Below are 115343 nucleotides of genomic sequence, written 5' to 3'. Positions count from 1 at the left end.
TAGATAGAATTGAAAATGCTATTAATAAAACAAATGGATTTATAGATAAGTTATTCACTAAAAGAGAAATTGAAATGTTTAAATCTAGAAATATGAGAGCAGAAGTAGTAGCAGGAAATTTTGCAGCTAAAGAGGCTATAAGTAAAGCCTTTGGAACAGGTATAAGGGGATTTTCTTTAAAAGAAATAGAGGTTTTAAGGGATAAGTTAGGAAAGCCTGAGGTATTTTTAAGTGATAATATAAATAGCCTTATAGGTAAAAAATATAATATAAATATATCAATATCACATAATAATACGTCGTCAATAGCTTTTGCTATTTTGGAGGAAGCATAATGTATGTAATGTCAACAAATAAATGTATGTGTATAGATAAATACACCATAGAGAAAGTTGGGATACCAGGTATTGTTCTTATGGAAAATGCAGCAAATGAAGTAGTAAATAAAATTTTTAATATGGGAGAAAAATTTATTATTTTCTGTGGCAAAGGCAATAATGGTGGAGACGGGTTAGCTATTGCAAGAAAGTTAATTTTAAAAAATAAGGATGTGTTGGTAGTTGTCGTAAATAAAAATGATAACTGTTCTAATGAATTTTCTACTAATTTAGAAATAATAAAAAAAATTACATCAAAAATTACTTATATTAGTAATGAAAAGGACATAGAAAGTTTAATTCCTATCTTTAGTAGCTATAAAGTTGGAATAGACTGTCTTTTTGGAATAGGATTAAATAGAGAGTTAAGCGGATTATATATTGGTTTAATAGATACTATAAATAGATATGTGGAAACTAAAATAAGTATTGATGTACCATCAGGATTAAACGCAGATAATGGTGAAGTAATGGGGGTGGCTATAAAAGCTGATATAACTTATACATTTGAAGTTATAAAAAGAGGATTTATAGAGTATAAAGCATTAAGTTATTTGGGTAAACTTGAGGTTTTAAATATAGGTATTCCAGATTATGTTAAGCATGAAAACTCTGAAAAAATAACTATTTTAAAAAAGGTTGAGTATAGCAAATTGCTAAAAAAGAGAAATTTATATGACCATAAAGGAATGTACGGGAAAATTGCTATTTTAGCAGGTAGTAAAGGTTATACTGGAGCAGCATATATAACTACTGAAGCATGTGTTAAATCAGGTTCAGGATTAATTACCCTAGTATCTTCAGGATATGTCCAAGATATATTGAGTTGTAAGCTAGTTGAGGCTATGACTTTAGATATAAAGGAAGAGGAGAAAGTAAAAGGTTTATTGGAGAACTCAGATGTAATTGCGATAGGACCTGGTTTAACAGAAGGAGACTTATATAAAAATATACTAAAAGATATAAAAAGCTATGAAGAAAAATTTTTTGTAGTTGATGCAGATGGATTACAATTGATTTCAAAAGATAAGGATTTAATGAAAAGGATTAGAGGAAGGGCAGTCTTTACTCCACATCCGGGAGAAATGGCGAAACTACTAGGTAAATCAGTTGATTTTGTTGAAAGTGATAGAATAGGTATTGCAAAAAAATATGCAAAAGATAATGATGTAATAATAGTTCTAAAGGGGTACAATACTGTAATAACAAATGGTGATGATGTGTACATAAACAATACAGGGAATAGTAAGATGGCCTCAGGAGGAATGGGGGATTGCTTAACTGGAATAATATCATCACTTATAGGACAAAGACATTCTATTATGGATTCAGCTTTACTTGGTACATATATACATGGGTTAGCAGGGGAGCTTTCCTATTCCAATAAATATTGTACAGTAGCCTCTGAAGTTATAGAAAATATATCTAAAGTTATGGATTATATATCTAGATAAGTTTTAAAGTATGAATAAAATCCATCTAAAGCTAATATTAGTATTAATAAGTACTAAAGCTTTAGGGAGGATTTATGAAAAAGAAATTATTATTAATACTTATGGTATGCATACCAGTTATATTGATTCTTTTAGTGATATTATTTAGAATTACATCTGAGCCAAGTAATGAAGAAATAATAAAATCTCTAAGAGAAATAAAATGTTATAGTACAAAAGTAGAGTATATAATAAAAAATTCTAGGGGAGAGGAAAGAGAGGAAACTAAACACTATTATTTAAAAGATATTGGTGGAAGAATTGACTTTGGAGAAGAAAGATCAAAGATATACAAAGATAATAAAATTATAGTTAAAGACAACATATCAAATAAAGAATATGCAATGGAAGATGATATGGATAAAATACATTCTTTAGCTTTTATGAATAAATTATTATCATACCCAATTAATGAAGATGGAATAAAAGAGGGACAGGAAGAGTGGGGAGACACAGAGTATATAGAATTTACCAGTGAGGTATTTTTAAAAAATAATCATTTAGATAAAATTAAGGTTTTCATAGATAAGAATGAAAAGACTCCAATTGGAGCCATCGTTTATGACAAAAATGGAAAAGATAGAATAAGGATTGTGTATAGAGATTTCCAAAAACTAAAGCAATTAGAGGATGGATTTCTAGATTAATTGATATAGAAACAAAGTAAAATAAAAATAACCAGTTCGATATTAGTACGCGTTAAGAAGTTAAAGAAAATGGAGTACATAAGTGTAAAAATAGTTTTATAAATTAAACCTTAATATTATTTTATTAAATTATAAAAAAACTATAGAAATATAAATTTAAACAAAGAATTTGAAACATATGTTTTGACAAAGTGACATAATTTGCAATATAATTGAGTTATACATAGATTTTTACTACCTGGAGGCAAATTATGTCTAATAAAGTTAAAAAACTAAATTTTATAAAAAATGTAGTTAAAATTAAAAAAAATAGTCAATTTATTGATTACAATTTAATAGAATATAATGAAGACCAACTTGATTTGGAATTTTTAGAATTAATGAAAGAGGGCTACAAAGAAATGTCTAAAATTAATTTGGAGCTTTCACAACTTCCTTTCGAGTGCGAAATTGCAGATATTAACGAATATGAGAACTGGCTTTGCGGAGTGTGATATTTCTAATGACGACTATGGTAGTAAAAAGAGGGGATATTTTTTATGCAGATTTAAGTCCTGTTATAGGTTCAGAACAAGGTGGGATTAGACCTGTTATAATAGTTCAAAATGATATTGGCAATAAATATAGTCCTACAGTTATAGTTGCAGCTATAACTTCACAAATAAATAAGGCTAAATTGCCAACGCATGTTGAAATTTCTTCAGAAGAATATGGATTGAATAGGGACTCAGTTGTTCTATTAGAACAAGTAAGAACTTTGGATAAAAAAAGATTAAAAGAAAAAATAGGGCATATGACAGATGCTGATATGAAGAAAGTTAATAAAGCCTTATTAATTAGTTTAAATCTTGCATAAAATTTTGAGAAAAAGAGTATATTAAATACTTAAGAAACCCGATTAGGGTTTCTTTTATTTATATAAAACATAGCAAAAGTGATATACTATTTTTAAATAGAGTATCACTTAAGTGTAAAAAATATATATTTTATTAAAAAATAGAAGTAATAGTATATACAAAATAAAAATGTTATGCTAAAATAATTTTAGCGAATATAGGAAAATATATATTGACAGGTAAATTTAAATCTTAGGAGGATAAAAAATGATAAAAAATATTGAAGAATTAAAATCAGTAGCTAAAACTGTTCGTGGGGATATAGTTTCAATGCTAACAGAATCAGCATCAGGACATCCAGGTGGTTCATTATCAGCGGCAGATATATTAACTACACTATTTTTTGAAGAAATGAATATAGACCCAGAAAATCCTAAGGACGAAAATAGAGATAGATTTGTATTATCTAAAGGACATGCAGCCCCTGTTTTATATAGCGTATTAGCAAGAAAAGGATATTTTCCTGTTGAAGAGCTTAAAACTTTAAGAAAAATTGGATCAAGATTACAAGGGCATCCAAGTATGAAATGCTTACCTGGAATAGATATGTCAACTGGGTCTTTAGGCCAAGGAATTTCTGCATCTGTAGGAATGGCTTTAGCAGGGAAAGTTGATAAGAAGAACTATAGAGTTTATACACTTTTAGGCGATGGAGAGCTTGAGGAAGGCCAAGTTTGGGAAGCAGCTATGTCAGCAGCTCACTATAAACTTGACAATTTAACTGCATTTGTAGACTTTAATGGATTGCAAATAGATGGAGATATAACAAAAGTTATGAATCCATCACCAATAGATAAAAAGTTTGAAGCCTTTGGATGGAATGTATTAGTAATAGATGGTCATAACATAGAAGAAATAATAAATGCTATAGATAAAGCTAAAAATTGCAAAGGAAAACCTACTGCTGTTATATGTAACACTATAAAAGGAAAAGGTGTTTCCTTTATGGAAAATCAAGCAGCATGGCATGGAACAGCACCAAGTAAAGAACAATGTGAGCAAGCACTAGCAGAAATTGGAGGTAATAACTAATGAGTAAGAAGATTGCAACAAGAGAAGCTTATGGAAAAGCATTAGCATCATTAGCTAATGTTAATGAGAATATATTAGTTTTAGATGCGGATCTTTCTAAATCTACAAAAACTGCAGATTTTAAAGCTGTTTGCGAAGAAAGATTCTTTAATATGGGGATAGCTGAAGGAAATATGATGGGAGTTGCAGCAGGCTTATCTACTTGTGGAAAAATACCATTTGTTAGTACCTTTGCAATGTTTGCAGCTGGAAGAGCTTTTGAACAAATTAGAAACTCTATTTGTTATCCGAAATTAAATGTTAAAGTATGTGCAACTCATGCTGGTTTAACAGTAGGAGAAGATGGTGCATCTCATCAAGCTATAGAAGATTTAGCTTTAATGAGAAGTATACCTAATATGACAGTAATATGCCCAGCAGACGCAGTAGAGACAGAAGCCGCTATAAAAGCTATTGCAGAGTATGATGGACCTTGCTATGTTAGGCTTGGAAGAGCTGCTGTAAATGTTATAAATGATGAAAAAACTTATGAATTTAAAATAGGAAAAGGCGTGACATTATCAGAAGGAAATGATGTAACGATAGTTGCAACAGGAATAATGGTAGATGTTGCATTAGAAGCGAAAGAACAATTAAAGAAAGATGGAATTAATGCAAGAGTAATAAATATTCACACATTAAAGCCAATTGACAAAGAGTTGTTAGTTAAAGCTGCAAAGGAAACAGGAGCTATAGTTACTGTTGAAGAACATAATATAATAGGTGGACTTGGTTCAGCGGTTGCAGAAGTTTTAACTGAAGAAGCTCCAGTGCCTGTATTAAAGGTTGGAGTAAATGATGTATTTGGGGAAAGTGGATTGCCAAATCAATTATTAGAAGCATATGGTTTAACAGCTAGTAATGTTATAGAAAAAGTTAAAAAGGCAATTTCTCTAAAAAAATAAAAAGTTTACTATAATAATTTAAATAAATTACTAAAAAAATAGCTATATTTACCACTAAAGCTGTAGAAAATTTCTACAGCTTTTTATTTTAAAATTTTAAATTACAATTTGCTAAAATAGTAATATAATAGTAACAGTGGTTTATTTAATTATTAAATGAAAATACCATAATATTAGGGGTAAAGCTGCGGATAGAAAAGAATAAAATGAGGAAAAATAATAGAAGTTCTCTAAGAAAGGGGCATATAATAATGAAGGAAAAAATAAAGGAATATGTTTTAATACTTACAGGTGTGTTTCTAGTTGCTATATCATTAGAATATTTTTTTATTCCTAATAATATAGCAGCAGGGGGATTGACTGGATTAGCTATAGTAATAAATCATTATATACCAGCGATGTCTACTGGACCATTAGTGTTTATTATGGATTTAATCTTGTTTGTAATCGGATTTATTTTTCTTGGGAAAAACTTTGGGGTCAAAACTATAGTATCTAGTTTTAGCTTGGCAGGAATGATGACAATAATAGAAAAATTTTTAAATCCTCAAGCAATAACAAATGATTTAATGTTAGCAGCAATATTTGGAACTCTTATAACCTCAATAGGAATGGCAATTGTGTTTAATGCAAATGCATCAACGGGTGGTACAGACACCATAGCAAAGATATTGAATAAATTTTTTCATATTGATATAGGTAAGTCATTATTATCAGTAGATTTTATAGTAACCTTATTAGGGGCAATTACTTTTGGCATAAACATAGGATTATATGGATTACTTTCAGTAATAATTAATGGAATTGCTATTGATAAAGTAATAGAAGGTTTCCATGTTTGTAAAGAAGTAACTATTATAAGTTCTAAAAATGATGAAATAGGTAGATTTATAATGAACGATTTAGAGCGAGGATGCACATATTTAAAAGGAGTAGGTGGATTTACCAATACTGATATTTATGTGATATATGCAGTATTGGGAAGAAGTGAATTTATAAAATTAAAGCAGTATATAAGTAAAATAGATCCTAAGGCTTTTATAACAGTTGGAGAAGTTCATGAAGTTATGGGAGAAGGATTTAAGAATATACAATAATTTTAGGGATGGGACTATTTATTAGAAGGAGAATAAAAAAACGTATGAATAAGTTAAAAGAATATATTTTATCAACTTTAGGAGTAGCATTAGTAGCAACAGGACTAGAATACTTCTTCTTTCCAAATAACATAGCAGCAGGTGGGGTATCTGGGTTGGCATTAGCGATAAATAAAATTATAAATATAAATCCAAGTATATTAGTATTTATATTTAACATTATATTATTTATCCTTGCATTTTTTTTGATAGGTAGTTCATTTGGGGCAAAAAGCATTTATTCAACCATTATGCTATCATTTTTTATGTGGATATATGAAGCATTTTTACATCCTAAAGCTATTACTGAAAATTTAATACTAGCATGTATATTTGGTTCAGCTGTATTAGCTATGGGAACAGCAATAGTTTTTTATCAAGATGCATCTACTGGAGGAACTGCAATAGTAGCAAAAATTTTAAATAAGTATCTTCATATACCAATTGGGCAGGGACTATTAATGGCAGATTGTACAGTTACATTATTAGCAATTTATTCATTTGGTGTTGAAAAGGGATTATTTGGACTTCTAAGTGCTATATTAATAGGAAATTTAGTTGATAGATTTATAGCTGGAATTAATCCAGTTAAACAAGTATTTATAATTACAAATAAAGAAAAACTAATAGTGGATTTTATAAATAATGAGATTGATAGAGGGTGTACTATTTTGTCGGGGAAAGGTGGCTATACAAAAGAAAATACAACTGTGATATATACAGTTTTAAGTTCTAAACAATTTATAACTTTAAAACAATTTATAAAGCATAGAAATCCAGAGGCTTTTTTAACAGTGAGTGAATCAACAGAGGCTTTAGGTAAGGGGTTCGCAGATTATTAAGAAATTAAGAGAATTCTGAAGAAAATAAAAAAAATATAGATTTTATTAGAAGTAAAAGTATAAAAAAAGTTTTTCCTTAGAGGATGTTATGCTATAATAACGCTATAGGTTTAGCAACTTTTAAAAAAATAGGCTGATGCGAGGTGTTTTGAAATGATAGAATTTAAGAATGTATCTAAGCTATATGATAACAATGTTAAGGCTTTAGCGGATGTAAATATAAATATAGAATCAGGTGAATTTGTATTTTTAGTTGGACCTTCAGGAGCAGGTAAATCAACTTTTATTAAGATGTTAATTAAGGAAACAGAACCAACAGTTGGAGAAATAGTAGTGTCAGGAAAGAAGCTTTCAACAATAACAAGAAGGCAAATACCTTACTATAGAAGAAAAATAGGAATGGTTTTCCAAGACTTTAGACTTATACCAACATTAAATGTATATGAAAATGTTGCGTTTGCTATGAGAGTTGTAGAAACATCAGCAAAGGATATAAGAAAAAGAGTACCAATGGTATTATCTTTAGTTGGTCTTTCCCATAAGTACAAAATGTTCCCAAATGAATTGTCTGGTGGAGAGCAACAAAGAGTGGCACTTGCAAGGGCTATAGTTAATAATCCTTCAGTTTTAATATGTGATGAGCCAACAGGGAATTTAGACCCAGAAACAGCTAAAGAAATAATGGATTTATTAGAAGATATAAATAGAGCAGGAACGACTATATTAATGGCTACTCATGCTAAAGAAATAGTTGATAATATGAAAAAGAGAGTTATTGCCATAGAAAAAGGATGTGTATCAAGAGATACTAAGAGGGGGATGTACGAAGATGAAGTTTAATACACTAAAGTACTTTTTTATAGATGCCTTAAAAAGTCTTAGAAGAAATAGAACATTAAGTATAGCAGCCATGATTACGGTACTAATAACATTCTTTATATTTGGTACATTTACTTTATTAGGGCTGAATTTTAATAAAGCAATAGAAGATGTAGCATCAAAAGTTGAAATAAAAGTTTACTTAAAAGAGGATGTAAAGTTATTAGATCAAAGAGAAATAGAAATGAAGCTTAATGAGCAAGATGGCGTTAAAGAAGTAATATATGAGTCAAGAGAAGAAGCTTTTTTAAATTTTAAAGAAAGTTTAAAAGATAATCCAGGATTATTACAAGGATATGATTTACAAAACAATCCACTTCCTAGCTCATTTATAGTAAAATTAAAAGATCCAGCTTATGCAAATGCTATTGGAAGCTCAGTAAAGGATATGACTGGTGTAGAAGATATTTCTAATCAACAAGAAATGATAAATGCAATAAGTTCATTTGTTGATGGAGTTAGAATAGCAGGATTAGTATTGTTTGTGGTATTTGTAGGAGTATCTATATTCTTAATTACCAACACAACAAAAATAACAGTGTATTCAAGAAGAAAAGAAGTTGGAATAATGAAATTTGTAGGTGCTACTGATTGGTTTATAAGGTGGCCATTTATAATTGAGGGTATGATAATTGGTATAGTAGGATCATTATTTGCAAGTTTATCATTATTTGCATTATATAAGTGGGCTTATGGATACATAGTGTCTAATATGTTCTTAGTTACATTAGTTACTCCTGGATTTGTTCTTGGAACCTTGACATGGATATTCATATTAGGAGGAACAATTGTTGGAGCAGTAGGAAGTTCTGTAGCATTAAGAAAATTCTTAGATGTATAAAATATAGAATAACAAGATAAAATAATTAATATGTTTAAGTGGAGTATATACTCCACTTAAAACATATTTAAGGTAATCTAAGAGTATAGATAATGTATATACGACAGAATGAGTTTTTATGAAAGGAAGTATTAGGAATATGGAGGAGAATAACAGCAAAAATAAAAAAGTAAATAATAGCTCTAAAAAATCAATAATTATAGTGGCGATAGTTATAGCTTTTATATTTTCAAATATAATGTTTTTCTATATAGGAAATGTATTTGCATTTAGTGGATTAACATTAAAAAATGTAAGTGAAGATGTTGCCAAGGATTTAGGAGATATAAAAGACGTTAAGAAATATAACTTATTATTTCAAGTTAGGGAAGCATTATTAGCAAAGTATGATGGGCAAATAGATGATGATGTTTTGTTGGAGGCTGCTATAAAGGGAATGACTCAGTCGTTAAAGGATCCATATACTGTTTTTATGAATGCAAATGAATATAAATCATTTGTAGAGCAAAGTGAAGGCCATTTTGTTGGAATAGGAGCACAACTAGGTATTAAAGATGATAAGGTTACTATCGTAGCACCAATAGAAGGCTCTCCAGCTGAAAAAGCGGGATTAAAAAGTGGAGATGTCATATTAAAAGTAGATGGCACAGATATAGTTGAGCCTAATGTTGAAAAAACAATATCTATGATAAAGGGTGAGCAAGGAAAGCCTGTAACATTAACAGTTGCAAGAGCAAACTCACAAGACCTTGATATAACAATAGTTAGAGATGTTATTAAAGTAGTTTCAGTAAGAGGCGAAATTATAGATGGAAACGTAGGCTATATACAAATAGCATCTTTTGATGAAGATGTTGCAAAGAATTTTAAGGAAAAAATAATTGAATTAAAAAATCAAGGCATGAAAGGCATGATTTTAGACTTAAGAGGAAATCCAGGAGGTTTCTTAGGAGAAGCAGTTAATGTTGCTTCACAATTTATACCAAAAGGAAAGGTAGTAACATATACCGTAGACAAATATGAAAACAAACAAGAGTCAAAATCTGTAGGAGGAGAAGCTGAGGGCATGCCATTAGTAATATTAATAGATGGAGGAAGTGCATCAGCATCAGAAGTAGTTACAGGAGCCTTAAGAGATTATAAAGCTGGAACAATAGTAGGTACAACAAGCTTCGGTAAAGGTGTTGTACAACAACTTATAGAATTCAAGGATGGAAGTGGTGGATTAAAAGTAACAACTTCAAAATATTATACACCAAATGGAGAAAATATACACAAAATAGGAATAAAGCCAGATATAGAGGTAACTATTCCAGAAGAAATGTTATCAAAAGAGTATAATAGGAGTATAGATCCACAATTTAATAAAGGGCTAGAGGTTATAAAAGATAAGTTAAAATAGGAGGCTCAGAGATGGAGTTGATACTATATACATTAAGAACTGTAGCATATGCCATAATTGAGCCAATGCACATATTTATGCTAGTAGTTTTAGGAATAATGTTTTATTTAAAAAACAAAAGAATAACAATAATGCAAAAAATGACTATAGGGGAGAGTATAAATTCTCCTCTAGAGCTTACACTTTCTCAAATTTCATTAGGAATAATAGGCGGTGCAACAATAAGCTTAATTCTAAGTGGCTTAGGAATTGTATTCAATGAAAATTCTGGAATAGAAATAATGTTTATGATATCAGTTCTATTACTTTTTGTTAAAAAGAGATTCATATGTTTTTCATATTCAGGAGCTGTTTTAGGAGCAATAAGTATATTATCAAGTGTATTGGCTAATATAACAAATACTAAATCATATATAAATATAAATATATTAGCACTTATGACTTTTGTTGGACTTATGCACGTAGTAGAAGGATTTTTAGTAATCTTTGATGGAGGAAGAGGAGCGATACCTGTTTTTTCAAATAAAGATAATAAAATAGTAGGTGGCTTTGCTTATAATAGGTATTGGGCATTGCCAGTTGCTATATTCATAGCTTTTTCTGGAGATTTATCTAGTTTTGCTACAACAGCAATTGAAACACCAACTTGGTGGCCACTAATAAATCGAACAGAAACATTATTAATATTAAGTACAGCTATTATATCAGCAATTCCATTATATGGTGTTATAAGTTATAATTCTGTATCATTTACAAAGGGTAAAAATAAGAAACCAGTTTATTCAGGAATTGGAATATTAATTTATGGCATATCTTTAACAATTATATCTCAGTTAGCTCAATTTGGAATAATTGGACAAATTGTAGTTATAGTATTTGCACCATTAGCTCATGAAATTATGATAAGAATTCAGAAGAAATTAGAAGATTCTGGTGAATATATATATGTTACTGATGATAGTGGAGTATCTATATTAGAAGTGGCTCCTACTTCTCCAGCTTATGAAGCAGGTATAAGAAGAGGAGATAAAATAATAGAAATTAATAATGAAAAAGCTATGTCAGAAGTAGATATTTTTAAGATAGTTAAGGATAGTCTTCATGAAATTTCAATTAAGATAAAAAAGATTTCAGGAGAAATAGTAGATTTAAAAATAATTCCCAAAAATAAAAGACTAGGAATATTACTTGTACCTAAAATGGTAAATATAGATGATACATTAAATATAGATAATGATGATTTTAAGAAGGTATTAGAAGAAATGAAAAGGAAGCATTAAGCTTTCTTTTTGTTTTATAATAAAAAGATTATTATTCATTGAATAAGAAAGTTATAAAAGATAAAATATAAATATTAACAAATAATTTTATGGGGGTGAGTAAATGCCTGAATTTAAGATTGAATCAAAATTTAAACCTACTGGAGATCAACCGCAAGCTATAGATAGTTTAGTAAATTCTATAAATAAAGGGGATAAAGGGCAAACTTTATTAGGAGTAACTGGCTCAGGTAAAACATATACCATGGCAAATATAATAGAAAGAGTTCAAAAACCAACAATTGTTTTAGCTCATAATAAAACTCTTGCAGCTCAATTATGTTCTGAGTTTAAGGAGTTTTTCCCGAATAATATTGTTGAATACTTCGTTTCATATTATGATTATTATCAACCAGAAGCATATGTACCACAAACAGATACATTTATAGAAAAGGATGCATCAATAAATGATGAGATAGATAAGCTTAGGCACTCAGCTACATCAGCTTTATTAGAAAGACGAGATGTAATAATAGTTGCTTCAGTTTCCTGTATTTATGGACTTGGAAATCCAGAGGAGTATAAGAAGTTAACAATCTCTTTAAGAGCAGGAATGGAAAAAGAAAGAGATGAAATAATAAGAAAGCTTATAGAAATACAATATGAAAGAAATGATATAGATTTTTCAAGAGGAAGCTTTAGAGTTAGAGGTGATTCTTTAGACATAATCCCAGCATCTTCATCTAATAAAGGAATTAGAGTAGAATTCTTTGGTGATGAAATAGAGAGAATCAGAGAATTTGATGTTTTAACAGGAAATATATTAGGAGAAAGAAATCATGTATCAATATCTCCAGCATCTCACTTTGCTACTTCACCTGAAGTTTTAGAAAGAGCTATAAAAACCATTGAAGATGAATTAGAAGACAGATTAAGGGAACTTAATAGTCAAGAAAAGCTATTAGAAGCACAAAGGTTAAGACAAAGAACTAATTATGATATAGAAATGATTAGAGAAATGGGCTATTGTAGTGGAATAGAAAATTACTCAAGAATATTAGATAGAAGAGGGCCAGGAACCCCACCACAAACGCTACTAGATTATTTTCCAGATGACTTTTTAATGTTCATAGATGAAAGCCATGTTACTTTACCACAATGTAGGGCCATGTATGCAGGAGATAGATCTAGAAAAGATACCTTAGTAGAATTTGGATTTAGATTACCTTGTGCATATGATAATAGGCCATTAAAATTTGCTGAGTTTGAAAATAAGATGAATCAAGTAGTTTTTGTAAGTGCAACACCAGCACAATATGAAATAGATCATTCAACTAATATAGCTGAGCAAGTAATAAGGCCAACAGGTTTATTAGATCCAGTTATAGAAATAAGACCAGTAGAAGGTCAAATAGATGATTTATATGCAGAAATAAAGAAAACTACTGAAAAAGGGTTTAGAACACTTATTACAACACTTACAAAGAGAATGGCAGAAGACTTAACTAAGTACTTAAAAGACTTAGGTATAAAAACTACTTATATGCATTCTGATATAGAAACTATAGAAAGAATGAAAATAATAAGAGATTTAAGACTTGGAGAATTTGATGTATTAGTTGGAATTAACCTTTTAAGAGAGGGACTAGATATTCCAGAAGTTGCATTAGTTGCAATATTAGATGCTGACAAAGAGGGATTCTTACGTTCAGAGACATCACTAGTACAAACAATAGGTAGAGCAGCTAGAAACTCTGAAAGTAAAGTAATAATGTATGCTGATAATATAACTAAGTCTATGGATAAAGCAATAAAAGAAACAGAAAGAAGAAGAGAAATTCAAATTAAGTATAATGAAGAAAACGGAATTACTCCACAAACAATTATTAAGGGAGTAAGAGATGTAATAGAAGCAACAAAGGTAGCAGAAGATTCTGCGAGTTATGAAGTAGAAGAAGTAAAAGCGGTTTCTGAAAAAGATAAGAAAAAATTAATTAAGAAATACACAGAAGAAATGATGGATGCAGCTAAAAATTTACAATTTGAAAGAGCAGCAGAACTACGCGATATAATAAATAAATTAAAAAAGTAAATTAAATTTAGTTATAAAAGTATGGTGTATGATGTACTAATTCATATACCATACTTTATTAATTAAGGTATTTTAATTGTTCATTTTATAAATATATGGAATAATAATAATATAAATAGGGTTTTAGGAGGAATTCATGTCAAAGGGATTAAAGAAAAAATATATTGTTTTTATAATTATAAGTATAGTTATTTTGCTAGCATCGTTAATATCCGTACTAGTAAAATTAGGACTAGAATCATATAGTAAATTTAATGACTATAATTATGAAGCTAAAATAGAGGAAAACATAAATATAGAAGAAAATATTACTATAGAGAACGATAACAATATAAATAAGGATTCGGATAGTGAGGAGTTTAAATCTAATATATATGCTTTTGATAAAGATGGTTTATATGGATTTAAAAATTCATATGGAGATATTGTTATAGAGCCTAAATATAGTAGTGCATATGATTCATCAGAAGGGTTAGCTGTTATATATGAAAATGGAAGATATGGATACGTAGATTTAAAGGGAAATTTAGTAGTAAAGAATAAATATTATTATGCATCGCCTTTTAATAATGGACTTGCAGTAGTGGACTTTGAGGATGGTAAATCAGGAGTAATTGATAAAGAGGGAAATGAATTATTTAGAACAGATAAATATAGAATATTTAGAACAATAAATAACTATGTTGAGGTTGGAAATAATGATGAAAAAATAGGAATGGGCTACTTAGATAAGAGCGGAAAAGAAGTAGGACAAATAAAATATAATGTTTTAGGAAGTTTTGTAGATGGACTAGCTTTGGTTAAGTATGATGAGAAATATGGGTATATAAATGAAAAGGGAGAGGAAGTTATTCCGCTAATTTACGAATATGCAGAGGATTTTAGAAATGGATATGCTATTGTGAAGGATGGCGCAAGGTCAAAACTTATAGATACAAAAGGAAATGAAGTAAATAACCCAATAAGTTTCGAAAATTCGTATGATGGATTTATAGATGGAATAATAGTAGGAGAAGACGTAGATACTTCTGAAAATGTCGTATTAGATAAGAACCTTAATGAGATATATAGATTACCTATAGATTATATTTTTACGGGAACTACAAAATCAGGTGTATCTGTATTTTATAATCATTATAACGGGTTAAGCTTTATGGATTCAAAGGGAAATGAAAAGTTTAAGATTGATAATGTTAATATAAGGGTATATGACTCTAAAGATATAAAGGACTTTTTTATAATAGAAAATTATGACAGAAAAACTAAGGTTGGAGTTATAAATTTAGATGGAGAAGAAGTAATACCATTTAAATATTCTGATATTGAAGTAATAGATCAATTTTTTATTTGTACTAAAAAAGGATTTTTTAGAGACGATGTAGACATATATTACAGAGATTTAAAATTAACAAATAGTAAAATAAAAGCAGATTATATTGATAAGGCAGGGGAAGGAGTATTAAGCATAAGTAAAGGTGATAATATATATTTTCTAAATAAATACGGGCAAAAGTTTTAACTTACTTGAGGTGAAAAAGTGATAGATTTATTAGAAAACTGTAGTTTATGTCCAAGAAATTGTGGCGTTAATAGATTAAGTGAAAAAAGAGGATTTTGTGGAGCGGGAGATAAAATTAGGGTTGCAAGGGCCGCTTTACATTATTGGGAAGAACCCTGCATATCAGGGAATATAGGTTCTGGAACTGTATTTTTCTCTTACTGTACTTTAAAATGTGTATTTTGTCAAAATCATAATATTAGTCAGTGTAGCTTTGGAAAAGAGATATCTATTGATAGATTAGGAGAAATATTTATAGAATTGCAGGAAAAAGGAGCTCTTAATATAAATTTAGTTACTCCAACACATTATGTTCCTCAAATAATTGAAGCTATAAGAGTAGCAAGAAATAAAGGCTTAAATATACCAATAATATATAATAGCAGTGGGTATGAAAAAGTAGAGACTATAAAGCTACTAAAGGGTTATATAGATGTATATCTTCCAGATATGAAATATTTTGATAGTAAATATTCAGTTAAATATTCTAAGGCTAAAGATTACTTTTTATATGCAAAAGAAGCTATTGATGAGATGATTAATCAAGTAGGCGACGTGAAGTTTGATGAAAATGGAATAATAAAAAAAGGTGTAATAATAAGACACTTAATGTTACCAGGATTATTATTTGATTCTAAAAAAATAGTAGATTATATTCATAAAACCTATGGAAACAAGGTATATATAAGCCTTATGAATCAATATACTCCGTTAGAGCATGTTAAAGAATATCCTGAAATAAACAAGCCATTAAATCAAAAACATTATGAAGCGCTTATTGATTATTCATTAGATATCGGAGTAGAGAATGGATTTATTCAGGAAGAGGGAACAGCAAAAGAAAGTTTTATTCCACTCTTTAATTCTGAGGGAGTATAGTGAATATACTATAGGAATATAGATTTATAAAGGATGAATTTTTATTCATCCTCTAATTTTTCATGCATATTTTAATACTATATTAAAATATAAGTTATTCCAGTACTTAAGTAGATTTTACTAAATTTAATTGTTAGTAAAAATATAAAAAAAGAAAATTAAGTTTATTATTCAGTAATTACTTCTATTAAATAATTTATTATGTAATTGACAATAATTATAATAAAACTTAGAATATAATAAAGAACGTTTGTTCGAGATTAAATTTCAAGAAAACTGAAAAACTAATGTTATAAAATAAGAAGGGGCATTTTAATATGAAAGATAAAATTATTATAAGAGGTGCAAAGGTACATAATTTAAAAAATGTATCTCTAGAAATTCCTAGAGAGAAGTTAGTAGTTTTTACAGGGTTATCAGGATCAGGAAAATCATCATTAGCATTCGATACTTTATATGCAGAAGGTCAAAGAAGATACGTTGAATCACTTTCATCCTATGCAAGGCAGTTTTTAGGACAAATGGATAAGCCAGATGTAGAGTATATAGAAGGCTTATCTCCAGCAATATCTATAGATCAAAAAACAACAAGTAAAAATCCACGTTCAACTGTTGGAACTGTAACAGAAATATATGATTATTTAAGGTTATTATATGCAAGAGTAGGAAAACCATATTGTCCAAAATGCAAAATTCCAATTGAACAACAATCTGTTGATCAAATTGTGGATAGTGTTATGGCTCTTGGGGATAAAGCTAAACTTCAAGTTTTAGCTCCTGTAATAAGGGGTAAAAAGGGAACTCATGAAAAAGTATTAGACAATATAAAGAGAAGTGGATTTATAAGAGCCAGAGTTGATGGATCAATTTATGAACTAGCAGAGGAAGAAGTTAGTTTAGATAAAAATATAAAGCATAATATTGAAGCAGTTGTAGATAGAATAGTCATAAAAGAAGGCATAGAAGGAAGATTATCAGATTCTATTGAAACAGCACTTAAATTAGCAGAGGGATTAGTAGTTATAAATATTATTGATGGAGAAGACATATTATTTAGTGAAAAGTTTGCATGTTCAGAATGTGGTATGAGTATAGATGAATTAGCACCAAGATTATTTTCATTCAACTCTCCATTTGGGAAGTGCGATTGTTGTGATGGATTAGGTACCTTAATCGAATTAGATGAAGATTTAATTATACCAAATAAAGACTTAAGCATACTAGAAGGTGCCATTGCTACTTGGGGAGAAGGTAGGCTAAAAGAAGACTCATGGACATATGCTATATTAAAGGCTTTAAGTGAAGAGTATGATATAGATTTAGGTAGGCCTGTTAAGGAGCTAAGCAAAAGGGAATTAGATTTAATTCTTTATGGAACTGATGGTAAGAAGATGAAGGTGATTTACACTAGAGAAGGAGTTAAATCACAATATTCATATGCATATGATGGTGAAATAAACTCTTTAAAAAGAAGATATAGAGAAACTAATTCTGATGTTATAAAAAGTGAAATAGAGCAATATATGAGTAACAATCATTGCCCTAAATGTAAGGGAGCAAGATTAAAGAAAGAAGCTTTAGCTGTTAGAGTTGGAGAAAAGAATATACACGAATTTACAAAACTTTCAATAAAAGAGGAGCTTGAATATATAGATTCATTAATTTTCTCAGAAAAGGATAAAATAATAAGTGACCAAATAGTAAAAGAAATAAAAAGTAGGCTTAAATTTTTAATAGATGTAGGTTTAGATTATTTAAGTTTAGCAAGAAACTCTGGAACTTTATCAGGTGGAGAATCACAAAGAATAAGGCTTGCAACTCAAATAGGATCAGCTCTTATGGGGGTTTTATATATACTAGATGAACCAAGTATAGGATTGCATCAAAGAGATAATGATAGATTAATAAATACACTTAAAAATTTAAGAGATGTAGGAAATACAGTAATAGTAGTTGAGCATGATGAAGATACTATTAAGGAAGCAGATTTTGTAGTTGATATAGGGCCAAGAGCAGGAGAACATGGTGGAGAAATAGTAGCAGCAGGAACTTTAGATGATATTAAAGAGTGTAAAGGTTCTATAACAGGGCAATACTTAACAGGAGAAAAGAAAATTGATATTCCTACAGAAAGGAGAAAGGGAAATGGTAACTTTATATCTGTTAAAGGAGCTAAAGAAAATAATCTAAAGAATGTTAATATAAAGGTTCCATTAGGAACTTTAACTATGGTAACAGGAGTGTCAGGCTCAGGGAAAAGTACTTTAGTTAATGAAATATTATATAAAGGTCTTAATAGATTAGTAAATAGAAGTAAAAATCCAGTCGGGGCACATAAAGAAATAACAGGTTATGAAAATATAGATAAAATAATAGATATAGATCAAAGTCCTATTGGAAGAACTCCAAGATCAAATCCAGCAACTTATACTGGCGTGTTTGATATAATAAGAGAACTGTTTTCTACAACTCCAGAAGCTAAGATGAGAGGATATAAACCAGGAAGATTTAGCTTTAATGTAAAAGGTGGTAGATGTGAAGCTTGTTCAGGAGATGGAATAATAAAAATAGAAATGCAATTCTTATCTGATGTATATGTTCCTTGTGAAGTATGTAAAGGAAAAAGATATAATAGAGAAACTTTAGAGGTAAAATATAAAGGGAAATCTATTGATGATATACTAAGTATGACAGTAGAAGAAGCCTTAAAGTTCTTTGAAAACATTCCTAGAATAAAAAATAAATTAGAAACTTTAAATGATGTTGGACTTGGTTATATAAGGCTTGGCCAACCTTCTACTCAATTATCAGGTGGGGAAGCACAAAGAATAAAACTAGCATTTGAACTTTCAAAGAGAAGTACAGGAAAAACACTTTATATATTAGACGAGCCGACAACTGGACTTCATATTGATGATGTAAATAGACTTGTTGAAATACTTCAAAGACTAGTGGAGTCAGGAAATACAGTAGTGGTTATAGAACATAATTTAGATATGGTTAAATGTGCGGATCATATAATAGACTTAGGACCAGAAGGCGGAGATAAAGGCGGTACAATAGTGTCAGTTGGGACTCCAGAAGAAATAAGTAAGGTAAATAACTCATATACAGGTAAATATCTTAAAAAGATGTTAAGATAAGTCAAGTATACTTGTTATTTTTAACTAGAAGTTTTAATATATAATGGTAATAGAATACTAATTTTGAGGTGAAAAGATGGGTTTTTCAAAGCTAATGACATTAGTTTTTGGTGTGGCATTTATGATAATACTATATTTTATTATTTATTATGCACTAAAAATAATGTACAAGGATGTAAAAGGTGGAGGAAGAAGAAAGCAACCTTCTGCTAAAAAGAATTATGGTATAGAAGTGCTGAGTGTGGGTGAAAATTCAAGCTTAGAAGAAGGATCTATTTTATTGTTAAGAGGAATTATAACAATAGGTAGAAAAGAAGGAAATACAATAAAATTAACAGATCAATATGCTTCAGGAAACCATGCTAAGATTGTAGTTAAGAATAATGAGATAATTATAGAGGATTTAGATAGCACTAATGGTGTGTTTATAAATGATGAAAAAGTAGAAGGATATGCTAAGATAATGGCAAATGATAAAATAAGAATAGGTAGTGCTATATTTAAGGTTATAAGAGCAGATAAAAATTAGAGGTGAGATTATGAATAGTGCATTAAAGTTAGAAAAAAGAGTTCTTAAATTGATTTATCTTCTATGCTTACTTCTATTTACTAATCTAGCTCTATTGAAGAAACCTTTTGATACAAAAGCATTAATTATAGGAATTATTTTATGCTTAATAATAGGATTTTCTCATTATTTAATAAGGAGATTTTATCCTGATGGCGATAAATTTATGCTTATATTTTCAAGTATATTAGCTGTAGTTGGAATAGCAGTGCTCTATAGGATAGATCCTAGTTTTGCAATAAAACAATTAGTGTGGGCTGTACTTGGAATAATAGCATATATAGTTATAGTTGTAGCATTACCGGATTTAAAGAGTTTTGCTAAGTACAAAAAGATATATATGATTATTACATTAATACTTATGCCAATGGCATTGGTGTATGGTCTTGTATTTAAGGTAGAAACATATGGGGCTATGAACTGGGTTTTTATAGGACCCTTTGGTTTCCAACCATCTGAGTTTGGAAAAATAGCATTAGTTTTATACTTATCAGCTTCGCTTATGAACTATGAAAGTAAAAACGTAATTAAGGAAGATTTTAAACAATTAATAGAACCAGCATTAATAGTTATGTTTTCTTTAGTTTGTATGGTGCTACAAACTGACTTAGGATCAACCTTAATATTCTTTGGTATATCTGTAACTATGCTATATATTGCAACTTCAAAGAAAAAATATGTTTTTACTTGCTTAGGACTTTCAGCTATAGGAGCAGTAGGGGCTTATGGTGTATTTGGACACGTACAAAGAAGAGTTAAAATATGGCTTGATCCTTGGAAATATGCACACGATGAAAGTTATCAAATAGTACAAGGGCTTTATGCTATAGCTTCAGGTGGTTTATTTGGAGTAGGATTAGGAAATGGGTATCCTGACTTAATCTTTGCAAAAGAAAGTGATTTCATTTTTGCAGTTATTTGCGAAGAGCTTGGAATAATATTTGCAGTTGGATTAATGATAATATATTTCTTATTATTTTATAGAGGAATAAGAATAGCATTTGTAACTAATGATAAGTTCAGTCAACTTGCAGCTGTTGGATTTAGTACAATGATAGCTTGTCAAACATTAGTTATTATAGGTGGAATATTTACTGTTATACCGCTTACAGGTATAACACTACCTCTTATAAGTTATGGTGGAAGCTCAATGATAACAATGTTTTTTGCGTTGGGAATATTACAAAAAATATCAGAAGAGTATTAATTTTTATAGCTATAATTGTATTAATAGGTTTTACAGATTAAGGAGGATTTTATGAATGATTTAGCAAAAAGTGTACGAAACGTTATGGTTATATTCCTTTTTTGCTTTATAGCGTTGATATCATATATAGCCTACTTTCAAGTTTTTAAGGGTCCTGATATAGCAAATGATACAGGAAATAAAAGACTTTGGGCAAAAAGAAATGAAGTGCTAAGAGGAACTATATATGATAAAGATGGAAATCCGTTAACTAAAAGTGTTAGATTAGATAAGTTTAATCAAAGTAGAGAATATTTATATGGAGATTTATATGTTCACTCACTAGGATATATAGATGAAAGATTTGGATTAACTGGATTAGAAGAGGAATTTGATAGCGAATTATCGAAATATAATAGTTTTTCAAATGGTATTAGAAGCTTACTTAAAGATTTTGATTTAAAAAAAGCTTTTGAAAGTAGAAACGAAGAAAAAATAGGAAATGGTATAGTCACCACTTTAGACTATAAGTTGCAGAAGATTGCATATGAAGTTATGGGAGATTTAAAGGGAGCTGTAGTTGCATTAAATCCTAAAACAGGAGAAATATTAGCTATGGTTTCAAAACCAACATATGATCCAACTAATCTTGAAAAAGCTATAGAAGAAGCTAATACTGGTGTTGATGTAGATAGTAAATTATTAAATAGAACTATAAATGGATTGTATCCTCCAGGATCTGTATTTAAAACAGTAACATTATCAGCAGCTTTAGAAAATGATCCAAGTATAGTTAATAGAACATTTAATGATACAGGTAAAATAACTTTTCCGGATGGTACAGAACTTAATAACTATATGAAGCAAGCTCATGGAAATCTAGATTTACAAATGGCATATAGAGTTTCAAGTAATGTTGTATTTGGAACACTTGCAATGGAAATGGGAAATCCTAAGTTAAAAGAAGTTTCAGAGAGGTTTGGATTTAACTCTAGAGTTCCAGGAATAGGAATTTCTATATCAGAAAGTAGATTTCCAGCATTAAAGGATTACGAAGTGGGAAATATAGCTCAAAGTGGAATAGGGCAAGCAAGTGTACTATCAACTCCAATGCAAATGGCTATAGTTGCTGCGACTGTAGCAAATGATGGAGTTCTTATGGAGCCTAAATTAGTGAATAAAATAGTAGATAAGGATGGAAACACAGTAAAGGAAATACCTAATAAAACATTAAAAACTGATGTTATTTCAAAGGATATAGCAGAAACAGTAAAAAAATATATGGGTTATTTAGTATCAAATAATACTCATAGATGGCCAGCCTTTGAAGGAACAAATGCTGGTGGAAAAACAGGAACAGCAGATTATATAGAGGATGGAGTTGAAGGAATACCTCATGGATGGTTTATATCAGCAGCACCTTTAGATAATCCACAAATTGCAGTAGCTGTAATAGTAGAAAAGGGTGAAAATGGTGCAGGTTCAGCTGCTTATATAGCATCTCAGGTTGTGAGAGCAGCTGTTCTTGGAGAATAGCATTTAAGAGGTTGATTTTACTTATCAACCTCTTTTTCTACAAAATTTTATCTTTTAATTTAAGCTTTCTCACTCTTTAAATTTTTTGTCATATATTAAGATAGAGACTTAATTTTAAGCTTTATTTATATAAAGTTAAAAAACTTTAAAGACTAAAAGGAGAATACAAGCTATGTTTAGGGTTAAGCAATTAGAAGTTGAGGGATGCTACTTAATAACACCAACTGTTTTTATGGGAAGTACTTGTGATTTAATTAAAGTTTTTAATGATACTCAATTTAATATATATGGGTTAAGCACAGAATTTAAAGAGGAATATTATGCAATAGCAAAGCCAGGGGTAGTAAGAGGAATGCATTTTCAATTACCACCAGAAGATCATGATAAGCTTATAACTTGTATAATAGGAGAAATACAAGATGTAGTAATAGATTTAAGAAAAGATTCTAAAACCTTTGGAAAGTATACAGTAGTGGATTTAGATGAATACAATAAAAATCTAATATATATTTCTAAGGGATGCGCACATGGATACTATATAAAAGGAAAGAGAGATGCTTTAGTTTATTATAAGGTTACAAAACCATTTATAAGAGAATTAAGGGGTGGAGTGCATTGGAATTCATTAAATATTCCATGGGATTTTAAAGATGAGGTTGAAGTCGAAAGTGAAGATAAACTTTGGCCAAAGTTTGAGGAATTTGATTCACCATTTTAGAAATTTAAGGATATAGCTAATTTAAAAGTTATATCCTTAAATTTCTATATAAATAAGTTTTGTTTACTTCTATATATAATGATAAAATTTATATTGTGAAGTATCATAATTGGAGGGAGGAACTCTGATGTTTGATTTTGAATATCATTTAAAAAATTTACCAGATAAACCTGGTGTTTATATAATGAAAAACTCACTTGGAGAAATAATTTATGTGGGAAAAGCAAAAGTTTTAAAAAACAGAGTAAAAAGTTATTTTCAAAATTCTAAGAATCATTCAGAAAAAGTTAAAGTAATGGTTAAAAACATATCTGAGTTTGAGTACATAGTAACAGATTCTGAAATGGAAGCTTTGATTTTAGAGTGTAATCTTATTAAGAAACATAGTCCAAGATATAATATAGCATTAAAGGATGATAAATTTTATCCATTTATAAAAATAACAGCAAATGATGACTACCCTAGAGTATTTGTAACTAGAAAATATGCAAAGGATGGTAGCAAATATTTTGGACCATATACAAATGGAACAGCAGTCTATGAAACTATAACTTTGATAAATAAAATATTTCCTATAAGAACCTGTAAGTTAATAATAAATGAAAATGGAGAAAAAGTTAGACCATGTTTAAATTACCATATTAAAAAATGTGTTGCGCCATGTGCTGGATATGTAACAAAAGAAAAATATGGTGAAATGATTGATGATATTATGGATATACTTAATGGTAAAGATAAAACAATACTAAATTCACTTAAAAAAGATATGGAAGACGCTTCAATGAATCTTGAGTTTGAAAAAGCGGCAAAATTTAGAGATAAGATACTTGCAATAGAGGCTATAGTGGAAAAACAAAAGATATTTAAAACTATGGAAGGCGATGAAGATTTTATAAATATATTTCAAGATGAGAAAGATAGCTGTATTCAAGTATTTTTTGCTAGAGATGGCAAGGTGACTGGGCGTGAACATTTTATGTTTGAAAACACAGTAGATGATAAAATAGGAGAAGTATTACAAGCTTTTATAACATCTTTTTATGCAGGAGCCGCTAAAATTCCTAAAACTATATATATTCCGGAAATAGAAGACTTAGAACTTATGGAAGAGTTTTTAACCATTAAAAGAGGATCAAAGGTTTGGATAAAGATACCCCAAAAAGGTCAAAAGAAAGATATGATTGAAATGGTAAGAAATAATGCTAAAATAACTTTAGAGCAATTTAAGGATAAGTTCCTTAAAGAGAAGGAGATCAATAGAATATCCCTACAGGAGTTACAGTGTTTACTAGATTTAGATGAAGTACCATTTAGAATAGAAGCCTATGATATTTCTAATATACAGGGTGTTGACTCAGTTGGAACAATGGTTGTCTTTGAAGAAGGAAGATCAAAAAACAGCGATTATAGAAGATTTAGAATAAAATCTGTAAAAGGTGCCAATGATTATGATAGTATGAGAGAAATACTAGAAAGAAGGTTTGCCCATGGTCTTGAAGAAATAAAAAAAATTCAAGAGAGAAATCTGAACTTTTCAAGTGGTAAATTTTCTAGTTTCCCAGATCTTATTATGATGGATGGGGGTAAGGGACAGGTAAATGTAGCCTTAGAAGTATTAAAAAAGTTAAATATAAATATTCCTGTTTGTGGATTAGTAAAGGATGATAAGCATCAAACTAGAGGAATTATATATAACAATAAAGAAGTTATAATAAATAGAAGTTCTAACCTAATGCAAATGATAAGAAGGATACAAGATGAAGTTCATAGGTTTGCAATTACATATCATAGAACTTTGAGAGATAAGAGAACATTACATTCTATATTAGAAGATATTCCTAACATAGGAGAAAAGAGAAGAAGAAATCTTTTAATGAAATTTGGTAGTGTTGAAAATATTAAAAATGCAACCATAAATGAATTACTAGAAACACCTAGTATAGATAAAAAAGCTGCTCAAAGCATAATAGACTACTTTAATACAAAAGAAAAGAAGTAACAAAAGGGTTACAACTTCGGTATAATATATAAATATGCCTTTGGTGGGTTGTTTCTTGAAGTTTTTTAATTTATACTATGTAAGGATATTACTACGTATTTATAAGGAGTTAGGTATGAATCAGTATAAAGTGTTTAAAGAATTATTTGAAGAATTTTATAAAAGTGAAAATGTTATTATTGATGCGGAAATGAAAAATTATGTTCACTTTAGAGTGGGTGGACCAGCAGATATTCTTTTAATTCCGGAATCTAAAGATCAGGTTATTAAGACAATAGAAAATTGTAGAGAAAAAAACATACCTTTCTACGTAGTTGGAAATGGATCTAACTTGTTAGTAAAAGACGGTGGATTAAAAGGCGTTGTTATTAAGTTAAATGAAGTCAAGAACATAAAGATAGTAGGAGATATAGTTGAGGCTGAATGTGGAGCTATGCTAAAAGATGTATCTAACACAGCTTTAAGAAGTTCACTAACTGGATTTGAGTTTGCATGTGGTATTCCAGGAACTGTAGGTGGAGCTGTATTTATGAATGCAGGTGCTTATAATGGAGAAATAGCGCATGTTATAGAGAGTGCAGAAGTTATAGATGATAAAGGTAATATAATTACTTTATCAAAAGATGATTTAGAATTAGGATATAGATCTTCTATAGTTATGAAGAAAAATTATATTGTTTTATCAGCTAGATTTAAATTACAAAATGGTGATGAAGATCAAATAAAAAATGCAGTTAATGATCTAACTAATAAAAGAGAATCAAAACAACCATTAGAATACCCATCTGCAGGCAGTACATTTAAAAGACCAGAAGGTTATTTTGCAGGTAAGCTTATACAAGATGCAGGATTAAAAGGATATAGTATAGGTGGTGCAGCAGTTTCAGAAAAACATTCAGGTTTTGTTATAAATAAAAATGGAGCTACTGCTAAAGATATATTAGATTTAATATCATATATTCAAGATGAGGTAAAAAGGCAATTTAACGTAGAATTACATCCGGAAGTTAGAATAATAGGTGAGGATAAAAGATAAATATTTTATTTTAAAAGACTTAAGAATTTTCTTAGGTCTTTTTTTAAAACTTTTTATAAAAAACTAACAAATTGTTGACAAGTAATAAGAGGTATAATATACTGTATTTAAAGTTTAAATAAATTATATTATATTGTGATTAGTGTGGAGGTATTTATGAGAAGGTTTTATGTTAAAGAAAGATTATTTGCTATAGGAGCTAAATTTGATGTGTTAGATGAGTATAATAACACAGCCTTTATTGCAGAAGCAGACAAGTTTGACATAGGAAAAAATATAAGTATTTATGATACAAATAATAGGAAAGTGTTATATATGAGACAACAGTTAAGGTTAGGAGCACATAAGTATATTGCTTATGATGAAAATATGAGAGAAATAGCAACAATTAAAAAAGAATTTATGGTTCCTGAATACAATATAACTGGATCAGTAGGGGTAATGGCTATGGAATCAAAAAGTATGTTAGGGAGACACTATATAATAAGAAAAGATGGTGTGGAAATAGGTAAAATAGATAAAGAGTTAACCTTTGGACGTGACAGATATTCTTTAGAGGTGTTAGATGAAAGTTATACTAATTTTTTTGTAGGACTATTAGTAATGATAGATATGGTAAGATTTCATAGTGATAATTAGTATATAAATTATATGTAGATAAGTGTACTATATTTATATTATTAATAATATAATATATTTTATAAAATTTATTTAAGAGAGGTAAATAATAATGGCTCATGAAGTAGATTATGAAATTGTAGGAAATGAAATGCAATATGTAGAAATTGAATTAGATCCAAGAGAAACTGTAGTTGCAGAAGCTGGTGCAATGATGATGATGGATAATAGTATAACTATGGAAACTATTTTTGGAGATGGAAGTGAAAAATCTCAAGGTGGTTTTTTTGGAAAGCTTGGAGGAGCAGCTAAAAGAGTTATGACTGGTGAAAGCTTGTTTATGACTGCTTTTACTAATTCAGGTGTTTTAAAACAAAAAGTAGCATTTGCAGCTCCTTACCCAGGGAAAATAATGGCTATGGATTTAAGACAATTAGGTGGTAGGTTAATTTGTCAGAAAGATTCATTTTTATGCTGTGCAAAAGGAGTAAGTGTAGGGATAGAATTTACAAAGAAGCTTGGAACAGGATTTTTTGGCGGAGAAGGATTTATTCTTCAAAAATTAGAAGGGGATGGATTAGCATTTATACATGCTGGAGGTACTATTGTAAAGAAAACATTAATGCCTGGAGAAACCATAAAAATAGATACAGGATGTTTAGTTGCAATAACTCAAAATGTAAATTATGATATACAGTTTGTAGGTGGATTTAAAAATGCTGTATTTGGAGGAGAAGGATTATTTTTTGCAACTTTAACAGGTCCAGGGGAGGTTTGGATTCAAAGTCTACCATTTAGTAAATTAGCTTCTAGAATTTATGCAGCTACACCACAGAATATGGGAAAGTCAGTTGATCAAGGTAGTGTTCTTGGAAGTTTAGGAAGTCTTTTTGAGAATTAATCACAAAATATTTATTAGATATGTCTAAGCGAATAAGAATTAGTGTAGGAACTGAAGAGCTGAATTTAGTAAGCTACTATATGATATTATAAAAGAAAGAGATATAAAATAAGTTAAAATGAGAGAAGTGACAGCTTTCCTCTTTTAACTTATTTTTTATTCTTCATCTAGGGTCTTTAAATAAAAATCTTATTTTATAGAAAGGATATTACTGCTTAGGTATAGCTATAATATTTATTATAACTTATATAAATAAGCTTAATATGATATAATTTAATCATATAATCTTCAAATTAAAAGGAGGCAGCATGATGAGATTTATAATAGTTACAGGATTATCAGGAGCAGGCAAGACAGAAGCAACAAGAAGCCTTGAAGATATGGGATACTTTTGTGTAGATAATCTTCCTCCAAAGTTAATACCAAAGTTTGCAGAAGCTTGTGTTCAAAGTCAAGGAAAAATTAATAAAGTCGCTTTAGTTATAGATATAAGAGGTGGAATATTCTTTGATGATTTATTTGAAAGCTTAAATTACTTAAAGAGACAAGATTTTAAATATGAAATATTATTTTTAGATGCATCAGATGAGATTTTAGTTAAGAGATTTAAGGAATCTAGAAGAAGTCACCCATTAGCACCAGGAAGTAGGGTTATTACAGGGATTAATGAAGAAAGAAATAGATTAAGAGAAGTAAAAGATAGAGCAGATATAATTATAGATACATCAAAATATGCAATTAGAGATTTAAGAGAAGAAATGAACAAAAATTATGGAGATATGAAGCAACCTGAAAAGCAACTTTCAGTAACTGTTTTAAGCTTTGGATTTAAATATGGAATACCAGTTGACTCAGATTTAGTATTTGATGTTAGATTTATACCAAATCCATTTTATATAGCAGAGCTTAAGCCTTATTCAGGAAATGATGAACCAGTAAAGGATTATGTATTAAAGCAAGAAGAAACTAAAGGATTTATAAAAAGAGCAGATGATATGTTGGATTTCCTAATACCTAACTATAAGAAAGAGGGTAAAAGACAACTTATAATATCTATAGGATGTACTGGTGGAAGACATAGATCAGTAGCTATAGCTAATGCTTTATATAAAAAATTATTAGAAAGAAATTATAATGCTTCAGTTGAACATAGAGATATAATAGAAGATGTACACCAAGGAGCTAAAAAACTATGAGTATTAAAGATTGGTTAAAGCCAGGAGTTAGAATTAAAAGGTGGATTTTCTTTGGAATATTTGGAATACTATTAATTGCCTTTGGCTTTACTGAACTAGCAATGCGTAGAGTTTACGATTTTTACTATAAAGTATTTTATATATTCCTAAATATAACAGGAATATTCGTTATATATATATCAGTAGTAGAGAGCATGAAATCTATAATAGCACTTACTAATAAGGGATATATTCAGTTGTCTTTAGATAGCAGAAAGATGGAAAATCTTATTTATGAGAAGAGATTATTAGTAAAAGGACCTAAGATTGTAGTTGTTGGTGGAGGAACAGGATTATCCACTATGCTTAGAGGATTAAAATATTATACATCTAATATAACAGCAATAGTAACAGTTGCCGATGATGGTGGAGGATCTGGGGACTTAAGAGAAGATCTTGGTATGCTTCCTCCTGGAGATATAAGAAACTGTATTTTAGCTTTAGCAGATACAGAGCCATTAATGGAGGAGTTACTACAATATAGATTTCCGGATGGAAGGCTTAAAAATCAAAGCTTTGGCAACTTGTTTTTAGCAGCAATGGATGGGGTAAGTGACAATTTTGAAGATGCGATTCAAAAGATGAGCTCAGTACTAGCGGTAACGGGGAAAGTTTTACCAGTTACCTTAGAGGATATGAAGCTTATTGCAGAGCTTGAGAATGGAAATAAAGTAGAAGGAGAATCTCAAATTCCAGATGAAGTGTTAAGACAAAATTCAAGGATAAAGAAGCTTATGATAGAGCCAAAGGATGCAAAGCCATTAGAGGATGCAATAAAAGCAATAGAGGAAGCAGATGCAATAGTATTAGGACCAGGAAGTCTTTATACAAGTATAATTCCTAATTTATTAGTAAAAGATATATCAGAAAGTATAAGAAAAAGCGATGCAATTAAAATATATATATCTAATATAATGACTCAACCAGGAGAAACACATGGGTTTAAAGCATCAGATCATATTAAGATATTAAAAAAGTATGCTGGAAGAGGAATTATAGATTATGTTATAGCAAATAGAGGAGATATTCCCGATGATGTAAAAAAGAAATACTTATTAGATAATTCTCAATTAGTAGAATTAGATATGAAGGAAATAAAGGCCTTAGGAGTAGAAGTAGTTGAGGCATCATTAGCAAAGATAGAAAAAGGTTATGTTAAGCACGATTCAGAGTATTTAGCAGAAGTTTTAGTTGATACAATAATGGAGAAAAAGTTATTGTATGATAGAAAGAAAATAATAGAATATATGTATGTATCACAAAGAATTAAAGAAAGAGAGAAAAAAAATAAGCTTAACAATAAAAGGAACTAAGAATTATACCTTCTTGGTTCTTTTTATAATATAGAAAACTATCCTAAAGCTATAATTTACATCTAAATTTTTATTAGTGTTTATGATATAATTACATGATAAGAATAGATAATAAGGAGAAATAGGCCATATGTCATTTTCATCAAAGGTAAAAGGAGAAATTTGCAGACATTCAGAATTAACAAAAGAAGAAGCATTAGCTGAGATATCAGCAATAATGAAAGTAAGTGGAACTATATCATTTAGTGGGTTAGGGTTAGCATTTAGAATTACTACTGAAAATCCAGCGTCTGCAAGGCATATATTTAGCTTACTTAAGGAGCATTTTAATATACATTCAAAATTAATGGTTAAAAAGAGTAATTCCCTAAAGAAAAATAATATATATATGGTACTTATAGAAGAAAATATGGGGGTTAGAAATCTTTTAAGAGAGACAGGAATACTTACAGAAGTAGAAGGCGTATTAACTTTGGATTATAGAATAGATGAAAATATGGTTAAAACAGATGAATTAAAAAGAGCATATGTAAGAGGAGCCTTTATAGGTGGTGGTAGTATAACCAATCCAGAAAAAACTTATCACCTAGAATTTGTTACTCATAGTGAAGATTATGCTAAAGATTTATCTGTGTTAATAAATACTTTTGGGTTAAATTCAAAAGTAATTCAAAGAAAAAACAGTTATATTATTTACTTAAAGGAAGGAGAACAAATATCTAACCTTTTAGGCATAATAGGTGCACATACTTCTTTATTAGAATTAGAAAACATAAGAATAATGAAGGAAATGAGAAATAATGTAAATAGACTTGTAAATTGTGAAACGGCTAATTTAAGTAAAACAGTTAATGCAGCAGTAAGGCAAGTTGAAAGTATAAAGTTAATACAAAGAGAAATAGGACTTCAAAGATTACCAAAAAACTTAAGAGAAATAGCAGAACTTAGATTAAGCTATCCAGATGAATCTTTAAAAGAGCTTGGAGAAATGCTTAATCCTCCAGTAGGTAAGTCCGGAGTAAATCATAGATTAAGAAAAATAGAAAAAATAGCAGAAGAAGTTAGATCAGGAACTTACTAAGAAATAAATAAATAAAGGTGGTGTTTTAGTTGAGTAAAAAATTTACCCATCTACATCTCCACACTGAGTATAGTTTACTTGATGGTTCAGGAAAGATTAAAAAATTAATAAGTAAAGCTAAAGAACTAGGTATGGATAGTATAGCTATAACTGACCATGGTGTTATGTATGGGTGTGTTGCTTTTTATAAAGAAGCTATTGAACAAGGAATTAAGCCTATACTTGGTTGTGAAATATACGTGGCCGCAAAGTCTATGGATATTAAGATTAATGATAAAGAAAATAGCACCCATCACCTAGTTTTATTAGTTAAAAATGAAGAAGGATATAAAAATCTTATGGAGATTGTATCTCAAGCATCTATAAGAGGATTTTACTACAAGCCAAGAGTAGATCATGAATTTTTAAGAAGTCATAGTGAAGGACTTATAGCTTTAAGTGCTTGCTTAGGGGGAGAGGTTCAGTCATGGCACCTTAAAGATAACTATGGAAAAGCTAAAGAAGTAGCTCTTCTATATAAAGATATTTTTAAAGATAGATTCTATCTTGAGATACAAAATCATGGGATGGATGAGCAGCGAAAGGTTACAGAATCAAACATTAAGTTAGCAAAGGAAACAGATATTCCTTTAGTAGCGACTAATGATGTTCATTATATAAATCAAAGAGATTCTGAATCACATGATGTATTAATGTGTATTCAAACAGGAAAAACTATTGATGATCCAAATAGAAGAAGGTATCCTTCAGACCAATTTTACTTAAAATCTCCAGAAGAAATGTGGGATATGTTTTCATATATTCCAGAGGCTCTAGAAAATACAACTAAAATTGCAGAGGAATGCAATTTTGATTATGAATTCCATGTGTCAAAACTTCCTAAATTCCCAGTTCCAGAAGGAATTGAACCTTATGATTATTTAAAAGAGGTTTGTTATTCTGGATTAATTGAAAGATACGAAGTTTTTAAAGAATTTATAAATAAACCACTAAATGTGGAAGAGCTTGTGGATTATTATAAAACAAATGAAGAAGCTTGTGGATACATTAAAAGATTAGAATATGAACTATCAGTAATCAAGCAGATGGGATATGTAGATTACTTTTTAATTACTTGGGATTTTATAAAATTCTCAACAGATAATGGAATTCCAACGGGACCGGGGCGTGGATCTGCAGCAGGTTCAATAGTAGCCTATACTTTAGGTATAACAAAAATAGATCCAATAAAATATAGCTTACTTTTTGAAAGATTTTTAAATCCTGAAAGAGTAAGTATGCCAGATATAGATTCGGATTTTTGTTATGAAAGACGACAAGAAGTTATTGATTATGTTGTAGATAAATATGGAGTAGATAATGTTTCTCAGATTATAACTTTTGGAACAATGGCTCCAAGAGCTTGCATAAGAGATGTTGGTAGAGCTATGAATTACTCTTATGCAGAGGTAGATAAAATAGCTAAGATGATTCCTACTATGCTAGGAATAACAATAGATAAAGCTTTAGAAATAAATCCAGAGTTAAAGGCAGCATATAATACGGATGAAAGAGTTAAAGAGTTAATAGATGTAAGCAAAGATTTAGAAGGCTTACCTAGACATTCATCAACACATGCAGCAGGAGTAGTTATAGCATCTAAGCCTTTAGTTGAATATGTTCCTTTGCAAAAAAATGATGAATCAATAGTAGCTCAATTTGATATGACAACATTAGAAGAGCTTGGATTATTGAAAATGGATTTCCTTGGTTTAAGAACACTAACAGTTATGAATGATGCTGTTAAAATGATTAAAGAAAATCAAGAAATAGAAATAAATTTAGATAAAATAAACTTTGAGGATAAAGAAGTTTATAAAATGCTTGGAGAAGGAAAAACAGCAGGTGTCTTTCAATTAGAATCACCAGGAATGACTTCCTTCATGAAAGAGCTAAAACCTGATTGTCTGGAAGATATAATAGCTGGAATATCTTTATATAGACCAGGACCTATGGCAGAAATACCAAGATATGTAGAATGTAAGCAAAGTCCTGATAAAGCTCAATACGAGACTTCAGAGTTAGAAGAAATATTAAATGTTACTTATGGAGTAATGGTTTATCAGGAACAAGTAATGGAAATAGTTAGAAAACTAGCTGGATATTCTATGGGAAGAAGTGACCTTGTAAGAAGAGCGATGTCTAAAAAGAAACACAAGGTCATGGAGGAGGAAAGAAAAAACTTTATATATGGAGTTGTAGATGAAGAAGGAAATATAGAAGTTCCAGGCTGTAAAAGAAATGGGATATCAGAAGAAGCTGCAAATAAAATATTCGATCAGATGATGGACTTTGCTTCGTATGCGTTTAATAAATCTCACGCAGCAGCCTATGCAGTTATAGGATATCAAACTGCATATTTAATGAAATACTATCCTGTAGAAACAATAGCAGCAATGCTTAACTCTGTTATGGGAACAAGTGAAAAGGTAGCACATTATATTAACTTTGCAGAAAGTCTAGGAATTCAAGTGTTACCACCAGATATTAATGAAAGTTATTCTAAATTTACAGTAAAAGGTGATAAAATTAGATTTGGATTAGCAGCTATAAAAAATGTTGGTTATAATGTTGTTGAAACTATTGTTGCGTCAAGAAGTGAAAAAGGAAGTTTTGAGTCATTAATAGATTTTATAAATAAGATAGATTTATCTGCTGTAAATAAAAGAGCAATCGAAAGTTTAATAAAAGCAGGTGCTTTAGATTACTTTAATGTATTTAGATCAAAACTTTTAGCAGTATATGAAAAACTAATGGATGGAGTTTCAAGTGAAAAAAAGAGAAATATAGATGGACAAATAAGTTTATTTGGCTTAGAAGAAGAAGTTTTAGATATACCTGAGGTAAGTTATCCTAATATAAGAGAATTTTCAAAGAAAAATCTTTTAGATATGGAAAAAGAAATGACAGGGCTATATCTATCAGGACATCCTTTAGATGAATATGCTGAGAGTTTAAGAGTTCAAACAACGACTAATATAGAAAAGATATATAAATCCTACGAAATAATTCAAGAAGCATATAATAATATTGAATTACCAGAAGATATAATACACGATGAGGAAAGGATTATTCTTGGAGGAATAGTTGCCGAAGCAAATCAAAAAATAACAAGAAGTAATTCAATGATGGCCTTTTTAAAGTTAGAAGATTTAACAGGCACTATTGAAGTCATAGTATTTCCTAAAACTTTAGATAAAGTTAGAGAATTTGTAAAAGAAGACAGTTTAGTTGTAATAAAAGGAAGAGTAAGCATAAAAGAAGATGAGTTGCCAAAGCTTATATGTGAAACAATTGAGCCTTTAGAGAAGATAAATACAGCTAAGGTCTATATTAGAGTAAATAATTTAGATGAAGGCAAGAATATGATGAAAGAATTGCGAACTATGCCAAAAGAATTTAAAGGAGATACAACCGTATTTGTGTTTACAGCAAATGATAAGAAGAGGTATAGAATGTCAAAGGATATATGGATTAACTTAGAATCGGATGCAGTAATTTATTTTAGAGAACTTGCTGGTGAAGATAATGTTAAAGTTATAGAATAATTAAAGCTAGTATCAAGAATGGGAAGGAGATAAAACTCTCTTTCCCTTAAATTATATTGTGAAAAATTTACAATTTTATATGTAATATTAATGAATTGTAAAATGAAAAAATTTACAATGATTAATTAAGAAAAATTTATTAATTAATATATAAATTATAATTAATTAGGTTATAATATACTTAAGAAAGTATAAAAAAGTCGATAAAAATCGTAATAATGTATAAAATCGTTAATAATATATTTATTTTAGTTGCATAAACTTAGAGTAGCAAGTAAAATAAATAAGGTAATAAAAATTAGTAAGAAAATTTAAATTAATATAGTGCAAAAAAATTATTATAGTAAATAAAAAAATGGATAATTCCACAGAATGTGGGACAACCTTTGTCCCGGTGGTGTTAAGGAGGAAACAACATGAAAAAAATAGCTATTTTAACTAGTGGTGGAGATGCTCCAGGAATGAACGCAGCAATAAGAGCCGTTGTAAGAACTGCTTTACATCATGGCATAGAAGTAATGGGCGTTCAAAGAGGATATAGTGGTTTAGTTAATGGAGAATTATTTACTATGGATAGATCATCAGTATCTGACATAATCCATAGAGGAGGAACTATTTTAAGAACTGCTAGATGTGTTGAATTTAAAAAAGAAGAGGTAAGAGTTAAAGCTACCAAAATATTAAAAGCATACGGTGTAGATGCATTAGTAGTAATTGGTGGAGATGGTTCATTTACAGGAGCTAAACTTTTATCAAAGTTAGGAGTTAAAACTGTAGGTTTACCAGGAACAATAGATAATGACTTAACTTACACTGACTTTACTATAGGTTTTGATACAGCTTTAAATACAATAATAGATGCTATAGATAAAATTAGAGATACATCAACTTCTCATGAAAGAGTTTCAATAGTTGAAGTAATGGGAAGAGACTGTGGAGATTTAGCTTTATATGCAGGTATAGCAGGTGGAGCTGAATATATAATAACTCCAGAAAAAGGATTCTCAAAAGAAGAACTTTGCAAAATAATATTAGAAGGAAAACAAAAGGGAAAAATACACAATTTAGTTTTATTAGCTGAAGGTGTAGGTGGAGCGCAAGAATTAGCGAAATATGTTGAAGGTGTTACAGGAATTGAAACAAGAGCAACAATACTAGGACATATTCAAAGAGGTGGAAGCCCAACAGCTACTGATAGAGTTTTAGCATCTAAAATGGGAGCTAAGGCTGTAGAAGTTCTTTTAGAAGGAAAAACTTCAAGAGTAATAGGAATAAAAAATAATGAGATAATTGATCAAGATATAGATGAAGCATTGGCATTGGATAGAACATTTGATGAAAAATTATTTGACATAGCAAACGAAATTTCATCTTAGGATATACATATTTGATTTTATTACTCAAATTATATATGACTATATTTAGTCGATTTAATAATATTTAATCAAACTAACAATAAAAATTACATGCGTAAATTAAAGGAGTGTTATTACATGAGAAAAACTAAGATGATTTGTACTGTAGGACCAGCTAGCGAAAATCCAGAAATATTATCAAAAATAATAGAAGCTGGAATGAATGCATCAAGACATAATTTCTCACATGGAGATCATGAGGAACATGCACAAAGAATTAATTTAGTTAAAGAATTAGCTAAAAAACACAATAAAGAAATAGCTATAATGCTAGATACTAAGGGACCAGAAATAAGAACTGGAAAGTTCGAACCTAAAAAAGTAGAATTAAAGTCAGGTGATGACTTTGTAATATATGCAGGTGGAGATGTAATTGGAGATACAACACAATGTACAGTAACATATGAAGGATTAGCTAACGATGTTAAGCCTGGTAATATTATATTAATAGATGACGGTTTAGTAGGATTAGAAGTTCAATCTGTAGAAGGTAACAAAGTTAATTGTAAAGTTAAAAATACAGGATTTGTAGGTACTCATAAAGGAGTTAATGTTCCTGGAGTTTCAATTAAATTACCAGCATTAACAGAAAAAGATATAGCAGATTTAAAGTTTGGTTGCGAAATTGGAGTTGACTTAGTTGCTGCATCATTCATAAGAAAAGCATCAGACGTTGAAGCTATTAGAGCAATATTAGTTGAAAATGGTGGAGAGCATATTCAAATATTCTCAAAGATAGAAAACCAAGAGGGTGTTGACAATATAGATTCTATATTAGAAGCTTCAGATGGTATAATGGTAGCTAGAGGAGATCTAGGTGTTGAAATACCAATGGAAAAATTACCAGCTGTTCAAAAAATGATAATTGAAAAATGTAACCATGTAGGTAAACCAGTTATAACAGCTACTCAAATGTTAGATTCTATGATAAGAAACCCAAGACCTACAAGAGCAGAAGTATCTGACGTTGCTAATGCTATATATGATGGAACAGATGCTATAATGTTATCTGGAGAATCAGCAAATGGGGATTGGCCAGTAGAAGCTGTTCAAACTATGGCTAAAATAGCTGTAGAAGCTGAAAAGCAATTAAGCTATGAAGTTGCAGTTTCAAGAGCTAAGAAACATATTCCAGCTATAGCAGGAGTTATTTCAAGAGCTGCTGCAAATGCTGCAAATGAATTAAAAGCTTCAGCTATTATTTCATCAACTCAAAGTGGTGCAACTGCTAGAAGATTATCACAATGTAGACCAGATTGTCCGATAGTTGCAGTAACTCCAGATGAAAAAGTTGCTAAGAAGTTAGCATTATGTTTCGGAGTTTACCCAGTTGTTGCAGGCAAAGTAGAATCAACTGACGAAATGATGGAAGAATCAGTTAAGGCTGCACAAGCTAATGGTTTCGTTAATGTAGGAGATACAGTTGTTATAGCAGCTGGAGTTCCAGTTCATAAAGTAGGAACTACTAACTTATTAAAGATAAGCGTAGTTGAATAAAAAATAGAAGTATAATTTTACTTTTCAACTTAAGTAAAACTTACTTATTAACACAATAATTAATTTAAGAAATAAGTCTCTATGCTAATAGTTCTGTTATAAACTATTAGCATAGAGCTTTTTTATATATTAATAAATTAAAATTTGATAAATGTTTAATCAAAAGAAAATCATTATCAATTATAAAGAAAAAAGCTTATATTTAGTATAAAATTTGAATTAAATATGTTATAAAATAGTATTAAAATAGATAATTAACAAAAAGTTCATAATTATATTGATAATATTTAAGTTATAATGTATATTATGAAATGAATATTGTAATAATATTAAAAAGGAATTAAATGGCAACTAATTCTGAATTAGGCATCTTATGATGCCATTTTTTTTTATCTAAAATAAATTTATAGGAATTATATATTGTGTGCGTTAATAAGGTAAGTGTCTTATTAATATGCACCTTTTGTTTTATATATTTTTATGCTATTATAAGATGAAACTTTAGAGAGTATATAAGATCTCATATAGATAGATAAGATTTTAAGAGGTGATTATTTTGGTAGAAAAAAATAATGAATATATCTTAGATATAGTAGGAGTAGGTTACGAAGGTGAAGGTATAGCAAAGATAGATGGATATCCTATATTTATAGAAGGAGCCATATATGGAGAAAAAGTAAGGGTATTAATAATAAAAGTCAAAAAAAATTTTGCATATGGAAAGTTATTAGAAGTTTTAGAAGCTTCAAAAGATAGAATAGAGCCAAAATGTAGAAATTATAAAAGATGTGGGGGTTGCTCTGTTCAACATATGAATTATAAAAAACAACTAGATTATAAATGGGAAAGAGTTAAAGATTGTATTTATAAAATAGGTGGATTATCAAAGGATATAGTAAAATATCCATTAGGAATGGAAGAACCAGAAAGATATAGAAATAAAGTTCAACTACCAGTTGGCTTAGTAAAAGGTAAGCTTGCAATAGGTTTTTATGCACCAAGAAGTCACGATATTATAGATTTAAATACTTGCTTAATTCAAGATAAAGTAGCAGATAAAGTAGCAGAGTTAACAAGACTATGGATAGAAAAATACAAAATACAACCAGCAACGATAGATGGAAAATTTAATCCTAATGGCATAATTAGGCATATAATGATACGTAGAGGCTTTAAAACAAATGAAGTGATGGTTGTACTAGTTACATTAAAAAAAGAAGTTCCTTATATAAAAGAGTTTATAAATATAATAAAAAATGAGATAGATGGAATAAAAAGCATAATACAAAATATAAATGAAAAAGAAACTAATGTAATATTAGGAGAAAGATGCATAACATTATGGGGAGAAGGTACAATAACAGATTACATAGGAGATTTTAAATTTAATATATCTCCACTTTCATTCTTCCAAGTTAATCCTGTTCAAACAGAAGTTTTATACTCAAAAGCTTTAGAATACGCAAATTTAACAGGAGAAGAAACTGTATTTGATGCATATTGCGGGACTGGAACAATAACACTATTTCTTTCTCAAAAAGCTAAAAAAGTATATGGAGTTGAGATAATAAAAGCAGCTATAGATAATGCAAATGAGAATGCTAGTATTAATAATGTCAATAATGTAGAATTCTTTGTTGGAAAATCAGAAGAAATAATACCAGAGCTAATGGAAAAAGGAATTAATCCAGAAGTTATAGTTGTTGACCCACCAAGAAAAGGTTGCAATATAAAACTATTAGAAGCAATAGGAAAAGCAATGCCTAAAAAAGTTGTATATGTTTCTTGTGATCCAAGTACTTTAGCAAGGGACTTAAAGATATTAGAAGAAAAAGGATATAGGACTGAAATAGTTCAGCCTGTTGATATGTTTCCACATACATCACATGTGGAGACGGTGATAATGATGACGCGTTATGGTCAAGATGGAAAATAAATTATATCAACTTAATAACAATAGTGTAGATTTTCTAAAAAATTAGATTACTAAAAAAGACTATATAAAGTACTGCTCATTTATTTCAAGTTAGAGAGTTAGGGCGTTCATTAGGGGACTTTATGTTCTAACTTTGCATAGATATGGTAGAGATTCTTAATGCAAAAATGAAAATTAACCTGCTAACGGTAGCTTTTGAAAAATTAAAGCTACCGTTTTATGTTTTGCAACAAAATCAAGAATTGTGCTCATTTATCAAGTGCTTTCTTGTGGTTACGCTATAGAGATTTGTAGTAACTACACGAGATATACTCTTAGAAAATCAATGATGTACATCAACTTCTAATTTGAATTAACTATTATTTAGGTGATTTAAGATAAAGTGATGAATTTATAAAATATTTAGGCTTGTGGATTACTTCTGTATCAGAAGAATATAAGAAAATCTATAAGTCTTTTTTCTCTGAAAAGAGGCAGTCTTCTTCCGGTTAGGATTTTGCTTAATCCACTTGGTGTCATATTCATACTAATAGCAAAATCTGTTTTAGATATTTGTGCTATATTAATAAGTTCTTCTAATAGTGTACCTATCTTCATCTGATTTATCCCAATTTAATTAAATTCTTCATAATGATGTGATTGGTTTTAACTTATTTGATAAAAGTAGAGGCATTGGATATATTATTACCTTTATTTATATATCAATTAATTTAATTTACACTCTTCCAATAATCATATAGATATTTTTTGATTTATTTTTATAATAGTACAGATGAAAAATGAAATAAGTAAAATAATATACTGTATAACTCTTACTATATTATAAATTATTTTTTATGCCTTTGCTTTCCTAAAAATGAAGATGGAGAGCAGAAAGGAATTGCTGAAATAAGTAATTCTTTTCTGTTGTGAAACGTCTATAAGAAGAAGTTACAAACAAAAGAGAAGAATATAACTAGTGAGATAAATAACGGTAATTTGAAGAAATCGGACTATACTGCATAAAGCTGAACAGGGTTATAAGACAAACTTGCATAAGTAAATCATACAACTAAAGTTAAAGTTAATGAGATGTTGACTTGTTGGCTTCACTCACAAATGCTAGAATAAACTTGATTATAAAAAGTTCTTACGGTGGAATGACACTATTATACATTCAATAAACTAGATATTAACTAGCATGTTAAGTTATTTAAAATATAAACATTTTAAATAAAAAAGATATAAAGCAACTGAAAGAAATAAGTGAAATGATGAACAAAATTATATTAGAATATCTTCAGAATAAAAAACGAGAGTAAGGAATGGTCCATTAAAGGATAGCATAATGGCGCTAAAATTAAGTAAAATGAAAAAAATAAAGCAAAATTTTTTTAGATGATTGCAAATAAAAGATATGAATAAGCAAACATTAAAGTATCTACTCTATATCATTATTGGAAATCAGAAGAAGTTTTAATATTCTTGAAGATAAATTGGAGGAGTTAAAATGGACAAATATTTAAATGCTTTAACTGACAATTTGTCAATATTGGAGAATTTATATGATGTTATAAGGATAGTAGACCCATTAACGAAAAAAACGGTACATTATGATAAAACTAAAATTAAAATTTTAAATAATAGTTGCTATGATTTTTGGAAATCTGAAGAATATTGCCCTAATTGTATATCTATGAGAGCATATAATGAAGCTGATACTTTTGTAAAAATTGAATATAACAAAGAAAAAATTTATATGATAATGGCATCACCTATAGTTATGGAAAATAAGAAATATGTTTTTGAAATGTTAAAGGATGTAACAAATACAGGTATTATAGAAAATTTTTCTGAGAAAACAAGTGAGGAAATTCAGCTTTATATAAATGGAATGAATGATAAGATTATCAAAGATGAATTAACAGGAATATATAATAGACGTTTTATTGATGAAAGGCTGCCAATAGATATTTTAAAAAGTGCATCTCAAAAATCTCCACTATCAATTATAATTGCAGATATAGATTTTTTTAAATCTATAAATAGTAATTATGGACATTTAGCAGGGGATTATATATTGTTTGAATTTGCTTCATTAATTAAGAATTCAATAAGAAAAGATAGTGATTGGGTGGCAAGGTATGGAGGAGAGGAATTTATTATTGTTTTAGACAACACAGACAGTAATACTGCTTTTGAAATATCAGAAAAGATAAGGAAAAAAGTCGAAGAAAAAGTTTTTGAATGTGAAGATAACAAGATTAATATTACGTCAAGTTTTGGTATATATACATTAGATGAAGATAACTTTGATATAAATATAAAAAGTGCGATAAATTATGCTGATAAAAAACTGTATGAAGCCAAGCAAACAGGGAGAAATAAGAGTATAAAATAGTATATGAGGAAGATTATTATAATGCATAAAATCAAGTAGAAAGGTTTGATTTTTTTAAAATTTTCTGGAATAACAGAAATTGTTATTTAAAATGAACGTAATACCCAAGAGAATTTAGAAAACAATATAGCAACAATTCAATCACTTCTAAAATTATTCAACAACCGCGTGATAGGGAGAAGCTTATAAAAAAGTATATTCTTCCGTTTACTTAAAGAGAAAAGACGATTACTAAATAAAAAAACGCTATTTAGTAATCGTCTTTTCCCATGTTTTATAAATATAAAATTCAAGTATAATGTTTGTTTTTTTATTAATACTATAAATAGACATGGAACATTATTTGACAAATATTTTATGTTAAGCCATGGAAATTATATATTAAAACAATAGAAAGGAGCGTAAGATTACATGAAAATGAAAAAATTTAACAAACTATTATTTTTTATTATATTAACGTTACTGGTTAGTTCTTATGCGCCAACAGTTTATTCAGAAACTGTAAAGGATACTACATATATTGGAGTTACTTCAGATCTCCACCATAAGATTTCTAATTTGACACAATGGCTATCTAATTTGAAAAGTACGACAATATCGATGGATTACATGATTTTTGGTGGTGATTATGTAGGTGCAGATGATGCAGAATCCTATGTCTCTGATGTGAAGAGCCAATTTAGCGGAACTTCATCCATATTAGCAAAAGGTAACCATGATAAGGGGAAGGGAGGAAAATATGATTCAGGATTAGTTGTTAACAATAGCAATTATGCTATATATGTAATGGATTCATCAAGCAAGTCTTTTACAACTGACGATATGGAGAATCTTAAATCTTCTTTGAATGACATAAATTCATCGAAGCCAGTTTTTGTTGTTTCTCATTGCCCTATTCATTATTTTGGGAAGAGAACCATTGGAAATTCAGAAGATCTCCTTTCTCTTCTTAATAATTATGGAAACGTAATATTCCTTTGGGGACATAATCATTCTCAAAATGATACAAATTATGGTACAGTTAAAGTGAAGGGTGATACTATACAATGCTCCAAGTCTTCTTCAGAAGTTCCTATTAATTTCACATATGCAAATATGGGATCAATGAAGCAAGGAAATAATGGAGCATATGGATTGCTTATAAATTTAATAAATAGCAATGATGGCACGAATATTAATTTCTATTATAAAGATCTTTCAGGAAAAACTGTTTCAAATTATTCTGTGAACATCAAGTAAGAAGAAATAGATTTTCTTGATCCACTATTTATTGACTTTTCAGATGCACAATAGTATAATGATGAAAAAATTGAAATTTGAGGTGAAAAAATGATTAATTTTTCTTGCTAATTTTTAACGTACATTTAATACAAAGATAAACAGGTGTATTCTGTTTGTTTTGTTGTACTTATGCAAGAAGGTTATTCTTTTTTCTCTTAATATATACACTTGTGTTATGCTATAATGGTTAGCTTAACTACGTATATCTATGAGCTGTAAGAATAATTAATTCTTGCGGCTCTTACTTTTTTATAAATAATTCGAATAAGGAGGATAAATAATATTATGATAAATGAAGACACTTTACTAACACATGATAATCTCCATATAGAGTCGGATACTGCAGGTGACACTTATATGGAGTAATAACAAGATCGCCTATTGTTCCGACTTTGTTATTTATACTATTAAATACAGAGGAGGACAAAAATATGTCTTTAATAAATGTTACAAACCTAACCTTTGCTTATGAAGGTAGCTATGATAATATTTTTGAAAATGTTAGTTTTCAAATTGATACCGATTGGAAATTGGGATTAACTGGAAGAAACGGAAGAGGAAAGACTACTTTTCTAAATCTTTTGCTTGAGAAGTACGAATATAATGGAAACATTTCAGCTGATGTGACTTTTGAATATTTTCCTTATGAGGTGCATGAGCAAAGCAATTTCACCATAGATGTCATAAGAGAGATTAGTCCAAATTCAATGGATTGGGAAATAGTAAAAGAATTATCTTTGTTAGATATGGACTACGATGCTTTATATAGACAGTTTTATACACTATCTAAAGGAGAGCAGACCAAAGCATTGTTGGGCGCTATGTTTTTGAAGGAAAATTCCTTCTTACTTATTGATGAGCCTACCAATCATTTGGATGCTGAAGCTAGGCAAAAACTAAGTAATTACTTGAAAAAAAAGAAAGGATTTATTCTGATTTCACATGATAGATCTTTTTTGGATAATTGTGTTGACCATATCTTGTCTATTAATAAAACTAATATTGAAATACAAAAAGGAAACTTTTCTTCATGGTGGAGAAATAAAGAATTACAAGATGGTTTTGAGCTAGCAGAAAACGAAAAATTGAAAAAGGATATTAACAGACTTTCTAGCTCGGCAAAACGTACATCTACGTGGTCAGATAGTGTTGAAAGCAGCAAGTATGGAACTACTAATTCTGGGAGTAAATTAGATAAAGGATATGTTGGGCATAAAGCTGCAAAAATGATGAAGCGTGCTAAAAATATAGAAGCTAGACAACAAAACATGATTGAGGAAAAATCAAAGCTTCTTAAAAATATTGAATCTAATGAAAGCTTAAAAATAGTACCACTCACTTTCCATGATAAAAAGCTTGTAGAACTTACAGGTGTTGCAATTGAATATGATGATAGAATTGTCTGTGAAGGAGTAAACTTCACTATAGAGCAAGGCGAAAGAATTACTATTCAAGGAAAGAATGGCAGCGGAAAATCAAGTATATTGAAATTAATTTATGGAGAAGATATCCCCCATAGTGGAATTGTAAGAAAGAATAATAAGTTAATCATTTCGTATGTTTCACAAGATACTTCAGATTTATATGGTAACTTATCTGAGTATGCAGATAAACACTGTATTGATGAGAGTTTATTTAAAGCGATGCTTAGAAAACTTGATTTTTCAAGAGAACAGTTTGAAAAGAATATCGAGGATTTTAGTGGAGGACAGAAGAAAAAGGTATTGCTTGCAAAAAGTTTATCTGAGCAGGCACATTTGTATATTTGGGATGAACCATTGAATTTTATTGATGTCATTTCTCGTATGCAGATTGAGAAATTGTTAATTGAACATGAACCTACAATTTTGTTTGTTGAGCATGATAGTGCATTTTGTGAAAATGTTGCAACAAAAATAATAAAATTGTAAAGGTAGAAATGGCAATTAATATGTTTGATGGGAATATAAAAGTAACACACAATAGGCTCCATGCAAAGCTAGATGTTTTGGGCGACGCTTGCATGGAGTAGTATAAGTCGCTAATTATACTGGCTTTGCTTCCTAACTATTAATAGTGAGGGGGAAGCCTACGTGAAACAGACAAAAACGAAATATGGAAAAATGAAACAAATAGTATCGGATTTGAAATTACCTGATTATAGATACGAGCAGCTTACAAAAGCTATTTTTCATCAAAGAATAGGTGATTTTGATGATATGCATATACTACCAAAAACGTTAAGGATGGCTTTAGTAAATGAGTTTGGAAATAATGTATCTAGTGTAATACCTATTTTTTACAAAATTCTAAACAAACTCAAAAATTGTTATTCGAATTGAATGATGGAGAAAGAATAGAAGCTGTTGGACTAAAGTATAAACAGGGGTGGGAATCGTTTTGTATTTCTTCCCAATGTGGTTGTGGTTTTGGATGTCGTTTTTGTGCAACAGGAAGTGCTGGATTTAAACGCAATCTTACTGCTGATGAGATAACTGATCAATTACTTTATTTCTATTTTAATGGCCATAGATTGAATAGTATTTCATTTATGGGAATGGGTGAGGCTTTTGCAAATCCAGAGTTATTTGATGCAGTAAAAATTTTAACTGATCAAAATTTATTTGGGTTAAGTCAACGAAGAATTACTATTTCAACAATTGGCATTATATCGGGAATTCAAAGATTGACCAAAGAATTTCCACAAGTGAATCTGGCTTTTTCACTTCATTCACCATTTGAAAGCCAACGAAGTGATTTAATGCCTATAAATAAAAGATTTCCATTGAATGATGTAATGAAAACATTAGATGAACATATCATTCATACGGGACGACGAGTGTTTATTGCTTATATTATGCTTGAAGGAATTAATGATTCAAAAGAACATGCAGAGGCAGTTGTAGGTTTATTGAAAAATCGTAGTTCATGGGAGCATTTATATCACATTGATTTGATACCTTATAATTCTACGGATAAAACAACTTTTAAATTTCAATCTTCAAGTGCTATCAAGCAGTTTTGCAGTATACTAAAGAAAGCTGGTATTAGTGTAACTGTTAGAACACAATTTGGTTCTGAAATTAGTGCTGCTTGCGGACAGTTGTGTTATGAAAATGAATTATAATGTTAGTTCAAAAATATTCATTTGAGTAAAGAAATAGCCTCATTTTAAAGGTCTTGAAGATTTTTAATTAAATATTGAAGAGTGTTGTATGTCCCTCAAACTTTAGATTTGAGGGACTTTTCTGTAGTTACTCTATAGAGATTTATAGTAACTACACGAGATACACTCTTAGAAAAAAGTTAGATACAATTTGGGGGAGAAACTGGGAAGGTTAATCAGCATAGAAGATTACATTATTATTATAAGGCTGATAAAAGAAGCTAGTGAAAATGAAAATTAACCTGCTAACGGTAGCTTTTGAAAAATTAAAGTTACCGTTTTATGTTTTGCAGCAAAATCAAGAATTATGCTCATTTATCAGGTGCTTTCTTGTAGTTACTCTATAGAGATTTGTAGTAACTACACGAGATATACTCTTAGAAAATCAATAATGTACATCAACCATAAAAAATCATGAACGATTATATTAACACTTCAAAAATTAGTTTAATTCATCTGTTAAAAACTCTAAAGAGATTCATGAAATAAAATTACAAATATCAGTTATATTTATGGAATATATTTACAAAATAAATAAAAAATGTATAATAAAATAAAGGGGGGTATTTTTATTTTAATTAAGAATTAAAAGGGGTTGGAAAAATGAAAAGATATTTAAAATATTTTTCAATTGGAGTTATTATATGCCTATCGTTCTCATTAATTGGATATGATTCTTCTATTAAAGCAAAGAAGAAATCAACATGGAGTGATGCTACTTTAAAATCAATGGAATTATTTGATGATAAAGGAGGTTACTATACTGGTTTCAAACATCTAGAAGGTTTTAAACAAAATGCTTGGGAAGGAATGGATAAAGCATATAAGTTAGATTCTAAATCAAATACTCCTATTATTGATGTTGATGAGGCAAGGCCTTCATTTTGTTCATCAGCTATTTATATGTTGTTATTAAAAAGTCTATCAATATGGAATGAATCTCAAAAAGAGAATGTTATTTCTAAAGAGGCATGGATAAATTTAAAACCATATACACTTGATGAGAAAGATGATTCTGGCAATGTAATTCAAGCAAGGCAGGATGATGGGTTTGGTTGCTGGGGGAGAGCTAATGCAAATGGGCCTGGTATAGCTGTATTGGTTAATGAGTTAGATGCAGGTAAAAATTATTATATTGGCTCTCGAAGTGAGTATAGTAAAGAGAAGGATTATTATAATGCATGGAGCCAAGTAGAGAGATTTGATTTTTTAAAAATTTTCTGGAATGATGGTATTGGGTGTGATGATAATAATAGTGAGGGTGACGAACGTGGACATCTGGTGTTATTCCTAGATAAAACTGTTTCTTACGATAAGGATGGAAATCGCGATGATATTGTATATTATTGGTCATCTAATGGATCTAAGCCGGATATAAATGCTGGATATGGAATAGCTAAGTGTAGAGTTTCTACTATAACAAGAGCTGTTGCTACTAGAATTACTAATCCTGAAAATTTTGATAATGCTAAGTCAATAGATCGTAATAATGAGAATCAATGGTTATCTGACTTAAATGGTAAGAAGCATGGGACAGTTGAAGAATTAAAAAAAGCATGTGGTATAGAATAAGAGGCAAAAATTATTTTGCTATCCAAATATAAATCTAGAAATATTTAAAATATAATAAATTAAAGTGAAGTCATAGAAAAAGCGTTGACAAATAAAAAAAATGTGCATATAATGAGAATATAATAATACAGTAATCCGATAGGAATTAACGGCTATGACAAGAAGAGTAAGTTAAGGAAAATTTACAGAGAGAAATCTCCTAGGCTGAAAGAGATTTTAGGTGGAACTTAATTGAAGTGCATCTTTGAGCCCTGAATCGAAATAATAGTAGACTTCAGCGGGAACGCCCGTTAAAGCGTTGAGGTATGTTTGTACCGAATTGATGAGATTTTATGCAATTGCATAAAAATCAGAGTGGAACCGCGAAGTTAAAGCTTCGCCTCTGAAAATAGAGGCGGAGTTTTTTTGTTTTTCAAAATCCGGAGTTTGAAGAACAAAGGCTCTAATTCTTATAAATATAAATTAATCTTAAGGGGGATTAAAATGAAATTCAAAAAACTATCAAAAATATTAACAGGAATAATAACCGCAACAATGATATTGACAGGATGCGGAACAAATAAAGGGACAAGCTCAAATGAAAATGGAGCTGCAGCTAAATCAGATACTTTTGTATATGGAATACCAGGTGATCCAGGTAATTCTGTAAATGTAATAACAACAAGTGATCGTTTTGGATTAATGACAATAAAGGCATTGTATTCACCGTTATATATGTATAATGCAGATGGAATTAATTATTTTCTTGCAGAAAGTATGACACAATCAGAAGATAAATTAACTTATACAGCAAAACTTAGACAAGATGTCAAGTGGAGTGATGGAGAAGATTTTACTGCAGACGATGTAGTTTTCACCTATAATGAAATGTTAAAAGAAAAAAATGCTGGTTGGGCATATAGCCAATTAATATTTAATGGAAAACCAGTAAAGGTTACAAAGGTAGATGATTATACAGTTGACTTTACACTTCCAGAAGTTAGTGCACCTGGAAGTGAGCTTTTAGCTAACATCTTTATAATGCCAGAGCATATCTATAAGGATGAGACTAATTTTGAAAATAGTCCTAAAAATGCAACACCAGTAGGTACTGGACCATACAAGTTAGAAGAATACAAAGCTGGTCAATATGTAAAGTTCACAAAAAATGATGATTATTTCTTAGGAGAGCCAAATATTCAAAATGTTATTTTTAGAGTAATACCAGATGCTAATACAGCTAAACTTTCTCTTCAAAAAGGAGAAATTAATGCATTATCTGTTCAATCAAGCGATTTATCCGATTTAGAAAAGAATAATAGCTTAACCACTTACAAATATGATGAAGGTAGAGTGGGTTACCTAGTTCTTAATTCTAATTCAAAAAAACTTAAGGATGCTAATGTGAGACAAGCAATATTATATGGATTAAATAGAAAAGATTTAATTAATGCTGCTTTTGGATCAGAAGAGTATGCTGCTGAAGCTTATACATTCCTTCCAAATGAAAATCCATTCCATACAGATAATGTTGAAAAGTATGATTTTAACCAAAATAAATCTAAAGAACTTTTAGAAAAGGCTGGAGTTTCTGGGCTTACACTTAAACTTGGCTATTCTTCAAATGATGTGCCTTCCCAAAAAGAAGCTGCTATAATTCAACAAAATCTTAAAGCTGTAGGAATAAATGTTGAACTAGCTGCAGGTGAGTCAACAGCAATAAGTCAACAAATGAAAAATAAAGATACTGATTATGATATGTTCCTAGGTGGATATATTATGGGAATAGATCCTGATACATTTAATTCATTATTTACATCAGATAGCCCATCTAATTATAGTCACTTTGGAGATAAAGAAATTGATGATTTATTTAATGCTGGAAGAGTAGAAACTGACGAGGCGAAGAGAAAAGAAATATACAATAATGTTCAAAAGAAACTTCAAGATAATGCGTATTTTTATCCAATACTTGAAAATAAGAGAATTGTAGTTATGAGTTCTAACTTAGGTGGAGTAGAAGAGGCTAAGTTAGTTCCAGTTTATACTTTTGAAGATATGTCTAAATTATATTTTAAATAATAAATTTGAATTTTAGTATATTGGGAATAAGATCTTATTCCCAATATATAGTTTTTTATTAAGGAAGTGAGAGTAAGTGGCAAAATATATAGTAAAAAGAATCCTTCAAGCGATTCCATTGGTATTATTAATTTCTATAATATGTTTTGTTTTAATTCAGTTAGCCCCATATAATGCAATTGATACAATGATTACGCCAAAGATGCCACAAGAAACAGTAGACCTTATAAAGGCTAAATACGGATTTGACAAACCAGTGTATGTTCAATATTTTTTATGGCTTAAAGGAGTATTGAGTGGACAGCTTGGATATTCAATAATAACTCATGAAAGTATTTCAAATGATTTGGTTGCAAGAATACCAGCAACTATTGCTTTAGTATTACCATCTTATTTAATTGCCATTGTAATATCAATAGTTCTTGGTTTAATATCAGGTTCAAATAAAGATAAATTAGTAGATAAAATAATAGATGGTTTTTGTTCAATAGGTATAGCTATACCTAGTTTTTGGTTTGCGATGATTATGATATTTGTATTTGGATATAAGTTTGGTATTCTTCCTATATTGGGGATGAACACCATAGGGGTAAAAGGCTCAATTTCAGATTTCTTACTCCATTTTATAATGCCATGCACTGTTTTAGTTATTGCATATCTACCAGATTTAATAAGATATGTAAGATCATCAACTATAGGACAAATTTCAGAAGAATATGTAATTGTACAAAATGCTTTTGGAGCAAGTAAAAGAGAAATACTTTTTAACCATGTATGTAAAAATGTACTTTTACCTATAGTCACAAAGAGTGGTATGGCATTACCTATGTTAATTACAGGAGCAATGATAACAGAAACAGTATTTGGATGGCCAGGAGTTGGGCCATATTTTGTAAATGCTGTTCGTGCCTTAGATTATCCAGTTATCATGGCAATTTTACTATTATCATCTTCTTTAGTTATAATAGGTAACTTATTATCCGATATACTATATTCTCTGATTGACCCTAGAATAAAGGAAATGGGGTAAGAAATATGAATAGTAGAAGAATAAAAAATGTTAAGGATGAACTTAAAGGAAATAAGAGTGCTTTAATTTCAATAGGATTTCTAATATTTATAGTAGTTATTTCAACATTTGCATTTGTAATACCTATAGATCCTAATGTTACAAATACATCAAATATACTGCAATCCCCTAGCTTAACTCATTTATTCGGTACAGATGAGTTAGGAAGGGATTATTTTGTAAGAACTGTATATGGAGGAAGAGTATCTCTTACAGTTGGAGTCCTTGCTATGATTATTTCCACTAGTATAGGGGTAGCCTTTGGTACTATAAGTGGATATTTTGGTGGAAAGATAGATAGTATTCTTATGAGATTTGTTGATTTAATATCATCTATTCCATGGATGATATTAGTAACTGTAATAAGCATATTTTTAAAGCCAGGGCTTCAAGCAATAATAATTGTAATAGGCTTATTTTCTTGGATGGAAACTGCAAGGTTAGTTCGTGCAGAAACACTTTCAATAAAGGAGAGAGAGTATGTTCTTTATGCAATTTCTATAGGGGAATCATCTAATAAAATAATATTTAAGCATATAATTTCTAGTGTATTTCCTACTATAATAATAGCTTCAACATCAAGTATTGCTAGCGCAATAATGACGGAATCCTCATTAAGCTTCCTAGGACTTGGAATTCAGCAACCTATGTCTTCTTGGGGAAACCTACTTCAAAATGCTCAAACAAACTTACAAAGTGCTCCTTATATGGCCATATTACCAGGATTATTAATAGTATTAACAATATACTCATTTAATAAATTAGGTAATGTCTTAAGAGTATTTGTTGAACCTAAAATTTCAGGGGGTGAAAGATAAGTATGAAAGATGAAACACTTCTTAAAGTTAACAATCTTAAAACAAATTTTCACAGTAAAAATAATAAAATAGAAGCTGTAAGAGGGGTTAGCTTCCATGTTAATTCTGGTGATATACTTGGAATTGTTGGAGAATCTGGTAGTGGAAAAAGTGTACTTATGAGATCGGTAATGCAAATACTTCCAGAAAATGCGAAGATAGATTCCGGAGAAGTTTATTTTGATGGCAAAGATATTTTAAAATTAGATTCAAAGGAAGCAAAAGGTATTAAAGGGAAAGAAATTGCTATGATATTTCAAAACCCTATGACTGCATTAAATCCATTGAAAAAAATAGGGGATCATATAGTAGAAGTACTAGTTAGACATAAGGATATAAATAAAAAGGAAGCAAGAAAAATGGCAATAGAGGTTTTACGTGAGGTAGGAATACCTATGCCAGAGAAGAGAATTGATCAATATCCTCATGAATTTAGTGGTGGAATGAGGCAAAGAGTGCTAATAGCTATGGCTCTTGCATGTAGCCCAAAGCTTTTAATTGCAGATGAACCAACAACGGCTCTTGACGTCACAATACAAGCACAAATTTTAGGCCTGTTAAGATCCTTGAAAGAAACGAATAATATGTCTATTATTCTTATAACTCATGACCTTGGAGTAGTGGCTAGTCTATGTAATAGAGTCGAGGTTATGTATGGAGGACTAATAATGGAGGAAGGACTTATAGATGAAATATTCTATGATGCTAAACATCCATATACAAAAGCATTATTAAATTCTATACCTAAAATCGAAGGTGATGAAAAGATAAGACTTAAGCCAATAAATGGCTCAGCGCCATCTCTTTTAAATCCACCTAAGGGATGTCCCTTTGCAGAAAGATGTCAATTTGCAAATAAAAAATGTTTTGATGAAATGCCTGTATATAAGAATTTCAGTAATACACATAAAGCTATGTGCTTCTTAGCGAAGTAGAGAAATTTATAATATAAGTAGTTAGGAGGGAAGTTATAGTGACGAAGTCTAATGATGTGTTAATAGAAGTAAGAGACTTAAAGAAGTATTTTCCAGTAAAAAATCAGTTTTTAAAAGGTGAAAAGAAGTTTGTAAAAGCTGTTGATGGAGTTTCCTTTGAAATAAAAAAAGGAGAGACTTTTGGTCTAGTTGGAGAATCAGGTTGTGGAAAATCAACTCTTGGAAGATCAATTACTAGGCTTTATGATATAACATCTGGAGATATATTTTTTGAGGGGACTAATATTGCTAGATTTAATAGAAGAGATATGAAAAGTTTTTATAGAAAAATGCAAACTATTTTTCAAGACCCATATTCATCATTAAATCCCAACATGAATGTTAAAGAATTAATTGATGAGCCTTTAGCATTGCATACAAATTTAACAAAAGAAGAAAGGGATAATAAAATACAAGAATTACTTGAAATGGTTGGTCTGAAAAAATCTGATATGGAAAAATTCCCATATGAGTTTAGTGGTGGACAATGTCAGAGAATAGGAATTGCAAGAGCAATATCAACAGAGCCAGATTTTATATTATGTGATGAACCTATTTCAGCATTAGATGTATCAATACAAGCTCAAGTAATAAATATGTTAGAAGATTTACAAGAAAAAATGGGATTAACTTACCTTTTTGTAGCCCATGACTTGTCTATGGTAAGGCATATTTCAGATAGGATTGGGGTAATGTATTTAGGGAAAATAGTAGAAATATCTGAGAGTAATGATTTATATAAAGATCCACTTCATCCATATACAAAAGGACTTTTATCAGCTATACCAGTAGCTGATCCTAAAAAGGCAAGGACTTCTGAAATACAAATTATTAAAGGAGATATACCTAGCCCAATAGATATTCCATCAGGTTGTAGATTCCACACTAGATGTCCATATGCGACAGAAAAGTGCAAGGAGGTTCAACCAGAAATGAAGGAAGTAGGAGTTGGACATTTTGTAGCTTGTCACTTATATTAGAATATAAGGATAGATGGTTTTTAATATTTATGTTTTTAAGATAAAAGGTAGTTTCTTTGGAAACTACCTTTTTATGATATAAAAAGGCAATTTGTTTGTATAAAACATTAGAATTACTTAGATAAGGCGTCTCACCTTTAGACTCTTATTTCCTTTTGCGAAGAAATTTTGTTATATTTTAGGACGTGCAGAATTCACCACAATAACAAAGTACATTAAAAACTATGTTAATAAAGAGTGTAGATACCATATTGAAACAAATAACACCATTTGGATTTAGTATTAAATAGGTTTTTTTACTCAAACGAAACTATGGTAAATGTTTACATGGAAGTATATCAGTGTTATAATTTTCATGGTATATAATTTTATCGATTATATATAAAGTTATAAGGGGATGAAAATATGAGAAATATTAGAAACAGAGTTTTAACTACTATCTTAAGCACCGCAGTTTTACTTAACGGAACAATTTATTCTAATGGAAAAACTGTACAAGCAGAGGAAAAATCAGAGGTGAAAGTAACAATACTTGGCACTTCAGATTTACATGGAACATTAGTACCATGGGATTATGCATCTGATTCAGCAAATGTATCAGGAAGTTTATCACAAATTTCTAAGGTAGTTTCTGATGTAAGAAAGGAAAATCCAAATACAATCTTGATTGATGCAGGAGACTCAATTCAAGGTAACTTTATTGAGACATTTAAAGATGGTTATGTACAACCTATATTACTAGCAATGAAAGAAATGAAGTATGATACATGGACATTAGGAAATCATGAATTTGATTTTGGTCTTGATGTTCTAAAAAGAGCAACAGATCAATTAGTAGGATCAACAATGACACCTATATCAGCAAATATTTATAAGCAGGATGGAACAAGGTTTATTGAGCCTTATAAAATAGTTGAAAGAGATGGATTGAAAATTGCACTTATTGGAATAACAACTCCAATGGTTGAACAATTTAAAACACCAGAGCAAATAGGATTTATGAAATTTAAAAGTCCTATAGAAGAAACACAAAAAATTATTGCAGAGTTAAATGGAAAAGTAGATGCAATGATTGGAATTATGCATATGGGTGTTGATAATGAAAATAACATATCAGATACTGGTGTAACAGATGTAGCCAATGCATGCCCAGAACTTGATGTTATTTTTGCAGGACATATGCATCAATTAGTTAAGGATAAGGCAATAAATGGAGTAAGAATAGTAGAGCCAGGAAAATATGGACAATATTTATCAAGGATTGATCTTACTTTTAAGAAGGATAGTAATAACAAACTAGCTTTAGATAAGAGTTCATTAAATGACAGCAGTTATACTATTAAAGGGGTAGAATCTGATAAAAATATTGAAGCTTTAGTTAAGCCTTATCATGATAAACTAAGAGCAGATGCAAATATTGTAATTGGGGAAGTAAAAGGTGTTAATATGGTAGATCCAGATGAGATTCCAGGAATTCCAACAATTCACTTAGAAGACACACCTCTTATAGATCTTTTCCATGAAGCAGCTCTTTATTATAGTAAAGCTGATGTAGTTTCCTTAGGAACAGACAATGAAAAAGCTAAGCTTAATGTAGGGCCGATAAAAAGAAAAGATATTGCATTTAATTATACATATGCGGGTGGAGAAGTAACAGTATATGAAGTTACAGGAGCTCAACTAAAAAAATATATGGAATGGTCAGCAGACTACTATAATACATTAAAGGATGGAGACATAACTATAAGTTTCAATCCTACAAGAAGAGCATCTAAGTATAGTACAAACGATTATTTTGGTGGAATCAATTATACAATTGATTTAACTAAGGAATCAGGAAACAGAATAGCAGATTTAAAGTATAAAAATGGAGCACCAATAAAAGATACTGATAAAATTAAGTTAGGAATGAACTCCTATAGAATGGATCAGCTTTTAGCTAAAGGCGGAATATTTGAAAGTGAAAAAGATTCAATCAAGAAAACGAATTTTGATTCAAAATTAATTTTTGGAGAAGAGGAAGGAACTATAAGAAATTTAACTATCAAATATATAAAAGAAGTTAAAAATGGAGTAGTTGAAAGTAAAAAACAAGATAATTGGAGAATAGTTGGAATAGATAGAGATTCTGCAGATTATAGAAAAGTAGCTGAATTGGTTAGAAGTGGAGAATTGGAAATACCTACAACAACAGATAAAAATGGAGTTGTTTATACTGCTACAGCTTCTATAAATAAAAAGGATTTACCGGTAGATAATACTGATGATAATGAAACAAATACTAATCCTGGGGATAATTCAGAAACAGGTACAAATACAGAAGATAACCAAGTAGATACTGACAAGGGAAACACTTCAATTAGTGAAGATGCAGGTAAGGGAGGAAATCTTCCTAATACAGGATCAGCAGTTAGTCCAAATCAAATTTTAGTATTTGCTAGCATACTTATATTATCAGGAGCTATTTTGATTAAGAGAAAAAAGAAAGCTAGCTTATAATACTGGTTAAATTATGGAGGTTTCCGGAAGATTTGGGATGCCTACTCCAATATATGGGTACATGATAGAAATGAGAAATAAAAGATAAATTTCTTGCACTATAAGATCGCTACTAGCAAAGAAATAGGATTGTATTAAAGATTTTAAGTAAATATTAAAGTGATTTTTAGATTCCCTCAGACTTAGGTTTGAGGGAATATTTTTTTGTAAATAAAATTATAGAATTGTAAAATGTAAATTATATTTGAAATTCATTTAAATGATTTTTTATGAAATTGAAAGAGAATACTACTTATTATACAGTAAATTAATAAAATCTTTAAAAGCTAATAATGTACCCATTAATAACATTGAGTCTAAACCAGTAAAAGAATTAATTATGATTAATAAACATGGTCTAATTAAATTAAAATGAGGGGTTAATAATATTTGTTTAGAAGATGAAGTTATGCTTTAAACAAGTTATTAGATACATATTATTATGTTTTAAAGAACTTAAATTTAGAAAAAATAAGTTAATAATCTCCTTACTTTCATTTGGGAAGTGGACATATGTAAGTTTGTATTGAACTGGAGCAGAGTGACGGAACAAGTAAACTTGTATATGCTCACTTTTTTATTTTATATGCTATTTACACTATTTAATTACGTTCCAGAGTACTTAAGTGTAACTATTAATTTTTTATTACGAGCAATCATATTTTGTCAAGTATGGTAGAATGATGTCGATATATAATATATATTTAAATATATGGTGATATAAAACTGTGTATTAGTAACTTCACGGGAATCATCGCCATAAATTACGGTTTGCCTAAGTATAGGAATAGATTCTTTGTATTAAAGGATAGGTAGAAACGAGAGAAAAGAAATTTTATAGCTAGTATCAAAAAATGAATAGCAAATAATTAACTAAAAATAAATATGGAGGTAATAAAATATGAACGATAATTTTTACAAACAATTAATTGGAAAATTACCAATAGGATATGCATATCACAAGATAATATGCGACAAACAAGGTAATCCTTGTGATTATGAATTTCTTGAAATTAATGATTCATTTGCAAAAATTACACGTCTAAAGGCTTCAGAAATTGTTGGTAAAAAAATATCTGAAATATTACCTGAAATTAAAAAAGATGAATTTGATTGGATAAAACTTTATGGAGAAATTGCTATTAATGGTGGTGAAAAAGAATTCGAACAATATTCACAAATTTTAAAGCGTTGGTATAGAGTAAAAGTATACTCTCCACAAGAATATTATTTCATAACAATTTTTATTGATGTAACTGCAGAAATGAGAGGAGTGGAAGAAAAGACAGCCATACTGACCACATTAAATGATATTATTTTTGAACTAGATAAAGATTATAGGTTTAATAATATAATTGTTTCTGATGATAACCATCTGTTTATGCCTAGGGAAAAAATTATTGGTAGAACTATTAAAGAACTTTTTTCTGAAGAATTGACAAAAATATTTATTTCTTCTTTTGAAAAGGCAGTAGTTTCTGGAGAAAAAGAATCTATTATTTATAAATCACCTTTACAGAATAGTGAGCAGTGGTTCAAAGCAGATATTAAACATACTGGAATTGGAATAGAAAAAGGGTATATTGTAAGTATTATTAATTTTACTGAGCAAAAAAAACTTGAAGATTATTTGTTGAAAAAAACACAAGAATTGGAAAAGTTTTTTTCTGTAAATTTGGACTTGCTATGTATAGCGGATACAGAAGGTAATTTTCTTAATGTCAACAAGGAATGGGAAAATATCCTAGGATATTCTAAAGAATATATAGAGAAAAGTAATTTTATTAAATTTGTGTATGCTGAAGACGTTGAAGTTACTATTGAAGCTATTAGGAAACTTGAAAAGCAAGAGCAGGTTTTAAATCTTGTAAACAGATATAGATGCAAAGACGGTTCTTATAGATATATAGAATGGCGTTGTCAACCATATGATAATTTAATATATGCTGCTGCTCGTGATATTACAGAAAAAATAGAAGAACAAAATTTATTAAAAAAAATGGTGAGTTTTTCAGAAGAATTTCTACAGTTATATGAAAAAGAGTTGAATTATCAAAAAATTACTGATGACTTTTTACATATGTCAAGAGCTAAATTTGCTGCATTCAATTTATATGATGAAGTTGGCAAACAATATAAGACCATGGCTATATCAGGTGACAATGATTTAATAAAAAAAGCTATTCAGTTGTTAGGTATAAAAGTAGAGGGTAACAACTGGGCGTATGATTTAATAAGGGCTGAAAAAATAAAAGACAAGATAGTTACACGGTTTACTTCGTTAAAGGAATTTACAGGTGATTTTATTTCTGAACCTCTACTTGATCTATTAGTAAATACATTTGATATTGGAGAAATTATTGTAATTAAAATTCTAAAAAATAATACTATTCTCGGGGATTTTACCTTTATTATGCCTAATGAGAAAAGCTTTAATAATGAAATTATAGCAGAAATGTACACTAGACAATTAGGTATGGTTATTACACAAAAGAGAACAGAGAATTTATTAAGGATAGAAAGAGAAAGATTAGAAAATATTCTAAAAGGTACTAATGTAGGTACTTGGGAATGGGATATTGAAAAAGGAGAAATAGTATTTAATGAGCGATGGGCAGAGATAATTGGTTACAAGTTTAATGAACTATCAATAATTAATTCTAAAGATTTAAAAAGATTCTTTCATGTTGAAGATTTAAGAAAATGTAGGATTCAATTAAAGAAAATATTTTCAAAAGAAATAGATTATTATGATATGGAACTTCGTATGAAGCACAAAGATGGTAGTTGGATCTGGGTACAAGATAGGGGGAAAATAACTTCATGGAATTCTAATGGTAAGCCTTTATTAATGAGTGGTACTCGTAGTAATATCAATCATCGAAAGCAAGTTGAAAATGAACTGATGAAAAGTGAAGAAAAATATCGTTTGATTTTTGAATATTCTCCACTTGGTGTTTACCATTTTGACAGTAGGGGAGTTATTACTGATTGTAATGACAATTTTGTAAAAATAATTGGATCATCTCGTGAGGAACTGATAGGGTTGAATACTCTTAAGCTACCAGATGAAAAGTTAATAGAAGAAATAAAAAGAGCACTTCATGGATATGAGACAACTTATGAGGGGAATTACAAGTCGTTTACAGGAAATAAGATAACATCAGTAAGAGTGATGTTTGCCACAATACTTTCAGATGATAAGAGCATTGAAGGGGGAATAGGTATTGTGGAGGATATTACAGAGCGTAAAAGAATGGAAGAGATAATATTTGATGAAAAAGAACGTTTAAAAACAACTCTCCTTTCTATTGGTGATGGTGTTATTTCTACTGATAGTCATGGAGATATATTGCTATTAAACAGAATAGCTGAGAAGTTAACTGGATGGACACAAGAAGAGGCTGTTGGTAAACCATTAGAAGAAGTATTTAATATTATTGATGAATTTACAAGAGAAAAGTGTAATAATCCTGTATATAATGTTCTAAGAACAGGTAATATAGTTGAACTTTGTAATAATTCCATTTTAATATCTAAAGATGGAGAAGAAAGATTTATCGAAGATAGTGCAGCTCCAATTAAAGGTGAAAATGATGTTATTAATGGAGTAGCGTTAGCATTTAGAGATGTTAGTGAGAAGAAAGAAAGGCAAGAAAAAATTGAATATTTAAGCTTTTATGACCAACTAACTGGATTATATAATAGAAGATTTTTTGAAGAGGAATTAAAGAGGTTAGATACTAAAAGTAATCTTCCAATAACTCTTGTTATAATTGATGTCAATGGATTAAAACTAACTAATGATGCTTTTGGTCATTTAGAGGGAGATAAACTTTTACAAAAAGTTGCTAAGGTGATAAAAAAAGAGTGTAGAAATGAGGATATTATTTCTAGGATAGGTGGAGATGAATTTACAATTATATTGCCTGAAACTAGTTCTGAGGAAACAGAAAAGATTTTAAATCGAATAAATAGTGCTATTGATAAGGAAAAATTTAATTCGATTAATGTATCAATTTCTTATGGGTGGAAAACTAAAATAGAAGAGAATGAGGAAATGCTAGCAGTATTTAAGAAAGCTGAAGACTATATGTATAGGCGAAAGTTATCTGAAAGTACCAGTATGAGGTATAAGACTATAGAGGTAATAATAAAAACTTTATACGAAAAAAATGAAAGAGAAGAGAAGCATTCCATACGAGTCGGAGAAATATGTGCTTTAATAGCATCTACTTTAAATTTAAGTGATGCAAATATAAGAGAGCTTAGAACGGCAGGACTGATGCATGATATAGGGAAAATAGCCATTGATGGAAAAATTCTGAATAAACCTGGTTCGCTTAGTGATTCTGAGTGGCTAGAAATCAAGAGGCATCCTGAAATTGGATATAGGATATTAAGCTCTTTAAATGAATATGCACCAATTGCAGAGTATGCTTTAGCACATCATGAAAGGTGGGATGGAAAGGGATATCCTAAAGGACTAAAAGGAGAAGAGATACCTTGGCAAGCTAGGGTTATAGCAGTGGCTGATGCTTATGATGCTATGACTAGAGATAGACCTTATAGGAAAAACTTAAGCAAATCTGATGCAATTGAAATAATAAGAAAAAATGCTGGAACTCAGTTTGACCCAGAAATAGTTAAATTATTCATTGAAAAGGTGCTAAATGAGGAATAAAAAAGAAGCTTAATAATTTCGTTCAAAGATTTAAAATATAAAATTTAATAATAAATTTTATATAAATTAGAATGTATAACATATAGTTTAGGAATCCTAAGGAAATTTAGGGTTCTTAAATTTTTTAATTATAATATATTGTTCTAAATTTTCAAATTAATAAAATATTGAAAAAATTCTTTTTTAGGTATTGACAATAATGAAATAAGATTGTACACTGTATATAATTTAATAAATACCTCACTTTTATATGTGAGGTAGAGGCGCAAAATTTAACAGTTTTTAGTGGAGCTTGAGAAGGTGATGATGCTAATGAGAAGGAGATTTTGCCGAAGTTTGTAATATTTCTCAGTATTACTTGCTGGGTCTGTAGTTAAGAACTACAGGACTGTCTTAATAAATGTCCCGGTTTATTAAGTTGTGCTATCTCAAATGGGAAAGATGAGGATTAGGTTAATTATATAAGTAGACCTGAGCTTTGCTCAGTTATTTTTTTATAGTTAATTATCCGAATATTTAAGATAGCACCAACCTAAGTAAAGGTTGGTTTTTTTATTATAAAAAAGGAGAGGATTTACTATGAAGAAAAAACTATCATTATTAATTTCATTATCATTGACAGCAATGTTAACACTAACAGGGTGTGGCTCAGGAAAATCATCAGCAAATAAAGGTGAAAATGTCTTTAGGGTGGGACTTGAAGCAGGATATGCACCATTTAACTGGACACAAATGAATGATTCAAATGGTGCAGTAAAAATTGATGGAAGTGCAGAATACGCAGGAGGCTATGATGTAGAAATTGCCAAAAAAATAGCTGATGGATTAGGAAAAAAATTAGTTATTGTTAAAACAGAGTGGGATGGATTAGTTCCAGCATTAACATCAGGTAAAATAGATGCAATAATAGCTGGGATGTCTCCAACAGAAAAGCGTAAAGAAACAATTGATTTTTCAGATAACTATTATACATCAGATTTAGTTATGCTTGTTAAAAATGGAGGAACCTACGAAAATGCTACTTCATTAAAAGATTTTTCAGGAGCTAAAATAACAGCTCAATTAAATACATTCCATTATTCAGTAATAGATCAAATTCCAGGTGTAAATATACAACCAGCTATGGATAACTTTCCAGCTATGAGAGTTGCTCTTGAGTCAGGAGTAATTGATGGATATGTAACAGAAAGACCAGAAGCTGTAAGTGCTCAAATGGCTAATTCAAACTTTAAAATGATTGAATTCAAAGATGGATTTGTAACATCACCAGAAGATACAGCAATAGCAGTAGGGCTTGCAAAAAATAGCGAGTTAACTAAAAAAATAAATGAAATTTTAGCTGGTATATCACAAGAAGAGCAAAAAACAATAATGGACAATGCTATTAAAAATCAACCAGCAGCTCAATAAAGCTAGAGTAGAATTGGTTAGCCTTAACCAATTCCCTCTTATTATATTTAATAAGGAGAATAAAAGATGAGTATAGAATGGATAATAAGAATTGTTGAAAATAACTGGCCAATGTTTTTACGTGGGGCAGGAATGACATTATTAATTTCTATAGTTGGTACTTTAGTAGGTTCATTAATTGGTTTATTAGTAGGTGTTGTACGTACTATTCCAGTACCAGATAGAGGAATTAAAAGAGGAATTTTAAAATTTATTAATGCTATTCTTTCAATTTATATAGAGTTTTTCCGTGGAACACCTATGATTGTGCAAGCTATGGTAATTTATTATGGATCAGCACAATTCTTAGGGATAGATATAAATAAAATAGTAGCAGCTTTATTTATAGTATCTATTAATACAGGTGCATATATGTCAGAAATAGTTAGAGGAGGTATTGTTTCAGTAGATAAGGGACAATTTGAAGCAGCTCAAGCTATTGGAATGACACATTCTCAAACAATGATTAATGTAGTATTACCACAAGTGATTCGTAATATTTTACCAGCAACAGGCAATGAGTTTGTAATAAATATAAAAGATACATCCGTACTAAATGTAATTTCGGTATCAGAGTTATTTTTCCAAACTAAATCAATTGCAGGAAATAATTTTAGATATTTTGAGTCATTCTTTGTATCATGCATAATTTACTTTGTAATGACATTTACAATTACAAGAATTTTAAGAGCTATAGAAAGAAAAATAGATGGTCCAGACAATTACATTATGGCAGGTAATCAAATGCAAGTAGAAACACCTGAAGATATACTACGTAAAAAGAAAGTACTGTAGTAGTATAGTTTAATGGAGGAGAGAATATGGAAAAAGTAATAGATATAAAGCATTTAAATAAATCCTTTGGAACACATGAAGTATTAAAAGATATTAACTTTTCAGTAAATAAAGGAGAAGTTGTTTGTATAATAGGTTCATCTGGGTCAGGAAAATCAACTCTTCTACGTTGTATAAATCTTTTAGAAAAACCAAGTGGTGGAGAGATAATTTACAATGAAGAAAATATTTTGGATGATAACCATAATATATATAAATATCGTACTAAACTAGGTATGGTATTCCAACAATTTAATTTATTTAATAACCATAATGTATTAAAGAATTGTGTTGTAGGACAAATGAAGGTATTAAAGCGTTCAAGAGAAGAAGCTGAAAAAGTGGCAATGAAATATTTAGAAGTTGTTGGCATGGGTAACTATATTAATGCTAAACCGAAACAGTTATCTGGAGGACAAAAGCAACGTGTAGCTATTGCAAGGGCATTATCAATGGAACCAGATGTTATTCTTTTTGATGAGCCAACATCAGCTCTTGATCCAGAAATGGTAGGAGAAGTTTTAAAGGTTATGAAAGAACTTGCTGAGAGCGGTCTTACAATGCTAGTAGTAACACATGAAATGGGATTTGCAAAAGAAGTATCTGATCGTGTAGTATTTATGAATAATGGAGTTATTGAGGAAGAAGGCACTCCAGAAAAAATATTCAATAATCCAACTAAAGAGCGTACTCGTGAATTTTTAAAACGTACATTAAATAATATATAAAAATCGCTACTGTCAAAATAATTTTGATAGTAGCGATTTTTTATAAGAAAAACATTTCAGTAAACTATAATCAATTTAATTTATTATAGTTTTTAATATGTCTATATAGTAACTTGTTTTAATTATAGAATAATGTATATTTATGATAACTTAAATTTTCATATTTTTTATTTCTTGAATTATATCAATAATACCATTTTCAATAAGATCTTCTCTTACGTTTGTTACATTTAATTTCAAAATATTTTCTTTCTGGAAAGTATCTAGATAATGACCTTGCTCAGTAGCAACTATGATAGATTTCTTTTTTAGATTACTTAAAAGGTGCTCACTATTTACTTTATCGTTAAAAGTTATATAGGTATGAATACATTGATTTTTATTAGAATGATACTTAAAAATATCACTGTAATATTTGTATTGATGCTCTAACGTTGAATTTAAGCAAGTACTTCTTAAAGAATAAGAGGCTTTAATTTTTTGTTTATGACGCTCAAACATACCGCTTTTTATATAGATTTCTAATGCAGCTTGAGAGAGCATAGGACTATCTACATCTATAAGCTTTTTATATTTACCAAAATCATTTTTAATAGCATCAGGAATGATAGCAACTCCTATTCTTAATCCAGGAAATATAATTTTTGAATAGCTTTTTAAGTAAATAACATGAGAAAAATTATCATAGGCATATAATGGATCAGCTTTTGAATTTTTTTCTAAGTCAGCTAAATAGTCATCTTCTACAATAAATACATCATATTTTTTTGCTAATTTTACTATTGCCTTTTTTTCTTCTTGAGAATATGAGGTTCCTAATGGATTATGAAATCGTGGCATGGTATAAAAAAATTTAATGCTTTTTGTTCTAAATAATTTCTCAAGTTGATTTAAATCAATTCCTGAATTAGTTCTTCTAATGCCTAATACTGGTATATTATGAGTTTCTAAATAATCTATAAATAAATGATATCCAGGTTGCTCTATTAAAATAGTTTCTTTTTTATTTGGAAAAGGTAATTTAGCTAGTATGGCTAATGCTTGTTGAACTCCAGAAGTAATAAATATATTTTCTTTATTTGCAAAAACCTGATAGTTAGCTAAATGCTTTTGAATAACGTTAATTAATGATGGCAGTCCTTTAGAAGTTCCATATATAAATAACTCATTTTTATATATGTTAATTGCTTCGTTAATACAATGCTGAAAATCTAAATATGGAAAAATTTGAGGGTCTGGAGATGCAGATGAAAAATCCAATATAGAGCTTTTAGAATTATCAAAATTAACTTTTCTTTTTACAAGATAATACCCACTTTTGGGTATAGAATAAACTATATGTTTTCTTTCTAATTCATTAAAAGCCCTTATTATAGTACTTTTATTGCAACAATACATATCAGAAAAAGTACGAATAGAAGGTAACTTATTTCCTTCTTTATATTCTCCATTTTGAATCAAATTCTCAATATTATTTAATATTTCTAGATATTTATACATGATTTTTACCTCTGAATTAAATTCTGTATCGGTACAGATAGCTTTTATTAATATTGTATCATATATATTAATTTACTAATATATAAACATACCTTATTAAGTCTAATTTTAAAGCTTATAAATATATAATTTTAGGAGGAATACATAATGAAATTTTCATATAAAAAAAAGGCGTATATAGCCGCCATACTATATTCTTTTATAACAGGGTTTTCATTTTTATTTTCAAAATTAACATTAACTTTAGCTAACCCTCTCGATACATTAGCTCATAGGTTTACCGTATCATTTATTTTTGCTTCCATACCTGTTTTGTTAGGGTGGATAAAGTTAAATATAAATAAGAAAGATATAATTCATATTTTACCTCTTTCATTATTTTATCCAATTATGTTTTTTGGATTTCAAATTTTTGGACTAGTATACATTTCTTCTTCAGAAGCAGGAATTATTCAAGCTACGATTCCTATTTTTACAATGATACTATCAATAATATTTTTAAAAGAGAATCCTAGTATATTACAAAAGATATCAATGCTACTATCTGTATTAGGAGTAGTTTATATATTTTTTATGAAGGGTATAGATTTAAAAAGTAATATTTTTATGGGAATATTGTTTATTCTTTTATCAGCTATTTCATCTGCAGGGAACAATATATTATCAAAAAGAATGTCAGTAAGATATAGTCCGATTTCTTTAACTTATATAGTAAATTCTATGGGATTTATATTTTTTAATAGCATATCTATTATTAACCATATTTTCAAAGGAACAATTAATATTTATTTTAAACCATTTGCAAATCCGGTATTTGTAGGATCAATAGTGTACTTAGGAATACTATCTTCTCTAATGACATCATTGCTAGTAAACTATGCTCTATCTAAGATAGAAGCATCTAAGATGAGCGTATTTAGCAACTTTTCAACATTAATAACTATGATTGTAGGAGTAATTTTCTTAGGAGAAGAATTAAAATACTTTCATATAATTGGAGCAATTATGATTATACTCGGAATAATTGGAACTAACTTTTTGGATAATTCATCTAGAGATTTAACAGAGGAGTGTAAAAGTTAAGCATAAGAGAATAATATTAAAAATTAATAAATAAAGTTTGAGAAGAGTAATTATTATAGGTGTTATTTTATTATAATAATTTATTTATAAGCTTGAATTGAGAAGTTTAATATTCTTTAATTCAAGCTTTTTAACATATTAAATAAAAAAGCTTTTCTAAATTCACTGAGACTTATACCATAAACTAGTTTAAAACATCTGTAAATATACTATTTAACATAAATGACATTAGGCTTTTCTTATAGCATTTATTTTATAATTATAAGATTTATTGATGTTATAACAAAGAGATTAAAGGTAGTTAATAATTAAAGTAACATATACTTTTTATATTCTAATAACAGATTTAATTATTTTAGATGTACATATATATATAATAATATGGTAAAATATACATAAATTACTATAGGGTTTAAGGAGGGGTTATGGTGACGAAATTGATAATTGGGGGATTATTTTTTGTAATATTTGTCATGCATATGATTTTTACTAAAAATGAATATATTAAGGGGCGGTACTACACTAAGCCATTTTTAATGATATTACTAGCAATTTATTATATATTAAGTGTACCTGAAATTAATAAATTCATTGTATTAGCATTAGGATTTGCTTTTATTGGTGATGTATTTTTAATGTGGTCTGAAAGAAAAAATTATTTTATTATAGGATTAGTAGCTTTTTTAGTGGGTCATATTTGTTATGTTTTACTTTTTTTACAGGACATTTCTTTCACAAAAGACATACGAATATGGTTTTATCTTTCTATTATAATATATGTTATTGTAGCTATAGCTGTAATGAAAAAATTAAAGAATTATTTAGGTAACATGAAAATACCTACCTATGTATATGTGACAATTATTTCATCAATGAGTTTTGCTAGCTTAGCACGTATTTCAGTTATGGGGATTAGTACATCATCTTTACTTCCTTTTATTGGATCATTGTTATTTTTATGTTCAGATTCTATATTAGGATTTTATACTTTTAAAAGTAAATTCAAAAATGGAAATGTATATATTATGCTAACTTATGTTTTAGCTCAAGTTTTAATTGTTGGCGGATATTTATTTTAATATATAAAAATCGCTACTGTCAAAAGGGTTTTTGATAGTAGCGATTTTTTAGGGGAATTTTGAGTAATGGCCAAATTATTCAAAGAGAAATTCATATATTACAGGTAGTAGTTTCTATGAAGTTTCAAGGATTTTTTGCAGATAATCTTGTTTGAAAGATTCTCAAGGCTATAAATATACAGAATATTATGAAAATAATCTATATAATTTGTAAAAAAGCCTAAATATTATCAAGAATATTACGAAAATATATATAAGAAACAAATTTAGAAATTTATAGGAGGATAACTTGCTATGGAAGTAATTTTTGAATACGAAGAAAATATTTATCTACCAATTGAAACTATATCTGTAATTGGAAAGTTTAATAATTATGATCCTATCAAGGGAAAGATGGTTAAAGACAATAATAAATGGATATTTAAATGTAATTTAAAATCAGGAGAGCACCCATATAAATTTCTTATTAATGGGGAACTAAAGCTTAATGATTCAGCTGCTAACATATATTTACCAGATGATAATGAGGAACTTTGGTCTATAGTCATGATTAATGAAAATGACCAAAGAATGTATAACAATACTCAATATACAACCCATATAGAAAAGTATAATATAAGTTCTGCAATAAGCGAAAAAGAGAATATTGCAAATAAAAAGAATTTTAACTTGTTGTTAGATAAGAAAATAGTAACAAGATTTCAATTTACAAATGTAACTGGACTACATACTGTAACGGCTGCATGGTATACACCTAAAGGTGAGTTATTCCAAATAAATGAGAATAATCTATTTGCCCCACCAGATGAGAAAAAGCCAATAATGTTATGGTTTTGGATGGACTTAACAGATAATACTCGTGAATATTCTATTGGAAGTTGGAAGATGAAGCTTTTTATAGATGGTGAATTTATATTAGAAGATGAATTTCATTTGCTAAAAAATGCAACATATTCAGCACAAGGAAAGTACTTTTAATACTTTATATTAAAAATAGTTTATATTATGTATCAAATAAAAAGATTAACTTATTTAAATATAGATATAAGCACCTAAAGGTGAGTATATAAATTATAAAAAGTAAAGGATGTGAAAAGTTATGAAAATAACTAGTGATGTTAGTTTAAATGTGAATGTCTTATCTAAAAAAGATGACAGTAAATTTAATAATAATACAAAAAGTATTAATTGTAATACAGATAAGCAAGCATCTAGCATAAAATCAGCTGCAGCTAACTATAAGGATTCAATTGTTAGTATATCAGAAAATTCTCCAAAAGTTGTAGCTGAAAAAAAAGATACAACTAAAAGTTCTATAGGGAAATTTTTCAAGTCAGTATCTGATAAATTTTCATTTGTAGCTAGTGAATCAAAAAAATTCATTAAAACAGCAGTTTCTGTAGGTGAAAGTGTTATTAATACAGTAAGTTCAGTATCAAAAACTATTTTTAATACTGGAAAATCTATATCAAAAACCACAAGAGATGCTTTACAATCAGTAGGTAATAAAATATCAGATAGTGCATCAAGAATATCTAATACTGTTAAACAAGTAACAACAGCCTCTGTGGAGCTAAAAAAAGCGGCAGAGGATATTAAAAATTCATCTATATCTTTAATTGAAACAGGAGCAAAGACAACTGTTTCAGTAGGAGCAGATGTTATGGAAGTAGTAGGAAAAGTTGGAGCATCAGTAGTTCAGATTAAAGAAACTTGGAATAGTCCAAACAGTGGTGTTATAGGTAAAATAGTTCAAACTGGTGGAATTGCCAAGGATGGAATAAACTCTATAAAGGATCCTATAAAAAGAATACCTAATACACTTTCAACAGGATATAATGAAATTAAAAAGGATTATAATAATATAAAAAATTCTATTAAAAGTTCAATGTCTCATATACAAGAGGTTAAAAAGATGATTATATCAGTTAGTAGAGATGTAATTGATACAGCAAAATCAGTTGTAAATGAAGTTAAAGAAACAAGTAAAATTGTGGCTAATAGTATAAATGATGCTGTAACTAATATAAAAGATACAGTTTCCAAGGGATATAAAGACATAAGCAATGCTATTGAAAATGGATATGAAAAGAAGAATGACAGTAGTTTAGAAGGTAACATAGGTATATTGCCTAATTTAGCTTAATTGAAAATGGTGTTGTATTAAAATAACTTTTGATAATGGCACATGGAAAGAGAGGGTTCGTAAATTGAATCCTCTTTTTCTTGTGTATCAATCATGGGCAACAACTTGAAAGTGCAAGTTAGTTATAGTTAAGATTTTTTATTATTTCTAATTTCGGGTATAGGTCTTCTCAAAAACATATTGAAAAATGCTTTTTTATCAAAAGGTATTAGTGGCCATAGGTATGACTGGTTTCCAAAAGCCTTTGTTGTGCCTATTATTACTAAAATAATTATTAGGCCTATAGAGAAGCCTATTGTTTTGAATAAACCAGTTAATATTATTAAAAACAATCTAAAAATACGAATTGCCATACCAAATTCAATACTTGGTGATGCAAATGTACCTATTGCAGCAATAGCCATATATAATATAGTTTCCGGAACGAACCAACCAACATTTACGGCCAATTCACTTAATATTAAACCTCCTATAATACCAAGGGATGTTGAGAGTGCATCAGGAGTATGAATAGATGCTGTTCTTAAAAAATCCAGACCAAATTCTAAAATAATAAGTTGAATAAAAAGAGGAATATATCCTGTTTCTTTAGGTCCTATAAAGGCAAGATAAGAAGGTAAAAATTCCTGATTATATACCAATAATAGCCATAATGGTGAAATAATAAATGCTAAGAACATAGCAAAAAATCTTATCCATCTTAAATATGTACCAACTAAAGGATTTTGATAGTAGTCTTCAGCATGTTGCGTAAAATGAAATATTGTTACAGGTAGAAGAATTACACTTGGAGAAGTATCAACTATTATTGCAATATGTCCTTCAAGAAGATGGGCAGCCACAACGTCTGGTCTTTCTGTAAATCTAACTTGAGGAAGTGGATTGTACCATTTCTTTTTAATTAAAAGCTCCTCAAGGGTCTTTTCTGCCATTACAAGTGCGTTCACATCTATTTCATCTAGTTTATTCTTAAGTTCACCTAATAGTTTATGATCTACTACATTATCAATATAACCAATAGCTACATCTGTTCTTGATTGACTTCCTACATTTTTCAATTCAAATATTAAATTAGGATCTCTAAGCCTCCTTCTTATTAGTGTTGTATTAAAGATAATAGTTTCTACAAGACCATCTCTTGACCCTCTTGTAACTTTTTCTAAATCAGGTTCTTGAGGACTTCTTACAGGATATTCTCTTACATCTAGTATAATTCCTTCATTTTCACCATCTATTAATAAAGCGGCCCCTCCAGAGAGGACTGATGTTTTCATTGGCTCTAAGGTATTAAAGGTATCTACTTCTATATATGCAATTTCACTTTGGATAAGTTTAGCTATAAAGTCAGCAGAGATTTCTTCTTTTTTTAGATTTTGAAGTCTTTCAATAACGTAAAGTAATATTTGGTCTTTTGCAAAGCCGTCAATAAAAATTAAGTAAGAATTTATATTTCCTATATTAATATTTCTGCCAATTATATCAAAACTTTTACTTATTGCTAGTTGTTCCTTTATTAATTTTATATTTTCATTTAAATTTGAAGATAAAGCCATGTAGGCACCTCCTTTACAATATATGTCTAATCATCTTTATATAAAAGTAGTATGTGAATCCTAGAAGAGAATATACTAAACTTTTTTATATTAAAAGTATTATGGAGAACTAAAAAAGTATAATGCACATATATATAATTATTTAACCTTAGATTTAAATATAAAATATTAATTAAATTTAATAATTATAAAAGTTCATACAAAAGTTATTATGTCTGAACCATATGAAGAACAATCTTCTAGATTACAAGAAATGGCTGGAGAATCAGAAACATTAAAGAGCTATTCAGATATATTAAATAATCTAATTAAAAAGTTTAAGATATAGTGAAAATAAAGAGTCTTCATTGAAAGTTGAACTAGGACATAAGTGATGATATAATTTTAAAGTATAATACATTAAAAGCTTCGATTAATCTTCGAAGCTTTTTTGATATATAATAAGTTAGGGGTGATTTATATGTCCAGTTCTTTATTAACTAAAAAATCATTAGCTAGATCTTTAAAAAGTTTAATGAAGACAACACCATTACATAAAATATCTGTAAAGGATGTAGTTCAAGATTGTAGTTTAAACAGACAAACATTTTATTATCATTTTCATGACATATATGCTTTGGTAGAGTGGATATATAAAACCGAAGCCCTTGAAAGTATATCAGAATATAAGAGTTATAATACGTGGGTTGATGGATTCTATAAGATATTTTTATATATAGAAAGTAATAAAGCTTTTTGTTATAATACTTTAAACTCATTAAGTAGAACTCATCTAGATATGTATCTTTTTTCTGTAATAAATGATTTGCTTATGGGAGTTATTAATGAAATATCTAGTAACATGAACGTTAAAGCAGAAGATAAAAAGTTTATTGCTAATTTTTATACACATGCTTTTGCAGGATTAGTAATCCAATGGATGAAAGATGGAATGAGAGAGGATCCAAAGATTTTAATAGAAAAGCTTAGAGAGTTAATAGAAGGAAATTTTATAAGAGCATTAAGAAGATATGAAGTTTAAACATATCTTTATCAATATATAGTTTAACTGTTTCGATGTTTTTATCTGTAACTGATGAAATACTAAATATGATGAATTAGTAAATACAGGATCACCATTTGAAAGTAAAACATTAATAATTTTAGGTATAATGATGCTATTCTTAGGTGTATTTGGATATAGAAGAGAGATAATAAAATAAATTTTATTGAAATTCAGATAATCTATAAATAAAAAATATATTTTTTTAATTTTCATAAAAATAATCAGTTATAAAACAACCTACTCTTTAAAGAGTAGGTTGTTTTATTTATATAATTTTATACAAGAGAAAATGTACTAGAACATTAAGTAAAATATTAAATAAATTATACCTTATTCAGAGGAGCAATTTACAACAATGAGAGAAGTAATTAATATATATTATGAATTTCTAAGAGAAAAATGGTTTTATTTAGCAAATACAAACATTTACATAAAAATATGAGAAAAAATAAACGGATATTGTTGAATTTTAGGTTTTTTTAACTAAATTAACTTTAAAAAAATTCGAAATTAGAAATATAGATTAAAATATATGAAAGTAAAAAAAAATTGTATAAACAAGAATAAAATATATTATAAAGGGAGATGAAAATGAAAATGAAAAAGAAAAAGATAAGAGAAAAAACAATAAAACAAGAAATATTTCAACTTTTAATTATGACCTCAATAATACCTATATTAGTGATGGGAGTGGTTAATTTTTACTCACTTAGTAAGAATATTAATAAGTCTGTTGATATTACAATTAAGGGTAGTGTTGATATTATAAAAGAGGCATTAGTAAATAGTAATGCAAATAGTTATAGAGATATAGATTATTTATCAATGGATCCAAATGCTAAAGGGATAAAGGAAAATAAAAATAATGAGGCATTATGGTTCGGAAAAACTTTACAAAGTTATTTCGAAAAAAAAACTGATATAATGAATTTGTCTATTGCCAGTGAAGATGGGAAGTATATATTAGTTCCACATGAAGATGTGGGAAGCGATTTTAATCCCAAAAATAGACCTTGGTATAAGGAAGCAATTAATAACCCATCAGAAATTATTATGTCTGAACCATATGAAGATGCAGTAAATAAAAAAATAGTGGTTACCTATTCTAAAGCAGTTAAAAGTGATAATGGTGAAATACAAGGTGTAGTATCATTAGATAAGAATCTAGATAGACTTTCAGATATAGTAAGAAATATAAATTTTGGGAATAATTCATTTGCAACTGTTTTAAGTGAAAATGGAACTATTGTTGCACATGGAGATAATAGCTTAATAGGAAAAAATGCAAAAGAGGTTCCTTGGATAGAAGAAGTACAAAATATTGAAAATAATACGAGCAAGAATATAGATATAGATGGAGTAGAGTACTTAAGTTATAAAACAATAGAAAATGGAACTGGTTTATCTGTAGTTGTATTTGTTCCAACGCAAGAATTATTTATGGCAGCGCTAAAAGAAATGTTATTACCTTTAGGAGTTTTTATAGCAATTATAATACTAATTGTAATAGTTTCAAAAATATTTACAGGTAAATTAACAAATCCTATAAGAGAAGTAGTAGAAAGTTTAAATAAAATCAAAGATGGAGATTTTACTAAGAAAGTAGAAAATAAATTCTATTATAATAAGGAAATTAATTCAATGATTAATGGGTTAAATATATTAATTGATGATATGATAATCTTATTAGGTGGTGTAAAGGAAGCTTCAGATAAAGTAAATGAAGGATCGGAGATATTATTTGGAATTATAAAAGAATCTAGCAATGTAGGTGAAGAAGTTGCAAAATCAGTGCAACAAATAGCAGAAGGAACTACAGATCAAGCAGCTGAATTAGATGCTGGGGTTCGTATAGTAGGGTTATTAGAAGAAGAAGTTAATAAGTCTATAGAAAGCTCCAATATGATGCTAGAAACTTCTAAGGATGTTAAAACATCTTCAACAGAAGGAACAGTTGCTTTAAGAAACCTAAGTACAACATACGAAAAAAACAAAGAAGCTAGCGATAATATAGCTGTAAAAGTAGATATACTAGCAGCTAAGTCAGAAGAGATTGGAATTATCGTTGATGCAATTAAGTCAATTACAGGACAAACTAATCTTTTAGCTCTAAATGCAAGTATAGAAGCTGCAAGAGCTGGAGAAGTAGGTAGAGGATTTGCTGTTGTTGCAGAAGAGGTAAGAAAATTAGCAGAAGAATCAGCTAAGTCAGCAACAGAAATTAATAATGTTATAGAGGAAGTAAAAGGAAGCATAAAAGAACTTTATGAGGATACTTTAACTACTAAAAAGTTAAATGATGAAACAGAAAAAAGTTTAGTAGTAACAAAAGATAAATTTAATATAATAGACAATATGATTAGCGAGCTAGAAGAAAATATAAATGATGTTACAGCTTCTTTAGATAAAATAAGAGAAAGTAAGGACACTGTTGTTGAAAAGATATCAGAGGTTGCAGCTGTATCTCAAGAAACTGCAGCTATAACTGAAGAAGTAAGTGCTGCATCAGAAGAACAATCATCAGGTCTACAAGAAATGGCTCAACAATCAGAAACTTTAAAAGATTATTCAGATATTTTAAATAGACTAATTAAAAAATTTAAAATATAAATATAAATAAATGACTCAATAGGAAATCTATTGAGTCATAATTTTTCAAAAAAATAACCTCATTTTATTTGAAGAAAATTTATGATAGAAGTTAAATTTAAAATGTACTTTAAATAAATAAAGAATTAATCAAATAAGACATATAAATATGCCCTAAGAAAAGTAAACAATGAATATAGTTTCGCATATGATAGAAAATATTATTGTATTTCTAGGGGAAATAATGTTTGTAAAGTTCGAGAATATAAATGATAGAAAGATTATAGATGTTAGAACTAAATCGGAATTTTTGATAATGAATATGACAGAATATAATATACCAATAATAGATGAACTTCAGCATCAAAAGATAAAAAAATTTTATCCATTGGCTATTTTTATAATAAGCATAGGAATAATAAAAAATAGAAAGAAAATAAAGAAATTATTATTAGAAATATCGAACAATAGAAATGATGAGGTTATAATAGCTTGTTCTAGAGGAAGGCTAAGAAGTCCAATTACTTATTTATATGCTAGAATTATAGGTGTAAAATGTAAAATACTATGGGGTGGATTAAAGAAAAAATATTATGTAAAAATGAAACAGTAGATTGATTTGTTTTAGAACAAATCAACTACTGTTTTTTCTATAGGATAAATTAAAATATCAAGTACAAAGATAATTAAATGCAAAAAATAACCACATTGGCACTAGAAGAAATATTCAGATTCAGTTCGTATTTCTGTATATACAAAATAGTTAAAAGTACAATAAGAAGTTCTCCATAATTCAGTCCAGTACATGTAATGAGGTAGGTTAAGTATTACAAATAAGTTAAAAGTATAAATAACTTTTTCTTTTGGATGAAATGAAATTTCAGAAAAAAGACAAAAATGTGTTATAAAAATAACTATTATAGACAACCTTTTATAAAAGGTTTACAATTGGTTTTAGATAACGTTTAAATAGGAATAATTTACAACCATTTTGGGGGTGGGGTGTAAAAAGTAATTAGAGTTTAATATACAAAATTGTGTATATTAAAGTAAATTTTATGAATGTTTTCTTAAATTTATATAGAAGACTTAAAAATAATAAATCAGGGGAGATGAATTCATGAATACTATAGTGTGTATCAAACAGGTACCAGGAACATCAAAGGTTGAGGTAGATGAAAAAACAGGAGTTCTAAAAAGAGATGGAATAGATACAAAGATGAATCCATATGATCTTTATGCATTAGAAACTGCTTTTAATATTAAAGAACAAAAAGGTGGAGAGGTAAATGTAATAAGTATGGGACCACCTCAAGCCATGGAGGTAATAAGAGAAGCTTTTTCCATGGGTGCTGATAATGGAATATTAATATCAGATAGAAAATTTGCAGGTGCAGATGTTCTAGCAACTGCATATACAATATCACAAGGAATAAGAAAATCTGGGGAATTTGATTTAATTATTTGTGGTAAACAAACAACTGATGGGGATACAGCACAAGTTGGTCCAGAAATAGCAGAATATTTGGACATTCCTCATGTGGCCAATGTTAGAAAGATCTTAGGAGTAGCAGATGATTACATAGCAGTAGAAATGGACATGGCAGATACAGTTGAAATTGTAGAAATTAAATATCCTTGTTTATTAACTGTAGAAAAAGACATATTTGAACCTAGATTACCTTCATATAGAAAAAAGATAGAATCAAAAGGCAGGGAAATTAAGGTTATATCATTAAATGACTTTGAGGATAAAGATGAAAATAAATATGGGTTAAATGGCTCACCAACGCAAGTAGAGAGAATATTTCCGCCTGAATCTAATGCACACCATGAAATATGGAGTGGAGATTCAGATGAAATAAGTGAAAATATAGTTAATAAATTAAAAGAATTAAAGTTTATTTAGGGGGATATGATATGGCTAAATTAGTAATTAATCAAGATAAAGTAATAAATATAGATGAGATTATTAAAATTTGTCCTTTTGGAGCATTAGAAAATGATAATGGAAAATTAGATATAAATTCTAATTGTAAAATGTGTAAGTTATGTGTAAAAAAAGGACCTAAGGGAGCTGTAGAGTATTTAGAAGAAGAAAGAATATTGATAGATAAAAGTAAATGGAAAGGGATAGCAGTATATGTAGATCATGTTGATGGAGATATACACCCTGTTACCTTTGAACTTATAGGAAAGGCAAGAGAATTAGCTAATAAAGTGAAACAAGATGTATATTGTATTTTTATAGGACACAATATAACTGAAAAAGCAAAGGAATTGCTACATTATGGAGTAGATAAAGTATATATATATGATTATGAGAAGTTAAATAACTTTATTATAGAACCATATACAGCGATGTTTGAAAGTTTTATAGATGAAGTTAAACCATCTGTTATTTTAGTTGGAGCAACTAATGTAGGAAGATCATTAGCACCAAGAGTAGCAGCAAGATATAGAACAGGTTTAACGGCTGATTGTACCGTTTTAGATATAAAAGAAAATACAGATTTAATACAGATAAGACCAGCCTTTGGCGGAAATATAATGGCTCAGATAATTACTCCAAATTCAAGACCTCAGTTAGCTACAGTTAGGTACAAGGTTATGTCTGCCCCAGAAAGAAGTAGGGAAGCACATGGAGAGTTGGTAATTTGTAATATAAATAAAGACAAGCTGAATTCTAATATTACTGTTAGAAGTGTAGTAAATAAAGAGAAAGAGCATAGCATATCAGAAGCTGATGTTTTAGTTGTCGCTGGAAGAGGAGTAAAAAGCGAGAAAGATATGAATATGATTAGAGAATTAGCCAATCTTTTAGGAGGAGAAGTTGCAGTTACTAGACCTTTAATTGAATCAGGATGGGAAGATGCTAGCAAACAGGTTGGTTTAAGCGGAAGAACAACTAGGGCTAAGCTTATAATAACATGTGGAGTATCTGGTGCAGTTCAATTTACAGCTGGTATGAATAACTCAGATTATATATTCGCTATAAATAAGGATGATAAAGCACCAATATTTAAGGTTGCTCATTATGGAATTGTAGGAGATATATATGAAGTAATTCCTAAATTGATTCAAAAGATTAAGGAAAATGGAGGGGAAGCATATGCAATATAACAAAGTAATAAATCAAAATATAGAGGATATAAAAGCATTAATTAATGATAACGATAGAATTTTCTATGGAGAAAATATAAATGAGGACTATAGTCATGACGAATTAGGCTTTGTTAGAAAACTACCAGATGCAGTTGTTAAAGTAATTACAACTGAAGAAGTATCTAAGATTATGAAGTATGCTTACGAAAATAATATACCAGTAACAGCAAGAGGTTCTGGAACAGGATTAGTTGGAGCGTGTGTACCATTAGAAGGTGGAATAGTTATAGATTTAAGCGGAATGAATAATATATTAGAATTAGATGAAGAAAATCTAACTCTAACAGTAGAACCAGGAGTTTTACTTATGGAAATAGGAAAGTTTGTTCAAGAGCACGACCTTTTTTATCCACCAGATCCAGGTGAAAAGACAGCTACAATAGGTGGAAATATAAGTACTAATGCAGGTGGAATGAGAGCTGTAAAGTATGGTGTAACAAGAGATTATGTAAGGGGCTTAGAAGTTGTAACTCCAAAAGGGGATATTATAAATATAGGAGGAAAGGTTGTAAAAAATAGTTCAGGATATAGTATTAAGGATTTAATAATAGGTTCAGAAGGAACTTTAGGAATAATAACTAAAGCAATATTGAAGTTACTTCCATTACCTAAAAAAGCAATAAGTTTATTAGTACCTTTTAAAGAATTAGAAACAGCTATTGAAACTGTACCAAAAATAATTAAATCAAAAGCTGTTCCAACAGCTATTGAATTTATGCAAGGTGAAGTAATACTTGCAGCAGAAGAGTATTTAGGTAAAAAGTTCCCAGATCATAGTTCAGATGCTTATTTATTATTAACCTTTGATGGAAATTCAAAAGAGGAAATAGAAAATAATTATCAAAGAGTTGCTGATATATGTTTAAATGAAGGTGCTATAGATGTATTTATATCAGATACAGAAGAAAGACAAGAAGCTATATGGTCTGCAAGAGGAGCTTTCTTAGAAGCTATAAAATCTTCTACAACTGAAATGGATGAGGTAGACGTAGTAGTGCCAAGAAATAAGGTTGCTAGCTTTGTAAAGTTTACTCATAAGCTTCAAGAAGAGCATAAAATAAGAATAAAAAGTTTTGGACATGCTGGAGATGGAAATTTACACATTTATATTTTAAAAGATGATTTAAATGAAGATGAATGGCAAACAAAACTTAATGATGTAATGAAATGTATGTATGATAAAGCTAAAGAACTTAGGGGACAAGTTTCGGGAGAACATGGAATAGGATATGCTAAAAAGGGATATCTAAGCGAATCATTAAGTGATGAAAATATAGAGTTAATGAGGGGAATAAAATCAGTTTTTGATCCTAAGAATATATTAAATCCAGGAAAAGTATGTTATTAGAATGAACTATAAAAAGCCTAGTGAATAGAAATGTCACTAGGTTTTTTATTAAATAATTATTTAAATAACCATATTGGTTTAATTAATCAAATTAATGGAATAATAACCAATGAGGTGATATTTTTATGAAGTCAGTTTGGAGTGAAAGTTATACTGTTAAAGAAAGAAAATCATTAAATGGTGATATTGAAGTAGAAGCAGTAGTGGTAGGTGCTGGAATTGCAGGGCTATTAATAGCTTATATGCTTAAAAAAAGGGGAGTAGATGTTGTTGTTATTGAAAGAGATAGAATATTAAATGGAAACACTTTAAATACTACAGCTAAGATAACTATGCAGCATGATATAATTTATAGTAAATTAATTAAAGAATTTGGGCAAAAAAGTGCAAGGGATTATGCAGTTGCAAATCAATTAGCAATAAAAACCTATAAAGATATAATAAATGAAAATAAAATAGACTGTAATTTTGAAGAAAAGGATGCGTATATATACACTTTAAATAATCCTAAAGAGATAATTGATGAATATGAAGCTGCTAAAAAATTAGGAATAGATGCAGAACTAGTTGATGAAATTGAATTGCCATTTAAGATAGAGAAGGCTTTAAAATTTAAAAAGCAAGCTCAGTTTAATCCCATTAAGTTTTTAAATTATATAGCAGAAGATTTAAATATTTATGAAAACACAAAGGTTACAGATATAAAGGAAAACATAGTAATAACTGAAAAAGGAAATGTTAAAGCTAAAAATATAGTAGTTGCAACACATTTTCCAATTATAAATTTTCCAGGCTATTATTTCTTAAGAATGCATCAAGAAAGAGCTTATGTAATAGCATTGGAGAATGCTCAAAAGTTAAATGGGATGTATGTTGATGAAAACAAAACTGGATATTCCTTCAGAAGCTATGAAGACTTAGTAATATTAACTGGAGCAGATAGAAGAACTGGTAGTAATGAAGAGGGCGGAAGATATGATGAGCTAAGAAAACTTGCGAAAGAATTATATCCAGATGCAATTGAAAAATATAATTGGTCAGCACAAGATTGTATGACTTCTGATGGAATTCCATATATAGGATTGTACTCTAAAGAAATGCCAAATGTTTATGTTGCAACTGGATTTAATAAATGGGGAATGACATCCTCAATGGTTTCAGCAATAATTTTATCAGATAAGATAGCTGGTGTAATGAATGACTTTTACGATATATTTTCACCAAGCAGATTTGATATGACTGCATCGATAAAAAATATGCTTATAGATGGAGCACAAACAACTTATAATTTTATAGCTCAAAAAATTCATATTCCAATGGACACTATAGAATATATAGAAAATGGAACTGGTGGAATAGTTATTTATAATGGTGAGAAGGTTGGTGTGTATAAAGACGATGAAGGAAAAGTGTACGCAGTTTCAACAAAATGCCCACATTTAGGTTGTGAATTAGGTTGGAATAGTGATGATTTATCCTGGGAGTGCCCATGTCATGGATCAAGGTTTGATTACAAGGGTAATCTACTAGATTCACCATCTATTAAGAATTTAAAATATGAAGAATAATAGCACATATAATAAGAAAAAAAGTTTTTTTGAAGGATGGTATTTTAAAAACCAATATAATGGTGGTAGCATTGCATTTATTCCAGGAATAAATATAGATAAAGACGGGCTTAAATATGCTTTTATTCAAATTATAACAAACACAAACTCATATAATATAAAGTATAAATTTGAAGATTTTTCAGTTAGCTATGATAAACTAACAGTTAAAATAAAAGATAATATATTTTCTAGAAAAGGTATAATATTAAATATAAAAAGTAACGAAATCAAAGTAAATGGAAAGCTAAGTTATGATAGCATCATACCTATTAAATACGATATAATGGGACCTTTTTCATTAGTTCCATTTATGGAGTGTAATCATGGAGTAATAAGTTTACATCATAAAATTAATGGGAAATTAAATATAGATAACAAAGAAATTGTAATAGAAAATGGAGTTGGCTATATTGAAAAAGATTTGGGGACATCATTTCCTAAATCATATTTATGGATTCAAAGTAATAATTTTAAAGAAGAAAAAACGAGCATTATGGTTTCCATAGCAGATATACCTTTTTTAGGATTTGAATTTAAGGGCTGCATAGCAGTAGTTTTATATAAAGGTAAGGAATATAGATTAGCAACTTATAATGGAGTTAAAATAATTAAATATGATGAAAAAGGATTAATTATAAGAAGAGGAAAATATAAATTAGAAGTACTAATAAATGAAAATTATCCACAAAAATTGTTAGCTCCTGATGGTGGTGAGATGGTTAGAACTATTTATGAAAACATAGAGTGTACAGCAAAATTTAAATTTTACATAAATCAAGAAAAGATATTTGAATTAGAAAGTAAGAATACTAGTTTTGAGTATGTAAAGTAAAAGGACTTAGAAAACCTAAGTCCTTTATATATTACATTGATTTGTGGAATGTTCTGTTTATAACATCTAATTGTTGTTCTCTTGTTAACTTAATAAAGTTTACAGCATAACCAGAAACTCTAATAGTTAATTGAGGATATAATTCTGGATGTTCCATAGCATCTAATAAAGTTTCTCTATCAAATACATTAACATTTAAGTGATGAGCATTTTGACCAAAATATCCATCCATTAAGGAACTTAAGTTCTTAATTCTGTCTTCAGAAGTTTTTCCTAAAGCATCTGGAATTATTGAGAAAGTATTTGATATACCATCTTGAGAATGTTCATATGGTAACTTAGCAACTGAGTTTAATGATGCTAATGAACCACTGTTATCTCTTCCGTGCATTGGGTTTGCTCCTGGAGCAAATGGTTCTCCAGCTTTTCTTCCATCTGGAGTAGTACCAGTTTTCTTACCATAAACAACATTTGAAGTTATAGTTAATACTGATTGAGTGTGGTAAGCATTTCTGTAAGTCTTGTTTTGTCTGATTTTGTTCATCATGTTTTCAACTAGATATACAGCTATATCATCAACTCTATCATCATCGTTTCCGTATTTAGGGAAATCTCCTTCAATTTCAAAATCGATAGCTACGCCTTCTTCATTTCTTATTGGTTTTACTTTAGCATATTTAATAGCTGAAAGTGAGTCAGCACAAACTGAAAGACCAGCTATACCACAAGCCATTGTTCTAAATACATCTCTATCATGTAGAGCCATTTGTAATTTTTCATAAGAGTATTTATCGTGCATGTAGTGAATAACATTTAAAGTATTAACGTAAAGGTTAGCTAACCAATCTGTCATTAGCTCAAACTTTTCCATTACTTCATCATAATTTAAGTATTCACTAGTTATTGGAGCTAATTTTGGTCCAACTTGCATTCCATATTTTTCATCTTTACCACCATTTATAGCGTAAAGTAAAGTCTTAGCTAAGTTAACTCTAGCACCAAAGAATTGCATTTGCTTACCAACCTTCATAGCAGATACGCAACAAGCTATAGCATAATCGTCTCCCCAGTAAGGAGCCATTAAATCATCATTTTCATATTGAACAGAGCTTGTATCAATAGAAACCTTAGAACAGAAATCCTTAAAGCCTTGAGGTAATCTTGTTGACCATAAAACAGTAAGGTTTGGTTCTGGTGATGGTCCTAAAGTGTATAAAGTGTTAAGAATTCTGAAAGAGTTCTTAGTAACTAAAGTTCTTCCATCTAATCCCATACCACCGATTGACTCAGTAACCCAAGTTGGATCTCCTGAGAATAAATCATTGTATTCTGGAGTTCTTAAGAATTTAACAAGTCTTAGTTTCATAACAAAATGGTCAACTAATTCTTGAGCTTCTTCTTCAGTAATTAATCCAGCTTTTAAATCTCTTTCAATATATATATCTAAGAAAGTTGAAGTTCTTCCAAGAGACATAGCAGCACCATTTTGGTCCTTGATAGCTCCTAAGAAACCAAAGTATAACCATTGAATAGCTTCTTTAGCATTAGTAGCAGGTCCTGAAATATCTAAACCGTAAGTTTCAGCTAATCCTTTTAATTCTTTTAATGCAACGATTTGATCTGAAAGTTCTTCTCTTAATCTAATAACATCTTCATCTATGCATCTAACTTCTAAGCTCTTCTTTTGAGCAATTTTATCTTGTATTAATCTATCAACACCATAAAGAGCAACTCTTCTGTAGTCACCTATGATTCTTCCTCTACCATAAGCATCAGGAAGACCAGTTATAACACCTGATTTTCTTGCTAATCTCATGTCATCAGTATAAGCATCAAATACTCCTTGGTTGTGGCTCTTTCTATATTTAGTAAATATTTCAGAAATTTTAGGGTTTATTTCATATCCATAAGACTTAGCTGCATTTTCAGCCATTCTTACTCCACCAAAAGGCATAACTGCTCTTTTTAATGGGGCATCAGTTTGAACACCAACTATTTTTTCAAAAGCTTTGTCTATATAACCAGCGTTATATTCATTGATTCCAGAAATAGTTTCGGTATCAACATCTAAAACACCATTTTCTCTTTCTTTTTTAAATAATTCACTTACTTCTTCCCATAACTTAGTTGTTGCTTCTGTAGCACCGACTAAAAAGTTATCATTTCCTTCGTATGCAGTATAATTTAGTTGTATAAAGTTTCTTACATCAATAGATCTAGTCCATTGACCTTCTTTAAAATTGATCCATTCTTGCTTCATATAGTGCACCCCTTTTTCTAACATTTAATAAACATTAACTTTATTGGAAATAATTATCAATGAATAATGTTTATCAAGTAAATTTTAACATCAAAGCTGATTTATTGCAATGAGTTAGTGATAAATTGAGTAATAAAAATGAAATAAGTAAATCGATATACTAAAAATATGGATAAAATAAATTAATTAATAAAAAATATTGAATAATATATTTTATCGATATATAATTATAAAGAAATAACAGATATGTTTTAGGAGGAAGTTATGGCTGGAGATAGAAAAATTTGTAGATGCAGAAATGTAAGCTACGTTGATATAAGAAAAGAAATGATAAATGGAGCAAGAACTCTAGAAGAAATAATGGAAAAGACAGGAGCAGCTACTTGTTGTGGAGGATGTACTAGTGAAGTTAAATCAATTTTAGAATCTGTATGTAGTTGTAAAAGTGTATCATTAGAAGCAGTAGTAAATGCAGTTAACAATGGTGCTGATACAGTAGAAAAGGTTGGAGAAGTTACAAAAGCTGGTACTGGATGTGGTAGATGTAAATCTCTGATAGAAAATGTTATAGAATTAAAGAGATAGAGTATATTTTGCTATTAATTACACGAAAATAAACCTTAAGGATAAAATACCTTAAGGTTTATTTTTTTTAGAATCAACTTATTAATTAAAGTGAATAAAAATGACTGGAACTTTAAAAATATTTAATTATGCATATGAATAAACATTGATGAATGAAAATGAATTAAAATGAATTAAATTGGTGGAAATTGATTTTTAAAAGTTGTATTATTTAGTTGGGAGTGATTTTAATGTTAACTGAAGAAAGACATAAGCGTATCCTAGAAGAACTTAAAAATAATTCTGTAATACACGTAAATGAACTTGTGAAAATATTAGACACATCAGAGTCAACAATAAGAAGAGACTTAAATTTCTTAAATAAGGAAGGAAAATTAAAAAAGGTTCATGGAGGTGCTACTCTATTAGAAAAAGAGTTTAATACTAAAGATGATTTGGTATCAATAAGAGCAACATTAAATATAAATGAAAAATCAATGATTGCAAAGTATGCGACAAGCCTTATAAAAAAAGATGATTTTGTATATATAGACTCTGGAACAACAACTAATTTGATGATTGATTTTATAAAAGAAAGAAATGCTGTATATGTTACTAATGGAATAAATCAAGCTAAGAAGTTAATAAGCAATGGATTTAAAACTTATATACTTGGAGGAGAAATAAAGGCATCTACAGAAGCTGTAGTGGGTGTTGAGGCCATAAATAGTTTAAAAAAATATAACTTTACAAAGGGGTTCTTCGGAACAAATGGTATATCAGATTGCAGGGGATATACTACGCCAGATATTAAAGAAGCACTAGTAAAAGAAGAAGCATTAAAAAGAACAAGAAGTCCGTATATCTTAGCAGATAAAACTAAATTTGATGAAATAAGTTGTGTAACTTTCGGAGAAATAGATGGAGCAGTAATAATAACAACAATATTAAATAAGAGTAATTACAATAATAGAGCAAAAATAGTGGAGGTTTTAAAACTATGATTTACACTATAACTTTTAATCCAGCACTAGATTATATAGTGAGGGTTGAAGATTTTAAATTAGGACAAGTAAATAGGACATCTTATGAAGAAGTTTATGCTGGTGGTAAGGGTATAAACGTTTCTATAGTATTGAATAATTTAAATGTAGAAAATATAGCACTTGGATACATAGCCGGATTTACTGGCGATGAGATAGAGAAAAAGGTTAACTCCTTTGGCTGCAGTACAGACTTTATAAAGCTTAAAGAGGGGATATCTAGAATAAATGTTAAATTAAATGCTAATGAGGAATCAGAAATAAATGGGCAAGGACCAAATATTACAAACAATGATTTAGAAGAGTTATATAAAAAACTAGATTTATTAAAAGAAGGCGATATTTTAGTTTTGGCTGGAAGTATTCCCAAAACTCTTCCTAAAAATATATACGAAATAATAATGGAGAAGTTATCTAACAAAGGCATTAAATTTGTTGTTGATGCAACAGGAGAACTTTTATTGAATGTATTAAAATATAAACCATTTTTAATAAAACCTAATAAACAGGAATTAGCAGAATTGTTTAATAATACTATAGATATTGAAGAAGAAATAATAATTTATGCAAAAAAGCTTAGAGAAATGGGAGCAAGAAATGTTCTAATTTCTATGGCTGGCGATGGTGCTATACTTATAACAGAGAATGATGAAGTAATTAAATCAGAGGTTCCAAAGGGAAAGCTTATTAATTCAGTTGGAGCTGGCGATTCAATGGTAGGTGGTTTCATAGCTGGATATTTAAGAAATAAAAGCATAGAAGAAGCCTTTAAGATTGGTGTTGCAGCTGGAAGTGCTAGTGCATTTTCAGAAGGGTTAGCAACGAAAGAAAAAATTTATGAATTATTGAATGAAATACTATAGTTTAGAGGGGAATTATAATATTTTTGTATATATAATAGATTAAATAAGTATATTTGCAGAGGAAACCATGTGAGTGAATTTGGAATAATTAATAAGAATATTAATTATTTATTGAATTTGCTAATTAATTATATATGTAATATAATACAAGTATGGGTAAATGATGAAAATAAATCTATAATATGGAGGGTGATGAGATGAAAAGCTTAAAAGGTACTAAAACAGCAGAAAATTTAATGAAGTCTTTTGCGGGAGAATCACAAGCTAGAACAAGATATACTTATTATGCTAGTGTGGCTAAAAAGCAAGGCTATGTTCAAATAGCCAATATATTCCTAGAAACTGCAGAACAAGAAAAGGAACATGCAAAGAGATTTTATAAGTTTTTAAAGGATGATTTTGCAGGAGAGGCTGTAGAAATAAATGCTGCGTATCCGGTAGATTTATATGATGATACTGCTAAAAATCTAATGGCAGCAGCTAAGGGTGAGCATGAAGAATGGTCACATGACTATCCTGAATTTGCTAGGATTGCGAGAGAAGAGGGATTCCCTGCAATTGCAGTAGCTTATGAGAGAATATCAGAAGTAGAAAATAGACATGAAAGAAGATATAATAAGTTATTAAAGAATATAGAAGAAGGAAAAGTGTTTAAAAAGGATAATGTAGTTTTATGGAAGTGTAACAATTGTGGGTACATTTTTGAGGGTGAAGAAGCTCCTGAAGTATGTCCAGCATGTTTACATCCACAAGGATATTTTGAAGTATTTACAGAAAATTATTAATAGTAATTAATGGCTTAAGAGTACATACTCTTAAGCTATTTTTTTAATCTATATAAAATAGTTAATAATAATATTTCGTATTTATAAGTTTTTGAGATATTTATATTATAAGAGTAAAATAAATGTGGAATATAGCTTTGTTTATTATGTATAATTAATAAAGTAAATAGCCAAAATTTTGAATTGAGAGGTTAAAGTTATGACTAACTCTTTAAAAAAGAAATTTACCGCCATATATATTACTTTAGTTATTATTATTATAGCAGTGGGCATGGTTTCTACATTTAATATATATACTCTTAGAAAATCTATAAATGGATTAATTACTAATAATTATAAAAGTATTGATACAAGCAATAATATGATTAAATGCATAGATAATCAAGATAAAGCTATATTAATATATTTACAAGAAAACAAAGAAGAGGCATTAAATCTATTTCATACAAGTGATGATGAATTTTACAAGTGGTTTTATATTGAAAAGAGTAATATAACAGAAACTGGTGAAGAAGAACTAGTAAATGAGATAGGCTTACAGTATATAGAGTTTAGCAAGTTATTTTCATCCTTACAAGATCATAATAATGGTGCAAATCATAATGAATTAGTAGAAATATATAAAGAAAGAATAGCACCTCAAATAATATTGCTTAAAGAAAAGCTTAATGCTTTATCAGATTTAAATGAAGAAGTTATGTTTAATAAAAAAAGTAATTTAAAAAATAGTGCAGAGTCATCAACATATTTAATTATATTGGTATCAGTTGTAGGAGCAATATTTGGAGGATCTATAGCTATGTTTTTTACCAATAGATATTTTAATCCAATACAACTTCTATTAAATGTTATAAAATCAGTAAAAGAAGGTAATTTAAATAAGCAAGCTCCAGTAATATATAATGATGAAATAGGGTTATTAGCTAAAGAATTTAACAACATGACAAATAGATTATACGAATTTGAAAAAAGTACTAAGGGAGACTTAATGTCTGAAAAGAACAGATCTATAAGTATAATCAAAAGCATATCAGATCCTATAATAGTCTTAGACGATAAATTTAAAATTAAGTTCATAAACAATGAAGGAGAAAACTTTTTTAATATAGAAGAAAAAGATATTGTTGATAAAAATTTTCTAGAAGTAATAAATATATCAGAAATATATGATTATGTTATAGAAGTTATAAATAATGATGACGAAAATATAGAAAAGTTAATAGAGATAACAAAAAACAATAAAAAATATTTCTTCAATATAACAGCCACTATTATTAAAGGATCAGAGAAAAAAATTAATGAAGTAGTTGTATTATTTAAGAATATTACTGGACTAAAAGAGCTTGAAATGGTAAAAGTAAATTTTATAGGAACAATATCTCATGAGCTTAAAACTCCATTAACCTCAATAATGATGGGAGTTGGACTTATAAGTAATAGCAATATAGGCAGATTAAATAAAAAACAAGAAGATATATTAGAAGCTATAAAGGAAGATGTACAGAGATTAAATGATTTAGTATCAAATTTACTAAAGATATCACAAATTCAATCAAACAGAACATCATTTAATATAAAATCTAATGATATTAATGAATTAGTATATGAATGTGTAGAAAATTTTTTAACTCAAGCAAATGAGAAGGGAATAGATTTAAGTTTAGAGTTAAAAGAAAGGCTACCGTATGTTATGATAGATGAAGAAAAAATAAAGTGGGTATTAAATAATTTAATATCTAATGCAATAAGATACACAAAAAATGGAACAGTAAAATTATCAGGATACATTAAAGAAAACTATATAGTTATATCTGTAAAAGATACAGGAAGGGGAATACCAAAAGATTATTTAGAAAAGGTATTTGAGAAATTTGTTAGAGTAGAAGGATTTGAAATCCCAGAAGAAAGTACAGGTTTGGGGTTATCCATAGCAAAAGAGATTGTAGAGATACATGAAGGTAAAATTTGGTGCGAAAGTAGAGTTGGATTTGGAAGTAAGTTTACATTTACTATTCCAATAGCACAAAAGTAATTAATTAGGAGCTGATTATATGAAGAGGGTTTTAGTGATTGATGATACAAAAAATATAAGAATATTATTAAGTACTTGCCTAGAGTTGAGAGGATATAATGTTATTACAGCAGATAATGGTATAGAAGCATTAAATATAATAAACAATGCAAATGAAAATATAGATTTAATATTTTTAGATATAAGAATGCCAGGAATAAGCGGAACAGAGGTTTTAAAAAATATTAGGTTTAATTGCAATGTTGTTATAATGACAGCTTTTGCAACTGTGAAAAATGCAATAGAATGTACTAAATTAGGAGCAGTAGCATATTTACAGAAACCTTTTTCACCAGACAGAATAAATCTTGTATTAGATGAAATTGAAAATAAAGATTTAGATAATAAGAAGGATAATAAAGACATAAAGGATAATCTAGATAAAGTAAGAGAGTTGTTAAATTCAAATAATATAGAAGCCGCTCATGATCTTTTAAAAGCTTCAATAGGAATAGATCCATATAATAAGGAAATATATTTATTAATAAGTGAAGTTAATGAATTAGCTGGCAATATAGAAGAAGCAAATAGATTTAAAGAGATATATAAGTTATTTAACTGATTTGAATTAAAAAACTGTTAATGGATAAAATAACACTATACTTAACAGGAGGTGTTATTTATGAAAGAAAAAAATGAAGCAATTGATAGATTACCAGAAAATAAAGAGGTGCAAACACCATATAGTAATGCACAATCAATAAGAGCTGTAGTTAAAAAGTCTGGTGAAATAATTGGATATGAACTTTCAACTGGAGAAAGGATATCAAAAGAAGAAGGAGTTCAAATGGCTAAGAGTGGTGAAATAGCTGGTGTTTCAGTTTCTATATCTAGGAAAGGTGAAGAATATTTAAGAAGTCTTCCAGACCAAGACGAGAACAATAATTTAAGTTCTTTACCAACAGTAAAATAGAATACAAAATAATTTAAGTTATGATATGAATTTATTTTAAATAAAAAGGCTAAGGAAAAACTAATATATGTTCCTTAGCCTTAATTTATATAGTTAATATGATAGATTTAAGTTTCCACTAACTGTTTTTATATTGGCTTTAGTTGAGCCATCTCCAAGGGTTAATGAAACATTTTCTTTATTAAGTTGTTTGTTATTATCTTTATTTTTATAAAAATCTCCATTTACTGTTGAGTAGTTAATGGATAAATTACTATCATTAGGTGTAGATAAATAAACCTCTCCAGAAGTTGTATTAATATCGATATTAGTTAGGGATGGTGAAATTAAGGCTGAAACATTTCCATTAACAGTTGAAAGCATTACCTTACCAGAAAGCTCTGTTGATGATATATTACCATTTATAGTATTTAGATATAAATCTTTACTTCTAAAAGTGTTAGTGGTTATATTTCCATTAGTGTTAGAAATATTTGAAGCTTCACAGGTTATATTACTAAGAGATATATCAGAGCTAATTGACTTCAAATTAAGAGATTTTAGAGTTAAATTATCTAATTTTATACTGCCAGAGAATAAATTTGCACTTAAATTATTAGAATATGAGTAAGGTATCTTTATTAAAAAGTCAATATTCTTTTTATTATTTACAACAGAAGATAAATTACTAGATGGTAATAAATTTAATGTCTTATTGTCTACATTACTTGATATAAAATCATTATTATTTTGTATTTGGATTCCTTCGTTAGAGTATGCATATAAGCTTAAAGTATCACCAGGATAACTTTTAAGAAAAACAGTATATCCATTAAAATCTATATTTATATTATCAATTTCATTTAAATTAAATGTTTTTGAAAAAATTTCATCTCCGTTTATAGTATTAGTTCTATTAACTGAGTGCTTATTAAAAAGATCTTCAAGTATAGACTCATTTACATTAAAATAATTGCTAAGATTAAAATTACTATAATATAATTGAATAAATGCGGTACTGAAGCATATTATAGATGAAACTAGGAGAAAAGACATAAAGAATTTCATTTTAGTGCTAATTATTTTTTTGTTCGTCATTACTTTTCCTCCTTTATTTTTGAAGAGATCCAATTTACTAATCTTTTAATTAATATAACACATAGTTTTATTACATAATATAAACTTAATATTAAAAATATAAACAATAGCGAGCTTCCAGCAACAGTAAAAGCTATAACTGAATTTGGAAAATCTAATATAAATGAAGGAAAAATAAAAATTCCTATTGTATTAGTAGCAACTTTTCCAAGGAGAATACCTATACCTACAACACTAATAGAAAGAGTAGTAACTATTAAAGAGATTATAATAGCAAATATAGTTCCTGTTATCCCAAGAGTTATTGGTCCAAATAGGATTAAACTAAGAATTATTATTATTAATGTTATAATAAAATTATTAGAAGATCTTTTTTTGCTTTCATGTGCATATTGATCATGATAATTTAAATCACTATGATTTTGTTTTGAATTATAAGCATTTTTATACTTTAAATCTTCTTCATTATTTATATTTTCTTCATTTAAAGGAGCTTGATATTTTTTTAAGTATCCATTTCTATATTTATCAACTATGTCATATGGATTTCCAAGTTCATTAATTATTTCATCATCACTTTTTCCAGATGCAAAGCCAATATCAAAATGCTCTTTGTAATCATATAAAATATCACTTAACTTTCCTTCGGGAAAGTCATTTAAACCTTGTTTAAGAATATCTAAAAATGTATCTTTAGTCATTATAATTATACCCCCTGTAATAACATTACTAATAGAATTTATAAATTTCTTTTAGCGAGGTTATTAAAAACATTTATTTAATATTAGTATATGAAATAGTATTATATATCACAAGGTGATAGATAACCTTTAAGAAAATTTTAAGATGTAGATAAGTAAATATTAAGAAGTGGAAAAATGTTAAAAGTGTGGAAAGTTATCCACAAAATGTGGACAACTTGTAAAAACTGTTGAAAACTTTTAAAAAAGGTATTGACACAATATATATGTGAAGAATATATGTTTGTAACAATATGATGATTTTTGGCAAAGAACGTTAATATATGTACTAGAGTGTAGTGGTTAAAATTCTTTAGTTTCATATGTTAAAATAAAGTTATGCACAGTTTGTACAAAATGTGGATAAAAACTGTGGATAATGTTACACTAATACTATAAATATAGAGAAATTAAGGATTATTTAAATTTATCCTGTGGACAACTTATATATTAATAAGGAATGTGGATAAAGTATATGCTAAAATTTGTTGAAATTTAGAAAGATAATCTAACTTAAGGAGAGAAAAATGAAATATAATAAAAATATATATGAAGCAGTATTTAAAAAAAGACCAAATAGATTTAATGCTATAGTTATATTAAAGGATGAAGAGATAGTTGCACATGTTCCTAACACAGGAAGATGTAAAGAAATATTAAAAGATGGAACAAAGGTATTTTTAAGAGAAGAGTTAAATCCAACAAGAAAAACAAAGTATGATTTAATTGCAGCTATTAAGGGATATACTTTAATTAGTATAGACTCTCAAATACCTAATAAAGTAGTTAATGAGGCATTAGTTAATAAAAAAATTAATATTTTGAATAAGTACACTAAAATTAGCAGAGAAAAGACTTTTGGAAAAAGTAGATTTGATTTTAAGTTATCCACAGAAGATGAAAAGGAAATATATTATTTAGAGGTTAAGGGAGTAACATTAGAGGAAAATGGACATTGTATGTTTCCAGATGCTCCAACAGAAAGAGGGGTAAAACATATAATGGAGCTTATAGAAGCTAAGAAAAAAGGTTTTGGAGCAGGAATTTTATTTTTAATTCAACTAGATAATGTTAAGACCTTTTCTCCTAATGATATAACGGATGTTGAATTTGGTAATGCATTAAGATTGGCAAAAGAAAACCATGTAGATATAATGGCGTACAGCTGTATAGTTGATAGAGAAGGAATTGAAATAAATAATATTGTTGATATAATATTATAAATAGTAGATTAAAATAATTATAAGTTTATATTAATATTATTTGCTGAATTAAGAGGTGTATTATGAAGTACAAGTTTTGTCCTTTATGTGGTAAAGGATTAGAAGAAAAATATAGTTGGGATGAGGGTGGTGTACCTTATTGCGCGCATGATGATGTTATGTTTTTTGACACACCAAAGCCATGTATAATGGTCGCTATAGTTAAAGAAGATGAGATATTATTGCTAAAGCAAAGTTATATATTTGAAAATTCTAAGGTTTTATTATCAGGATATGTTGGAAACAACGAAACGGCAGAGCAAGCAGTTTATAGAGAAGTAAAAGAAGAAGCTGGAATAGATATAAATAATATTACATATCTAGGATCTGACTATGTAAAAGATAAAGAAATCTTAATGATAACATTTATGGCAGACTATGTTTCAGGAACTATAAAAAAATCTACTGAAGTTGAAGGTATGGGATGGAGCAAGCTTTCAAGTGCTTTAGATGAAATGAAGGAAGATATAATAGGAACAAAAGTAGTAAAAAAGGTTTTAGAGATAAAAGAAATAAGAGAAGAATAAACTTCTCTTATTTTTTTACTAGTAATCATTTCTATATATTTTTAAAGTTAGTATATTATCATTAAAAGTTATATCAGCTTTATCTATCATCATTCCAACTAATGAAAGTTCCCCATCTAGTTCATATTCTCCACCTAAACTCCAATAGTACTCTTCAACTTCATGTTGGCGTTTAGTATTTAATATATTTCTTAAATTAGATAATTCTATGTCATCAATTTCTCTAACTTTTCCCCATATGAGAAATTGAGAAGAGTTTTCCTCCGTGTGCATTGTAACATGAATATCATGAGCCCCTAACTTATAAAGATAGGTGATTAATTCATTTATTATTCTAAGGTTTTTTTCAAATTTAAATTTCATTTTTTAGATAAGCTCCTTTTTAAATATGTTGATTACTGGAATTAGAAGCATTGCAACAAAGCCAGCAGCTAACCCGTTATTATATAAATTAAGACCACCATGAAGATATCCTATATTTGTAACCATATTTACATGCAAGAAACCAGCTAATATTCCTATTTTCCATCCAAATTTACCTGCAATTGGAGCAAGCGCAGTAGAAAATAAAATAGAAAGTATTAAAGATGGTGAATTTATAGGGTTTATATTTATAATAGCTCCTAATAATGCACCAATTATTATAGGGGTAACATTTCTTATATGTTTACCAAAAGCTCCAAATCCAATTATAGTAAATATTCCCGAAATGGTTGGTCCATTTAAATCTCCGTTTAAAATAATTACAAGAAAAGTAGCTAGAAATCCAAGGATACCCATATTGATATAACATGTTTCTCCAAAGAGTAAATAAAAATCACTAACTAATCTACCAGGTTGCTTAATTATAGACATTAACTTTTCTTTGGGGTCAGAATTGTGAAATAAACCAATTAATATTAAATATGATGAAATTATAATTAGTATAATGGAAAATATGTGATTGGATCCAGTATTCCATATCATTCTAGTTTCAAATTCTATTCCTACAGCTCTAAGTATAGACATTAATAAAGTAGCAAATAAACCAGCAGCAAAGCCTATATTATATAAGTTATAACCATTATGAGCTTTTATACAATGTGAAGCTATGGGTGCTAAAATAAAACCTGTACAAATACCTATTGTATATCCTAAAGTTATTCCTGATAAATTTGAAAAGTATGGTGTAAAACTTAGTTGACTTACAGTGGGCGCTAAAGTTGTTGATAGTAAAGCAACCAATGTATAATTAAGAAAAGGTTCTTTTTGATACTTAGAGTAAAGATAAACTCCTATAATTATTGGCCAAATATTTAATAAATTTTTACCGAAGAATGCAAATCCAGTCATTAGCCATAAAGACATAATTGTAGATCCATTAGGTTTAACTCCAGTTAATACTAACATTAATATAGAGAGAATACTTGTTAAGGCAGAATTAACAAGTGATGCGCCAATTCCTCCTATTTCAACATAATCTGTTATTAAAATATCCGGACTTAAAATTATTTTCTTTAAACCCAAATAGATTTCAGTTGGCGTATCCAATATAAATGCAACAACAATAAAAAATATATACATTAACAATAAAACAACATAAGGGGGGTATAACTTTCTTTTTCTTATAAAAATCACCTCTCAAGATTTTAAAATAAATTTCTGCACAATAATTTCAAATTATTAACAAATACTATTGATTAAATTAAATTAATTTTATAAAATTAGATGGTTATATATATTTAAATATATGATATATGGTTAACGGAGTATAATATAATTATAACTGAAAAAAAACTATAGTTAAATATAAAATAGGGGGAGTTTGGTATGGAGGTTAAGAAGCAAAAACAAGTACCAGAGATAAAAGGTATATTAAGAAGCCATGTAATAGAGGTTCCTTCTTGTATAAGAGAATGTACTGGAATAAAGATATTTGGAAAAAGAATAAAATCGTTACTCTTTACTACGGATGTTGCTATTATAAGAAATACTAATGCAGATGCTATTATAGCGGTTTATCCTTTTACTCCTCAACCACTTATAACTCAAGCTTTAGTTATGGCAGCGGATGTACCGGTATTTTGTGGAGTAGGAGGAGGAATAACTCAAGGTAAAAGAGTAGTGAATCTAGCTTTAGATGCAGAGTTCAAAGGTGCAATGGGCGTAGTAGTTAATGCACCTACAGCAAATGATATTATAAGAAAAATACGAGAAACTATAGACATACCAGTAATTGTTACTGTAGTTTCAGAGTGTGAAAATGCTGCTGAAAGAATAGAAGCAGGAGCAACTATATTAAATGTTTCAGGAGGTAAAAACACTCCTAATATTGTAAGAAAGATAAGAGAACAATTTCCTTCCTTTCCAATAATAGCAACAGGTGGCCCTACAGAAGAAACTATAATGAGAACCATAGAAGCAGGTGCAAATGCTATAACATACACTCCACCTCCATCGGGAGATGTAATGGGAAGTTTAATGGATAAATATAGAGATCAAAATTAAAATTATAAAAATATATTTAGTTTCAATTAAGAAATTCTACCACTATGGGAAACCATAGTGGTTTTATATTTATTCTATTCTTAATAAGATTTAATCTATTTATTTAAATTTATAATAAATATGATATACTAAAATATAAGATTTAAAAGTGGAGAGGTGAGTAATAGTAAATATATTATGGATAAAACTGAGTATATAGTTGATAGAATTGAGAATGATTATGTTATATTAGAAACAAAAGTAAATAGTTTAATTAATATTAAAAAAAGTGATATAATAGGAACAGTAAAAGAAGGAGATGTTTTAATTAAAAAAGAAGGTCTTTACTTTATAGACGAAGAAGCTACGAAGTTGAGACGTGAAAAAATTAATATAATAATGAAAGGGTTATGGGAAGAATGATTGAAAAAGATAAAGTAAATGAAGAAAATAAAGTAGAAGAAAATAGTAAAAATTCTATGAAAAACTTCATGAATGAGTGGGGAATTCCAATAATCTCAGCAATAATATTAGCTGTTCTTATAAATAAGTTTATACTATTCAAGGTTTTAATACCATCAGAATCTATGGTTCCTACATTAAATGTTGGAGATAGACTTTTTGTTACAAGAGTCTATAATCCTGAGAAGCTTAAAAGAGGAGATATTATAGTATTTTACTCAGAAGAACTTCAAGAGTCTTTAATAAAAAGACTTATAGGATTACCAGGAGATAAAATAAAAATAGAAAATGGTAAAGTATTTGTAAACGGAGAAATGCTTGAAGAGAATTATATAGGAGCTGAGGATAAATTTAATGGTGAATACCAAGTTCCAGAAGGAAAATACTTTTTTCTAGGAGATAATAGACTTTGGTCAAAGGATTCAAGATACTGGATTAACCCTTATATAGATGGAAAAGATATAAATGGAAAAGCACAAATCAAGGTTTATCCTTTTAATCAAATTGGGAAAATAGAGTAAAGGAAGTATATGGAAAGGAAGAATTATGGATAATAAAAATACAGAAGAAAATAATAATAAGAAAAAGCAGTATTCAATATTTTATGCGATTATGGCAATTCTATTTTTATACGCTTTTACATCAACAAAAAATTTTATGACTACTCAAGAAATACCTTATAATGAGTTTTTAAGTATGATAGAAAATAAGGAAGTTGAAAGTGTTACAATTTCATCAAGTGAAATAAAAATATTACCTAAGGAAGATAGTAGTAATAAAATAAGCGGTAAAATATTGTACACAGGAAATGTTGATGATCCTAATTTAATAAGCATTTTAAATGAAGCAGGTGTAGAGTTTAGAGCAGAAGCAATTCAAAATAATTATATAATAGAATTTATTATTACATGGATAATAACTCCTATAATATTCTTCTTTATTTTTAGGTTTATTGCTGGGAAAGTCGGAAGAAAAATGGGAACACCTCCTATGATGGGAATGGGTAAAAGCAATGCTAAGATTTACAAAGAAAATGATATAAAGATAACCTTTGATGATGTAGCTGGGCAAGATGAAGCTAAGGAGTCTTTAAAGGAAATAATAGACTATTTAAATAATGCTGAAAAATATACTGATATAGGAGCTAAGCTTCCTAAAGGCGCTCTTTTAGTTGGACCTCCAGGAACAGGAAAGACGTTGCTTGCTAAGGCTGTAGCTGGAGAAGCTAATGTACCATTTTTATCAATTTCAGGATCAAACTTTGTTGAAATGTTTGCTGGTATGGGAGCTGCTAAAGTTAGGGATCTTTTCCAAGAAGCAGAAAAGAATGCTCCATGTATAATATTTATAGATGAAATAGATTCTATAGGTAAAAGCAGAGATTCTCAGCTTCAAGCAAATGATGAAAGAGAACAAACATTAAATCAGCTTCTAACTCAAATGGATGGTTTTGATTCATCAAAAGCTATAGTTATTTTAGCAGCTACAAATAGGCCAGAAATATTAGATAAAGCACTATTAAGACCTGGTAGATTTGATAGAAGAGTAATAGTAGATAGACCTGATTTAAAAGGAAGAATAGATATATTAAAAGTACACTCTAAAGGGGTAAAGCTTGGAGATGATGTAAATCTAGAAGAAATTGCAAAGAGTACTCCAGGGGCTGTTGGAGCAGACCTTGCAAATATAGTAAATGAAGCAGCTTTAAGAGCAGTTAAACATGGAAGAGAATTTGTAATGCAAGAAGATTTAAGAGAAGCTGTTGAAGTTATAATTGCAGGAAAAGAAAAGAAGGACAGAATACTTTCTCCTATGGAAAAAAGGGTAGTAGCGTTTCATGAGGTAGGTCACGCACTTGTTGCAGCTTTATTAGACAAAACTGACCCTGTTCATAAAATAACTATAGTTCCAAGAACTATGGGAGCCTTAGGATATACCATGCAATTACCAGAAGAAGAAAAATACTTAGTATCAAAAGAAGAATTAACAAGTCAAATAATGGTTATATTAGGTGGTAGATCTGCTGAAGAAGAGGTATTTAATCTTGTTTCAACGGGGGCATCTAATGATATTGAGAGAGCAACTCAAACAGCAAGAAGTATGGTCACTATTTATGGTATGACTGATAAGTTTGATATGATGGCTTTAGAATCAGTTCAAAATAGGTATTTAGATGGAAGAGCGGTAAGAGAATGTAGTGATGATACTTCAACTCTTGTAGATGAAGAAATATTAAACATAATAAGAACTTGTCACAAAAATACTAGAAAACTATTAAATGAAAATAGAGATTTGCTTGATAAAATATCAGAATATCTATTAGAGAAAGAAACTATATTTGGAGACGAGTTTATGGAGTTTGTTTATGAAAAATATCCAGAACTAAAAGATAAGAAAGATAAGAAAAATAAGAAATTTGATGAAGTAAAAGAAATTTAAAAAAGATCAATGCAATAGTTAACGAAAGGGTGTACATAATTTTTTGTTACACTCTTTCTTAATGATACAAATATATAAAATCAAAGGGGGAATAACTCTTGGATAAAATAGAACTATTAAGAGAAGAAGAAAATCTAAAAAATACATTAAATATACTTAATGAAGAAACACTTAAATATATAGAAAAAAGAAAAAGTATATCAGAATATATACTTGACTACAGAAAAAAATATATTGAAGAATATAGAGACGATGAAGATAAACTTATAGAGTATTTCGATCATGAGAGATATATAAAGGAGGAATCCTACAAAACAATAGATAAAAGATTATCTGAATTTGTTAAACTTAAAGAATCACCATACTTTGGTAAAATAGGATTTATAGATGATGGGTATTCAGAAGAACTTTATATAGGTAGATATGGGTTAACACCAGAAGGAACTTATGATCCAGTTATTGTAGATTGGAGAGCTCCTGTTTCCTCATTATTTTATAAAGGGGTGCTTGGGAAAACTAGTTATAAAAGCCCACAAGGAGAAATCCCAGTAAATATATTATCAAGAAGACAATTAATTATAAAAAAGGCTAAGTTAGAGGGATATTTTGATTCTGATATAAATATACAAGATGAAATACTACAAATGGTTCTTTCATCTAATTCTGGAGAAAAACTTAAAGATATAGTAAATACAATACAAAAAGAACAAGATGAAATAATAAGAGCTGATAGAAATAAGGTTATTGTAGTTAATGGTGTTGCAGGTTCAGGAAAAACTACTATAGCACTTCATAGAATTTCATATCTTTTATATAATTTTAGAGATCAATTAACTGATAAAGTACTAATTTTGGGTCCAAATGATATATTTATGGATTATATTTCAGAAGTTTTACCTAATTTAGGAGAAACAGCAGTAATAAATGAAACATTTTTATCTTTTGCATATAAGGAAATAGGCTTGCAAGAAACCGTAAAAGATATAACTTATTACTTAGAAGAAGTTTTAAATGGAAATGAAAGTATACTAAATGAAATAAAATATAAGTCATCAAATGATTTTATAGAAAAATTAGATAGAGAAGTAGAAAATATAGAGGAAAACTATTTTAATATTAATCCAGTTAAATTTTTAGGTGAAGAAATAGTTTCTATAAATGAAATAGATGAGTTATTTAATAAGCATTATAAATATATGCCGATATTTAGAAGAAGTAATAAAATAAAGATGATACTTATTTCTAAAATAAAAGACAAAAGAGATGAAAAGGTAAGAGAAATTAATATAAAGGCAAAAGAAGAAAAAGCAAGATTATCTGCAGAAGAATTAGTCATCGAAGAAAATAATATAGAGTTTAGAAGAAAGCTTGAAATAAGAGATGTAATTAGAGAAGTAATGAAAGCTAAAGATGAAATAGATAATTGGATAGAAAATGAAAGTGTTGTAAAAATATATAAAGACTTTATAAATACTGAAGAATTATCTTATTTAGATTTACCAGCAATTCTTTATCTAATGATAAAATTAGAAGGCAAAAAATCTAAAACTGAAATAAAGCATATAGTTATAGATGAAGCTCAAGATTATAATATGTTACAGTTTATAGTTTTAAAAGAATTAACAGGATGTAGAAGCTATACTATAGTAGGAGACTCCAACCAAAGACTTATTAAAGCAGAAGAAGCATCAGCTATGTTAAAGCTAAAGGATATATTTGGAGGATTCTTTAAGTTATTTGAACTAAATAAAAGTTATAGATCAACTTATCAAATAATGGAATATGCAAGCAAGCTTTTAGATGAAAATGCAGTTGTTCCTTTTGTTAGAAAAGGAGAGTTTGATGTTTTAGAGACAGTTGTTCCTAAAGATGATAAGGAAGATTTAATAGATGTTATATTGAATTTATTAGAAGATTACCAAGAAGAGAAGTATGAGAACATTGCTATTATAACAAAGGGAAAAGATGAACTTAATATTATTGCTCCAGAACTTAAGAAGTATACTAATATACTAGCATTTAATAATGTAGATGTAGTATATAAAGGAGGAAGAGTTCTTATTCCATCATATTATGCAAAGGGATTAGAATTTGATGCTGTAATTGTTGTTGATTTTGATGAGAATACTGATAATTTAATTAAATATATTATGTGTACTAGGGCACTGCATAGACTATCAGTTATAAAAGTTAGATAAAATTATACTTACATTAAGATAGAGGTTTAAATAAATATTATTACTAAAAATAATATCCAGAGAGTAATATCCCTGGATATTATTTTATAAATAATAATAAAATAATTATTGTTTTGTAACATTTCACAATATATTTAAATTTTTATTAGTCATAATTTAAGAAAAATTGATAATGGTATTAATAAGATTGAATTTAAAATAAAAGCCATTATAATAAAAACATAAGCTTTTTGTAAACGATATTAAAGGAGGGGGTTGAAGAGTGGAGTGCTTTTATGAACAATTCCAGACTAAAGATTATAGCAGTTTAGAGCGAATATTGAATATTCTATCTAAAGTATCATTAGTTATTGCACTATTGTTTTTAGTAATGTTTAACTTTATAATTGCAGCAGTCTTTGCTTTAATATATTTAATTATTTTTATTTTATCTAGAAAGATTATAGTTGAATATGAATATGAGCTTACAGGAAACGAGCTAGTAATATTCAAAATAATGAATAAGAGTAAGAGAAAAGAAATAGGGAGCTTCAATATAAGAGATATATCAAGTGTAAAGAATTCAGAAAATGTTGATAAAACAAACAATAAAATTATAAAGGCTTATTTAGATGAGGCTGGATTAAAAGATAAAATTTATATGGCAAAAACAGCTGAAGGAATGGTAGGATTTCAATTAGCTATGGATGAAAATTTAACAAATTTAATTAAAAGAGTTAATCCATTAGCATTTTATTAATATATAAAATTGGAGGAGAAAATTATGGCAGGCGTAACTTTAAAAAATATTCAAAAAGTATATGAAAATGGGTTTAAGGCAGTACAAGATTTTAGTTTAAACATTAAAGATAGAGAGTTTATAGTTTTTGTTGGACCATCAGGATGTGGTAAATCAACAACATTAAGAATGATAGCAGGATTAGAAGAAATATCTGGCGGGGAATTATATATTGATGATAAGTTAGTAAATGATGTAGCTCCAAAAGATAGAGATATAGCTATGGTTTTCCAAAACTATGCACTATATCCACATATGACAGTTTATGAAAATATGGCATTCGGATTAAAGCTTAGAAAGCTACCAAAGCAAGAAATAGATGAAAAAGTTAGAGAAGCAGCAAAGATATTAGATATAGAACATCTTTTAGACAGAAAACCAAAAGCTTTATCAGGGGGACAAAGACAAAGGGTTGCTATGGGAAGAGCTATAGTTAGAAGTCCAAAAGTATTCTTAATGGATGAACCTTTATCAAATCTTGATGCTAAGTTAAGAGTTCAAATGAGAATAGAAATTTCTAAGCTATATAATAAATTAAATACTACATTTATATATGTAACACATGACCAAACAGAAGCAATGACTTTAGGAACAAGAATAGTTGTTATGAAAGATGGAGTTATTCAACAAGTTGATTCACCAACTGAAATCTATAATCATCCAGCAAACTTTTTTGTTGCAGGATTTATAGGAAGTCCTCAAATGAATATGACATATGGGCAAAACTTAGTTAAAGATGGTAAAAACTATGTTAAGGTATTTGATGAATTAGTTGAAATTCCAGCTGATAAAGTTAAGATCGTAAAAGAAAAGAATGCTGAAAATATAGAAGTTATAGTTGGTATAAGACCAGAAAATATTTATCATTTAAAAGAAGAGTTGGCTAATCCAGGAGTTGTTACTTTTAAGGGAGAAGTTGACTTAAAGGAAAACTTAGGAGCAGAAACATATATCCATGTTAAGAAGGATGGAGCAAACTTTATAATTAAATCAAGAACCGGTGCTGATTATAAAATTGGAGATTCAATAGAATTTGGATTTGATGCTAACAAAATTCATATTTTCGATAAGGAAGAACAAAACACAATATTCTAATAAATTCAAGAATCTGAAAAGGGGTGCGTGAAACGCGTACCCCTTTATGTAATTAACAAAGGTAAACTAAAGAAGTTTAGTAAGCATAATATAAACCTCTTTATTAAATATGCATTAGCTATATAAAAAATAAATATTTTTGAAATTATTTTTTATAATTTTTTTCGGCTTGTTCCCAATTAACTATATTCCACCAATTATCTATGTATTCAGCACGTCTATTTTGATATTTAAGGTAATATGCATGTTCCCAAACATCTATTCCTATAATAGGAGTTAAACCTATAGATATAGGAGAGTCTTGATTTGCTGTAGAAATTATAGACAATTTACCATCCTTATCGAAAACTAACCAAGCCCAACCAGATCCAAATCTACCTAATGCAGCTTCTTTGAATTTAGCCTTAAAATTATCATAAGACTCAAAATCTCTATTTATTGCATTTAATAAATCTCCTTTAGGACTTTGATTTTTCTTTGGGCTCATTATACTCCAGAAGAAGTCATGATTATATACACCACCTGCGTTGTTTATAACAGTTTGCTTTATATCAGATGGGATTGAATCTAAATCCTTTAAGATTCCTTCTATGCCCTTAGAATATAATTCAGGATGTTTAGCAATAGCTTTATTTAAATTATCTAAATAAGCCTGTTCATGTTTATCATGATGAAGCATCATAGTTTCTTTATCAATATATGGTTCTAATGCATCATAAGCGTATGGTAGTGGCTTAAGTTGAAATTGTGCATCTCCTAAGCTTTTACCTGTAGCTAAAGATGATGGTATTAAAGTTAAAAAAGTAATAAGTGATAAAGCTATTAATGATAAAAAGTTAAGTTTCTTGTTCATTTTATTTCACCTCCTAAGTTAGTATTTGTTTTAAAATATTATTTTATAAATAAATAGTGAAAGTGATATAATAGTTATATTGATAATTTAAGGAAAAGTTGGTGATAGTATGGAAGAATTAATAAAAAATAATGCAATAAGTATAGTATATTTTAGTGGATCAGATTGTGGAGCATGTGATGCTATTAAGGAGAAAGTTCAATTTTTAATAAAAGAATATAATGAAATAAAATTTTTAGAAATTAATGCAATAAAAAATAAAGAGTTAGCAGCACAACATGATATATTTTCACTACCTATTTTATTATTATTTATTAATGGAAAAGAAGCATTGAGATTAGGAAGATATTTTGATGTTTTAGAATTTAAAAATTCAATAGATAGATATTATAGTTTAATTTATAGGTAAAGGTTTGAAAATGTGATTATATAATGCTTTTAGTAATTCAATGTGAAAAATTAGCCTTACCTTAAGTTTGTAAGTGGACATATGTAAGTTTGCGTTGGCTTGGAGCGGAGTGACGGAATAAGTAAACTTACATATGTCCACTTTTTTATTAAGAAACTTTTAATAAATATGATAGCAGTTTCTTAATTTTCTCAAATTAAACTTATTAATAAGAGTAAGGTTACTTAATATCTATATTATGGTAAAATATTAATAAAAAGATATTGGGAGGACTTATGAGTAAGTTAAGCATTTTAGTAGTAGATGACGATAAGGAAATTACAGAAGCAATAGAGATTTATCTTATAAATGAAGGATATAATGTATTTATTGCTTATGATGGAATACAAGCTTTAAAGATAGCTAAAGAAGAAAGTATACATTTAATAATAATGGATATAATGATGCCTAATCTTAATGGTACTAGAGCCACAATTGAACTTAGAAAGGAAAAAGAAATACCAATAATAATGCTATCTGCTAAATCGGAGGATTCAGATAAAATTTTAGCATTAAACCTAGGAGCAGATGATTACATAACTAAGCCATTTAATCCGTTAGAACTTATAGCAAGGGTAAATTCACAAATAAGAAGATATACAAGATTTTCTTCTATAAATAAAGAAGAAAATAATGAAAAAATTATAGTTGGAGGATTAGAATTAAATAATAATAATAAAGAAGTAACTGTTAATGGAAAAGAGGCCAAGCTAACACCACTAGAATTTAAAATTTTAAGTCTTCTTATGGGCAATTTAGGAAGGGTATTTTCTATAGAAGAGATATATGAAAGAGTTTGGAATGAAGTTGCATATAACGTAGATACAGTAACTGTACATATAAGAAGGATTAGGGAGAAGATAGAGGTAGATCCCAGAAATCCTCAATATCTAAAGGTAGTTTGGGGAGTTGGATACAAAATTGACAAAAAATAAGTACTTTTATAATTAAATTTAGGAGGGAGTGATTCTAATAAAATCAATGGAAAAATTATATATAAAACTACCAATGGATATAAAAATTATGGTTCCTGTCTTGTTAGTATATCTTATAAATGAGTTAGATTATAATGTTGCTCCGTACTATAATGGAGGACTGTATTGTAATTTTATAATACTAGCTACATTAATATTTATACTACCAACATATTTATTTATAAAAGATATAATACTAATTATAAGAAAAAAACGAAGTTCTAGTAAATTTATATTAAAAAAATATTTAGCAATTATGTATAAAAAATTACCAATGGATATAAAAATTATAATTCCTATTTTGCTAATATTTCTTATAAATGAATTAAGATATAATGTTATTAGATATTATGATGGAGGGCTATATTCTAATTTTATAATACTATCTACATTAATATTTGTAATATTAACATCCTTATTCATAAAAGATATAATACTAATTATAAGAAAAAAGCAGAAGCCTATTAAATTTATGATAAAAGAATTTTTAGTTATCGTAATAAATAAAATTAAACAATGTTATATGATAAAAGCTACAGGAGTAAAAGTAAGCATATTAATATTGCTAACAATATTAGCATTAGTGTGTATTAAAGTAATTATTATACATTATTACTACTGGCCATATAATATAGTATTAACAGCGCAAACATATGTCATTTTATATATGATATTATTGACTGCCTATATAATCACAATACTTGGAGAAGTGAATGTATTAAAAATCAAATCAAATCAAATTACAAATGGAGAGTATGAAAAAGAAGTTAAAGATAATCAAATGATTATTCTTAAAGATATAGAAAAGAATATTATAAATATAGAAGATGGATTAAGAGAATCTGTAAGTAAGGCTATAAAAAGCGAAAGAATGAAGAGTGAATTAATTACAAATGTATCTCATGATTTAAAGACGCCTCTTACATCTATAATAAATTATGTAGGTTTATTAAAGGAAGAAAATTTATCACAAGAAAAAAGGGATAAGTATATAGATGTTTTAGATATTAAATCAAAAAGACTTAAAATTTTAATAGAAGATTTATTTGAAGCTTCAAAAGTTGCATCAGGCAGTATAGAACTTCAAAAAGAAGATCTAAATATAGTATCATTACTTAGGCAAATCTTAGGTGAGTTAGAAGAAAAAATATCCTTAGCAGAATTAAATATAATAACTAAATGGCCAGATGAAAAAACTATATTATTTCTAGATGGAAGAAAAACATTTAGAGCATTTGAAAATTTAATAAATAATATAATTAAATATTCAATGAAAAAATCTAGAGTATATATTGAAGTTATAAGTGAAGAAAAAGAAGTATCTATAATAATGAAAAATATTTCATCATATCAGTTAGATTTTACAGCTGAAGAAATTGTTGAAAGATTTAAAAGAGGAGATAAATCAAGAAGTACAGAGGGATCTGGACTAGGGCTTGCCATAGCTAAAAGCATAATTGAATTACAAGGCGGTACTTTTGATATAGAAATAGATGGAGACTTATTTAAGGTAATTACAACCTTTGAAAAATAAAATTTACAAAGTTTTATTTAGTATGAAATTGTATTTATTTCTAAATGAAAATAGAAAAGAGATAAAAATGTACTTTATAGAAGAGGCTTTTGAAAAAAGTTTATTCTATAAAGTACATTTTTATTATCTTTATTCCATTGTAATTGGAAAATTTTAATTTTCATCTTCATCTATTAAATCATCAACACCAAGTAATTCCTCATCAGAATTTTCATTAAGAGAACTGCTACTTTTATATGTTATTTGATTGATAGCTTGATATATTTTTTCTAAAAGATAATTTTGTATTCTTCTAGCTTTATGCGTTTTATTAAAGATAATGAAGCTCCATATTCCTATTATAGAGAAAGTTATCATAAACAAAGTACCTATGCTATAGAATACTATTTGAAAAATTTGAACAGCTAAGTCCATATTATATTACCTCCAAATTTTTATATAAAAATATTATATCATAGAAAATAATATAATTTAGATTAAATTAAAATAAATGTATAAAATTTCATATTCATGATTAGTATTTAGCTTAAATGTCTATAATTTAAAAAAGATATTAATCAGAAGGAGAAGCATATATGAAAAAAGTAATATTATTAGTAATATCTACAATATTATTGATTGTATTTTTGTTAGGATTTATAGAGGTAGTAAATAAGGAAACAACTGAAAACAAAGAAGTATTTACATATTCAGTATCTTCAGTACCATCTGACTTTAAATCTGTAGGAAATTTAGATAAAAGAGTACAGGATATAGTATGTGCAACTAGTAGAGGGTTAGTTGAATTAAATGCTTCTAAAGATATAGTACCTTCATTATCAGAAGGTGTTAAAGTTAGCGAAGATGGATTAGAGTATGACTTTAAAATAAAATCAGATATTTATTGGAGTGATGGAACCCAAATAACACCAAAAGATATAGTAGCCTTTTTTAGAGAAATATTGACAGAGGAAAATGAAAAAAATATAGGGGCTTTATTAAATGTATATGGAGCTAAAAACTTTAGGGATGGAGAAGGGTCATTTACTGAAAATGTTGGAATAAGAGCTGGTGAGGATAATGTTGTATTTAGATTAAACTCTAAGGATGACAAGTTCATTAAAGAGCTAACTGAACCACAATATAGACTTAGAAAAAATGTCTTGTTATGGGAAAATATAAAACAAAATTATGATAAGTTAATTTATTCAGGATGTTATGAAATTTCAGAAATGACAATAACAGAATTAACACTTAAAAGAAATAGCAATATAAATCCTAAGTTAGTTGAAACTATAAAAATTGTGGATGATGAAGGTGAAGAATTAGCTATGGCAGCTTTTGAAGTAGGGGGAAGGGATATAGTTATCAATCCACCTAAAAGCCAATTAAGTCGATTGAGTAGAGAAAATAGGCTTATAACTTTAGAATCAAATAAAGCTATGTATTTAACCTTTAACCCCAATTCCGATATTATACCATTAGAAGGCAAAAAAGATATATATAGATTATTAAATAGATCTATGGAACAGTATCAATTAGAAAATAGTATGTTTATAGAATTAGCAGAAGGAAGTTACTTTAGAGAAGATAAAGAAGATTTACTAAAGCTTCAAGCAAGAAAAGTTATGAGTAATGAAATAGTTCAATGGGATAAACCTGAAGAAGTTGTATTAGTTGCAGAAGAAAGTACTCAAAATAAGGAAATTTGCGAGTATATTGTTGAGTGGTTTAAAAATAATACTGATATATACTTAAGTTACAAGCTTATAACAAAAGAAGAAGTTGCTTCAATAAAGGATGTAAATTATTATAATATAGCTTTAATTCAAGGAGATTCAAGTGTATCATCTAATAACTCTATATATAGTGTGCTTATAAACTTTCTTCCAGAAAAGCATAGAAGTCAATTACTATTAGCTAAGACAGAAGGGGAAAAATTAAATACATTTTCTAAGCTTGAAGATGAATTATTTAATACTTATCAAATGCTTCCTTTAGTTTTTTACAATGATAATATAGCCGTAAATAGTAGAATAAAAAATATGATATTAGATGGAAATGGGAATATAGATTACAATAAAATAGAAAAATCATAAAGACTAAGGCTACACCAAGGTCTTTATGATTTGTTTTATATATTTAGTGTATCTCTATCAAATTATTCATTAATTTCAGGGTTTAGAAACTCTTCTTCTTCAACAGCAGTTATATTACTTTGAGTAAGGTCATCAGCTACATCATTGATTGTAAGTTCACTAGCAGAATCTGTACTATTACTTAGTTTTTTTGGAGAGTCTGATGTAATAAGTTTAATTTCATTCATAAAGTCATCTTTAAATAGAAAAATTATTAATTGATATATATACATGTTTTTAAAGCTATCAAATGAAGAACTTGATGATAAAAATGAATCTCTTTTTTTAGAGTAAGAAATACTTTTATTAAAAATAGGAGCTATTCCTAAGTTAGTTGGTGTTGATGTTGTTGGCATTCTAAAAAAGTTTTCTTCTAGCATATCAGCTGAATTTAATGTTAAACCCTTATATCTTTCAGCATCATCTAATGTAGGAGCCTCTGGCCAACAAGTTATTAAACCTGAGTTAATAAAATACTTTCTATACAATGATGATATCATATTTCTATATTCACCATATCTATTAGATTCTTTTGCATAGATAATAATAGCTAAGAAATAGAAAGCAACATCAAAACATGAGTATTTCAGTTCTTTCTTACCAGAAAGTTTAAGGAAAACTTCCTTTTCATCATCATATAAAGATACTAGTTTATTATTTATTTCCCTTGCCTTTTCGTTAAATGTAATCATTTGAGTATGTTTAAATGACAGCATCAAGTTTATGCAAAATAAGCACGTAAAATCTAAAGAATCGACATAGTAGTCTTTTTCATCAAATTTATTTATTAGAAAATCTGTTAAATCAATAATTAATATTTGAGAATCTAAATTTTTTGAAAAGCTATAAAAAATATTAATGGATGTAAGTATTTTACATATTTCCTCGAAAGAACATTCATAAATTTTTTCCTTAAACTCTATAAGCATTTGTAATATTTCTAATGAAAATTTATTATAGTCTTCTGAAATTTCGTCTTCTGGAAATAATGTTGAATATAGATTATATGCAACCATCATGCAGGCTTGGTCAGAAAACTTAAATTTATTACTTTTATCCGAAAGATTGAATCCTTTATGGTTATTTTCAGACAGATTTTTCTTTTCGATAAATACTCCTTCATTGTTTCTTAAGTTCATTGAATAAAAATTAAGTTGTTCTCTTGCTAATTTCTTATATACTTGAGAATAAGAATATAATCTTTCATCAGCATCTTTAAATCTTGAGTAATAAGTAGTTAATTGTAGTATTGATGTAGTCATTAATGCATTAGTTATTGGAGATATATCCTTCTTAAAGGAATCCTCATCAAATCCATTATAGTTTTTACTATGAATATAATTAGGAGAAGATTTTCTATATATACATAGTAGTGGAGAAAAATTACCAGATGTGGTAATATCAATGGAGGACGATGTTTTTTTATAATTTTTAATTGAATCTACTAATCCACATTTTGATTCAAGGACTAATGTCCTTATGGCCTCTTTTGATAAGTGAAAAAGTTGGCCGTTAATTTCTTTTTGGGATAGTTTATTCATTCTAAAAAATGGTCCTATATATCGCAATTTATTCACCTCTTCATTAATCCTTATATTAATAATATGAGGTTAATATTAAAATAGTGCATAAATTTTAATAATATTAAGAATTGGAGGCAAATCATGAGAATAGATGGAAGAAAAAATGAGCAAGTAAGAGCTACAAAAATAACTAGAGGATATACAAAATATGCAGAGGGATCTGTATTAATAGAGGTTGGAGATACAAAGGTGATTTGTACTGCATCCATAGAAGATAAAGTTCCGCCTTTTTTAAAGGGTCAAGGAGAAGGTTGGATAACAGCAGAGTATAATATGCTTCCAAGATCAACAGGAACTAGAAAAGTTAGGGATATAGCTAGACTAAAGCTGGATGGAAGAACTATGGAGATACAAAGGTTAATAGGAAGAGCTTTAAGGTCAGTTATGGATCTAAAAGCACTTGGAGAAAAAACAATATGGATAGATTGTGATGTTATTCAAGCTGATGGTGGAACTAGAACTGCATCAATAACTGGAGCTTTTGTAGCTTTGGTAGATGCTATAAATAAGCTTCATAAGGAGAAACCTTTTGATGTTTATCCAATAAGAAACTTTGTAAGTGCAACTAGTGTAGGAATAGTAAAGAATGAAAAAGTTATAGACTTATGTTATGAAGAAGATTCTAATGCAAAGGTTGATATGAATGTTATAGCTACAGATGAAGGTGAATTCATAGAAATACAAGGTACTGGTGAAGAATCACCATTTAGTAGAAGTGATTTAAATGAACTTTTGGATTTAGCACAAAAGGGAATAAAACAAATGGTACAAATACAAAAAGAATCCTTAAAGATGGATGCCCTTTGGATAGGTACTGGAGGTAAGTAATACTTATGAAGAAACTTATAATAGCAAGCAATAACCAAGGAAAGATAAAAGAAATAAAAAAAGTCTTAGAAAATATACCACTTAAAGTACTTTCTTTAAATGATATAGGAGTAGATATAGATGTAGAAGAAGATGGTATAACATTTGAAGAAAATGCAAAAAAGAAAAGCGAAGAGATATATAAAGAATTAATAAACAGAGGCGAAAGCGATTTTATCGTAATGTCAGATGATTCAGGTTTAGAAGTTGAATACTTAAATGGAGAACCTGGAGTTTACTCAGCAAGATATGCAGGAGAACATGGAAATGATAAGAAAAATAATGAGAAATTACTTATAAGATTAAAGGGCGTTAGTTATAAAAATAGAAAAGCTAGATTTGTATGTCAACTAGCTTTAATAGATGAAAAAAAATCATATAAATCAGTGACTGGAACGGTAGAGGGATATATATTAGAAGAGGGAAGAGGAAAAGATGGTTTTGGATACGATCCATTATTTTTGTATGAACCTCTTAATAAGACATTAGCAGAGATGACAATTAAAGAAAAAAATGAAATATCCCATAGAGGGGCTGCTTTAAAAAAAGTTGATGCAATTATAAAAGAACTTTTATAGGAGGAAGAATATGAAAATTGCTGTATTGAGTGATTCTCATTATGAAGCTTCATCTTTAATTTCTATAAAAAAGTATTTAGTAGATGTAGATATTATATTACATTGTGGAGATGGGGCATCAGATATAAAAATATTAATGGATGATTTTAAGGGAGAGATCTATGCAGTTAAAGGGAATTGTGATGTTACTATGGATTATCCCAGTGAAAGAATTATTGAAATAATGGGTTTGAAACTATTTATTACTCATGGACATATGTATAATGTAAAGAATGAATATAATACTATATTCTATAAGGGAAAAGAAGTAGGTGCTAACATAGTTCTTTTTGGACATTCTCATAAGGCCTTAATAAGTGAACATGATGGATTAACTATAATGAATCCAGGAAGTGTAACACTACCTTATGGAAGAGCTAAGAAGACTTTGGGATTTATAGAAATATTAGATAACAATAAAACTAAGATTTATTTAAAAGAAATAGAATGATAAATTTTATGCAATCCGTTATAAATAGGCATTATTTTTAAATATCTATTTAAACCTCTAAAATTCTTATATATAGATTATTTTTTTAAAAATGTATTGACGGATTGCTATTCCTATTGTAGAATAAACATTGTCGCTGAAAGATATAGAGTATATCGGGGTGTGGCGCAGATGGGAGCGCGCGTGGTTTGGGACCATGAGGTCGCAGGTTCAATCCCTGTCACCCCGACCACTTAAAACATAATATGCGGGTGTAGCTCAATGGTAGAGCCCTTGCCTTCCAAGCAAGTTACGTGAGTTCGATTCTCATCACCCGCTCCAATTTTTTTAAAATGTGATTTAAAAAAATATTGACAAGTGGCAATTAATGATATAAAATAATTAATGTCATTTAACGAATATGCGTGTTTAGCTCAGCTGGATAGAGCAACGCCCTTCTAAGGCGTGGGCCAGGAGTTCGAATCTCTTAACACGCACCATTGCCGGGGTGTGGCGCAGATGGGAGCGCGCGTGGTTTGGGACCATGAGGTCGCAGGTTCAATCCCTGTCACCCCGACCACTTAAAACATAATATGCGGGTGTAGCTCAATGGTAGAGCCCTTGCCTTCCAAGCAAGTTACGTGAGTTCGATTCTCATCACCCGCTCCATTAAACATAATATATTAATGGTAATATGCGTGTTTAGCTCAGCTGGATAGAGCAACGCCCTTCTAAGGCGTGGGCCAGGAGTTCGAATCTCTTAACACGCACCAGATATGCGTCATTAGCTCAGTTGGTAGAGCACCTGACTCTTAATCAGGGTGTCCCGGGTTCGATCCCCTGATGACGCACCATTATGGTGAACGTAGTTCAGTTGGTAGAGCGCCAGTTTGTGGCACTGGTTGTCGTGGGTTCGAGTCCCATCGTTCACCCCATACGCTGGGATATCGCCAAGCGGTAAGGCACCGCACTTTGACTGCGGTATTCGTAGGTTCAAATCCTGCTATCCCAGCCAACTTGGTTTACTAGCTCATTCGGTAGAGCACTTGACTTTTAATCAAGGTGTACCGGGTTCGATTCCCGGGTAAGCCACCAATATATATGCAGATGTGGCGGAATTGGCAGACGCACTAGACTTAGGATCTAGCGCCATTGGCGTGGGGGTTCGACTCCCTTCATCTGCACCATATATATTAAAATAATATTAGCATAAGCGGAAGTGGCTCAATGGTAGAGCGTCACCTTGCCAAGGTGAATGTTGCGGGTTCGAGTCCCGTCTTTCGCTCCAATATGCGGGTGTAGCTCAATGGTAGAGCCCTTGCCTTCCAAGCAAGTTACGTGAGTTCGATTCTCATCACCCGCTCCAATACGCGTGTTTAGCTCAGCTGGATAGAGCAACGCCCTTCTAAGGCGTGGGCCAGGAGTTCGAATCTCTTAACACGCACCATTATGGTGAACGTAGTTCAGTTGGTAGAGCGCCAGTTTGTGGCACTGGTTGTCGTGGGTTCGAGTCCCATCGTTCACCCCATACGCTGGGATATCGCCAAGCGGTAAGGCACCGCACTTTGACTGCGGTATTCGTAGGTTCAAATCCTGCTATCCCAGCCAACTTGGTTTACTAGCTCATTCGGTAGAGCACTTGACTTTTAATCAAGGTGTACCGGGTTCGATTCCCGGGTAAGCCACCAATATATATGCAGATGTGGCGGAATTGGCAGACGCACTAGACTTAGGATCTAGCGCCATTGGCGTGGGGGTTCGACTCCCTTCATCTGCACCATATATATTAAAATAATATTAGCATAAGCGGAAGTGGCTCAATGGTAGAG

General features: G+C 28.9%; 92 protein-coding genes, 19 tRNA genes, 1 pseudogene, 1 riboswitch and 1 other annotated feature (2 of these 114 only partly in view). Of the genes and pseudogenes, 101 read left to right on the top strand and 11 right to left on the bottom strand.

All coding sequences use genetic code 11. The features are described 5' to 3' along the window. From acpS to rlmD, 32 genes are all read left to right on the top strand, one after another. Nucleotides 1-335 carry the 3' portion of a holo-ACP synthase gene (gene acpS / locus ACZJV1_RS17675; protein WP_411169136.1) on the top strand. Its footprint begins 34 nt before the window's first position, so 335 of the gene's 369 nt are visible here — the last part of the coding sequence; its start codon lies off the left edge, out of view; its stop codon occupies nucleotides 333-335. Beyond that, a complete protein-coding gene (locus ACZJV1_RS17670; RefSeq protein ID WP_463650938.1) occupies nucleotides 335-1831 on the top strand; it encodes an NAD(P)H-hydrate dehydratase in 1497 nt (498 codons plus the stop codon). Before acpS ends, ACZJV1_RS17670 begins: the two co-directional genes overlap by 1 nt. 74 nt (nucleotides 1832-1905) lie before the next feature. Next, on the top strand, nucleotides 1906-2517 hold the full coding sequence (locus ACZJV1_RS17665) for a germination lipoprotein GerS-related protein (protein WP_411169134.1): 612 nt from the start codon (nucleotides 1906-1908) through the stop codon (nucleotides 2515-2517). A 251-nt stretch (nucleotides 2518-2768) separates the two neighbouring features. Continuing rightward, nucleotides 2769-3011 carry a hypothetical protein gene (locus ACZJV1_RS17660; protein ID WP_460289280.1) on the top strand — a complete coding sequence of 81 codons (243 nt, stop codon included), beginning with the start codon at nucleotides 2769-2771 and terminating at the stop codon, nucleotides 3009-3011. An 8-nt stretch (nucleotides 3012-3019) separates the two neighbouring features. After that, nucleotides 3020-3373: a type II toxin-antitoxin system PemK/MazF family toxin gene (locus ACZJV1_RS17655; protein ID WP_411169133.1), complete on the top strand. Its 354-nt coding sequence runs from the start codon at nucleotides 3020-3022 to the stop codon at nucleotides 3371-3373. Between the two features lie 247 nt (nucleotides 3374-3620). Continuing rightward, entirely contained in the window at nucleotides 3621-4445 is an 825-nt protein-coding gene (locus ACZJV1_RS17650) for a transketolase (protein WP_463650937.1), read from the top strand. Continuing rightward, nucleotides 4445-5389, top strand: a complete 945-nt coding sequence (locus ACZJV1_RS17645) for a transketolase family protein (RefSeq protein WP_463650936.1) — start codon at nucleotides 4445-4447, stop codon at nucleotides 5387-5389. Before ACZJV1_RS17650 ends, ACZJV1_RS17645 begins: the two co-directional genes overlap by 1 nt. Before the next feature lie 251 nt (nucleotides 5390-5640). Beyond that, nucleotides 5641-6486, top strand: coding sequence for a YitT family protein (locus ACZJV1_RS17640; protein WP_460289277.1), 846 nt, complete (start codon nucleotides 5641-5643; stop codon nucleotides 6484-6486). A 44-nt stretch (nucleotides 6487-6530) separates the two neighbouring features. Next, on the top strand, nucleotides 6531-7367 hold the full coding sequence (locus tag ACZJV1_RS17635; protein ID WP_411169129.1) for a YitT family protein: 837 nt from the start codon (nucleotides 6531-6533) through the stop codon (nucleotides 7365-7367). A 153-nt stretch (nucleotides 7368-7520) separates the two neighbouring features. After that, nucleotides 7521-8207 carry a cell division ATP-binding protein FtsE gene (ftsE, locus tag ACZJV1_RS17630; RefSeq protein WP_411169128.1) on the top strand — a complete coding sequence of 229 codons (687 nt, stop codon included), beginning with the start codon at nucleotides 7521-7523 and terminating at the stop codon, nucleotides 8205-8207. Next, nucleotides 8197-9087 carry a permease-like cell division protein FtsX gene (ftsX, locus tag ACZJV1_RS17625; protein WP_411169127.1) on the top strand — a complete coding sequence of 297 codons (891 nt, stop codon included), beginning with the start codon at nucleotides 8197-8199 and terminating at the stop codon, nucleotides 9085-9087. Before ftsE ends, ftsX begins: the two co-directional genes overlap by 11 nt. 139 nt (nucleotides 9088-9226) lie before the next feature. After that, nucleotides 9227-10489, top strand: coding sequence for a S41 family peptidase (locus tag ACZJV1_RS17620; protein ID WP_460289297.1), 1263 nt, complete (start codon nucleotides 9227-9229; stop codon nucleotides 10487-10489). An 11-nt stretch (nucleotides 10490-10500) separates the two neighbouring features. Continuing rightward, nucleotides 10501-11769: a PDZ domain-containing protein gene (locus tag ACZJV1_RS17615; RefSeq protein ID WP_463650935.1), complete on the top strand. Its 1269-nt coding sequence runs from the start codon at nucleotides 10501-10503 to the stop codon at nucleotides 11767-11769. Nucleotides 11770-11872: 103 nt separating this feature from the next. Continuing rightward, on the top strand, nucleotides 11873-13840 hold the full coding sequence (gene uvrB / locus ACZJV1_RS17610; RefSeq protein WP_460289275.1) for an excinuclease ABC subunit UvrB: 1968 nt from the start codon (nucleotides 11873-11875) through the stop codon (nucleotides 13838-13840). Between the two features lie 136 nt (nucleotides 13841-13976). Next, entirely contained in the window at nucleotides 13977-15359 is a 1383-nt protein-coding gene (locus ACZJV1_RS17605) for a WG repeat-containing protein (RefSeq protein ID WP_460289274.1), read from the top strand. 18 nt (nucleotides 15360-15377) lie between these two features. Next, a complete protein-coding gene (locus ACZJV1_RS17600) occupies nucleotides 15378-16277 on the top strand; it encodes a radical SAM protein (protein WP_463650934.1) in 900 nt (299 codons plus the stop codon). A gap of 317 nt (nucleotides 16278-16594) precedes the next feature. After that, the gene (uvrA, locus tag ACZJV1_RS17595) at nucleotides 16595-19420 is read left to right on the top strand and encodes an excinuclease ABC subunit UvrA (protein ID WP_463650933.1); all 2826 of its coding nucleotides are present in this window, start codon (nucleotides 16595-16597) and stop codon (nucleotides 19418-19420) included. A gap of 76 nt (nucleotides 19421-19496) precedes the next feature. Then, a complete protein-coding gene (locus ACZJV1_RS17590) occupies nucleotides 19497-19949 on the top strand; it encodes an FHA domain-containing protein (RefSeq protein ID WP_411169120.1) in 453 nt (150 codons plus the stop codon). A gap of 10 nt (nucleotides 19950-19959) precedes the next feature. Beyond that, nucleotides 19960-21195, top strand: coding sequence for an FtsW/RodA/SpoVE family cell cycle protein (locus ACZJV1_RS17585; protein ID WP_460289270.1), 1236 nt, complete (start codon nucleotides 19960-19962; stop codon nucleotides 21193-21195). Between the two features lie 51 nt (nucleotides 21196-21246). Then, entirely contained in the window at nucleotides 21247-22710 is a 1464-nt protein-coding gene (locus tag ACZJV1_RS17580; protein WP_463650932.1) for a peptidoglycan D,D-transpeptidase FtsI family protein, read from the top strand. Nucleotides 22711-22882: 172 nt separating this feature from the next. Beyond that, complete coding sequence (locus tag ACZJV1_RS17575; RefSeq protein ID WP_411169117.1) at nucleotides 22883-23428, top strand: dTDP-4-dehydrorhamnose 3,5-epimerase family protein; 546 nt, start codon at nucleotides 22883-22885, stop codon at nucleotides 23426-23428. Nucleotides 23429-23555: 127 nt separating this feature from the next. Then, nucleotides 23556-25427, top strand: coding sequence for an excinuclease ABC subunit UvrC (gene uvrC, locus ACZJV1_RS17570; protein WP_463650931.1), 1872 nt, complete (start codon nucleotides 23556-23558; stop codon nucleotides 25425-25427). 115 nt (nucleotides 25428-25542) lie between these two features. Further along, complete coding sequence (gene murB / locus ACZJV1_RS17565; RefSeq protein ID WP_463650930.1) at nucleotides 25543-26463, top strand: UDP-N-acetylmuramate dehydrogenase; 921 nt, start codon at nucleotides 25543-25545, stop codon at nucleotides 26461-26463. A 156-nt stretch (nucleotides 26464-26619) separates the two neighbouring features. Continuing rightward, nucleotides 26620-27102: an LURP-one-related/scramblase family protein gene (locus tag ACZJV1_RS17560; protein ID WP_322412585.1), complete on the top strand. Its 483-nt coding sequence runs from the start codon at nucleotides 26620-26622 to the stop codon at nucleotides 27100-27102. Nucleotides 27103-27193: 91 nt separating this feature from the next. Continuing rightward, a complete protein-coding gene (locus ACZJV1_RS17555; protein WP_411169114.1) occupies nucleotides 27194-27982 on the top strand; it encodes a TIGR00266 family protein in 789 nt (262 codons plus the stop codon). 311 nt (nucleotides 27983-28293) lie between these two features. Next, complete coding sequence (rapZ, locus tag ACZJV1_RS17550) at nucleotides 28294-29178, top strand: RNase adapter RapZ (RefSeq protein WP_463650929.1); 885 nt, start codon at nucleotides 28294-28296, stop codon at nucleotides 29176-29178. Further along, the gene (locus ACZJV1_RS17545; RefSeq protein ID WP_463650928.1) at nucleotides 29175-30530 is read left to right on the top strand and encodes a gluconeogenesis factor YvcK family protein; all 1356 of its coding nucleotides are present in this window, start codon (nucleotides 29175-29177) and stop codon (nucleotides 30528-30530) included. Before rapZ ends, ACZJV1_RS17545 begins: the two co-directional genes overlap by 4 nt. 130 nt (nucleotides 30531-30660) lie before the next feature. Beyond that, nucleotides 30661-31611: a DNA-binding protein WhiA gene (whiA, locus tag ACZJV1_RS17540; RefSeq protein ID WP_460289265.1), complete on the top strand. Its 951-nt coding sequence runs from the start codon at nucleotides 30661-30663 to the stop codon at nucleotides 31609-31611. Between the two features lie 29 nt (nucleotides 31612-31640). Then, the gene (locus ACZJV1_RS17535) at nucleotides 31641-35198 is read left to right on the top strand and encodes a DNA polymerase III subunit alpha (protein WP_463650927.1); all 3558 of its coding nucleotides are present in this window, start codon (nucleotides 31641-31643) and stop codon (nucleotides 35196-35198) included. A 416-nt stretch (nucleotides 35199-35614) separates the two neighbouring features. Continuing rightward, the gene (gene pfkA / locus ACZJV1_RS17530; RefSeq protein WP_411169110.1) at nucleotides 35615-36574 is read left to right on the top strand and encodes a 6-phosphofructokinase; all 960 of its coding nucleotides are present in this window, start codon (nucleotides 35615-35617) and stop codon (nucleotides 36572-36574) included. Between the two features lie 117 nt (nucleotides 36575-36691). After that, nucleotides 36692-38110 carry a pyruvate kinase gene (gene pyk, locus ACZJV1_RS17525; protein WP_463650926.1) on the top strand — a complete coding sequence of 473 codons (1419 nt, stop codon included), beginning with the start codon at nucleotides 36692-36694 and terminating at the stop codon, nucleotides 38108-38110. A gap of 556 nt (nucleotides 38111-38666) precedes the next feature. Further along, on the top strand, nucleotides 38667-40046 hold the full coding sequence (gene rlmD / locus ACZJV1_RS17520; protein ID WP_463650925.1) for a 23S rRNA (uracil(1939)-C(5))-methyltransferase RlmD: 1380 nt from the start codon (nucleotides 38667-38669) through the stop codon (nucleotides 40044-40046). A gap of 426 nt (nucleotides 40047-40472) precedes the next feature. Here rlmD and ACZJV1_RS17515 read toward each other — a convergent pair whose 3' ends face one another. Beyond that, a complete protein-coding gene (locus ACZJV1_RS17515; RefSeq protein WP_463650924.1) occupies nucleotides 40473-40643 on the bottom strand; it encodes a hypothetical protein in 171 nt (56 codons plus the stop codon). Between the two features lie 892 nt (nucleotides 40644-41535). Between ACZJV1_RS17515 and ACZJV1_RS17510 the strand changes: the two genes are divergently transcribed. The 15 genes and pseudogenes from ACZJV1_RS17510 (at nucleotide 41536) to ACZJV1_RS17440 (ending at nucleotide 64598) form a co-directional block, all read left to right on the top strand. Next, a complete protein-coding gene (locus tag ACZJV1_RS17510; protein ID WP_463650923.1) occupies nucleotides 41536-42426 on the top strand; it encodes a GGDEF domain-containing protein in 891 nt (296 codons plus the stop codon). A 411-nt stretch (nucleotides 42427-42837) separates the two neighbouring features. Then, nucleotides 42838-43665, top strand: coding sequence for a metallophosphoesterase family protein (locus ACZJV1_RS17505; protein ID WP_463650922.1), 828 nt, complete (start codon nucleotides 42838-42840; stop codon nucleotides 43663-43665). 473 nt (nucleotides 43666-44138) lie between these two features. Then, nucleotides 44139-45617 carry an Lsa family ABC-F type ribosomal protection protein gene (locus ACZJV1_RS17500; RefSeq protein WP_463650921.1) on the top strand — a complete coding sequence of 493 codons (1479 nt, stop codon included), beginning with the start codon at nucleotides 44139-44141 and terminating at the stop codon, nucleotides 45615-45617. A gap of 162 nt (nucleotides 45618-45779) precedes the next feature. Then, nucleotides 45780-46813, top strand: a pseudogene (locus ACZJV1_RS17495) (Cfr family 23S rRNA (adenine(2503)-C(8))-methyltransferase). A 642-nt stretch (nucleotides 46814-47455) separates the two neighbouring features. Beyond that, on the top strand, nucleotides 47456-48424 hold the full coding sequence (locus ACZJV1_RS17490) for a hypothetical protein (protein ID WP_463650920.1): 969 nt from the start codon (nucleotides 47456-47458) through the stop codon (nucleotides 48422-48424). Nucleotides 48425-48569: 145 nt separating this feature from the next. Beyond that, nucleotides 48570-48811: a binding site (T-box leader), on the top strand. Nucleotides 48812-48907: 96 nt separating this feature from the next. Further along, nucleotides 48908-50485: an ABC transporter substrate-binding protein gene (locus ACZJV1_RS17485; RefSeq protein WP_463650919.1), complete on the top strand. Its 1578-nt coding sequence runs from the start codon at nucleotides 48908-48910 to the stop codon at nucleotides 50483-50485. 76 nt (nucleotides 50486-50561) lie between these two features. Beyond that, the gene (locus tag ACZJV1_RS17480) at nucleotides 50562-51515 is read left to right on the top strand and encodes an ABC transporter permease (protein WP_463650918.1); all 954 of its coding nucleotides are present in this window, start codon (nucleotides 50562-50564) and stop codon (nucleotides 51513-51515) included. A gap of 5 nt (nucleotides 51516-51520) precedes the next feature. Next, nucleotides 51521-52372 (top strand): ABC transporter permease, encoded by an 852-nt coding sequence (locus ACZJV1_RS17475; RefSeq protein WP_463650917.1) that lies wholly within the window; start codon nucleotides 51521-51523, stop codon nucleotides 52370-52372. A gap of 2 nt (nucleotides 52373-52374) precedes the next feature. Continuing rightward, nucleotides 52375-53346, top strand: a complete 972-nt coding sequence (locus ACZJV1_RS17470; protein ID WP_463650916.1) for an ABC transporter ATP-binding protein — start codon at nucleotides 52375-52377, stop codon at nucleotides 53344-53346. Nucleotides 53347-53381: 35 nt separating this feature from the next. Further along, nucleotides 53382-54365 (top strand): ABC transporter ATP-binding protein, encoded by a 984-nt coding sequence (locus ACZJV1_RS17465; RefSeq protein ID WP_463652175.1) that lies wholly within the window; start codon nucleotides 53382-53384, stop codon nucleotides 54363-54365. 405 nt (nucleotides 54366-54770) lie between these two features. Continuing rightward, nucleotides 54771-56864: a 5'-nucleotidase C-terminal domain-containing protein gene (locus ACZJV1_RS17460; protein ID WP_463650915.1), complete on the top strand. Its 2094-nt coding sequence runs from the start codon at nucleotides 54771-54773 to the stop codon at nucleotides 56862-56864. Between the two features lie 940 nt (nucleotides 56865-57804). Then, nucleotides 57805-61587, top strand: coding sequence for a PAS domain S-box protein (locus ACZJV1_RS17455; protein WP_463650914.1), 3783 nt, complete (start codon nucleotides 57805-57807; stop codon nucleotides 61585-61587). 250 nt (nucleotides 61588-61837) lie between these two features. Then, nucleotides 61838-62021: riboswitch (Lysine riboswitch) on the top strand. Between the two features lie 145 nt (nucleotides 62022-62166). Then, nucleotides 62167-62997, top strand: coding sequence for a transporter substrate-binding domain-containing protein (locus ACZJV1_RS17450; RefSeq protein WP_463650913.1), 831 nt, complete (start codon nucleotides 62167-62169; stop codon nucleotides 62995-62997). A gap of 66 nt (nucleotides 62998-63063) precedes the next feature. After that, nucleotides 63064-63831: an amino acid ABC transporter permease gene (locus ACZJV1_RS17445; protein ID WP_460289248.1), complete on the top strand. Its 768-nt coding sequence runs from the start codon at nucleotides 63064-63066 to the stop codon at nucleotides 63829-63831. A gap of 26 nt (nucleotides 63832-63857) precedes the next feature. Then, entirely contained in the window at nucleotides 63858-64598 is a 741-nt protein-coding gene (locus tag ACZJV1_RS17440) for an amino acid ABC transporter ATP-binding protein (RefSeq protein ID WP_460289247.1), read from the top strand. 150 nt (nucleotides 64599-64748) lie between these two features. Here ACZJV1_RS17440 and ACZJV1_RS17435 read toward each other — a convergent pair whose 3' ends face one another. After that, entirely contained in the window at nucleotides 64749-66098 is a 1350-nt protein-coding gene (locus ACZJV1_RS17435; protein ID WP_463650912.1) for an aminotransferase-like domain-containing protein, read from the bottom strand. Nucleotides 66099-66245: 147 nt separating this feature from the next. Here ACZJV1_RS17435 and ACZJV1_RS17430 point away from each other — a divergent pair, with 147 nt between their 5' ends. The 4 genes from ACZJV1_RS17430 (at nucleotide 66246) to ACZJV1_RS17415 (ending at nucleotide 70406) form a co-directional block, all read left to right on the top strand. Beyond that, nucleotides 66246-67181, top strand: a complete 936-nt coding sequence (locus ACZJV1_RS17430; protein WP_463650911.1) for a DMT family transporter — start codon at nucleotides 66246-66248, stop codon at nucleotides 67179-67181. Nucleotides 67182-67606: 425 nt separating this feature from the next. After that, a complete protein-coding gene (locus ACZJV1_RS17425; protein WP_463650910.1) occupies nucleotides 67607-68260 on the top strand; it encodes a lysoplasmalogenase in 654 nt (217 codons plus the stop codon). 294 nt (nucleotides 68261-68554) lie between these two features. Then, nucleotides 68555-69238, top strand: coding sequence for an early set domain-containing protein (locus ACZJV1_RS17420; RefSeq protein WP_460289243.1), 684 nt, complete (start codon nucleotides 68555-68557; stop codon nucleotides 69236-69238). 121 nt (nucleotides 69239-69359) lie between these two features. Then, nucleotides 69360-70406, top strand: coding sequence for a hypothetical protein (locus ACZJV1_RS17415; RefSeq protein WP_411169087.1), 1047 nt, complete (start codon nucleotides 69360-69362; stop codon nucleotides 70404-70406). Nucleotides 70407-70534: 128 nt separating this feature from the next. Here ACZJV1_RS17415 and ACZJV1_RS17410 read toward each other — a convergent pair whose 3' ends face one another. Continuing rightward, entirely contained in the window at nucleotides 70535-71959 is a 1425-nt protein-coding gene (locus tag ACZJV1_RS17410) for a spore germination protein (protein ID WP_460289242.1), read from the bottom strand. 460 nt (nucleotides 71960-72419) lie between these two features. Here ACZJV1_RS17410 and dhaS point away from each other — a divergent pair, with 460 nt between their 5' ends. The 8 genes from dhaS (at nucleotide 72420) to ACZJV1_RS17370 (ending at nucleotide 82548) form a co-directional block, all read left to right on the top strand. Further along, nucleotides 72420-72980 carry a dihydroxyacetone kinase transcriptional activator DhaS gene (dhaS, locus tag ACZJV1_RS17405; RefSeq protein WP_411169085.1) on the top strand — a complete coding sequence of 187 codons (561 nt, stop codon included), beginning with the start codon at nucleotides 72420-72422 and terminating at the stop codon, nucleotides 72978-72980. 615 nt (nucleotides 72981-73595) lie between these two features. Further along, nucleotides 73596-75614 carry a methyl-accepting chemotaxis protein gene (locus tag ACZJV1_RS17400; RefSeq protein WP_463650909.1) on the top strand — a complete coding sequence of 673 codons (2019 nt, stop codon included), beginning with the start codon at nucleotides 73596-73598 and terminating at the stop codon, nucleotides 75612-75614. Nucleotides 75615-75837: 223 nt separating this feature from the next. Then, on the top strand, nucleotides 75838-76206 hold the full coding sequence (locus ACZJV1_RS17395; RefSeq protein ID WP_463650908.1) for a rhodanese-like domain-containing protein: 369 nt from the start codon (nucleotides 75838-75840) through the stop codon (nucleotides 76204-76206). Nucleotides 76207-76713: 507 nt separating this feature from the next. Further along, entirely contained in the window at nucleotides 76714-77502 is a 789-nt protein-coding gene (locus ACZJV1_RS17390; RefSeq protein ID WP_463650907.1) for an electron transfer flavoprotein subunit beta/FixA family protein, read from the top strand. Nucleotides 77503-77513: 11 nt separating this feature from the next. Further along, nucleotides 77514-78716, top strand: coding sequence for an FAD-binding protein (locus ACZJV1_RS17385; RefSeq protein ID WP_463650906.1), 1203 nt, complete (start codon nucleotides 77514-77516; stop codon nucleotides 78714-78716). Next, the gene (locus ACZJV1_RS17380) at nucleotides 78706-80106 is read left to right on the top strand and encodes an FAD-binding oxidoreductase (protein WP_460289236.1); all 1401 of its coding nucleotides are present in this window, start codon (nucleotides 78706-78708) and stop codon (nucleotides 80104-80106) included. Before ACZJV1_RS17385 ends, ACZJV1_RS17380 begins: the two co-directional genes overlap by 11 nt. Before the next feature lie 125 nt (nucleotides 80107-80231). After that, the gene (locus ACZJV1_RS17375; RefSeq protein WP_463650905.1) at nucleotides 80232-81674 is read left to right on the top strand and encodes an FAD-dependent oxidoreductase; all 1443 of its coding nucleotides are present in this window, start codon (nucleotides 80232-80234) and stop codon (nucleotides 81672-81674) included. Continuing rightward, entirely contained in the window at nucleotides 81664-82548 is an 885-nt protein-coding gene (locus ACZJV1_RS17370; RefSeq protein ID WP_460289234.1) for a tocopherol cyclase family protein, read from the top strand. The genes ACZJV1_RS17375 and ACZJV1_RS17370 overlap by 11 nt, the downstream gene beginning before the upstream one ends. 31 nt (nucleotides 82549-82579) lie before the next feature. Here the strand turns inward: ACZJV1_RS17370 and pflB are convergent, their stop codons facing one another. Further along, nucleotides 82580-84808 (bottom strand): formate C-acetyltransferase, encoded by a 2229-nt coding sequence (pflB, locus tag ACZJV1_RS17365; protein WP_460289233.1) that lies wholly within the window; start codon nucleotides 84806-84808, stop codon nucleotides 82580-82582. Between the two features lie 264 nt (nucleotides 84809-85072). On the opposite strand from pflB, the gene ACZJV1_RS17360 reads away from it, so the two are divergent. From ACZJV1_RS17360 to ACZJV1_RS17330, 7 genes are all read left to right on the top strand, one after another. Beyond that, entirely contained in the window at nucleotides 85073-85393 is a 321-nt protein-coding gene (locus tag ACZJV1_RS17360) for a (2Fe-2S)-binding protein (protein ID WP_463650904.1), read from the top strand. 230 nt (nucleotides 85394-85623) lie between these two features. Beyond that, a complete protein-coding gene (locus ACZJV1_RS17355) occupies nucleotides 85624-86376 on the top strand; it encodes a DeoR/GlpR family DNA-binding transcription regulator (protein ID WP_463650903.1) in 753 nt (250 codons plus the stop codon). Beyond that, nucleotides 86373-87278 (top strand): 1-phosphofructokinase, encoded by a 906-nt coding sequence (gene pfkB / locus ACZJV1_RS17350; protein WP_463650902.1) that lies wholly within the window; start codon nucleotides 86373-86375, stop codon nucleotides 87276-87278. Before ACZJV1_RS17355 ends, pfkB begins: the two co-directional genes overlap by 4 nt. A 197-nt stretch (nucleotides 87279-87475) precedes the next feature. After that, a complete protein-coding gene (gene rbr, locus ACZJV1_RS17345; protein ID WP_463650901.1) occupies nucleotides 87476-88063 on the top strand; it encodes a rubrerythrin in 588 nt (195 codons plus the stop codon). A gap of 199 nt (nucleotides 88064-88262) precedes the next feature. Next, a complete protein-coding gene (locus tag ACZJV1_RS17340) occupies nucleotides 88263-90095 on the top strand; it encodes an ATP-binding protein (protein WP_463650900.1) in 1833 nt (610 codons plus the stop codon). 19 nt (nucleotides 90096-90114) lie between these two features. Continuing rightward, nucleotides 90115-90696, top strand: a complete 582-nt coding sequence (locus ACZJV1_RS17335; RefSeq protein ID WP_463650899.1) for a response regulator — start codon at nucleotides 90115-90117, stop codon at nucleotides 90694-90696. A 60-nt stretch (nucleotides 90697-90756) separates the two neighbouring features. Next, nucleotides 90757-91047 (top strand): DUF3892 domain-containing protein, encoded by a 291-nt coding sequence (locus tag ACZJV1_RS17330; RefSeq protein ID WP_463650898.1) that lies wholly within the window; start codon nucleotides 90757-90759, stop codon nucleotides 91045-91047. Between the two features lie 93 nt (nucleotides 91048-91140). Here ACZJV1_RS17330 and ACZJV1_RS17325 read toward each other — a convergent pair whose 3' ends face one another. Together ACZJV1_RS17325 and ACZJV1_RS17320 are read right to left on the bottom strand one after the other, a co-directional pair. Continuing rightward, a complete protein-coding gene (locus tag ACZJV1_RS17325) occupies nucleotides 91141-92124 on the bottom strand; it encodes a DUF4097 family beta strand repeat-containing protein (protein WP_463650897.1) in 984 nt (327 codons plus the stop codon). After that, on the bottom strand, nucleotides 92124-92825 hold the full coding sequence (locus ACZJV1_RS17320; RefSeq protein WP_463650896.1) for a DUF1700 domain-containing protein: 702 nt from the start codon (nucleotides 92823-92825) through the stop codon (nucleotides 92124-92126). Before ACZJV1_RS17320 ends, ACZJV1_RS17325 begins: the two co-directional genes overlap by 1 nt. A gap of 566 nt (nucleotides 92826-93391) precedes the next feature. Between ACZJV1_RS17320 and sfsA the strand changes: the two genes are divergently transcribed. Together sfsA and ACZJV1_RS17310 are read left to right on the top strand one after the other, a co-directional pair. Then, nucleotides 93392-94087 carry a DNA/RNA nuclease SfsA gene (sfsA, locus tag ACZJV1_RS17315; protein WP_463650895.1) on the top strand — a complete coding sequence of 232 codons (696 nt, stop codon included), beginning with the start codon at nucleotides 93392-93394 and terminating at the stop codon, nucleotides 94085-94087. Nucleotides 94088-94149: 62 nt separating this feature from the next. Then, nucleotides 94150-94653, top strand: a complete 504-nt coding sequence (locus ACZJV1_RS17310; RefSeq protein WP_460289223.1) for an NAD(+) diphosphatase — start codon at nucleotides 94150-94152, stop codon at nucleotides 94651-94653. A gap of 18 nt (nucleotides 94654-94671) precedes the next feature. On the opposite strand, the gene ACZJV1_RS17305 is transcribed toward ACZJV1_RS17310, so the two are convergent. Continuing rightward, nucleotides 94672-95016 (bottom strand): hypothetical protein, encoded by a 345-nt coding sequence (locus tag ACZJV1_RS17305; protein ID WP_411169067.1) that lies wholly within the window; start codon nucleotides 95014-95016, stop codon nucleotides 94672-94674. Nucleotides 95017-95019: 3 nt separating this feature from the next. After that, entirely contained in the window at nucleotides 95020-96216 is a 1197-nt protein-coding gene (locus ACZJV1_RS17300; RefSeq protein ID WP_463650894.1) for a DUF1576 domain-containing protein, read from the bottom strand. Between the two features lie 246 nt (nucleotides 96217-96462). On the opposite strand from ACZJV1_RS17300, the gene ACZJV1_RS17295 reads away from it, so the two are divergent. The 7 genes from ACZJV1_RS17295 (at nucleotide 96463) to ACZJV1_RS17265 (ending at nucleotide 104091) form a co-directional block, all read left to right on the top strand. After that, nucleotides 96463-97140, top strand: coding sequence for a hydrolase (locus ACZJV1_RS17295; RefSeq protein WP_411169065.1), 678 nt, complete (start codon nucleotides 96463-96465; stop codon nucleotides 97138-97140). Nucleotides 97141-97296: 156 nt separating this feature from the next. After that, a complete protein-coding gene (locus ACZJV1_RS17290) occupies nucleotides 97297-97542 on the top strand; it encodes a DUF3006 domain-containing protein (protein ID WP_463650893.1) in 246 nt (81 codons plus the stop codon). Next, nucleotides 97539-98102 (top strand): signal peptidase I, encoded by a 564-nt coding sequence (lepB, locus tag ACZJV1_RS17285; protein WP_463650892.1) that lies wholly within the window; start codon nucleotides 97539-97541, stop codon nucleotides 98100-98102. The genes ACZJV1_RS17290 and lepB overlap by 4 nt, the downstream gene beginning before the upstream one ends. Before the next feature lie 25 nt (nucleotides 98103-98127). Then, a complete protein-coding gene (ftsH, locus tag ACZJV1_RS17280) occupies nucleotides 98128-100020 on the top strand; it encodes an ATP-dependent zinc metalloprotease FtsH (RefSeq protein ID WP_463650891.1) in 1893 nt (630 codons plus the stop codon). A 98-nt stretch (nucleotides 100021-100118) separates the two neighbouring features. After that, the gene (locus ACZJV1_RS17275; protein ID WP_463650890.1) at nucleotides 100119-102218 is read left to right on the top strand and encodes a HelD family protein; all 2100 of its coding nucleotides are present in this window, start codon (nucleotides 100119-100121) and stop codon (nucleotides 102216-102218) included. A gap of 262 nt (nucleotides 102219-102480) precedes the next feature. Beyond that, the gene (locus tag ACZJV1_RS17270; RefSeq protein ID WP_463650889.1) at nucleotides 102481-102957 is read left to right on the top strand and encodes a hypothetical protein; all 477 of its coding nucleotides are present in this window, start codon (nucleotides 102481-102483) and stop codon (nucleotides 102955-102957) included. Between the two features lie 24 nt (nucleotides 102958-102981). Then, nucleotides 102982-104091: an ABC transporter ATP-binding protein gene (locus ACZJV1_RS17265; protein WP_463650888.1), complete on the top strand. Its 1110-nt coding sequence runs from the start codon at nucleotides 102982-102984 to the stop codon at nucleotides 104089-104091. A 145-nt stretch (nucleotides 104092-104236) separates the two neighbouring features. Here ACZJV1_RS17265 and ACZJV1_RS17260 read toward each other — a convergent pair whose 3' ends face one another. Continuing rightward, nucleotides 104237-104944, bottom strand: coding sequence for a superoxide dismutase (locus ACZJV1_RS17260; RefSeq protein ID WP_463650887.1), 708 nt, complete (start codon nucleotides 104942-104944; stop codon nucleotides 104237-104239). A 109-nt stretch (nucleotides 104945-105053) separates the two neighbouring features. Here ACZJV1_RS17260 and ACZJV1_RS17255 point away from each other — a divergent pair, with 109 nt between their 5' ends. The 3 genes from ACZJV1_RS17255 to ACZJV1_RS17245 all read left to right on the top strand — a co-directional run bounded on the left by ACZJV1_RS17255 (nucleotide 105054) and on the right by ACZJV1_RS17245 (nucleotide 107900). Beyond that, a complete protein-coding gene (locus tag ACZJV1_RS17255) occupies nucleotides 105054-105353 on the top strand; it encodes a thioredoxin family protein (protein ID WP_463650886.1) in 300 nt (99 codons plus the stop codon). Nucleotides 105354-105628: 275 nt separating this feature from the next. Then, nucleotides 105629-106327 carry a response regulator transcription factor gene (locus ACZJV1_RS17250; RefSeq protein ID WP_463650885.1) on the top strand — a complete coding sequence of 233 codons (699 nt, stop codon included), beginning with the start codon at nucleotides 105629-105631 and terminating at the stop codon, nucleotides 106325-106327. A 28-nt stretch (nucleotides 106328-106355) separates the two neighbouring features. Further along, a complete protein-coding gene (locus ACZJV1_RS17245) occupies nucleotides 106356-107900 on the top strand; it encodes a sensor histidine kinase (RefSeq protein ID WP_463650884.1) in 1545 nt (514 codons plus the stop codon). A 153-nt stretch (nucleotides 107901-108053) separates the two neighbouring features. Here the strand turns inward: ACZJV1_RS17245 and ACZJV1_RS17240 are convergent, their stop codons facing one another. Then, nucleotides 108054-108314, bottom strand: coding sequence for a hypothetical protein (locus ACZJV1_RS17240; protein WP_322379388.1), 261 nt, complete (start codon nucleotides 108312-108314; stop codon nucleotides 108054-108056). A 161-nt stretch (nucleotides 108315-108475) separates the two neighbouring features. On the opposite strand from ACZJV1_RS17240, the gene ACZJV1_RS17235 reads away from it, so the two are divergent. Then, nucleotides 108476-109978 (top strand): ABC transporter substrate-binding protein, encoded by a 1503-nt coding sequence (locus ACZJV1_RS17235; RefSeq protein ID WP_463650883.1) that lies wholly within the window; start codon nucleotides 108476-108478, stop codon nucleotides 109976-109978. Between the two features lie 62 nt (nucleotides 109979-110040). Here the strand turns inward: ACZJV1_RS17235 and ACZJV1_RS17230 are convergent, their stop codons facing one another. After that, nucleotides 110041-111585 (bottom strand): hypothetical protein, encoded by a 1545-nt coding sequence (locus ACZJV1_RS17230; RefSeq protein WP_463650882.1) that lies wholly within the window; start codon nucleotides 111583-111585, stop codon nucleotides 110041-110043. 96 nt (nucleotides 111586-111681) lie between these two features. Here ACZJV1_RS17230 and rph point away from each other — a divergent pair, with 96 nt between their 5' ends. The 22 genes from rph to ACZJV1_RS17120 form a co-directional block, all read left to right on the top strand. Continuing rightward, nucleotides 111682-112428, top strand: a complete 747-nt coding sequence (gene rph, locus ACZJV1_RS17225; RefSeq protein WP_463650881.1) for a ribonuclease PH — start codon at nucleotides 111682-111684, stop codon at nucleotides 112426-112428. Between the two features lie 5 nt (nucleotides 112429-112433). After that, entirely contained in the window at nucleotides 112434-113045 is a 612-nt protein-coding gene (locus tag ACZJV1_RS17220) for an XTP/dITP diphosphatase (RefSeq protein WP_460289209.1), read from the top strand. Between the two features lie 10 nt (nucleotides 113046-113055). Next, the gene (locus ACZJV1_RS17215; RefSeq protein ID WP_463650880.1) at nucleotides 113056-113535 is read left to right on the top strand and encodes a YfcE family phosphodiesterase; all 480 of its coding nucleotides are present in this window, start codon (nucleotides 113056-113058) and stop codon (nucleotides 113533-113535) included. A gap of 156 nt (nucleotides 113536-113691) precedes the next feature. Beyond that, a tRNA-Pro gene (locus ACZJV1_RS17210) sits at nucleotides 113692-113767 on the top strand. 15 nt (nucleotides 113768-113782) lie between these two features. Continuing rightward, a tRNA-Gly gene (locus ACZJV1_RS17205) sits at nucleotides 113783-113856 on the top strand. Between the two features lie 81 nt (nucleotides 113857-113937). Then, nucleotides 113938-114014, top strand: a tRNA-Arg gene (locus ACZJV1_RS17200). A gap of 4 nt (nucleotides 114015-114018) precedes the next feature. Then, nucleotides 114019-114094, top strand: a tRNA-Pro gene (locus tag ACZJV1_RS17195). Nucleotides 114095-114109: 15 nt separating this feature from the next. Beyond that, nucleotides 114110-114183, top strand: a tRNA-Gly gene (locus ACZJV1_RS17190). A gap of 27 nt (nucleotides 114184-114210) precedes the next feature. Then, nucleotides 114211-114287, top strand: a tRNA-Arg gene (locus ACZJV1_RS17185). Nucleotides 114288-114292: 5 nt separating this feature from the next. Then, nucleotides 114293-114368 (top strand) — tRNA-Lys (locus ACZJV1_RS17180). Nucleotides 114369-114373: 5 nt separating this feature from the next. Next, nucleotides 114374-114449: transfer RNA gene (locus ACZJV1_RS17175), tRNA-His, on the top strand. Between the two features lie 5 nt (nucleotides 114450-114454). Further along, a tRNA-Gln gene (locus ACZJV1_RS17170) sits at nucleotides 114455-114529 on the top strand. A gap of 4 nt (nucleotides 114530-114533) precedes the next feature. Beyond that, nucleotides 114534-114609 (top strand) — tRNA-Lys (locus ACZJV1_RS17165). Nucleotides 114610-114617: 8 nt separating this feature from the next. After that, a tRNA-Leu gene (locus ACZJV1_RS17160) sits at nucleotides 114618-114701 on the top strand. Nucleotides 114702-114727: 26 nt separating this feature from the next. Next, nucleotides 114728-114802 (top strand) — tRNA-Gly (locus ACZJV1_RS17155). 4 nt (nucleotides 114803-114806) lie between these two features. Continuing rightward, a tRNA-Gly gene (locus ACZJV1_RS17150) sits at nucleotides 114807-114880 on the top strand. 4 nt (nucleotides 114881-114884) lie between these two features. Continuing rightward, nucleotides 114885-114961: transfer RNA gene (locus tag ACZJV1_RS17145), tRNA-Arg, on the top strand. A gap of 5 nt (nucleotides 114962-114966) precedes the next feature. Beyond that, nucleotides 114967-115042 (top strand) — tRNA-His (locus ACZJV1_RS17140). A 5-nt stretch (nucleotides 115043-115047) separates the two neighbouring features. Beyond that, nucleotides 115048-115122, top strand: a tRNA-Gln gene (locus tag ACZJV1_RS17135). 4 nt (nucleotides 115123-115126) lie between these two features. Further along, nucleotides 115127-115202, top strand: a tRNA-Lys gene (locus ACZJV1_RS17130). A gap of 8 nt (nucleotides 115203-115210) precedes the next feature. Further along, nucleotides 115211-115294, top strand: a tRNA-Leu gene (locus ACZJV1_RS17125). Between the two features lie 26 nt (nucleotides 115295-115320). Next, nucleotides 115321-115343, top strand: a tRNA-Gly gene (locus ACZJV1_RS17120); it runs 52 nt beyond the window's last position.

The organism is Clostridium sp. LS3 (assembly GCF_055330225.1).
This window is presented reverse-complemented; position numbering and strand designations above follow the sequence as displayed.

Excerpts from the sequence above, each read along its gene's own strand:
- ACZJV1_RS17670 (WP_463650938.1), top strand. The coding sequence starts at position 335 with ATGTATGTAATGTCAACAAATAAATGTATGTGTATAGATAAATACACC.
- ACZJV1_RS17665 (WP_411169134.1), top strand. The coding sequence starts at position 1,906 with ATGAAAAAGAAATTATTATTAATACTTATGGTATGCATACCAGTTATA.
- ACZJV1_RS17660 (WP_460289280.1), top strand. The coding sequence starts at position 2,769 with ATGTCTAATAAAGTTAAAAAACTAAATTTTATAAAAAATGTAGTTAAA.
- ACZJV1_RS17655 (WP_411169133.1), top strand. The coding sequence starts at position 3,020 with ATGACGACTATGGTAGTAAAAAGAGGGGATATTTTTTATGCAGATTTA.
- ACZJV1_RS17650 (WP_463650937.1), top strand. The coding sequence starts at position 3,621 with ATGATAAAAAATATTGAAGAATTAAAATCAGTAGCTAAAACTGTTCGT.
- ACZJV1_RS17645 (WP_463650936.1), top strand. The coding sequence starts at position 4,445 with ATGAGTAAGAAGATTGCAACAAGAGAAGCTTATGGAAAAGCATTAGCA.
- ACZJV1_RS17640 (WP_460289277.1), top strand. The coding sequence starts at position 5,641 with ATGAAGGAAAAAATAAAGGAATATGTTTTAATACTTACAGGTGTGTTT.
- ACZJV1_RS17635 (WP_411169129.1), top strand. The coding sequence starts at position 6,531 with ATGAATAAGTTAAAAGAATATATTTTATCAACTTTAGGAGTAGCATTA.
- ftsE (WP_411169128.1), top strand. The coding sequence starts at position 7,521 with ATGATAGAATTTAAGAATGTATCTAAGCTATATGATAACAATGTTAAG.
- ftsX (WP_411169127.1), top strand. The coding sequence starts at position 8,197 with ATGAAGTTTAATACACTAAAGTACTTTTTTATAGATGCCTTAAAAAGT.
- ACZJV1_RS17620 (WP_460289297.1), top strand. The coding sequence starts at position 9,227 with ATGGAGGAGAATAACAGCAAAAATAAAAAAGTAAATAATAGCTCTAAA.
- ACZJV1_RS17615 (WP_463650935.1), top strand. The coding sequence starts at position 10,501 with ATGGAGTTGATACTATATACATTAAGAACTGTAGCATATGCCATAATT.
- uvrB (WP_460289275.1), top strand. The coding sequence starts at position 11,873 with ATGCCTGAATTTAAGATTGAATCAAAATTTAAACCTACTGGAGATCAA.
- ACZJV1_RS17605 (WP_460289274.1), top strand. The coding sequence starts at position 13,977 with ATGTCAAAGGGATTAAAGAAAAAATATATTGTTTTTATAATTATAAGT.
- uvrA (WP_463650933.1), top strand. The coding sequence starts at position 16,595 with ATGAAAGATAAAATTATTATAAGAGGTGCAAAGGTACATAATTTAAAA.
- ACZJV1_RS17590 (WP_411169120.1), top strand. The coding sequence starts at position 19,497 with ATGGGTTTTTCAAAGCTAATGACATTAGTTTTTGGTGTGGCATTTATG.
- ACZJV1_RS17585 (WP_460289270.1), top strand. The coding sequence starts at position 19,960 with ATGAATAGTGCATTAAAGTTAGAAAAAAGAGTTCTTAAATTGATTTAT.
- ACZJV1_RS17580 (WP_463650932.1), top strand. The coding sequence starts at position 21,247 with ATGAATGATTTAGCAAAAAGTGTACGAAACGTTATGGTTATATTCCTT.
- ACZJV1_RS17575 (WP_411169117.1), top strand. The coding sequence starts at position 22,883 with ATGTTTAGGGTTAAGCAATTAGAAGTTGAGGGATGCTACTTAATAACA.
- uvrC (WP_463650931.1), top strand. The coding sequence starts at position 23,556 with ATGTTTGATTTTGAATATCATTTAAAAAATTTACCAGATAAACCTGGT.
- murB (WP_463650930.1), top strand. The coding sequence starts at position 25,543 with ATGAATCAGTATAAAGTGTTTAAAGAATTATTTGAAGAATTTTATAAA.
- ACZJV1_RS17560 (WP_322412585.1), top strand. The coding sequence starts at position 26,620 with ATGAGAAGGTTTTATGTTAAAGAAAGATTATTTGCTATAGGAGCTAAA.
- ACZJV1_RS17555 (WP_411169114.1), top strand. The coding sequence starts at position 27,194 with ATGGCTCATGAAGTAGATTATGAAATTGTAGGAAATGAAATGCAATAT.
- rapZ (WP_463650929.1), top strand. The coding sequence starts at position 28,294 with ATGAGATTTATAATAGTTACAGGATTATCAGGAGCAGGCAAGACAGAA.
- ACZJV1_RS17545 (WP_463650928.1), top strand. The coding sequence starts at position 29,175 with ATGAGTATTAAAGATTGGTTAAAGCCAGGAGTTAGAATTAAAAGGTGG.
- whiA (WP_460289265.1), top strand. The coding sequence starts at position 30,661 with ATGTCATTTTCATCAAAGGTAAAAGGAGAAATTTGCAGACATTCAGAA.
- pfkA (WP_411169110.1), top strand. The coding sequence starts at position 35,615 with ATGAAAAAAATAGCTATTTTAACTAGTGGTGGAGATGCTCCAGGAATG.
- pyk (WP_463650926.1), top strand. The coding sequence starts at position 36,692 with ATGAGAAAAACTAAGATGATTTGTACTGTAGGACCAGCTAGCGAAAAT.
- ACZJV1_RS17515 (WP_463650924.1), bottom strand. The coding sequence starts at position 40,643 with ATGAAGATAGGTACACTATTAGAAGAACTTATTAATATAGCACAAATA.
- ACZJV1_RS17510 (WP_463650923.1), top strand. The coding sequence starts at position 41,536 with ATGGACAAATATTTAAATGCTTTAACTGACAATTTGTCAATATTGGAG.
- ACZJV1_RS17505 (WP_463650922.1), top strand. The coding sequence starts at position 42,838 with ATGAAAATGAAAAAATTTAACAAACTATTATTTTTTATTATATTAACG.
- ACZJV1_RS17500 (WP_463650921.1), top strand. The coding sequence starts at position 44,139 with ATGTCTTTAATAAATGTTACAAACCTAACCTTTGCTTATGAAGGTAGC.
- ACZJV1_RS17490 (WP_463650920.1), top strand. The coding sequence starts at position 47,456 with ATGAAAAGATATTTAAAATATTTTTCAATTGGAGTTATTATATGCCTA.
- ACZJV1_RS17485 (WP_463650919.1), top strand. The coding sequence starts at position 48,908 with ATGAAATTCAAAAAACTATCAAAAATATTAACAGGAATAATAACCGCA.
- ACZJV1_RS17475 (WP_463650917.1), top strand. The coding sequence starts at position 51,521 with ATGAATAGTAGAAGAATAAAAAATGTTAAGGATGAACTTAAAGGAAAT.
- ACZJV1_RS17470 (WP_463650916.1), top strand. The coding sequence starts at position 52,375 with ATGAAAGATGAAACACTTCTTAAAGTTAACAATCTTAAAACAAATTTT.
- ACZJV1_RS17460 (WP_463650915.1), top strand. The coding sequence starts at position 54,771 with ATGAGAAATATTAGAAACAGAGTTTTAACTACTATCTTAAGCACCGCA.
- ACZJV1_RS17455 (WP_463650914.1), top strand. The coding sequence starts at position 57,805 with ATGAACGATAATTTTTACAAACAATTAATTGGAAAATTACCAATAGGA.
- ACZJV1_RS17450 (WP_463650913.1), top strand. The coding sequence starts at position 62,167 with ATGAAGAAAAAACTATCATTATTAATTTCATTATCATTGACAGCAATG.
- ACZJV1_RS17445 (WP_460289248.1), top strand. The coding sequence starts at position 63,064 with ATGAGTATAGAATGGATAATAAGAATTGTTGAAAATAACTGGCCAATG.
- ACZJV1_RS17440 (WP_460289247.1), top strand. The coding sequence starts at position 63,858 with ATGGAAAAAGTAATAGATATAAAGCATTTAAATAAATCCTTTGGAACA.
- ACZJV1_RS17435 (WP_463650912.1), bottom strand. The coding sequence starts at position 66,098 with ATGTATAAATATCTAGAAATATTAAATAATATTGAGAATTTGATTCAA.
- ACZJV1_RS17430 (WP_463650911.1), top strand. The coding sequence starts at position 66,246 with ATGAAATTTTCATATAAAAAAAAGGCGTATATAGCCGCCATACTATAT.
- ACZJV1_RS17425 (WP_463650910.1), top strand. The coding sequence starts at position 67,607 with ATGGTGACGAAATTGATAATTGGGGGATTATTTTTTGTAATATTTGTC.
- ACZJV1_RS17420 (WP_460289243.1), top strand. The coding sequence starts at position 68,555 with ATGGAAGTAATTTTTGAATACGAAGAAAATATTTATCTACCAATTGAA.
- ACZJV1_RS17415 (WP_411169087.1), top strand. The coding sequence starts at position 69,360 with ATGAAAATAACTAGTGATGTTAGTTTAAATGTGAATGTCTTATCTAAA.
- ACZJV1_RS17410 (WP_460289242.1), bottom strand. The coding sequence starts at position 71,959 with ATGGCTTTATCTTCAAATTTAAATGAAAATATAAAATTAATAAAGGAA.
- dhaS (WP_411169085.1), top strand. The coding sequence starts at position 72,420 with ATGTCCAGTTCTTTATTAACTAAAAAATCATTAGCTAGATCTTTAAAA.
- ACZJV1_RS17400 (WP_463650909.1), top strand. The coding sequence starts at position 73,596 with ATGAAAATGAAAAAGAAAAAGATAAGAGAAAAAACAATAAAACAAGAA.
- ACZJV1_RS17395 (WP_463650908.1), top strand. The coding sequence starts at position 75,838 with ATGTTTGTAAAGTTCGAGAATATAAATGATAGAAAGATTATAGATGTT.
- ACZJV1_RS17390 (WP_463650907.1), top strand. The coding sequence starts at position 76,714 with ATGAATACTATAGTGTGTATCAAACAGGTACCAGGAACATCAAAGGTT.
- ACZJV1_RS17385 (WP_463650906.1), top strand. The coding sequence starts at position 77,514 with ATGGCTAAATTAGTAATTAATCAAGATAAAGTAATAAATATAGATGAG.
- ACZJV1_RS17380 (WP_460289236.1), top strand. The coding sequence starts at position 78,706 with ATGCAATATAACAAAGTAATAAATCAAAATATAGAGGATATAAAAGCA.
- ACZJV1_RS17375 (WP_463650905.1), top strand. The coding sequence starts at position 80,232 with ATGAAGTCAGTTTGGAGTGAAAGTTATACTGTTAAAGAAAGAAAATCA.
- ACZJV1_RS17370 (WP_460289234.1), top strand. The coding sequence starts at position 81,664 with ATGAAGAATAATAGCACATATAATAAGAAAAAAAGTTTTTTTGAAGGA.
- pflB (WP_460289233.1), bottom strand. The coding sequence starts at position 84,808 with ATGAAGCAAGAATGGATCAATTTTAAAGAAGGTCAATGGACTAGATCT.
- ACZJV1_RS17360 (WP_463650904.1), top strand. The coding sequence starts at position 85,073 with ATGGCTGGAGATAGAAAAATTTGTAGATGCAGAAATGTAAGCTACGTT.
- ACZJV1_RS17355 (WP_463650903.1), top strand. The coding sequence starts at position 85,624 with ATGTTAACTGAAGAAAGACATAAGCGTATCCTAGAAGAACTTAAAAAT.
- pfkB (WP_463650902.1), top strand. The coding sequence starts at position 86,373 with ATGATTTACACTATAACTTTTAATCCAGCACTAGATTATATAGTGAGG.
- rbr (WP_463650901.1), top strand. The coding sequence starts at position 87,476 with ATGAAAAGCTTAAAAGGTACTAAAACAGCAGAAAATTTAATGAAGTCT.
- ACZJV1_RS17340 (WP_463650900.1), top strand. The coding sequence starts at position 88,263 with ATGACTAACTCTTTAAAAAAGAAATTTACCGCCATATATATTACTTTA.
- ACZJV1_RS17335 (WP_463650899.1), top strand. The coding sequence starts at position 90,115 with ATGAAGAGGGTTTTAGTGATTGATGATACAAAAAATATAAGAATATTA.
- ACZJV1_RS17330 (WP_463650898.1), top strand. The coding sequence starts at position 90,757 with ATGAAAGAAAAAAATGAAGCAATTGATAGATTACCAGAAAATAAAGAG.
- ACZJV1_RS17325 (WP_463650897.1), bottom strand. The coding sequence starts at position 92,124 with ATGACGAACAAAAAAATAATTAGCACTAAAATGAAATTCTTTATGTCT.
- ACZJV1_RS17320 (WP_463650896.1), bottom strand. The coding sequence starts at position 92,825 with ATGACTAAAGATACATTTTTAGATATTCTTAAACAAGGTTTAAATGAC.
- sfsA (WP_463650895.1), top strand. The coding sequence starts at position 93,392 with ATGAAATATAATAAAAATATATATGAAGCAGTATTTAAAAAAAGACCA.
- ACZJV1_RS17310 (WP_460289223.1), top strand. The coding sequence starts at position 94,150 with ATGAAGTACAAGTTTTGTCCTTTATGTGGTAAAGGATTAGAAGAAAAA.
- ACZJV1_RS17305 (WP_411169067.1), bottom strand. The coding sequence starts at position 95,016 with ATGAAATTTAAATTTGAAAAAAACCTTAGAATAATAAATGAATTAATC.
- ACZJV1_RS17300 (WP_463650894.1), bottom strand. The coding sequence starts at position 96,216 with ATGTATATATTTTTTATTGTTGTTGCATTTATATTGGATACGCCAACT.
- ACZJV1_RS17295 (WP_411169065.1), top strand. The coding sequence starts at position 96,463 with ATGGAGGTTAAGAAGCAAAAACAAGTACCAGAGATAAAAGGTATATTA.
- lepB (WP_463650892.1), top strand. The coding sequence starts at position 97,539 with ATGATTGAAAAAGATAAAGTAAATGAAGAAAATAAAGTAGAAGAAAAT.
- ftsH (WP_463650891.1), top strand. The coding sequence starts at position 98,128 with ATGGATAATAAAAATACAGAAGAAAATAATAATAAGAAAAAGCAGTAT.
- ACZJV1_RS17265 (WP_463650888.1), top strand. The coding sequence starts at position 102,982 with ATGGCAGGCGTAACTTTAAAAAATATTCAAAAAGTATATGAAAATGGG.
- ACZJV1_RS17260 (WP_463650887.1), bottom strand. The coding sequence starts at position 104,944 with ATGAACAAGAAACTTAACTTTTTATCATTAATAGCTTTATCACTTATT.
- ACZJV1_RS17255 (WP_463650886.1), top strand. The coding sequence starts at position 105,054 with ATGGAAGAATTAATAAAAAATAATGCAATAAGTATAGTATATTTTAGT.
- ACZJV1_RS17250 (WP_463650885.1), top strand. The coding sequence starts at position 105,629 with ATGAGTAAGTTAAGCATTTTAGTAGTAGATGACGATAAGGAAATTACA.
- ACZJV1_RS17240 (WP_322379388.1), bottom strand. The coding sequence starts at position 108,314 with ATGGACTTAGCTGTTCAAATTTTTCAAATAGTATTCTATAGCATAGGT.
- ACZJV1_RS17235 (WP_463650883.1), top strand. The coding sequence starts at position 108,476 with ATGAAAAAAGTAATATTATTAGTAATATCTACAATATTATTGATTGTA.
- rph (WP_463650881.1), top strand. The coding sequence starts at position 111,682 with ATGAGAATAGATGGAAGAAAAAATGAGCAAGTAAGAGCTACAAAAATA.
- ACZJV1_RS17220 (WP_460289209.1), top strand. The coding sequence starts at position 112,434 with ATGAAGAAACTTATAATAGCAAGCAATAACCAAGGAAAGATAAAAGAA.
- ACZJV1_RS17215 (WP_463650880.1), top strand. The coding sequence starts at position 113,056 with ATGAAAATTGCTGTATTGAGTGATTCTCATTATGAAGCTTCATCTTTA.